Annotated in this window: 102 protein-coding genes, 1 tRNA gene and 1 riboswitch (2 of these 104 cut by a window edge); of the genes, 3 read left to right on the forward strand and 100 right to left on the reverse strand. The window is 70.3% G+C overall.

Translation table 11 applies throughout. The annotated features are described in order from the left end of the window. The 67 genes from QN141_02985 to glmU all read right to left on the reverse strand — a co-directional run. On the reverse strand, nucleotides 1-712 hold the 5' portion of the coding sequence (locus QN141_02985) for a DUF881 domain-containing protein (protein MDR7557429.1). Its footprint begins 11 nt before the window's first position; the window shows 712 of its 723 coding nt (coding positions 1-712); its start codon is at nucleotides 710-712; the stop codon falls past the left edge of the window. After that, a complete protein-coding gene (locus QN141_02990; GenBank protein ID MDR7557430.1) occupies nucleotides 709-4,227 on the reverse strand; it encodes a DNA polymerase III subunit alpha in 3,519 nt (1,172 codons plus the stop codon). Before QN141_02990 ends, QN141_02985 begins: the two co-directional genes overlap by 4 nt. A gap of 79 nt (nucleotides 4,228-4,306) precedes the next feature. Then, entirely contained in the window at nucleotides 4,307-5,668 is a 1,362-nt protein-coding gene (gabT, locus tag QN141_02995) for a 4-aminobutyrate--2-oxoglutarate transaminase (GenBank protein MDR7557431.1), read from the reverse strand. A 41-nt stretch (nucleotides 5,669-5,709) separates the two neighbouring features. Next, nucleotides 5,710-7,128, reverse strand: coding sequence for a 23S rRNA (uracil(1939)-C(5))-methyltransferase RlmD (gene rlmD / locus QN141_03000; protein ID MDR7557432.1), 1,419 nt, complete (start codon nucleotides 7,126-7,128; stop codon nucleotides 5,710-5,712). After that, on the reverse strand, nucleotides 7,125-8,624 hold the full coding sequence (gene gatB / locus QN141_03005; protein MDR7557433.1) for an Asp-tRNA(Asn)/Glu-tRNA(Gln) amidotransferase subunit GatB: 1,500 nt from the start codon (nucleotides 8,622-8,624) through the stop codon (nucleotides 7,125-7,127). The genes rlmD and gatB overlap by 4 nt, the downstream gene beginning before the upstream one ends. Then, nucleotides 8,621-10,105: an Asp-tRNA(Asn)/Glu-tRNA(Gln) amidotransferase subunit GatA gene (gatA, locus tag QN141_03010; GenBank protein ID MDR7557434.1), complete on the reverse strand. Its 1,485-nt coding sequence runs from the start codon at nucleotides 10,103-10,105 to the stop codon at nucleotides 8,621-8,623. Before gatA ends, gatB begins: the two co-directional genes overlap by 4 nt. Beyond that, nucleotides 10,105-10,404 carry an Asp-tRNA(Asn)/Glu-tRNA(Gln) amidotransferase subunit GatC gene (gatC, locus tag QN141_03015; protein MDR7557435.1) on the reverse strand — a complete coding sequence of 100 codons (300 nt, stop codon included), beginning with the start codon at nucleotides 10,402-10,404 and terminating at the stop codon, nucleotides 10,105-10,107. The genes gatA and gatC overlap by 1 nt, the downstream gene beginning before the upstream one ends. 6 nt (nucleotides 10,405-10,410) lie before the next feature. After that, nucleotides 10,411-11,298, reverse strand: a complete 888-nt coding sequence (locus QN141_03020; GenBank protein MDR7557436.1) for an ABC transporter permease — start codon at nucleotides 11,296-11,298, stop codon at nucleotides 10,411-10,413. A 191-nt stretch (nucleotides 11,299-11,489) separates the two neighbouring features. Further along, complete coding sequence (locus QN141_03025) at nucleotides 11,490-12,515, reverse strand: ABC transporter permease (protein MDR7557437.1); 1,026 nt, start codon at nucleotides 12,513-12,515, stop codon at nucleotides 11,490-11,492. 54 nt (nucleotides 12,516-12,569) lie between these two features. Next, the gene (locus QN141_03030; protein ID MDR7557438.1) at nucleotides 12,570-14,339 is read right to left on the reverse strand and encodes an ABC transporter substrate-binding protein; all 1,770 of its coding nucleotides are present in this window, start codon (nucleotides 14,337-14,339) and stop codon (nucleotides 12,570-12,572) included. A gap of 65 nt (nucleotides 14,340-14,404) precedes the next feature. Continuing rightward, nucleotides 14,405-15,469: an ABC transporter ATP-binding protein gene (locus tag QN141_03035; GenBank protein ID MDR7557439.1), complete on the reverse strand. Its 1,065-nt coding sequence runs from the start codon at nucleotides 15,467-15,469 to the stop codon at nucleotides 14,405-14,407. A gap of 33 nt (nucleotides 15,470-15,502) precedes the next feature. Next, entirely contained in the window at nucleotides 15,503-16,552 is a 1,050-nt protein-coding gene (locus QN141_03040; GenBank protein MDR7557440.1) for an ABC transporter ATP-binding protein, read from the reverse strand. 60 nt (nucleotides 16,553-16,612) lie between these two features. Then, a complete protein-coding gene (locus QN141_03045; GenBank protein MDR7557441.1) occupies nucleotides 16,613-18,283 on the reverse strand; it encodes a peptide ABC transporter substrate-binding protein in 1,671 nt (556 codons plus the stop codon). A gap of 56 nt (nucleotides 18,284-18,339) precedes the next feature. Then, a complete protein-coding gene (locus QN141_03050; protein ID MDR7557442.1) occupies nucleotides 18,340-19,251 on the reverse strand; it encodes an ABC transporter permease in 912 nt (303 codons plus the stop codon). Then, the gene (locus tag QN141_03055) at nucleotides 19,244-20,209 is read right to left on the reverse strand and encodes an ABC transporter permease (GenBank protein ID MDR7557443.1); all 966 of its coding nucleotides are present in this window, start codon (nucleotides 20,207-20,209) and stop codon (nucleotides 19,244-19,246) included. Before QN141_03055 ends, QN141_03050 begins: the two co-directional genes overlap by 8 nt. A gap of 15 nt (nucleotides 20,210-20,224) precedes the next feature. Beyond that, nucleotides 20,225-21,127, reverse strand: a complete 903-nt coding sequence (locus QN141_03060) for an ABC transporter permease (protein MDR7557444.1) — start codon at nucleotides 21,125-21,127, stop codon at nucleotides 20,225-20,227. A gap of 12 nt (nucleotides 21,128-21,139) precedes the next feature. After that, nucleotides 21,140-22,135 carry an ABC transporter permease gene (locus QN141_03065; protein ID MDR7557445.1) on the reverse strand — a complete coding sequence of 332 codons (996 nt, stop codon included), beginning with the start codon at nucleotides 22,133-22,135 and terminating at the stop codon, nucleotides 21,140-21,142. Nucleotides 22,136-22,209: 74 nt separating this feature from the next. Beyond that, entirely contained in the window at nucleotides 22,210-23,907 is a 1,698-nt protein-coding gene (locus tag QN141_03070) for a peptide ABC transporter substrate-binding protein (GenBank protein ID MDR7557446.1), read from the reverse strand. Nucleotides 23,908-24,024: 117 nt separating this feature from the next. Then, nucleotides 24,025-24,372: a helix-turn-helix domain-containing protein gene (locus QN141_03075; GenBank protein ID MDR7557447.1), complete on the reverse strand. Its 348-nt coding sequence runs from the start codon at nucleotides 24,370-24,372 to the stop codon at nucleotides 24,025-24,027. Nucleotides 24,373-24,461: 89 nt separating this feature from the next. Further along, entirely contained in the window at nucleotides 24,462-25,574 is a 1,113-nt protein-coding gene (locus QN141_03080; GenBank protein ID MDR7557448.1) for an ABC transporter permease, read from the reverse strand. Nucleotides 25,575-25,600: 26 nt separating this feature from the next. Beyond that, on the reverse strand, nucleotides 25,601-26,566 hold the full coding sequence (locus QN141_03085; GenBank protein MDR7557449.1) for an ABC transporter permease: 966 nt from the start codon (nucleotides 26,564-26,566) through the stop codon (nucleotides 25,601-25,603). Nucleotides 26,567-26,628: 62 nt separating this feature from the next. Beyond that, complete coding sequence (locus QN141_03090) at nucleotides 26,629-28,389, reverse strand: ABC transporter substrate-binding protein (GenBank protein ID MDR7557450.1); 1,761 nt, start codon at nucleotides 28,387-28,389, stop codon at nucleotides 26,629-26,631. 127 nt (nucleotides 28,390-28,516) lie between these two features. Then, nucleotides 28,517-30,103 carry a hypothetical protein gene (locus QN141_03095; GenBank protein MDR7557451.1) on the reverse strand — a complete coding sequence of 529 codons (1,587 nt, stop codon included), beginning with the start codon at nucleotides 30,101-30,103 and terminating at the stop codon, nucleotides 28,517-28,519. Nucleotides 30,104-30,112: 9 nt separating this feature from the next. Then, nucleotides 30,113-32,242, reverse strand: coding sequence for a UvrD-helicase domain-containing protein (locus QN141_03100; protein ID MDR7557452.1), 2,130 nt, complete (start codon nucleotides 32,240-32,242; stop codon nucleotides 30,113-30,115). A gap of 178 nt (nucleotides 32,243-32,420) precedes the next feature. Continuing rightward, entirely contained in the window at nucleotides 32,421-33,770 is a 1,350-nt protein-coding gene (locus tag QN141_03105) for a glycosyltransferase family 39 protein (GenBank protein MDR7557453.1), read from the reverse strand. A gap of 55 nt (nucleotides 33,771-33,825) precedes the next feature. Beyond that, nucleotides 33,826-34,218, reverse strand: coding sequence for a PIN domain-containing protein (locus tag QN141_03110; GenBank protein MDR7557454.1), 393 nt, complete (start codon nucleotides 34,216-34,218; stop codon nucleotides 33,826-33,828). After that, complete coding sequence (locus QN141_03115) at nucleotides 34,215-34,457, reverse strand: ribbon-helix-helix protein, CopG family (protein MDR7557455.1); 243 nt, start codon at nucleotides 34,455-34,457, stop codon at nucleotides 34,215-34,217. The genes QN141_03110 and QN141_03115 overlap by 4 nt, the downstream gene beginning before the upstream one ends. A gap of 65 nt (nucleotides 34,458-34,522) precedes the next feature. Further along, nucleotides 34,523-36,154: a glutamine-hydrolyzing GMP synthase gene (guaA, locus tag QN141_03120; GenBank protein MDR7557456.1), complete on the reverse strand. Its 1,632-nt coding sequence runs from the start codon at nucleotides 36,152-36,154 to the stop codon at nucleotides 34,523-34,525. A 1-nt stretch (nucleotide 36,155) separates the two neighbouring features. Further along, nucleotides 36,156-37,316, reverse strand: coding sequence for a GuaB3 family IMP dehydrogenase-related protein (locus tag QN141_03125; GenBank protein MDR7557457.1), 1,161 nt, complete (start codon nucleotides 37,314-37,316; stop codon nucleotides 36,156-36,158). Continuing rightward, nucleotides 37,313-37,891 (reverse strand): hypoxanthine phosphoribosyltransferase, encoded by a 579-nt coding sequence (gene hpt / locus QN141_03130; GenBank protein ID MDR7557458.1) that lies wholly within the window; start codon nucleotides 37,889-37,891, stop codon nucleotides 37,313-37,315. The genes QN141_03125 and hpt overlap by 4 nt, the downstream gene beginning before the upstream one ends. A gap of 114 nt (nucleotides 37,892-38,005) precedes the next feature. Then, nucleotides 38,006-38,797, reverse strand: coding sequence for an orotidine-5'-phosphate decarboxylase (gene pyrF, locus QN141_03135; GenBank protein MDR7557459.1), 792 nt, complete (start codon nucleotides 38,795-38,797; stop codon nucleotides 38,006-38,008). Beyond that, a complete protein-coding gene (locus tag QN141_03140; protein MDR7557460.1) occupies nucleotides 38,794-39,759 on the reverse strand; it encodes a dihydroorotate dehydrogenase in 966 nt (321 codons plus the stop codon). The genes pyrF and QN141_03140 overlap by 4 nt, the downstream gene beginning before the upstream one ends. Further along, on the reverse strand, nucleotides 39,760-41,058 hold the full coding sequence (locus QN141_03145) for a dihydroorotase (GenBank protein ID MDR7557461.1): 1,299 nt from the start codon (nucleotides 41,056-41,058) through the stop codon (nucleotides 39,760-39,762). A gap of 1 nt (nucleotide 41,059) precedes the next feature. Further along, complete coding sequence (locus QN141_03150) at nucleotides 41,060-42,037, reverse strand: aspartate carbamoyltransferase catalytic subunit (protein MDR7557462.1); 978 nt, start codon at nucleotides 42,035-42,037, stop codon at nucleotides 41,060-41,062. A 214-nt stretch (nucleotides 42,038-42,251) separates the two neighbouring features. Next, entirely contained in the window at nucleotides 42,252-42,806 is a 555-nt protein-coding gene (locus QN141_03155; protein ID MDR7557463.1) for a hypothetical protein, read from the reverse strand. 2 nt (nucleotides 42,807-42,808) lie between these two features. Further along, the gene (locus tag QN141_03160) at nucleotides 42,809-43,066 is read right to left on the reverse strand and encodes a hypothetical protein (protein MDR7557464.1); all 258 of its coding nucleotides are present in this window, start codon (nucleotides 43,064-43,066) and stop codon (nucleotides 42,809-42,811) included. Between the two features lie 82 nt (nucleotides 43,067-43,148). Then, on the reverse strand, nucleotides 43,149-44,678 hold the full coding sequence (locus QN141_03165) for an S-layer homology domain-containing protein (protein ID MDR7557465.1): 1,530 nt from the start codon (nucleotides 44,676-44,678) through the stop codon (nucleotides 43,149-43,151). 424 nt (nucleotides 44,679-45,102) lie between these two features. Further along, entirely contained in the window at nucleotides 45,103-45,516 is a 414-nt protein-coding gene (locus QN141_03170; GenBank protein ID MDR7557466.1) for a pre-16S rRNA-processing nuclease YqgF, read from the reverse strand. A 13-nt stretch (nucleotides 45,517-45,529) separates the two neighbouring features. Continuing rightward, nucleotides 45,530-45,961 (reverse strand): energy transducer TonB, encoded by a 432-nt coding sequence (locus tag QN141_03175; protein MDR7557467.1) that lies wholly within the window; start codon nucleotides 45,959-45,961, stop codon nucleotides 45,530-45,532. Nucleotides 45,962-46,407: 446 nt separating this feature from the next. Further along, on the reverse strand, nucleotides 46,408-48,207 hold the full coding sequence (locus tag QN141_03180; protein MDR7557468.1) for a TonB-dependent receptor: 1,800 nt from the start codon (nucleotides 48,205-48,207) through the stop codon (nucleotides 46,408-46,410). Between the two features lie 26 nt (nucleotides 48,208-48,233). Further along, nucleotides 48,234-48,423, reverse strand: a riboswitch (cobalamin riboswitch). 90 nt (nucleotides 48,424-48,513) lie between these two features. After that, entirely contained in the window at nucleotides 48,514-49,440 is a 927-nt protein-coding gene (locus QN141_03185; protein ID MDR7557469.1) for a DUF3084 domain-containing protein, read from the reverse strand. After that, nucleotides 49,419-50,129 carry a polyprenol monophosphomannose synthase gene (locus tag QN141_03190; GenBank protein MDR7557470.1) on the reverse strand — a complete coding sequence of 237 codons (711 nt, stop codon included), beginning with the start codon at nucleotides 50,127-50,129 and terminating at the stop codon, nucleotides 49,419-49,421. The genes QN141_03185 and QN141_03190 overlap by 22 nt, the downstream gene beginning before the upstream one ends. Continuing rightward, entirely contained in the window at nucleotides 50,126-51,730 is a 1,605-nt protein-coding gene (locus QN141_03195; protein ID MDR7557471.1) for a glycosyltransferase family 39 protein, read from the reverse strand. The genes QN141_03190 and QN141_03195 overlap by 4 nt, the downstream gene beginning before the upstream one ends. Next, nucleotides 51,727-52,806: an LptF/LptG family permease gene (locus tag QN141_03200; GenBank protein ID MDR7557472.1), complete on the reverse strand. Its 1,080-nt coding sequence runs from the start codon at nucleotides 52,804-52,806 to the stop codon at nucleotides 51,727-51,729. Before QN141_03200 ends, QN141_03195 begins: the two co-directional genes overlap by 4 nt. A gap of 5 nt (nucleotides 52,807-52,811) precedes the next feature. Beyond that, a complete protein-coding gene (gene lptB / locus QN141_03205) occupies nucleotides 52,812-53,537 on the reverse strand; it encodes an LPS export ABC transporter ATP-binding protein (GenBank protein MDR7557473.1) in 726 nt (241 codons plus the stop codon). Further along, nucleotides 53,537-54,247 carry an LptA/OstA family protein gene (locus QN141_03210; GenBank protein MDR7557474.1) on the reverse strand — a complete coding sequence of 237 codons (711 nt, stop codon included), beginning with the start codon at nucleotides 54,245-54,247 and terminating at the stop codon, nucleotides 53,537-53,539. The genes lptB and QN141_03210 overlap by 1 nt, the downstream gene beginning before the upstream one ends. 17 nt (nucleotides 54,248-54,264) lie before the next feature. Then, nucleotides 54,265-54,855: an LPS export ABC transporter periplasmic protein LptC gene (gene lptC / locus QN141_03215; protein ID MDR7557475.1), complete on the reverse strand. Its 591-nt coding sequence runs from the start codon at nucleotides 54,853-54,855 to the stop codon at nucleotides 54,265-54,267. A gap of 67 nt (nucleotides 54,856-54,922) precedes the next feature. Beyond that, nucleotides 54,923-56,080, reverse strand: a complete 1,158-nt coding sequence (gene lpxB / locus QN141_03220) for a lipid-A-disaccharide synthase (GenBank protein MDR7557476.1) — start codon at nucleotides 56,078-56,080, stop codon at nucleotides 54,923-54,925. A 4-nt stretch (nucleotides 56,081-56,084) separates the two neighbouring features. After that, on the reverse strand, nucleotides 56,085-56,906 hold the full coding sequence (gene lpxI / locus QN141_03225) for a UDP-2,3-diacylglucosamine diphosphatase LpxI (protein MDR7557477.1): 822 nt from the start codon (nucleotides 56,904-56,906) through the stop codon (nucleotides 56,085-56,087). Beyond that, on the reverse strand, nucleotides 56,879-57,688 hold the full coding sequence (gene lpxA / locus QN141_03230) for an acyl-ACP--UDP-N-acetylglucosamine O-acyltransferase (protein MDR7557478.1): 810 nt from the start codon (nucleotides 57,686-57,688) through the stop codon (nucleotides 56,879-56,881). The genes lpxI and lpxA overlap by 28 nt, the downstream gene beginning before the upstream one ends. Continuing rightward, nucleotides 57,681-58,115, reverse strand: coding sequence for a 3-hydroxyacyl-ACP dehydratase FabZ (fabZ, locus tag QN141_03235; GenBank protein ID MDR7557479.1), 435 nt, complete (start codon nucleotides 58,113-58,115; stop codon nucleotides 57,681-57,683). The genes lpxA and fabZ overlap by 8 nt, the downstream gene beginning before the upstream one ends. Nucleotides 58,116-58,117: 2 nt before the next feature. Further along, nucleotides 58,118-58,948 (reverse strand): UDP-3-O-acyl-N-acetylglucosamine deacetylase, encoded by an 831-nt coding sequence (lpxC, locus tag QN141_03240; protein ID MDR7557480.1) that lies wholly within the window; start codon nucleotides 58,946-58,948, stop codon nucleotides 58,118-58,120. Beyond that, nucleotides 58,948-59,946: a UDP-3-O-(3-hydroxymyristoyl)glucosamine N-acyltransferase gene (lpxD, locus tag QN141_03245; protein ID MDR7557481.1), complete on the reverse strand. Its 999-nt coding sequence runs from the start codon at nucleotides 59,944-59,946 to the stop codon at nucleotides 58,948-58,950. The genes lpxC and lpxD overlap by 1 nt, the downstream gene beginning before the upstream one ends. Nucleotides 59,947-59,966: 20 nt before the next feature. Beyond that, nucleotides 59,967-60,392, reverse strand: a complete 426-nt coding sequence (locus QN141_03250) for a hypothetical protein (GenBank protein MDR7557482.1) — start codon at nucleotides 60,390-60,392, stop codon at nucleotides 59,967-59,969. Further along, nucleotides 60,389-61,540 carry a hypothetical protein gene (locus tag QN141_03255; GenBank protein MDR7557483.1) on the reverse strand — a complete coding sequence of 384 codons (1,152 nt, stop codon included), beginning with the start codon at nucleotides 61,538-61,540 and terminating at the stop codon, nucleotides 60,389-60,391. Before QN141_03255 ends, QN141_03250 begins: the two co-directional genes overlap by 4 nt. Further along, entirely contained in the window at nucleotides 61,540-62,001 is a 462-nt protein-coding gene (locus QN141_03260; GenBank protein MDR7557484.1) for an OmpH family outer membrane protein, read from the reverse strand. Before QN141_03260 ends, QN141_03255 begins: the two co-directional genes overlap by 1 nt. A 113-nt stretch (nucleotides 62,002-62,114) precedes the next feature. Then, entirely contained in the window at nucleotides 62,115-63,416 is a 1,302-nt protein-coding gene (locus QN141_03265; protein ID MDR7557485.1) for a hypothetical protein, read from the reverse strand. A 12-nt stretch (nucleotides 63,417-63,428) separates the two neighbouring features. Beyond that, nucleotides 63,429-65,324, reverse strand: coding sequence for a BamA/TamA family outer membrane protein (locus tag QN141_03270; GenBank protein ID MDR7557486.1), 1,896 nt, complete (start codon nucleotides 65,322-65,324; stop codon nucleotides 63,429-63,431). Nucleotides 65,325-65,364: 40 nt separating this feature from the next. Further along, the gene (locus QN141_03275; GenBank protein ID MDR7557487.1) at nucleotides 65,365-66,063 is read right to left on the reverse strand and encodes a hypothetical protein; all 699 of its coding nucleotides are present in this window, start codon (nucleotides 66,061-66,063) and stop codon (nucleotides 65,365-65,367) included. A gap of 38 nt (nucleotides 66,064-66,101) precedes the next feature. Beyond that, the gene (locus tag QN141_03280) at nucleotides 66,102-66,725 is read right to left on the reverse strand and encodes a sigma-70 family RNA polymerase sigma factor (GenBank protein MDR7557488.1); all 624 of its coding nucleotides are present in this window, start codon (nucleotides 66,723-66,725) and stop codon (nucleotides 66,102-66,104) included. 82 nt (nucleotides 66,726-66,807) lie between these two features. Next, nucleotides 66,808-71,220: a translocation/assembly module TamB domain-containing protein gene (locus QN141_03285; protein ID MDR7557489.1), complete on the reverse strand. Its 4,413-nt coding sequence runs from the start codon at nucleotides 71,218-71,220 to the stop codon at nucleotides 66,808-66,810. A 100-nt stretch (nucleotides 71,221-71,320) separates the two neighbouring features. Further along, nucleotides 71,321-73,129: a hypothetical protein gene (locus QN141_03290; protein ID MDR7557490.1), complete on the reverse strand. Its 1,809-nt coding sequence runs from the start codon at nucleotides 73,127-73,129 to the stop codon at nucleotides 71,321-71,323. Nucleotides 73,130-73,264: 135 nt separating this feature from the next. Beyond that, nucleotides 73,265-73,570, reverse strand: a complete 306-nt coding sequence (locus QN141_03295) for an acetyl-CoA carboxylase biotin carboxyl carrier protein subunit (protein MDR7557491.1) — start codon at nucleotides 73,568-73,570, stop codon at nucleotides 73,265-73,267. Nucleotides 73,571-73,617: 47 nt separating this feature from the next. Beyond that, nucleotides 73,618-74,763 carry a UDP-N-acetylglucosamine 2-epimerase (non-hydrolyzing) gene (wecB, locus tag QN141_03300; protein MDR7557492.1) on the reverse strand — a complete coding sequence of 382 codons (1,146 nt, stop codon included), beginning with the start codon at nucleotides 74,761-74,763 and terminating at the stop codon, nucleotides 73,618-73,620. Between the two features lie 6 nt (nucleotides 74,764-74,769). Further along, nucleotides 74,770-75,888: an MraY family glycosyltransferase gene (locus QN141_03305; protein ID MDR7557493.1), complete on the reverse strand. Its 1,119-nt coding sequence runs from the start codon at nucleotides 75,886-75,888 to the stop codon at nucleotides 74,770-74,772. Nucleotides 75,889-75,932: 44 nt separating this feature from the next. Next, nucleotides 75,933-76,934 carry a ribose-phosphate pyrophosphokinase gene (locus tag QN141_03310; protein ID MDR7557494.1) on the reverse strand — a complete coding sequence of 334 codons (1,002 nt, stop codon included), beginning with the start codon at nucleotides 76,932-76,934 and terminating at the stop codon, nucleotides 75,933-75,935. Further along, complete coding sequence (gene glmU / locus QN141_03315) at nucleotides 76,909-78,270, reverse strand: bifunctional UDP-N-acetylglucosamine diphosphorylase/glucosamine-1-phosphate N-acetyltransferase GlmU (GenBank protein ID MDR7557495.1); 1,362 nt, start codon at nucleotides 78,268-78,270, stop codon at nucleotides 76,909-76,911. The genes QN141_03310 and glmU overlap by 26 nt, the downstream gene beginning before the upstream one ends. A gap of 125 nt (nucleotides 78,271-78,395) precedes the next feature. On the opposite strand from glmU, the gene QN141_03320 reads away from it, so the two are divergent. Further along, entirely contained in the window at nucleotides 78,396-79,976 is a 1,581-nt protein-coding gene (locus QN141_03320) for a D-aminoacylase (GenBank protein MDR7557496.1), read from the forward strand. A 4-nt stretch (nucleotides 79,977-79,980) separates the two neighbouring features. Then, nucleotides 79,981-80,619, forward strand: coding sequence for a hypothetical protein (locus QN141_03325; GenBank protein ID MDR7557497.1), 639 nt, complete (start codon nucleotides 79,981-79,983; stop codon nucleotides 80,617-80,619). Between the two features lie 75 nt (nucleotides 80,620-80,694). On the opposite strand, the gene QN141_03330 is transcribed toward QN141_03325, so the two are convergent. The 20 genes from QN141_03330 to QN141_03425 form a co-directional block, all read right to left on the reverse strand. Continuing rightward, nucleotides 80,695-80,769: transfer RNA gene (locus tag QN141_03330), tRNA-Gln, on the reverse strand. A 172-nt stretch (nucleotides 80,770-80,941) separates the two neighbouring features. Further along, a complete protein-coding gene (locus QN141_03335) occupies nucleotides 80,942-81,724 on the reverse strand; it encodes a RidA family protein (GenBank protein ID MDR7557498.1) in 783 nt (260 codons plus the stop codon). 92 nt (nucleotides 81,725-81,816) lie between these two features. Continuing rightward, complete coding sequence (lipA, locus tag QN141_03340; GenBank protein ID MDR7557499.1) at nucleotides 81,817-82,722, reverse strand: lipoyl synthase; 906 nt, start codon at nucleotides 82,720-82,722, stop codon at nucleotides 81,817-81,819. 3 nt (nucleotides 82,723-82,725) lie between these two features. Beyond that, nucleotides 82,726-83,985 carry a dihydrolipoamide acetyltransferase family protein gene (locus QN141_03345; GenBank protein ID MDR7557500.1) on the reverse strand — a complete coding sequence of 420 codons (1,260 nt, stop codon included), beginning with the start codon at nucleotides 83,983-83,985 and terminating at the stop codon, nucleotides 82,726-82,728. A gap of 16 nt (nucleotides 83,986-84,001) precedes the next feature. After that, nucleotides 84,002-84,985, reverse strand: a complete 984-nt coding sequence (locus tag QN141_03350; GenBank protein MDR7557501.1) for an alpha-ketoacid dehydrogenase subunit beta — start codon at nucleotides 84,983-84,985, stop codon at nucleotides 84,002-84,004. Between the two features lie 5 nt (nucleotides 84,986-84,990). Next, nucleotides 84,991-86,013 (reverse strand): thiamine pyrophosphate-dependent dehydrogenase E1 component subunit alpha, encoded by a 1,023-nt coding sequence (locus QN141_03355; GenBank protein ID MDR7557502.1) that lies wholly within the window; start codon nucleotides 86,011-86,013, stop codon nucleotides 84,991-84,993. Nucleotides 86,014-86,046: 33 nt separating this feature from the next. Further along, a complete protein-coding gene (gene lpdA / locus QN141_03360; protein MDR7557503.1) occupies nucleotides 86,047-87,450 on the reverse strand; it encodes a dihydrolipoyl dehydrogenase in 1,404 nt (467 codons plus the stop codon). A gap of 158 nt (nucleotides 87,451-87,608) precedes the next feature. Next, a complete protein-coding gene (locus tag QN141_03365; GenBank protein ID MDR7557504.1) occupies nucleotides 87,609-88,022 on the reverse strand; it encodes a DUF2203 domain-containing protein in 414 nt (137 codons plus the stop codon). 3 nt (nucleotides 88,023-88,025) lie between these two features. Next, the gene (locus QN141_03370; protein MDR7557505.1) at nucleotides 88,026-89,552 is read right to left on the reverse strand and encodes a molybdopterin-dependent oxidoreductase; all 1,527 of its coding nucleotides are present in this window, start codon (nucleotides 89,550-89,552) and stop codon (nucleotides 88,026-88,028) included. Between the two features lie 214 nt (nucleotides 89,553-89,766). Beyond that, a complete protein-coding gene (locus QN141_03375) occupies nucleotides 89,767-90,423 on the reverse strand; it encodes an NADH-quinone oxidoreductase subunit C (GenBank protein MDR7557506.1) in 657 nt (218 codons plus the stop codon). Then, nucleotides 90,420-90,944: an NADH-quinone oxidoreductase subunit I gene (locus QN141_03380; protein ID MDR7557507.1), complete on the reverse strand. Its 525-nt coding sequence runs from the start codon at nucleotides 90,942-90,944 to the stop codon at nucleotides 90,420-90,422. Before QN141_03380 ends, QN141_03375 begins: the two co-directional genes overlap by 4 nt. Beyond that, a complete protein-coding gene (locus QN141_03385) occupies nucleotides 90,941-92,044 on the reverse strand; it encodes an NADH-quinone oxidoreductase subunit D (protein MDR7557508.1) in 1,104 nt (367 codons plus the stop codon). The genes QN141_03380 and QN141_03385 overlap by 4 nt, the downstream gene beginning before the upstream one ends. Before the next feature lie 4 nt (nucleotides 92,045-92,048). Next, nucleotides 92,049-92,561 carry an NADH-quinone oxidoreductase subunit B family protein gene (locus tag QN141_03390; protein MDR7557509.1) on the reverse strand — a complete coding sequence of 171 codons (513 nt, stop codon included), beginning with the start codon at nucleotides 92,559-92,561 and terminating at the stop codon, nucleotides 92,049-92,051. A gap of 162 nt (nucleotides 92,562-92,723) precedes the next feature. Further along, entirely contained in the window at nucleotides 92,724-94,610 is a 1,887-nt protein-coding gene (locus QN141_03395; protein MDR7557510.1) for a transketolase, read from the reverse strand. Between the two features lie 7 nt (nucleotides 94,611-94,617). Next, complete coding sequence (locus QN141_03400) at nucleotides 94,618-95,079, reverse strand: SUF system NifU family Fe-S cluster assembly protein (protein ID MDR7557511.1); 462 nt, start codon at nucleotides 95,077-95,079, stop codon at nucleotides 94,618-94,620. Nucleotides 95,080-95,139: 60 nt separating this feature from the next. Continuing rightward, entirely contained in the window at nucleotides 95,140-95,622 is a 483-nt protein-coding gene (locus QN141_03405; GenBank protein ID MDR7557512.1) for a hypothetical protein, read from the reverse strand. A 37-nt stretch (nucleotides 95,623-95,659) separates the two neighbouring features. After that, on the reverse strand, nucleotides 95,660-96,508 hold the full coding sequence (locus QN141_03410) for a PrsW family intramembrane metalloprotease (GenBank protein MDR7557513.1): 849 nt from the start codon (nucleotides 96,506-96,508) through the stop codon (nucleotides 95,660-95,662). Nucleotides 96,509-96,530: 22 nt separating this feature from the next. Beyond that, nucleotides 96,531-97,010 (reverse strand): DUF3592 domain-containing protein, encoded by a 480-nt coding sequence (locus QN141_03415; GenBank protein ID MDR7557514.1) that lies wholly within the window; start codon nucleotides 97,008-97,010, stop codon nucleotides 96,531-96,533. A gap of 7 nt (nucleotides 97,011-97,017) precedes the next feature. After that, nucleotides 97,018-97,308, reverse strand: coding sequence for a DUF350 domain-containing protein (locus tag QN141_03420; protein ID MDR7557515.1), 291 nt, complete (start codon nucleotides 97,306-97,308; stop codon nucleotides 97,018-97,020). 16 nt (nucleotides 97,309-97,324) lie between these two features. Next, nucleotides 97,325-97,855, reverse strand: coding sequence for a hypothetical protein (locus tag QN141_03425; protein MDR7557516.1), 531 nt, complete (start codon nucleotides 97,853-97,855; stop codon nucleotides 97,325-97,327). A gap of 208 nt (nucleotides 97,856-98,063) precedes the next feature. Between QN141_03425 and QN141_03430 the strand changes: the two genes are divergently transcribed. Then, nucleotides 98,064-100,970 carry a BTAD domain-containing putative transcriptional regulator gene (locus QN141_03430; GenBank protein MDR7557517.1) on the forward strand — a complete coding sequence of 969 codons (2,907 nt, stop codon included), beginning with the start codon at nucleotides 98,064-98,066 and terminating at the stop codon, nucleotides 100,968-100,970. A 182-nt stretch (nucleotides 100,971-101,152) separates the two neighbouring features. Here QN141_03430 and QN141_03435 read toward each other — a convergent pair whose 3' ends face one another. From QN141_03435 to sufB, 13 genes are all read right to left on the reverse strand, one after another. Beyond that, the gene (locus QN141_03435) at nucleotides 101,153-102,556 is read right to left on the reverse strand and encodes a hypothetical protein (GenBank protein MDR7557518.1); all 1,404 of its coding nucleotides are present in this window, start codon (nucleotides 102,554-102,556) and stop codon (nucleotides 101,153-101,155) included. 73 nt (nucleotides 102,557-102,629) lie between these two features. Then, a complete protein-coding gene (locus QN141_03440; protein ID MDR7557519.1) occupies nucleotides 102,630-102,779 on the reverse strand; it encodes a hypothetical protein in 150 nt (49 codons plus the stop codon). Nucleotides 102,780-102,845: 66 nt separating this feature from the next. After that, nucleotides 102,846-103,121, reverse strand: coding sequence for a hypothetical protein (locus QN141_03445; GenBank protein ID MDR7557520.1), 276 nt, complete (start codon nucleotides 103,119-103,121; stop codon nucleotides 102,846-102,848). Between the two features lie 19 nt (nucleotides 103,122-103,140). Further along, a complete protein-coding gene (locus tag QN141_03450; protein ID MDR7557521.1) occupies nucleotides 103,141-106,575 on the reverse strand; it encodes a VWA domain-containing protein in 3,435 nt (1,144 codons plus the stop codon). Between the two features lie 8 nt (nucleotides 106,576-106,583). Beyond that, on the reverse strand, nucleotides 106,584-106,787 hold the full coding sequence (locus tag QN141_03455) for an Os1348 family NHLP clan protein (protein ID MDR7557522.1): 204 nt from the start codon (nucleotides 106,785-106,787) through the stop codon (nucleotides 106,584-106,586). 81 nt (nucleotides 106,788-106,868) lie between these two features. Continuing rightward, a complete protein-coding gene (locus QN141_03460; protein ID MDR7557523.1) occupies nucleotides 106,869-109,190 on the reverse strand; it encodes a hypothetical protein in 2,322 nt (773 codons plus the stop codon). Nucleotides 109,191-109,219: 29 nt separating this feature from the next. Next, nucleotides 109,220-109,732 carry a hypothetical protein gene (locus tag QN141_03465; GenBank protein MDR7557524.1) on the reverse strand — a complete coding sequence of 171 codons (513 nt, stop codon included), beginning with the start codon at nucleotides 109,730-109,732 and terminating at the stop codon, nucleotides 109,220-109,222. After that, complete coding sequence (locus tag QN141_03470) at nucleotides 109,729-110,913, reverse strand: hypothetical protein (GenBank protein MDR7557525.1); 1,185 nt, start codon at nucleotides 110,911-110,913, stop codon at nucleotides 109,729-109,731. The genes QN141_03465 and QN141_03470 overlap by 4 nt, the downstream gene beginning before the upstream one ends. Further along, nucleotides 110,910-111,539: a hypothetical protein gene (locus QN141_03475; protein ID MDR7557526.1), complete on the reverse strand. Its 630-nt coding sequence runs from the start codon at nucleotides 111,537-111,539 to the stop codon at nucleotides 110,910-110,912. Before QN141_03475 ends, QN141_03470 begins: the two co-directional genes overlap by 4 nt. 100 nt (nucleotides 111,540-111,639) lie before the next feature. Beyond that, a complete protein-coding gene (locus QN141_03480; GenBank protein MDR7557527.1) occupies nucleotides 111,640-112,887 on the reverse strand; it encodes a cysteine desulfurase in 1,248 nt (415 codons plus the stop codon). An 8-nt stretch (nucleotides 112,888-112,895) separates the two neighbouring features. Next, nucleotides 112,896-113,240 carry a non-heme iron oxygenase ferredoxin subunit gene (locus QN141_03485; protein MDR7557528.1) on the reverse strand — a complete coding sequence of 115 codons (345 nt, stop codon included), beginning with the start codon at nucleotides 113,238-113,240 and terminating at the stop codon, nucleotides 112,896-112,898. A gap of 16 nt (nucleotides 113,241-113,256) precedes the next feature. Continuing rightward, a complete protein-coding gene (gene sufD / locus QN141_03490; GenBank protein MDR7557529.1) occupies nucleotides 113,257-114,483 on the reverse strand; it encodes a Fe-S cluster assembly protein SufD in 1,227 nt (408 codons plus the stop codon). Nucleotides 114,484-114,490: 7 nt separating this feature from the next. Further along, nucleotides 114,491-115,343: the 3' portion of a Fe-S cluster assembly protein SufB gene (sufB, locus tag QN141_03495; GenBank protein MDR7557530.1), read on the reverse strand. The gene runs 554 nt beyond the window's last position; the window shows 853 of its 1,407 coding nt (coding positions 555-1,407); its start codon lies beyond the right edge, outside the window; it ends in the stop codon at nucleotides 114,491-114,493.

Genomic DNA, 115,343 nt, shown 5'->3' on the forward strand with positions numbered 1-115,343 from the left:
GTTTGGCGTACTCGAAGGTGAGCGGCCCCTTGTAGGGGGGCACGGTGAGGGCGTCCCGGCGGAAAATGTGGATCGTCAGCCCCAGCGCCCGCAGCCCTTCAATCAGGCCGCCCCGGATCTTCAGGGCGCCTTCCAGTGTGGCCGGATCGCCGATGGCCACGATCTCGAAGGGACCCGTCAGCCGCTGGAGGTTGACGACGATGGTCCCGCCGACCTGATTCAGCCCGGTCGTGGCGCTGATGCGCTGGCCATTGACGGCGATCGCCTCGGCGCCGGCGGCCCACAGTTCGTTGACCACGGCGACGATGTCCTGGTAGTTGACGACCACGGGCGTGGGGCCTTTGGGCGGTGTCTTCGGATCGGCCAGACGGACAATGACCCCCGGTCCGCGCATCGCCTTCAGACCGAGGGCCACCCGCAGGGTCTCCAGTTCGCGCCCCATCGCCTCCTGCAGGCTGCGTCCCTCGCTGGCCGCCCGTTCGTAGGTCTCCAGCTGTCGACGCAACTCGGTGACCTGGGATTCCAGCGAAAGCCGCGCCTCGCGCTCTTCGCGGAGCAGCGTGGCCAGGGCATAGACGTTCCGCGTCGGCACCGGCACCTGGGAGGTGAGGGTCCGGCCGGCCCGGCTCTGGATGACGACGAGAAACCCCAGGGCCACCATGGTCAGTGTCATGGCCAGGCGCCAGAAGGTCAGGCCGGGACGGAGGGTCATTCCTGCCATACGCTTCCCCTGCCCAGCAGCGCCTCCAGTTCGCCGCGCAACTCCGGGGTAGCGCTCACCCGCACCTCGCGCGCGTCCAGGACGACTTCCCGCCCGGCACTGACCAGGTGCAGGACCACGGGATCCCCGCCCCGGCGGCGGCCCAGGAGGTCGCGGAGTCGCTGCAGCCCTTCTTCGCCGCACTGCGCCGTGTCCACGCGCAGGTGCAGGCTGCGGGACGGCGGCTCCTCCTCCGCTCCCTGGTCCTCCGGCGTGCCGGGACGCACAGCGCCGTTGCCCGACTCGGGCGCCACCAGCGGTTCCACCTCCTCCGCCTCCTCCAGGGGCAGGATGGCGTCGGCCAGGACCTTGGCCTGCTGCTCGGCGACGTCGAGCCTGCCGCGCACCACCACCACCGCGTCGCGCTTGAGCAGGAAGTGCACCTGTTCATAGGTCTTGGGGAAGACGATCACTTCCGCGCTGGCGGTGAGGTCTTCCAGGGTGACGAAGGCCATGGCCGATCCACTCTTCGTCGTGGTGCGTTTCACCCCCGTGATGATGCCGCCGACCACCACCGGGGTCCTGTCCGGCAGTTCGGCGAGGTGCCGCAGGGCGACGTTCACCCGCGCGCTCAGCTGGGCGTGGACATGGCGCAGCGGATGGTCGGAGATGTACAGACCGAGCATCTCCTTCTCCATCTGCAGCAGCTCCTCCCGGGAGAACTCCTCGACCTGGAGGGCGGATTCCCCGGCCGCGGGCGCCAGTTCGAAGAGGCCGGTCTGGCCCGAGGCGCGCTCCCGCTGCGCCCGCTGGGCCCGGTCCATGGCGCTGTCCAGCAGCGCCAGCATCTGGGCGCGCCCGCCGAGCCGGTCCAGCGCGCCGGCCTTGATCAGGCTCTCCAGCACCCGCTTGTTCACGGCGCGGGGATCGACGCGCTCCAGCAGGTCGAGCAGGCTGGTGAACGGCCCGCCGTGCTTGCGGGCCTGGAGGATGGCCTCCACCGCCCCCAGCCCCACGTTCTTCACCGCGGCCAGCCCGAACCGGATGGCATCGCCCACCACGGTGAAGGTCTCGAAGGATTCGTTGACGTCGGGGGGGAGGACGTCGATGCCCATCCGCTGGGCTTCGGTCACGGCGGCGGCGACCTTCTCGGCGTTGCCGGCCTCGCTGCTGAGCACCGCCGCCATGTACTCCACCGGGTAGTTGGCCTTCAGGTAGGCGGTGTAGTAGGCGATGAGGCCGTAGCAGGCGGCGTGCGCCCGGTTGAACCCGTAGCGGGCGAAGGGCTCGAACAGTTCGAAGATCGCCTCGGCGGTGGGGAGGGGCACGCCGCGGTTGACGCACCCGGCGATGAACTTGGCCCGTTGCTGCTGGAGCTTGTCGCGGATCTTCTTGCCGATGGCGTAGCGCAGGACGTCGGCCTCGGCGGAGGAGAAGCCGGCCACGGCCTGGGCCACAGCCATGACGTCTTCCTGGTAGACCATCACCCCGTAGGTCTCCCGCAGGACCGGTTCCATGGCCGGGTGAAGCACGGTAGGCGGTTCCAGGCCGTGCTTGCGGCGGATGTAGCTGGGGATGTTCGCCATCGGGCCGGGCCGGAACAGGGCGACCATGGCCATGATGTCCTGGATGCTGGTCGGACGCAGCTCCTTGAGGTAGCGGGTCATCCCCGCGCCTTCCAGCTGGAAGACCCCCACGGTCTCGCCCGCGGAGAGCAGGTCGTAGGTCTTCCGATCGTCCAGCGGAATGGCCGCCAGGTCGATGGTCACCCCCCGCGTCTTCCGGATGATGGTCATCGCCCGGTCCAGGATGGTCAGGTTGGCCAGCCCCAGGAAGTCCATCTTCAGCAGGCCGATCCGCTCGACCGCCGTCATGTCGTACTGGGTCATGGGCATGACCGCGGTCTCCCCTTCGCCCGGCCGGCCCGCCCCTTGCCCCTCGGCCTTCGTGGCCCGCTGCAGCGGGACGTGATCGGTGAGCGGATCGCGCGAGATGATGATGCCCGCGGCGTGGGTGCTGGCGTGGCGAGCCACGCCTTCCAGCTTGCGGGCCAGGTCCAGCAGGCGCCGGATCTGCGGATTCTCCCCGGCCGCACGCTGCAGCTCGGGCTCGCCCCGCACCGCCTCTTCCAGGGAAGTCCCGAAGGGGATGAGTTTGGCGATGCGGTCCACCTCGCCGTAGGGCAGCCCCATGACGCGGCCCACATCCCGCACGGCCTGCCGCGCGCCCATCGTGCCGAAGGTGATGATCTGGGCCACGTGGTCCGCCCCGTACTTGTCCACCACGTAGCGGATGACCTCGTCCCGCCGGCTGTCCATGAAGTCCACGTCGATGTCCGGCATGGTCACGCGCTGGGGGTTCAGGAACCGCTCGAAGGGGAGCCGGTAGGCGAGCGGGTCGACGTCGGTCACATTCAGCGCGTAGAGCACCAGGCTGCCCGCGGCGGAGCCCCGCACGGTGGTGAGGATGCCCCGGCGCTTGGCGAAGTTCACGAAGTCGGCGACGATCAGGAAGTAGGCGGCGTATCCCATCCGCCCGATGATGGAGAGCTCCTCCTCGAGCCGCTGCCGCACCCCCGGCGTTACGGACGCGTAGCGCCGCTGCAGTCCGGCTTCGCAGAGGTTGCGCAGGTAGGAGTCCACGGTCTCCCCCGCCGGCACGGGGAAGTGGGGCAGCTTCACGGCGCCCAGCTCCACCTCCACCTGCGCCCGCTCGGCGACCTCCAGGGTGGCCCGCAGCGCCTGGGGCAGCTCGGCGAAGACCCGGGCCATCTCTTCTCCCGACTTCAGGTAGAACTCCGGCGTGGCCCCCATCCGCGGCTTGTCGGCGGCATCCAGATTGACATTCATCTGGATGCACATCAGGGCGTCCTGGGCGTCGGCATCGCCCTGCTCCACGTAGTGGACGTCGTTCGTGGCGATCAGCGGCAGCGCCAGGGCCCGGCTCAGTTCGCGCATCGCGGCGATGTGTTCCCGCTGTTCAGGAAGGCCGTGGAACTGGACTTCGAGATAGAAGTTGCCCGGGCCGAAGATCTCACTGTAGCGGCCCGCAAGGTCGCGGGCCGCGGCCATGTCCCCGCGCAGGACGGCCTGGGCGATCTCTCCCTTCAGGCACCCGGACAGCCCGATGAGCCCCGCGCTGTGGCGGGCCAGCAGATCCTTGTCGATCCGCGGCTTGTAGTAGAACCCGTCCAGGTGCGCGGCCGTGGTGAGCCGGATCAGGTTGCGGTAGCCTTCGGCGTTCGTCGCCAGCAGGACCAGGTGGAAGGCGTTGCCGTCCAGCTTGGGATCCCGGTCGGCCAGCGTGCGCGGCGCGACGTAGGCCTCCACCCCGATGATCGGCGTGATCCCGGCCTCCCGGGCCCTGGTGTAGAACTCCACCACCCCGTACATCGCCCCGTGGTCCGTGATGGCGATGGCCGGCATCTCCAGCTGCCGCGCCCGGGCGATGAGGGGGGCAATCCGGCTGTGGCCGTCCAGCAGGGAGTACTCCGTATGGAGGTGACAGTGTACGAATGGGGTGGGCATGCCACCGAAGACCCTCACACCGGATTCTCGGTCATTGTAGCAGCCCCCTGCGCCGAGGGGAACGCGGCGCGGGGGGCCGCTACCGGGCGGTCCCGCGCGGGCGCGGGGCGGTCCCCTCCTGCGCCACCTCGAGCACCGTCGCTTCCAGGATGCCCAGCGCCTCCTCCAGCTGCGCATCGCTGATGACCAGCGGCGCAAGGAGGCGCACGACGTTGTTGAAGAGGCCGGCCCGCAGCAGCAGCACCCCCCGGTGCATGGCGCGCCGGATCACCTCCAGCGTTTCGCGCGGGGCGGGTTCCTTGGTCGCCCGGTCCCGGACGAGCTCCAGGGCCACCATCGCCCCCAGTCCGCGCACGTCCCCGACCAGTGCCGCCTTTTCCTGCAGCCGCCGGAACCGCTCCACCATCCGCGCCCCGAGCGCCGCGGTGCGCTCGACCAGACGCTCCTCGGCCATGACCTGGAAGACCGCCAGGGCCGCCGCGCAGGCCACCGGGTTGCCGACGTAGGTCCCGCCCAGCGCTCCCTCCGGCAGCGCATCCAGGTAGTCCCGGACTCCGACGACGGCGGAGACGGGCAGCCCCACGGCGATGGATTTGGCCACGGTCATCAGGTCGGGCTCGACGCCGTAGTGCTCCACGGCGAACATCCTGCCGGTGCGACCGAAACCGGTCTGGATCTCGTCCACGACCAGCAGGATGCCGTACCGGTCCGCGAGCTGGCGCAGCTGGGGGAGGAACTCCGCCGGCGGGATGATGAACCCGCCCTCGCCCAGGACCGGCTCGACGACGATGGCCGCCACCCGGTCGGGCTGCACGTGCGCGACGAACAGATGCTCAAGGCGGCGGAGGGCCCAGGCCGCCGGGTCGGCAGCCTCCGACCGGTACGGGTCGGGGAAGGGGGCGCGGTAGACTTCGGGCATGAAGGGCCCGAAGTTGCGCTTGTACGGGTCGATCTTGCTGGTCAGGGAGAGACTCATGTAGGTCCGACCGTGGAACGCGCCCTCGAAGGCGATGACCGCCGGGCGGCCGGTCACGGCACGGGCAATCTTCACCGCGTTCTCCACCGCTTCGGCGCCGGAGTTGAAGAGGACTGCCTTCTTGGGCCGGGGACCCGGCGCCGCCCGGCACAGCGTCTCGCAGAGGCGGACGTAGGGCTCATAGGGCATGACGCTGAAGTCGGTGTGGGTGAAGCGGGCGGCCTGCTCCGTGATGGCCCGGACGACCCGGGGATGGGAATGGCCGACGTTCAGGCAGCCCACACCCCCGGAGAGATCGATGAAGGTGTTGCCGTCGACGTCGTGGAGCAGCGCGCCCTCCGCGCGCTCGACCACGGCCGGAAGGTGGATCCCGATGGCGGTGGAGACGTAGCGCTCCTTTTCCGCCAGGATGGCCTTCGATTTCGGGCCGGGGAGCGTGCGGGTCACCACGTTGGCGTACGGCATCGGACCTTTCCCTCCCGTTGTTGACTCGCTCCAGTCGTCTCCTACCCGGCGCGCCGCAGGGCCACGACGCAGTGCACCCGGCTGGTCTGGGGCAGCAGATCCACCGGCTGGATCCCGGTGACCGCGAATCCCGCGGCTCGGGCGGTCCACAGGTCCCGTTCCAGCAGGCGCAGGGAGGTCCCGGCCACGGCCAGCCGTCGGACGCCCGTTCCGCCCAGGGCGGCAAACACCTCGGGGCTGGTGGGCCGGCGCCGCGAGGTCACGACGGCGGCATCGAACCGCTCCCCGCGGGCGCGGAGCTTCTCCGTCACCCGCTCCGGCGCGCGGGTGTAGAAGACACAGTTGTGGACCCCGTTGATCTGCGCGTGTTCCCAGGCGCGGTGCATCGCCTCCCGGGTCGGAGCAATGCCCACCACCCGGGCGGCGCGCGAGGCCAGCCAGAGGGGGACGAGGCCGTCTTCGCAGGCCACGTCCAGCACGGTGTCGCCGCTCCGGACGGCCAGCGCCGCGGCGATCGCCTCCAGCCACACCGGTATCGCCCCGGGGTTGGGCGGCAGGGAGGGTTCCGGGTACAGCCGCAGGCGCAGCCCGGCGATTTCGTCCTCGATGTAGGGCCGACCCCACAGCAGCGTGACCCGGCCCAGCGGCTCCGCGCTGTGCCGGGGTTGCACCGAGAGATACAGGCTGGTCACACCGGGCACGGCCTCGCGGATGGCGCGGACCACCTCCATCCGGTCGGGCAGGTCGTCGGTCGCGGACAGCACGATCATCGTCTCTCCCGTGGCCAGGGCGCCCTGGACGATGACTCCGCGCATCAGGCCCCCTCCCGCCACGTGGTCGTAGATCGGCAGCCGGAGCCGGCTGACCACCTCGCGCACGGCCTCGAGCGCGGCGACGTTGCCGGCCTGCTGGATCGGGCACTCGCGGATGTTGATCACCCGCCGGTCTTCGCCGCCCCCGTGATAGCCGGCGACCACCCGATCCCGGCGCACGGCGAAGACCGCCTGCAGCCTGTTCCGGTATCTCCACACGCCGCCGCCCACGGCGGGGAGGACCTCCGCCGCCGTCCCCTCCAGCAGCCGGGCCAGGACATCTCGCACGAGCTGGACCTTGTAGTGCCGCTGGGCGTCGTCCGACAGGTGCTGCCACTGGCATCCCCCGCAGAGGCCGAAGTGACGGCAGCGGGGCGTGGCGGCCTGCGGCGACTTGCGGAGCAACGCCGCAATCCGCCCCCGGGCGGGATCCCCCCCGCGCACGATGCGCACCACCGCCTCTTCACCGGGGATGGCAAAGGGCACCGCCACGAGGTGGTTCCCGACGGGGGCCGTCGCCGGTCCCTCCGGATCCATGGCGCGGAAGGTCACCGTCAGCTGCTGGCCCGCCCGGGGCCTGCGGCTCTCCTCGGCTCTCCGGCGGGCCGGAGCGTCCCGGCGCCGGACGGCGCCGCGGGGTCCCCTCATTGCTGTTCCAGGTGTTCCCGCAGGAGCGCCGTGACCATCTCGGGGTTGGCGCGTCCCCGGGTCTTCTTCATCACCTGGCCGACGAGGAAGGCCATCGCCCGGGCCTTGCCCGCCCGCACGTCGGCGACCGGGGCGGGGTGTTCGCGCAGGACCTCCTCCACCACGGCCCGGAGCGCCTCCCGATCGCTGATCTGCCCCAACCCGCGGGATCGCACCAACTCCCCCGGCCGCGAGCCGGTGGTCAGCATGTCGGGCAGCAGTTCCTTCGCCGTCCGACCGCTGATCGTCCCCGTCTCGATGAGGTCCAGCAGCTCGGCCAGGTGATCGGGGCCGATGGGGAGATCCTCGAGCTCCTTCCCCTGCGCGTTGAGATAGGCTGTGATCTCCCCCACGAGCCAGTGGCTCACGGTCCTGGGCTGGGGAAATCGCCGCACCACTTCCTCGAAGAAGGCGGCCATGCCCGCGCTGGAGACGATCAGGTCGGCGTCCTGCGCGGACAGCCCGTAGTCGCGGAGATACCGTCCCCGGCGCTGCTCAGGAAGCTCGGGGAGGCTGCGCCGGACCTCCTCGACGGGCGTGATCCCCGTCACCCCCAGCGCCACGGCCTCAGCGGCGGTCCGCGGCACGACCACGGGGACGAGGTCGGGCTCGGGGAAGTAGCGGTAGTCCTGGGCTTCCTCCTTCGTCCGGGAGGCGAAGGTCACCCCGCGGTCCTCATCCCAGTGGCGGGTCTCCTGCTCCACGATCCTCCCGGCGGCCAGCAGCTCGCGCTGGCGGGCGACCTCGTAGAGCAACGCCCGCTCCACCGAGCGCAGGGAGTTCATGTTCTTCACTTCGGTGCGCGTCCCCAGCGCCTCGCCGGGCCGCCGCAGAGAGATGTTGGCGTCCACGCGCAGACTGCCCTCTTCCATCCGTCCCGAGCTGACCCCGATGGCCTGCAGCAGGGCCCGGAGGGCGGCGAGAAAGCGGCGGGCCTCTGTGGGCGTGTGCAGGTCCGGGTCCGTGACGATCTCCATGAGCGGGACGCCGGAGCGGTTGTAGTCCACGAGCGAGTACCGACCGTGCGCGGGATGGACGAGCCGGCCGGTGTCTTCTTCGAGGTGGACACGGCGGATCCCGACGCGGCGGCGCCCTCCTTCTGCGGCGATCTCCATCCAGCCCCCGGAGGCCAGGGGCGGGTGGACCAGGTACTGGTACTGCGTGATCTGGTAGTTCTTCGGGAGGTCGGGGTAGTAGTAGTTCTTCCGATGGAACCGGCTTTCGGGGTGCACCGTGCAGTTCAGGGCCACGGCGGTGCGGACGCCCAGCTCCACCGCCCGGCCGTTGAGCACGGGCAGCGCGCCCGGCAGTCCCAGGCAGACCGGGCAGACCTGGGTGTTGGGTGGGGCGCCGAAGGTCGTCGGGCAGGCACAAAACATCTTGGACTGCGTCAGCAACTGCACGTGGATCTCCAGGCCGATCACCGTTTCCAGCTCCACGGCAGGCCGCGCGCTCACGGCCGACCCTCCTGCGCCGGCGCCCCGGCCGTCCCGTCGAGGGGCGGCCGCTGACGGTGCCACTCCGTGGCCTGCTCGTAGCAGTGGGCCGCCCGCAACACCGTGGCCTCATCGAAGGGGCGCCCGATCAGCTGCAGCCCGACGGGCAGCCCGTCGGCAAACCCGCAGGGAACCGAGATGGCCGGCAGGCCCGCCAGGTTTACCGGAATCGTGTAGACATCGGCCAGGTACATCTGGAGCGGATCCTCGACCTTCTCGCCCAGGCGGAAGGCCGGCGTCGGGGACGTGGGCATCACTACCAGGTCCACTGTATCGAAGGCCCGCGCGAAGTCCTGGCACACCAGGGTCCGGACCCGCTGGGCCTTGAGGAAGAACCCCTCGTAGTATCCGGCCGAGAGCGCATAGGTCCCCAGCATGATCCGCCGCTTGACCTCCGGCCCGAAGCCGTCGCGGCGGGTCTGCAGGTACATCCCGTCCAGATCGCGGGATGCGGCGCGCAGGCCGTAGCGCACGCCGTCGTAACGTGCCAGGTTGGTGCTGGCTTCGGAGGTCGCCAGCAGGTAGTAGGTCGGCAGGGCGTAGGAGATCGTCGGCAGGCTGACCTCCACGACCTCGGCGCCCTCGTCCTGCAACACCTGGGCGGCCCGCCGGACCGCGTCACCGACCGCCGGCAGGAGCCCTTCCCCGAAGGCCTCGCGGGCCAGGCCCAGGCGCAGCCCCCTGACGTCCCCCGTCAGCGCCCGCAGGTAGTCGGGAACCGGGAGATCCACCGACGTGGAATCCGCCGGATCGCGCCCGGCGATGACGCCCAGCAGCAGGGCGGCATCGGCCACGGTGGAGGCCAGCGGACCGATCTGGTCCAGGGACGAGGCGAAGGCGACGAGGCCGTAGCGGGAGACGCGGCCGTAGGTGGGCTTGAGCCCGACGATGCCGCAGAACCCGGCCGGCTGGCGGATCGACCCGCCCGTGTCGCTGCCCAGCGCCAGGGGCGCCATCGCCGCCGCGACGGCCGCCGCCGAGCCGCCGCTGCTGCCGCCGGGCACGCGCGACGGATCCCAGGGGTTGCGCGTCGGCCCGAAGGCGGAGTTCTCTGTGGACGACCCCATGGCGAACTCGTCGAGGTTCGTCTTCCCGACGAGCACCGCCCCGGCCCGGCGCAGCCGGGTGACGACCGTCGCATCGTAGGGGCTGGTCCACCGTCCCAGGATGCGCGACCCGCAGGTGGTGGGAAAATCCACCGTGCAGATGTTGTCCTTCACGGCCACCGGGAGCCCGGCCAGCGGGGGCAGGTCGTGGCCGCGGGCGTACCGGTCGTCCCAGGCCCGGGCCGCCTCCAGAGCCCGGTCGCCGTCGACGGCCAGGAAGGCGTGCAGGAGTGCGTCGCAGGCGGCGATGCGGTCCAGGAAACGGGCCGTGAGCTCACTGGGGGCGATCTCTTTCGCCCGCAGGCGGGCCAGGATTTCGACGGCGGGACGACGGATCAGGGCGGCGTCTCCGACTCGATCACGGGCGGCACCTTGAAGAACCCGTCCTCCTGCTCGGGGGCGCCCCCCAGCACGGCGTCCCGGGGCAGGCCTGGCCGCGGCGTGTCGTCCCGGAGCACATTCGTCATCGCCACGATGTGCGCTGTGGGCGCCACCCCCTCGGTGTCCAGCCGCTGCAGCACGGCGAAGTACTCCAGCAGCGCCCCCAGCTGTCGGGTGAAGCGCTCGCGTTCCTCCGGCGTCAGCTCCAGGCGGGCCAGACGGGCAACGTGGTCGACGACGCGGCGATCAATCACAGCCCACTAACTCGCCCCCCGCAGGCGCGGGTCCAGGATGTCGCGGAAGGCGTCGCCGAGCAGGTTCCAGCCCAGCACGAAGAGGAAGATGGCCGCGCCCGGGAAGACCACCACATACCAGTAGGCCAAGGGATTGCCCGGCGCGCCCAGGATCCAGTTGCGGGAGAGGTTGATCAGCATCCCCCAGTCGGCGTAGCCGACCTCCGCGCCCAGCCCCAAAAAGCTCAGCGCCGCCGCGGTGAGCACGATGAGCCCGACGTCCAGCGAGCCGAAGACCAGGAAGGGGTAGATGGCGTTGGGAATGATGTGCCGGAAGATGATGCGCACGTCGCTGGCGCCCATGGCCCGGGCCGCCTCGACAAAGTCGCGGCTGCGGACCCCCAGGATGTCTCCCCGGAGCAGGCGCGCATAGGTCGGCCAGTTCACCATGGCGATGGCGATCATGACATTGTCCAGGCTGCGTCCCAGGACCGCGACCACGACCACGGCCAGGACCAGCCCGGGGAAGGCCAGGAAGACGTCCGTGATGCGCATGATGACCTCGTCCAGGCGCCCGCCGTAGTAGCCGGAGATCCCGCCCAGGACCAGCCCCACCGCCACCGAGATGGCGATCACGGTGACGGAGACGCGGAAGGCGGTACGCGTCCCCCAGACGATCCCGTAGTACAGGTCGTACTGCCCTTCCGTGGTGCCGAAGGGACGCCCCGGCGCCGGCGGCCTCGGGTCGCTGGCAAACCCCTCCTGCGGGATGAGGTAGGCGTTCCGGGAGGTCGCCGGCGGCGGGGCGAGGATCGGCGCCAGGATGGCCACGGCCACGAAGAAGACGATGAGGGAGAACCCGGCCACCGACAGCGGGTTCTTGCGCATGCGCCGCGTGAAATCGGACGGGACCATCCAGAAGGCGAGGACGAACAGCGCCAGCAGGACGAACTCCGCCGTAGCCAGGGGCTCCCGCAGCAGGCGATCGCGGGAGGACGGCAGCAATAGGGCGACCAGCAACGCCAGCGCCATCAGCCCGACCAGCGGCGCCAGCCGCGCGCGGTTGGTGGAGACGCCCCGGGCCGCGGCGCTGAGGAGACCCATCCCTACTGCAGCCTCACCCGCGGGTCGAAGTAGGCGTACAGGATGTCTGCGGCCAGGTTGCCCAGCACGGTCAGCGCGGCGACGAACATGGCGAAGCCGGTCACCCCGGGGATGTCCAGCTGCTGGGCGGCGAAGGCGCCCCAGCGGCCGATGCCCGGAAAGTTGAAGATGGTCTCGGTGATCACCACGCCGCCCAGCAGCCCCACGAAGGTCAGGCTGCTGAGGGTGATGACGGGGATGAGGGCGTTCTTGCGGGCGTGCACGTTGATCACCACGGACTCGGCCAGTCCCTTGGCCCGGGCCGTGCGGACGTAGTCCTGGCGCAGCACCTCCAGCATCGAGGACCGCGTGATCCGCACCAGCAGCGCAATGGAGATCATGGTCAGGGTCAGCACCGGCCCCATCAGGTGGCGCAGGGCGTCCCAGAAGATCCAGACCTGGCCGTTGAGCAGGGCGTCCACCGTCATCAGGTGGGTGTAGGGCCGGAACTGGCCGGAGCGGACGAAGAGGTCGGCCTCCAGCGACAGCCGTCCCGGCGGGAACCAGTTCAGCCGTCCGTAGAGGAACATCAGGATCAGCAGCCCCCAGACGAAACTGGGCAGGGAGCGGAAGGAGATGGAGAAGACGCGAGAGACGTGGTCGATCATCCTGTCCCGGTGGACGGCGGCGGCCGTGCCCAGCCACACGCCGATGAGCATGATGGGCACGAAGGAGTACAGGGTCAGCTCCAGGGTGGCCGGGAAGAAGGAGCCGATGGCCTGGGCCACCGGCTGGCGGGCCGTCTGGGACCAGCCCATGTTCCCGTGGAAGACCTCCCGCAGCCAGGTGTAGTACTGGATGTGCACGGGCTTGTTCAGCCCGTACTTCTCGATGATGGCGGGCAGGGCGTTGAGCTGGTTGGGGTTGGTGATGAAGGCGGCGGCCCGCATCTCCGGAGCCAGGAACTGGAGCAGGGCGAAGATGAGCAGGGTCACCCCGAAGGCCACCACCGGCAGGAGGAGGAGACGCCGCCCGATGTAGGTTGCCATGCCAGGTCGGGGGCGGCCCGCCCCCGGGGGCGGGCCGCCCCACCCCTCGCCTCCCTACTCCTTGGCCATCGGATACACGTAGGGGCCGAAGAACGCGGGGTTGTTGTACCAGCCGCGCACCCAGCTCCGCATGACGATGAACCCGGTCGGCTGCAGGTACAGCGTCGTGATGTCGTCGTAGGCGATCTTCATCAACTGGAAGTAGATCGCCCGCCGCTTGGCCGGGTCGGTCTCATTCCGGGCGTCCACGATCAGCTTGTCCACCTGGGGGTTGTTGTACCCCTGGGCGCTGCCGTAGGTGCCCTTGCTGTGCTGGAACGGCGTGACGAAGTTGTCCGGGTCCGGATAGTCCGCGGCCCAGCCGATGATCCACATCGGGAGCTTGGACTGCCGGTACAGGGACAGGTACTGGGCCCAGGTCACGCCGCGCACATCCACCTTGAACTTCGGGTTCAGCGCCTCGACGTTGCTCTTCAGGACCTGGGCCATGCACTGGCGGGTGGTGTTGCCGCTGTTGAAGGCGATGGTGAACTTGAACCCGTTGGCCCAGACCTGGCCGCCGCGGGCCTCGCGGAAGGCCGCCTCCGCCCGGGTCCGGTCCGTGGTGTACCACGGCTGGTTGGGGTTGTACCCGAACATGCCCTTGGGGATCGGCCCCCGGTTCACCGCTGCCTTGTTGCGGTTGCAGTCTCGGATCGCCGTGGCGTAGTCGAAGGCGTAGGCGATGCCGCGGCGCACGTTGACGTCGGCGAAGAAGTCTGGCGGCACACCGTTGCCGTCCAGCCGTCCGCTGCCCACGTCGGGGTTGCCGCCCGAGACGTCGATCTTCAGGTTCATGAAGATGCCCGTCACCACCAGCTGGGGCAGGTCATCGACGATGCGCACGCCGGGGAGCCCCTCCACCTGAGTCTGCTCCACGCGGTTGACGCTGACGATGTCGGCGTCGCCCTGCTGCAGCATCAGGCGGCGCGGACCGAAGTCCTCCACCACGCGGTAGATCACCCGGCGAAGTTTGGCCGGCTGGCGCCAGTAGGTGTCGTTGCGCTCCAGGATGGCCTGGCGGTTCTGCCGGTCCCACTGCACCAGCTTGAAGGGCCCGGTGCCGTTGGCCTGGCTGAAGAGCTTGGTGTCCTCGGGCTTGGCCGGGTTGTTCAGGGTGCGCAGGCCGGCCGCCGTGCCGTTCCAGTCGCCCTGGGCGATAGCCCAGCGGCGGTTCACCACCATGGACCACTGCGCCATGATCGAGAGAAACGCCGCATAGGGCTCACGGAGCGTGATGGTCAGGGTGTTGCCGCTGGCCGTGATCGCCTGGTTCGCCTTGTTGAAGAGGCTGACGTCCAGGTTCCCCTTGTCGTCTCGCGTGCTTTCCACGCCGAGGATGGGGGAGAGCAGAATCCAGGACGGTCCGCCGTCGCGGTCCATGAACATGAACCGCAGCAGGGAGTACTTCACGTCCTCCGCCGTCATCGTCGTCCCATCGTGGAACTTCACGTTGGGACGGATCTTGAAGGTGTAGGTCTTTCCGTCCCGGGAAATACCGCCGTTGGCCACGGAGGGCACCTCGGTGGCCAGCATGGGGACGAACGACCCCGTGGAGCCGCCGTTGAAGAAGATCAGCGTCTCGTAGACGTGCCAGAGGAAGATCTCGGAGCTGGCCGTGTCGTAGGCGTAGGCCGGGTCCAGCGACTCCGGGTCGCCGAAGCGCACCAGGATCAGGGTGTCCGGGTTCCGCACGGCCTGGCCTTGGGCGACGCCCGTGGAGCCCACCAGGGCGAAGACCAGGGTGGCCACGAGCAGCGCCGTCAACTGCCGAATCCACGACATGCTGAGCTATCCCCCTCCCATCGGACTGCAGAGTGAGACTGCCGACCTGCCGCTGTCACCTCCTTCTACCCCACGCCCTGCCCTTCACCGCCGCTCACCGTCGGCTGTCTGATCACCGCTGCCTTGCTGCGCTGGTGCTTGAAGGGCAGGACCGGGCAGGCCACAAAGTGTCCGGTGCCCCAGTAGTCCACCAGCGCCGGGTCGTTCACCCGACAGCTCTCCTGCGCGTACAGGCACCGCGTGTGGAACCGGCACCCGGGGGGCGGGTTGACCGGGCTGGGCACGTCCCCCGGGAGGATGATCCGCTCCCGGCGCATCCCCGGGTCCGGAATCGGCACCGCGGAGAGCAGCGCCTCGGTGTAGGGGTGCTGCGGGTTCTCGAAGAGCTGGTCGGCGTCGGCGATCTCCACGATCCGTCCCAGGTACATCACGGCGATCCGGTCGCTGATGTGCTTGACCACCGACAGATCGTGGGCGATGAACAGATAGGTGAGGCCGAACTCCTTCTGCAGCTCCTCCAGCAGGTTCAACACCTGGGCCTGGATGGAGACGTCCAGGGCCGAGACCGGCTCGTCACAGATGATCAGCTTGGGATTGACGGCCAGCGCCCGGGCGATACCGATGCGCTGACGCTGTCCCCCGCTGAACTCGTGGGGGTAGCGGTTGGTGTGGTAGGGGGACAGGCCGACGACCTCCAGGAGCTCCTGGACGCGGCGAATCTTCTCTTTGCCCCGGGCCAGGTTGTGAATCTCCAGCGGCTCGCCGATGATGTCTCCCACGGTCATGCGCGGGTTCAGCGAGGAGTAGGGGTCCTGGAAGATGATCTGCATGTCGCGCCGTAACCGCCGGAGCTCTTCCTTGGTGAGCTTGAAGATGTTGCGCCCCTCGAAGTAGGCCTCGCCGCTGGTGGGCTCCATCAGGCGCAGGATGACCCTCCCGGTGGTGGTCTTCCCGCAGCCCGACTCCCCCACCAGCCCCAGCGTCTCCCCCTTGCGGATGGTAAAGGAGACGTCGTCCACCGCCTTCACCGCCCCCACCTGGCGCTGGAGGATGAACCCCTTGGTGATGGGAAAGTGCTTGACCAGATTCTTCACTTCCAGGATCGTCTCGGTGCTCGACTGGGTGCTCACGCCCGTCCTCCCCTGCGTCTTTCAGATCTGGGCCTAGACCCGCCCGCCCCTGGTGGAGGCGGCCAGCCCGGCCTGCAGCGCCGCCTTCTTGTCCTCCTCGCTGGCGTGCTCGCTGTGGAGGTAACAGCGCGCGGTGTGGGTGTTCACGCCCACGGGGTACTCCGGGGGATCGGCCTTCACGCACACCTCCATGGCAAAGGGGCAACGCGGGGCAAAGGTGCATCCCGGCGGCAGGTCAATCAGACTGGGCGGCTGCCCCTCGATGGGGATCAGCCGCTCCTTGCGTTCGTAGAGCTTGGGGATGCTGTGCAGCAGGCCCCAGGTATAGGGATGCCGCGGGTCGCGGAAGATGTCCTCCACCGTGGCGTGTTCCACCGGCCGGCCGGCGTACATCACGACCACGTTGTCCGCCATCTCGGCCACCACGCCCAGGTTGTGGGTGATGAGGATGATCGCCATGTGGAACTCCTGCTGCAGCTCCCGCATCAGGTCCAGGATCTGGGCCTGGATGGTGACGTCCAGGGCCGTGGTGGGCTCGTCGGCAATCAGGATGGCCGGGTTGCAGGACAGCGCCATGGCGATCATGACGCGCTGACGCATCCCCCCGCTGAACTGGTGGGGGTAGTCCCGCACCCGCTCCCGGGCCAGCGGGATCTTCACCTTCTCCAGCATCTCCGCGGCCCGGTCCCAGGCGTCCTTCTTGCTCAGCCCCTGGTGCAGCATGACCGCCTCGGCGATCTGCTCGCCGATGGTCAGCACCGGGTTCAGCGAGGTCATCGGCTCCTGGAAGATCATGGCGATGCGGTTGCCGCGGATCTTCCGCATCTCCTCCTCGGGGAGGCTGAGCAGGTTCGTCCCCTGGAAGAAGATCTCCCCCTCCACGATCTTGCCGGGGGGGGTGGGGATGAGGCGCATCACGGAAAGGGCGTGCACGCTCTTCCCGCACCCCGATTCCCCCACAATGCCCAGGGTCTCCCCCTTGCGCAGGTCGTAGGAGAGACCGTCCACGGCTTTGACCACGCCCTCGTCGGTGTAGAAGTATGTTTTCAGGTTGCGAACGGAAAGTAGCGTCTCCTCGGCCATCGGCTCACCTCAACTCAAGCAGACCCATGATCTACTTCGGCTGTCGCCGCCCTCGTCCTCTCAACGCTCGCCCCAGGTCCACTCCCAGGCGTTCCACGGGATGTAGAAGGTGCCCAGCCCCGTCGGCCGGATGTTCCGCAGCGCCCGCATGTTGGTGGTCAGGCTGAGGCGGAAGTAGAGCGGGATCATGGGCAGCTCCTCGGCAAAGATCTCCTGCTGGCGGCGGAACAGGGCGATGCGCCGGGTGTCGTCCAGTTCGGCGTTGAGCTGTTCCCAGATCCGGTCGTTCTCGGCGTGGCGCCAGCCGGTGCGGTTGTTGCCCTGCCAGGCGTTCTGCTCGGAGGGGATCATGCTGCTGTGGAAGCGGTCGAACTCGGTCAGCTCCGGACTGAACAGGCTGGCGTACATCGCCAGGTGGGGGAACTGCCGGCGGGAGACCACCGGGCCCAGGAAGACCGAGGCCGGGCGGTTGTCGATGCGCAGATCGATCCCCACCTGCTTCAGCTGTTCCTTCATCACCTGCTCCACCTGCTCCCGGACGGCGTTACCGGCGGTGGTCATAATGGTGATCTCAAAGCGCTTCCCCGCGCCGTCGCGCAACACGCCGTCCGGCCCCATGGTGAACCCCGCCTCCTGGAGCAGGGCCCGGGCCCGGGCCACATCGTAGGCGTACTTCCGGAGGTTGGGGTGGGCGGCCGGATGGCTGGGCGGAATCCAGGAGTGCGCCACGGGCTGGCGGCCGCCCGGACAGGAGATCTCGGCCAGGGCGGTGCGGTCCAGGGCGTGGGCGATGGCCTGGCGGACGCGCCGGTCCCTGAACCACTCGTTGTCCAGGTTGAAGTCCAGCCGTTCCCAGATCATCGCCTCCCGGTAGTGTCCCACCACCGCAGGGTTGCGGCGCTCGATCTGCTCCATCTGGGTGCAGCCGAAGTTGTTGATCTCGGTGGCGTGCACGTCGCCGCTGATCTGGTTGGCCATGAGGACCGTGGAGTCGAGGATGAACCGGAAGACCATCCGCCGAATGGCCGGCCTCCCCAGCGGCCAGCGGTCGTTGGCCTCCAGGGTGATGTGGCTGCCCGGGACCCACTCCACGAAGCGGTAGGGGCCGTTGCCCACGGGGGCCCGCCAGTAGGGATGCCGCTCCAGCGTCTCCGGGCTCTTCAGGTACGCGGCCTGCAGGATGTGCCGCGGGTAGACGAAGTTGAAGCCGAAGGGCAGGCTGTTGGCGAAGGGCCAGCGCTCGTTCCACTGCACGATGATGGTGTAAGGGTCGTTGGGGTTGGGGATCAGGATGTTGTCCACCTTGTTCACGACGAAGCGGGCCACCCGCGGGGTGCGGGGATTGCGCGCCATCTGATAGGTGAAGACGTAGTCCAGCGCGGTGACCGGGCGGCCGTCGTGCCAGGTGAAACCGCGCTTGAGTTTCCAGGTCACCCGCATCTTGTTGTCGGGCAGCAGGACCCAGTCGCCGTCTTTGAGGGAGGGCAGCTTCTCCACCATGATGGGGGTGCGGACCCATTTGTCCGTGAAGGGCGCGACGTAGCCGAAGAGAGGGTTGTGGATCACCCCGGCCACGGCCATGATCGTGAACAGCCCGAGCTGGTCCGGCTCCTGGGCCAATCCGACGACCACCGTCTCGCGACCGGCCGGACCGGCCGCCGCCGGCCCCCCTGGTGCGAGAAGTGCGGCGGGAGCCGCCAGCAGGATCACGACAGCCAGGATCCGTCTCATCCCCGCTCCCCTCCCTCCCCTGTGGTGCACCGCGGCCGCACCGGGGGGCTCCTCACTTACACCCGCAGGCGCGGATCGAGCGCATCCCGCAACCCGTCCCCCAGAAAGTTGAAACTCAGGACGGTGACGAAGATGAACAGTCCCGGAAACACCGCCAGGTACGGCGCGTTCCAGATATACTCCTGGGCGCGCTGCAGCATGTTGCCCCAGGAAGGCGTCGGCGGGGCGATCCCCAGGCCCAGAAAGCTCAATGCCGATTCGCCCAGGATCGCCCCACCGACGGCCAGGGTGGCGGCGACAATGACCGGGGCCAACGCATTGGGCAGCAGGTGCCGGAGGATCACCCGTGCCTCGCTCGCCCCCATGGCCTGCGCCGCCTGGACGAACTCCAGGGTCCGCAGGGAGAGTACCTGCCCCCGCACCAGGCGGGCCACCCCGGTCCACCCGAAGGCGGTGAAGATCAGGATGATGCGCGAGACACCCCCGCCGGGAATGAGGGCGGCCAGGATCAGGTACAGCGGGAGCGTGGGGATGGACAGGAGCACATCCACGAGGCGCATCAACGCCGCGTCTACCATTCCCCCGTAGAACCCGCTGACCGCGCCGACCACCATCCCGATGACGGCGACGTTGACGGCGACGACATAGCCGACGGTCAGCGAGATCCGCCCCGCGTACATGATCCGGGTCAGCACATCCCGACCCAGCTCGTCGGTCCCGAACCAGTGGCCGCTCCCGGGCGGCGCCCAGCGCGCGCCCAGACTGAGCTGGTCGAAGGCATAGGGGGCGAGCCAGGGCGCCAGCAGCGCCATGGCGCTCAGCCCGGCGGCGATCGCGCCTCCGACCATGGCCAGCCGGTGTTTGCGAAACCGCCGCCAGGCCACCTGCCAGTAGGACTGCCCCACCGGCGTCTCCCGCCGGGCCGCCCCGGGGAGGAGTTCCCGGCCCAGGATCGGGGTGTCATTCATAGCGGATCCTCGGGTCCACCAGGGCGTAGGCCACGTCGGCGACCAGGTTGGCCAGCAGCGTGGCCACGGCCAGGAACATCAGCACCGCCATGGCCACGGCGTGGTCGTGACCGAGCACGGCCTGGAACAGCAGCAGCCCCATCCCGGGCCAGGAGAAGATCGTCTCGGTGACGACCGCGCCGTCGAGGACCGCGGGGATGCTCAGCGCCAGCAGCGTGACAATGGGAATCAGCGCGTTGCGCAGCGCGTGGCGGCGCGTGACCAGCGTCTCGGGCAGCCCCTTGCTCCGGGCGGTCCTGATGTAATCCTGACGGACGACCTCCAGCATCGCGCTCCGGCTGTAGCGGACCCAGGTGGCCATGCCCGCGGCGGCCAGGACGAGGGTCGGCAGCACCAGATGGCGCAGCCGGTCGACGACCGTGGGCCAGCCGGGCTCCACCCCCGGGGTCATCATCCCCCCGGCGGGGAAGACCGGCAGCCACACGGCGAACACCAGGATGACAAGGATCCCCAGCCAGAACACCGGCATGGCCAGTCCGGCGAAGGAGAGCAGCGTCGCCAGGTAGTCGACGACCGAGTACTGGTGCAGGGCGGAGTAGAGGCCCACGCTCACGCCCAGGGTGAAGGCGATGAGGAAGGCGGCGGTCAGCAGCTGCAGGGTGTTGCCCAGCCGCTGTCGGATGAGCCGGGTCACCGGCTGTCCGTAGGTCCGTGAGATCCCGAGATCTCCTTTCACCACCGTGCGCAGCCACTTGACGTACCGCACCCCCACCGGATCGTCGAGGCCGTAGTACTCGCGAAGGCGTCGGATATCTTCGGGCTCCAGATCCGGCTGGGTCGCGGCGATGATCTCCACCGGATCGCCCGGCGTGTACACCAGGAGGGTGAACAGCAGCACGGACAGCCCGGCCAGCACCACCAGGCTCTGCAGGAGCCGCCGCCCCACGTACCGGGACATCGCGCCGCCATCCGGTCAGATCTTCAGCCGCGGGTCCAGCGCATCGCGCAGCCCGTCCCCGAAAAAGTTGAAGCACAGCACCGTCAGGAAGATCATCATCCCGGGCCAGAAGGCCAGCCAGGGCGAGGTCCACAGGTACGACTGGGCGTTCTGCAGCATGTTCCCCCACGACGGGGTCGGGGGCTGGATCCCCACGCCGAAATAGGAGAGCGCCGCCTCGGTGAGGATCGCGCCGCCCACATCCAGGGTCGCGGCGACGATGATCGGCGCCATGGCGTTGGGCAGGAGGTGGCGGAAGATGATCCGCGTCTCGCTGGCGCCCAGGGCCCGGGCCGCGTCGGTGTAGTCCAGGTGCTTGAGCTTCAGGATCTCCCCGCGGACGAGGCGGGAGGTCACGGTCCAACCGAAGAGGCCGATGATGATGATGATGGCGAGCAGCCCGCCGCCGAAGTAGCGCCCCAGCAGCAGCAGCACCCCGAACACCGGCAGGGTGAGCACGATGTCGGTCAGGCGCATCAGGATGTTATCCACCAGGCCCCCGTAGAACCCCGCCACCACGCCCACCAGCGTGCCCAGGGCCACGGCGGAGAAGGCGGCGGCGAACCCCACGAGCAGGGAGACCCGCCCGGCGTACAGGAGGCGGGTGAGCACGTCGTGCCCCAGATCGTCCGTCCCGAGGAGGTGCCCGGCCCGGAAGGGACCGGCGAACCGGTTCAGCAGGTCGATCTGCTCGAAACGGTAGGGCGCGATCCAGGGGGCGAAGACGGCCGAGGCGATGAGGACGACGATCACGACGAGCCCGCCCATGGCCAGGCGGTGCCGGCGCAGACGACGCCAGGCGATCTGCCAGTACCCCTCCCCGGCCTGCGCCGGAGCGGCCGGCGCGAGGGAGGCGAGCGTGGCGGCGTTCCGGGCCATCGGATCCTCCCCTCAGTCGTATCGGATGCGCGGATCGAGCAGGGCGTAGCCGATGTCCGCGATCAGGTTGAAGACCAGAACCAGCACCGCCAGGAACATCAACACCGCCTGGGCGGCGACGTAGTCCCCGCCGATCACCGAGTCCACCAGCAGCCGGCCGACGCCCGGCCAGGCAAAGACCGTCTCGGTGATCGGCGCGCCGGCGAAGAGGCCGGAGATAGACAGGGCCACGATCGTCACCAGGGGGATGAGGGCGTTGCGCAGGGCGTGCTTGTTGATCACGGTCCGCTCGGCCAGCCCCTTGCTCCGCGCCGTGCGCACGTAGTCCTGGCGAATCACCTCCAGCATGCTGGAGCGGGTGTAGCGCGTGTAGGTGGCCATGGACAGCAGGGCCAGGACGATGCTGGGCAGGAGCATGTAGCGCAGCCGGTCCAGATAAAAGGGCAGCCCGCCGGCGACCCCCGGCGTGCTGATCCCGCCCGGCGGCAGGACCAGCCAGGAGAGCGCGGGGAGGGCCGTCCACGGGTGCCAGACGGCGAACAGGTAGATCATCATGATGCCGAACCAGAAGACGGGGATGCTCACGCCGAAGAAGGTGAAGGTCGTGGCCAGGTAGTCGAGGGGCGAGTACTGGTGCAACGCGGAGTAAATACCCACGGGCACGGCCACGACCAGGGCCAGCACGAAGGCGGTGACGGTCAACCACAGGCTGTTGCCGATGCGGTCGCGCATCAGGTGCGTGACCGGCTCCTTGTAGGTGCGGGAGAAGCCCAGGTCGCCGCGGAGGGTGCGCCCCAGCCACTTCACGTAGCGGATGTGGATCGGCTGGTCCAGCCCGTAGATGCGCTTCAGGCGCGCCACGTCCTGGGGCTTGACGCGCGGGTCGCTGGCGATCAACAGGTCCACGGGGTCGCCCGGGGCCAGGGTCAGCAGGGCAAACATCAGGATGGAGATGCCCAGGGCGATGGGGACCATCTGCAGGAGCCGGCGGAGAATGTAACGCTGCACTGGGCTCGGGCGTCCTTTCGCCTCGCGATCGGCGGGGGCCAGACGGCCCCCGCCGATCGCGCTTCAGCTCCTCCCTACTGCCAGAACCACCGGTGGGCGTTCCAGGTCTCGTAGGTGCCCGACAACTGCACCGCGGTGAAGCCCTGCAGTCCCGGCTTCGCCGCCGCCACCGAGGCCCGGATGTACAGCGGCAGAGCCGGGATGTCGCGGGAGAACAGCTGCACGGTCTGGTTCAGCAGCTGGTTCCGCTTCGCCTCGTCCACCTCGCGGCTCGCCGCCTTGCACAGCCGGTCCATCTCGGCGTTCTTGTAGCCCGGGTAGTTCTGGCCGGCCCAGCCGTTGCCCTCGTTGGGGATCCCGTCGGAGGTGTACAGCTGGTCGCAGTCGCTGGTCGGAGACATGACCCAGGCGTACATGGCCAGGCCCGGGAACTTCCGCCGGTTGGTGATCTCGCCGAAGTACACCCGGGCAGGGTAGTTCTGGATCTTGATCTCGATGCCGATCTCGCGCAGGTTCTGCTGGATGATCTGCTCCACCTGCTCGCGCACGCGGTTGCCCGCGGTCGTGTTCAGCTCGAAGGAGAGCCGCTGGCCCTGGGCGTTGCGCATCACGCCGTCGGGACCGGGGCTGAAGCCGGCCTCCTGGAGCAGGGCCCGGGCCCGGGCCGGATCATAGGGGTACTTGGTCACCCCCTGATCGCCCCGCGGGTAGCCGGGGTGCTTGGTCGGCAGGTAGCTGTGGGAGACGGGCTGCTTGCCGCCGAACAGCTGCTGGACCATCTGCTCCCGGTTGATGCCGTGGGCGATGGCCCGGCGCACGCGGACGTCGGCGAGCAGCGGGTTGTCCAGCATGAAGTCGATGTGCTCCCAGATCAGGCCTTCCTCGAAGAAGACCTTGAAGCGCCCGGCCGCCTGGCGCTCCAGCTGCACCGCCTGGTCGAAGGTGATGCCGATGGTGCCGATGGCGTCGATGGCGCCGGAGAGCATGTTGGCCACCAGGGCGTTGGTGTCGGGGATGAACCGCCAGGTGATGCGCCGGATCTTCGGCGTGCCGAAGAGCTTGTGGTTCGGCACCGCCTCCACGGTCATTGAGGCGCCCTTGCGCCACTCCACGAGTTTGTAGGCGCCGTCGCCGATGGTGATCGCCGGATCGTTCCCGTAGGGCGCTTCGTTGAGCTTGCTCGGGTTGGCCCGGTAGTACTTCTCCAGGACGTGGCGCGGCAGCGCCCCGTACTCCGTGATCGTCAGGTTGGCGTAGGCGTACCGCTCCTTCCAGTTCACGGTGATGTCGGTGCCGCTGGCCCCTTTGGTGCAGACGATGTTGCTGATCCGGTTGGTCAGGTCGCGGACGATGACCGGGACCTGCTCGTTGCGCGCGACGTTGTGGGTGAAGACGAAGTCGGCGCAGGTCACGGGCCGTCCGTCCGACCAGTTGCGGGGCTTGATCTTCCAGACCAGCGTCATGCGATCGCCGTCCAGCTTCCAGGTGCCGTCCTTGAGATTGGGAATAGCCTCGACCCCCTGGGCGAACAGCTTCCAGGTGTTGTCGCGCTCGATGTCGCTGACAAAGATCGTGTCGAGCACGGCGACCGCGGCCGCCATCTCGGCGAACATCGGGTTGAGGAAGTCGGGCTCCTGCGACATGCCGATGACCACCTGGTCGCGCCCGGCCGCCGGGCCCGTCTGCTGGGCCCGCGCCGCCTGCCAGGGCACGAGCGTCAGCGTCAGCAGCAGGGCGAGCAGAAGCAGACTCCACTGGCGTCTGGCACGCATTGCACTCCTCCTCTGCCTGTCAGAGTTGCTCCCGGGGTGCCCGGGCGCACGGTAGGGGAACCGCATCGTGGGTCCCGTCCACCACCCCCCTCCAAGGTGCAGCCACTTCGCAGGGCGCTAGTGCAGACCGCGGATCACCCACTCCATAGGATTGATGGTCAGTTCCGGATGGGTCTCCGGCACCTCGCGCCGCCCGGGCGCGACGGCGATCTCTTCGGCGGAGACGCGGGAGGCCCGCTGGGCCACCTGGAGCCGGGCCGAGCGCCGCGGGCGGGCTGCGGCGGGGGGCTGCCCCCTGACGGTGCTCCGCTCCAGGAAGGCGTCCACGTCGGCCTTGCGGATGCGGTAGGCCTTGCCCAGCCGGGCCGCCGGGATGCGCCCTTCCCGGATGTACCGGTAGACGGTCAGCTTGTTCAGCTGCAGGTAGGCGGCCACCTGTTCAACGGTCATCAGATCGGTGGTCATCGTATGACCCTCTCCCGGCACTCAATTACATACATCAGCATACAATACGTACACTATTATTTCCTGGTTCCCGGCCCGCCCCCTCTTCGCTAGCTCGTCCGCAGCCGGGGGTCAAAGGCGTCCCGCAGGCCGTCGCCCAGGAAGTTGTAGGCCACTACCGCGGCGATGATGAACAGGCCGGGGAACAACAGCCAGGGCGAACGGCTCAGGTTCACCAGGTTGGCCCCGGCCGAGAGCAGGTTCCCCCACGACGAACAGGGCTCCCGCACCCCCAGACCGAGGAAGCTCAGGCCGGACTCCCCCAGGATGGCCCCGGGGATGGACAGGCTGGCCACGACGATGACCAGGGAGGCGGTGTTGGGCAGGACATGGCGCAGGATGATGCGCAGGTCGTCCAGCCCCATCGCCTTCGCCGCCAGGATGTACTCCCGCTCCTTCAGGGAGAGCACGTACCCCCGAATCAGCCGCGAGAACCCGGCCCAGCCGATGAAACTGAGGATGAGCACGATGAGGTAGAAACGCGTCGTGCAGCCGACGTTGGTGGGCAGGACGGCGCTCAGGGTGAGCAGCAGGTAGAAGGCGGGGAAGGCGATGATCACCTCGGCCAGCCGCATCATGATGTTGTCCACGCGACCGCCGTAGTAGCCGGCGATGCCGCCGTAGACCATGCCGATGGGGATGGTCACGGCCACGACCAGGATGCCGACGATGAGCGAGACCCGGCTGCCGTACAGGATGCGCGAGAGGAGATCCCGACCGAAGCCGTCCGTCCCCAGGAGGAACAGCCGGGCCGGCTCGTCCACCCCCAGGAGGCGGATCCGACTGGGGATCACCCAGAACAGGCGGTAGGGCTCGCCGCGGACGAAGAACCGGATCGGGTAGGTGGTGCTGCGGTCTTCGGCAAAGACCCGCAGCCCCGGGTCGACCAGCGTCGTGTTGTAGACGAAGGGGCGCCAGTGGAACCGTCCCTGCGCGTCGCGGAAGCGCGGCACCGTCGGCGGGTGGTAGAACTTGGCGCGGTCGTTGTAGTCCAGGGAGTACGGGGCGAGGAAGTCGGCGAAGAGCGCCATGGTGTACAGGACGATGAGGATGATCCCGCCGACCATAGCCAGGCGGTGCTTGCGGAGCTGCCGCCAGGCCAGCTGCAGAGGGCTGCGCGCCGCCAGGCGCTGGTCGTCCGCCAGGGACCGGGGCCGTTCCATGGGAAGGCGTTCTGTGACCATGGGTCTCAGTCGTACCGGATCCGCGGATCGGCCACGGCGAGCAGGATGTCGGCCACCAGGTTGCCCAGGACGAGGGTCACGCCCCCGATGACCAGGCTGCCCATGACGACGTAGAGGTCCTTGCGCGTGACGGCGTCCAGGATGAGCTGCCCCAGTCCCGGCCAGCCCACGACGTTCTCCAGGATGGCGGAGCCGCTGAGCAACCCGCCCAGCTCCAGCCCGAACAGGGTGATCAGCGGATTGATGGCGTTGCGCACGGCGTGTTTGTAGATCACCACGCGGTCGGCCAGCCCCTTGGAGCGCGCCGTGCGCACGTAGTCCTGGCGCAGCACCTCCAGCAGGTTGGCCCGCATCTGCCGCATCAGGCCGGCCACGGCGAGGAAGGCCAGCACCGAGGCGGGGATGATGATGTGCCGGGCGACGTCCAGGACCTTCCCCCACCAGGGCAGCAGGGCGTAGTCCAGGCTGGTCATGCCGCCGATGGGCAGCAGGCGCGTGACGAAGGCCAGGTAGAGCAGCAGCAGGCCGGAGAAGAAGGTCGGGGTGCTGATGCCGATATAGGCGATGAAGGAGAAGAGGTTGTCGGTGGCGCTGTACTGGCGCGTCGCGGCGTGGATGCCGATGGGCACGGCCACGAGCCAGGCGATGACCAGGGCCACGACGTTGAGCAGGAGGGTGTTGAGCAGGCGGGACTGGATCAGCCACAGCACCGGCACCTGAAAGGCGAAGGAGTAGCCGAAGTCGCCGCGGACGACGTTGCTCAGCCACCGCAGGTACTGGATGTGGAGGGGCTGATCGAGGCCGAAGTTGGCGCGCATCTGGTCCACCGTCTCCTGGGAGACGACCGGATTCAGGCGGATCTCGGCCAGAAAGTCGCCCGGGGACAGCTGGATGATGAGGAAGGACAGGACCGTGATCCCCAGGAGGAGCGGGATCAGCTGCAGCAGGCGGCGGACGATGTGGCGCAGCACGGATCGTCACAGGCGCCACCGGAGGGGCCGGAGACCGGCCCCTCCGGTGCGCCGGCGGGCGGCTACCTCAGGACCTGCTTGTAGTACAGGGTGTCGATGGGTCCGATCGCCCCCTGCAGCCCGATGGGGGTGACGTTGCCCATGGTGTTGCGCACCGCGGGCTGCGTCTTTGGGTAGCTGAAGTAGAGGATCGGCACCTGCTCGGCCACCACCTGCTGCCAGCGCAGGTAGAACTGCTTGCGCTTCTCCTGGCTGACCTCCGCCTCCGCCGAGTTGAACAGGCGGTCGATCTCCGCCTCCCACTCCGTGGCCGGCTTCTCCTGCTTGGGCCACCACATGTGCAGGCTGCCCGAGGAGAGCCAGACGTTCTTCCCCGTGACGGGCTCGATTCCCCCGGTGAGGCCGATGATGATCGCATCCCAGTTGAAGGTCCCCACCAGTTTGCCCACCAGGGTGTTGAAGGCCTCGGGCGCGTAGGTCAGCTTGATCCCCAGCTTCGTCCAGTCCTGGCGCAGGATGTTGCCCATCGCCACGCGGTCGTTGTTCTCGGCGTTGGTGGACAGGGTGAACTCCACGATGTTGCCCTGGGGGTCGCGCAGGAAGCCGTCGCCGCCCTTACGGTAGCCGGCTTCGGCCAGCAGCTGCTCGGCGCGGGCCAGGTTGTACTCGTACCGGGGCAGTTTGTCGTTGTAGTAGAGCTTGTTGCCCACGCTGAGCGGCCCCCAGGCCGGCGTGGCCCGCCCGGCGTAGATCTGGTTGGCGATGGTGTTCCGGTCGATGGCGTGGTTGATGGCGCGGCGGAAGCGCACGTCCTGGAACCAGGTCAGCTTCGGCGGCTTCACCCCGGCCGGGTTCTGGTTGAAGACCACGAACTCGGAGGCGAAGGTCTCCGGGCCGTCGTAGATGGTGAAGTTGTTCTGCCGCTCCAGCCCCTTGAACTCCGTGAACTCCCGCGGGCGGGCGGCGTAGACGTCGGTTTCTCCCGCCAGGAACTTCAGGCGCGCCGCGTCCAGGTTCGGCACGATCAGGCGGACGTACCGGGTCAGGTAGGGCAGCCGGTTGCCGGCTTTGTCCACCTTCCAGTACCGCGCGTTGCGCAGCATGGTCACCCGCTGGCCCGGCACGTACTCCGCGATGACGTAGGGGCCGGTGCCGACGATCTCCCGGGGGGGTGTGTTGACGCCCCAGGTCCGGTTGAACTCGGCGCCGCCCTTGGCCAGGGCCTCCGCCAGCTTGTGCTTGGGCAGGATGGCGATGCCGATCACGCGCAGGAAGGTGCCGATGGGCTTCTCCGTCCGGAACTCGATGCGGCGGTCGTCGAGCTTGCGAAACCGCAGCGGCTTGCCCTCAAACGTGAGGGTGTCGCGGGCGCTGGTCTGCACCCCCTCGGTGAAGACGGACTCGAAACTGAAGATGACGTCGTCCACCGTGAGCGGTTTCCCGTCATGCCAGGTGACGCCCTGGCGGAGGGTGAAGACCCACGTTCGGCCGTCCCGGCTCACCGTCCAGGACTCGGCCAGCGCCGGCTCGATCTCCCCGGTGATGTAGTTCTGCTCCACGAGGCCGTCGAAGACGTTGGCCAGGATATCGGTGGACGACGTTTCCTGGGCCACGCGGTAGTTGAAGGTGCGCGGATCGCTGATCTGCGCCCGCACGTGCACCCCGCCGTACTTGCCGACCTCGTGGGGATAGGTGACGACTTTCGGGTTCGGGATATCCGGCAGAGAGAACCTTCTGGGCGGCGTCTGCGCGGTGGCCATCCCCGCCAGCAGCGCCAGCAGCAGTGAGCCCACGGTGATAAGCTCCAACCATCGTCTCACCATGCTCCCCTCCTTGGAGAAAGGCCGGCCGGGATCCCCCTCCGCGGCCGTGCCTCAGCATACAAAAGTCTACTCGAGCATAGGAACTGATATAATTGCATTCCACCCCCCGGAGTGGTCTCCTCCCCCGTCAGAACTGGCTGAGCTGTCCGGCCGCCCACGGGAAGAGCACCGCGATCATCTGGAGCCCCACCGCCGCGGCGGCGGCGATCAGCGGGAGGGACGGGGACGCCCCTCTCCGCCTGGCGCCCCAGAGCACTCCCGGGCCCCCGAAGAGGAGGAGCGTCCCCGCCAGGGTCGCCCAGTCGGGCCGGCCGGGGATCACCGCCCGGCCGGAGATCTGGAGGACGGCCACGACGACCAGGAAGGCCGAAACGCCGATCCGCCGGCGAAAGTCGTCCCACCAGGAGAATCCGCCGAGGACCGCGCCGGCAAGGAGGAGGACGGCCAGTGCTCCCAGACCGAAGATCGCGGTGAACAACGCCGCGTAGGGCAGCGTGGCGGCGAGGGCGGTGAGGGCGAAGGTGACGAAGAGGACGGGTCGCCGCAGATCGAGTTCCGGCACTCCCAGCAGAAACGCGCGCGGGCGCGCCCTTTGGGCCGTACCCAGGACCACCCTGAACCGCGCAATGTCGAGGGTCTCCAGCCAGGCGAGGACAGGTCCTCCCGCGGGGATCACGATGGCCGGCCGGATGGAGCCCGCCGGGGTGTACGTCAGCCTGGTGACGGCGGTCAGCTGACCCGCCGCGGGGTCGAAGGCGGCGCCGAAGATCTCCGCGTTCTGCCGGCGCCCGGCGGCCTCCTGCCAGACCACGAGGCCGCCGGCGGCGCCCGGGACCGCGGCGGCGGCCACGTCGGCCATGGATCGGCCGCGGGACAGGGGCAGTCGCGCGGTCACGGCATTCCCGCGCACGCGGACCAGATAGAGCTGCCCGGAAGTCCGGAAGGCCCGTTCGGTGGTCGGCACCAGCACGTCGATCCCGCCGCCCACCGGCAACGGAATCGGCGGCAGCGGATGGACCAGCAGAAGTCGGCCGGTCAACTCCTCAGGGCCGCCAGGTCCGCCGGGAGCAGCCATGCGCAGGACGTGGTTTCCGCCGCCTGCAGGATGCCACCACAACAGGCGGACTCCCTCCGCGATCGCCAGGGCGGGCGCCTCCCCCTGCGCCACCGCCCGGGCGGGGAGGTCGACCTCTCCGTCGGCACGGAGGCGCGCGTACCAGATGCGCCGCCGGCCGGAGTCGAACTGACTCCAGGCCAGGTGGAGGATCCCCTCCGAAGCCAGCAGGGAGACCCTCCCCCCTTCCTCCGCCTCCCGGCCTCCGGGTCCGACGCTCTTCACGGTTCGGCCGTCCTGGTCGAGGAGCGTCACCCGCACCCGGAGGGCATCGCCCTGCCGCTCCATCCAGGCGACCCAGAGCCGGGATCCCAGGCGTTCGGCCGCGGGCCAGGCGAAGCGGGTGTCGGCGGCCGTGGCCAGGCGCGACGGAGCGCCCAGGGGGCGGCCGTCGGTCGCCACGACGGCATGCCACAACTCGCCGGTCGAACGCGGATACCCCGGCGGGCGGTGGATCCAGAAGAGGTGGACAACGCCGTCGGCCGCGACGAGCGCCGGAGGGACGGCCACCGTCGTCTCGGCGATGGCGATCGGGTCCGAGAGGGCCAGCGGTGTCGTCGCGGCGACCAGGACCGCCAGGAACCACGTCCGAGGGAGCATGCCCGGGACTCAGGTGATGCGCTCGAGGGGGGCGTAGCCCAGCGCCAGGCGCTTGATCCCGTGGGCAAACTGTACGGTCACGACGGCGCGCGCGCCCTCCCCCTCTACCTCGAGGACGCGGCCTTCCCCGAAGGCCGCGTGACGGACCTTCTCCCCGGCGACAAAGGTCGGCACCTCGCGGTCTTCCTCCGGCCATTCCACCGCGGGAGACGGCGCCTGCCGGATGCGGACCAGGAGGTCCTCCGGCACCTCGTCCAGGAACCGGGAAGGGATCCCCGGCAGCGTGGTTCCGAAGATCATCCGCTGGCGGGCGTAGGAGAGATAGAGGCGCTGCTTGGCGCGGGTCATCCCCACGTAGCAGAGGCGGCGTTCCTCTTCCAGGCCGCCCTCTTCCTCCAGCGCCCGGGCGTGCGGGAACAGCCCCTCCTCCAGTCCGGCCAGGAACACCACCGAGAACTCCAGACCCTTGGCGCTGTGCAGGGTCATCAGCGTGATCCGGTCCGCCTCCTGCTGCCAGGTGTCGAGGTCGGTCACCAGCGACAGGTGCTGGAGGAACGCCTCCAGGGTCGTCTCCCCCGTCATCTCCTCGAACTCCCGGGCCACGGTGACGAGTTCGCGCAGGTTCTCCAGGCGGCTGTAGGCCTCCTCGGTGCCCTCCTGTTCCAGCATTGCCTGGTACCCGGTCTCGACGATCGCCTGCTCCACCAGGTCGGCGGCGCGCACCCTCCCGGCCCGGTCGCGCAGCCGGTCGATCAGGGCCACGAACTCCGCAGCCGCCCGCTGCGCCGCCTTGGGGAGGGTCTCCACCCCCTCCGGATCAGCCAGCGCCGCGAGCAGCCCCATCCCCCGCGAGGCGGCGAAGGTCTTGAGGCGGTCGAGGCTGACCTCGCCGATCCCGCGGCGCGGGACGTTGATCACCCGCTCCACGCTGACGCCGTCCCCGGGGTTCAGCGCCAGCCGCAGGTAGGCCAGGAGGTCGCGCACTTCCTTCCGCTCGTAGAAGCGGACGCCGCCGACGATGGTGTAGGGAATCCCGGAGCGCAGGAACTGTTCCTCGAAGAGGCGGGACTGGGCGTTGGTCCGGTACAGCACCACCATGTCGCGGTAGCGCAGCCCGTTCCGCAGACGCTGGATCTCCTCGGCGATGGCCCGGGCCTCATCGTGGCCGTCGGCGGCCTCGTACAGGGCGACGGCGTCGCCGTCCGGGTTGGCCGTCCACAGCCGCTTGGTGTGGCGGTGCGGGTTGTGGGCGATCACCCCGCCGGCTGCGGCCAGGATCGTCCTGGTCGAGCGGTAGTTCTGCTCCAGTTTGACGATCGTGGCGTCGGGATAGTCCCGTTCGAAGTCCAGGATGTTGCGGACATCGGCGCCGCGGAACCGGTAGATCGCCTGGTCGTCGTCGCCGACGCAGACCAGGTTGCGGTGCCTGGCGGCCAGCGTCCGGACGATCAGGTACTGGGCGCGGTTCGTGTCCTGGTACTCGTCCACCAGCGCGTGCAGGAAGCGGTCCTGGTACTCCTCCCGCACCTCGGGGGCCTCCTCGAACAGCCGGAGCACCTCCAGCAGCAGGTCGTCGAAGTCGAGCGCGTTGTGGTTGCGCAGCGCCGCCTGGTACCCGCGCCAGACGCGGGCCACCACCTCCTCGTAGAACCCCGTCGCCCGCTCGGCGTAGGCCAGGTGGTCGAGGGCTTCGTTCTTGGCCCGGTCGATCACGGCCAGGACGACCTGCGGCGGGAAGCGGCGTTCGTCCAGGCCCAGGTCGGCGAGGACGCCCCGCACCACCCGACGCTGGTCGTCCTCATCGAAAATGAGGAAGTCCCGGTGGATCCCCACCCGGTCGCCGTGACGGCGCAGGATGCGACTGCAGAGGTGGTGGAACGTGCCGATCCACATCCCCCGGGTGATCGCCGCGCCGACCAGGCGGTCCACCCGCTCGCGCATTTCACCGGCCGCCTTGTTCGTAAAGGTCACGGCCAGGATCCGCGAGGGAGGGACCCCCTGCTCGCGCATCAACCAGGCCACCCGGTGGGCCAGGACGCGCGTCTTCCCGCTGCCGGCGCCGGCCAGGATCAGCAGCGGCCCGCCCGGATGCGTGACGGCCTGGCGCTGCGGCGGATTGAGATCGTCCAGAAGCGTCATCGCCTCAGTCGTCGTGCGCGGCCTCGATCGTCGTGCCGATCCTCCACGTCCTCGGGTCCCCTCCCCGCGCCTCCACGGTAGGGGCCGGGTCGTCCGGACGTCAAGGCTGAGCCCTGGAGCCTGCACTCATCCCGAGGAAAATGCCCTGGGCGGACGCCCCCGGGGCGCGACCGGCGGGTCACGGACAGGCCGGCGGCCGGAGGTTGTAGAGGCGATACAGCCGGAACGTCCGCACCGGCCGGCCGCGCGCCGTGATGACCACGGCCTGCGCCTCCTCCACCCGCGACGCCGCCCGGGCCCAGTCCACCGTCGGCGCCCAGCGCGCGTCGAGCACCGTGACGGCGTTCCTTCCGGCGACGGTCTCGGGCCGGGGCCAGATCGAGCCCGGATGGGGACACGGCAGGAGCGCCACCGGAGTGCCGCGGAGGTGGTAGCCCAGCTGGGCGGCGATCTGGTATCGGTCGGCCACGACCACCGCGCCCGGACCGAGCGAGCCGATCTCTTCGGCCGCGCGCGACGCCGCCTGGGCCCAGCCGTAGACCTCCTCCGCGCCCGGCGGCAGCGGCAAGGTGGAGAACGATGCGGCGGCCAGAACGTAGGCGATCGCGACGGCGTTGAGCGCGGCCGGCAGGGCCGCGGCGCGGGTCCACACCGCAGCGAGGACCAGGGTGAGGTGCAGGTACACCGGCGCGAGCCAGTTGCCGTGGGGCCACGCGCCCGCGTAGGCTGGGAGGAAGGGGAAGATCAGGGCCGGCAGCGCGGTCACCACGAGAAAGACGGGCACCTCGCCGCGGCGCCGCAGGGGCACGAGCAGCACCCAGATGAAGGCCGGACACAGGGCCAGGGTGAACGGGATCTGTTCCTCCAGCAGCTTCACGATCCCGGCAACGCCCGGCGAGGCACCGGTGAGGCGGCGCGTCAGGAGATAATCCGCGCCCGCCCAGGCGTGGTGCGCGTTCCAGAAGACCACGGGCGCGGAGAGGGCGGCGGCCAGCACCGCCCCACCGTAGGGAGGCCAGGACCGCAACACGCGCGGCGCCCGAAAGGCGACGTAGAGGAAAAGCCCCGCCGGCAGCCAGACCATGGTGAGTTTGCTGAGCAGTCCGAGGCCGATGCAGCCGCCCGCGGCCAGCCAGCGGCGGGACCTGCCGTGCAGCGCCTGCCAGGCGAAGCGCAGCGTCGCGGCCCAGCACAGCAACAGCGGTGCGTCGGGGGTGGCCAGCAGGCCGGCCCCGGCCAGCACGGGGACGATCTGGAACAGGGCCGCGGCCACCAGTCCGGCGCGCGGCCCCGACATCTCGCGGCCCAACAGAAACAGCGTGTAGGACGTCAAGAGACCGAGCATCAGGGGGCCGAGGCGAATGGCGAAGGCGGAGTCGCCGATCATCGTGGTCAGGGCGATGAGCCAGGCCACCATCGGGGGATGGTCGAGGTACCCCCAGGCCAGTTGCCGGGCCCACAGCCAGTAGTACGCTTCGTCGTCGATCAGCGGACCTGCGGCCGCCGCCGCGACGCGCAGCGCCACCACCGCGGTGAAGAGCCCCCCGACGAGGACGGCGGTGCGGGGGGAGTGTCCCTGGGAGTCAGGCGCGATAGTAACGGAACCCCTCGCGGAGGAAATCCTGGTCGAACACCAGGGCCTCGCTGATCCCGCGCTCCCGCATGACAAGGAAGCTGACTTCGTCCACCAGACTGACGCGCCCCCGCCTGCGCACGAAGCGGTCCAGCGCCGCCCGGTGCAGCGCCTCATCGATCCAGCGCACCTGGAACACAGCAGCGTCGTGGAGGAACCGCCTGACCGCCGTCCATCCCAGCCGTCGGCGGAGCAGGACGGCGCTCTCGACCAGCACGTAGTTGTGCGTCAGAAAATCTTCCCCGGCTTCCAGGGCTGCGGCCAGCGAGGCCACCACCCGGCGGTGATTCGAGTCGGCGGCGTTGACCCAGGCATAAATCGCCGAGGTATCAACGAAGATCACCACCGGTCCTCCGTTAGGGCCCGGTCATGCTGCTCCGACACCGGGTACGGATCCTTGACCGATGCCGCCCCGATGGACGAAAAGTCCTCCAGCCTGAAGCGACGCCGGGGGCGGCTGCGGCTCAGCTGCTGCCGGAGCAACTCTCGAACCGTGGCCGCCAGCGACTGGCGCCGCGCAAACGCCCGGCGGCGCAGGGCTTCATAGGTGGACTCATCCAGCTGCAGCTGCACACGGCGCACGGACGCTCACCGGCTCAAGCATAACAGCATTACATCATGGCGTAAATCACGGCTCCGCGGTGACCCTACTCCCACTCGATGGTGGCCGGGGGCTTGCTGGTGATGTCGTACATCACGCGGGAGACGCCCGGCACCTCGCGCGTGATGCGGCTGGCGATGCGCTCCAGCAGGTCGTCCGGCAGCCGCGCCCAGTCCGCCGTCATCCCGTCTTCGCTGGTCACGGCGCGCACGGCCACGGTGTGCCCGTAGGTGCGGGCGTCCCCCATCACCCCCACGGACTGCACCGGCAGCAGCACGGCGAAGGCCTGCCACACCTCGCGCATCAGCCCGGCGGCGCGGAGTTCCTCGATGACGATGGCGTCGGCGGCGCGCGCCATCGCCAGGCGCTCCGGCGTCACCTCCCCCAGCACGCGGATGGCCAGCCCCGGCCCGGGGAAGGGATGACGCCAGACCATCTCGTCGGGCAGACCGAGTTGCCGCGCCACCTCCCGGACCTCATCCTTGAAGAGCTCGCGGAAGGGCTCGATGAGCCGGAACTGCAGCCGCTCGGGGAGGCCCCCTACGTTATGGTGGGTCTTGATCCGCGCCGCGGTGCGGGTGCCGCTCTCGATGACGTCGGGGTACAGCGTCCCCTGCACCAGGAACTCCACCTGCCCCAGCGCCCTGGCGTGTTCCTCGAAGACGGCGATGAACTCCTCGCCGATGCGCCGGCGCTTCGTCTCGGGGTCGGTCACGCCGGCCAGACGGCGCAGGAACCGCTCCCCGGCATCGACGTGCACCAGGGGGATCTGGAAGTGGTCGCGGAAGGTGCGCACCACCTGCTCCGGTTCGCCGGAGCGCAGCAGGCCGTGGTCCACGAAGATCGCGGTGAGTTGGTCGCCGATGGCGCGGTGCACCAATGCCGCCGCGGCGGCGGAGTCCACGCCGCCGGAGAGGGCGCAGATGGCACGGCCCGTCCCGACGGTCTCCCGGATGGCGGCCGTCTGGGATCCGATGAAGGAGGCCATCGTCCAGGTCGGACGCGCGCCGCAGATGGCGAACAGGAAGTTCTGCAGGACCTGCGCGCCCCACGGCGTGTGGGTGACCTCCGGATGGAACTGCACCCCGTACAGGGCCCGCCCGCGGTGGGCCATCGAGGCCACGGGGTTGTGGTCGGTGCGGGCCAGAGCCACAAACCCCGGCGGCATCTCCGCCACCGAGTCCCCGTGGCTCATCCAGCAGAGCAGCCGCTGCTCCAGTCCCCGGAACAGATCCTCGCGGTCTTCCACGAACAGGCGCGTCCGGCCGTACTCGCGCTGGCCGAGGGGGGCGGTCCGGCCGCCCAGTTCGTGCGCCATCAGCTGCATCCCGTAACAGATGCCCAGCACGGGAACGCGTCCGTCGAAGAGCGCGGGGTCGCAGCGGGGCGCGCCCGGCGCGTAGACGCTGGCCGGTCCTCCGGAGAGGATGATGCCTTTCGGCCGCAGCGCCATCACCCGCTCGACCGGCGTGTCGAAGGGCAGGATCAGGCTGTGCACCCGGCTCTCACGGACCCGCCGGGCGATGAGCTGGGCGTACTGCGCACCGAAGTCCAGGACGACGACCGTGTCCGGCCGGAGGGGTCGGGGGACGGCGTCGGCGGGAGCGGGGCCGACGGCCTCGGCCTGATCGGGGTCGGGAGGCCGGAAGGGCGCCACCGTCGCCGGGCGCTCGGTCATCTCATCTCCCCTGCCCCACCCGCTGCGAGAACTGCAGGTGCTTCCCCTCACTGCCCAGGGTGGGCGCGATGACGATCTCCACCCTGTGCATCTCAGCGATGGTGCGGGCCCCGCAGATCCCCATTGCCGTGCGCAGGGCTTCGGCCAGGTTCTGGGACCCGTCGTCGGTGGTGGCCGGGCCCAGCAGAATCTGCTCCAGCGTCGCCACCGCCCCGACCTTGATCCGCGTCCCGCGGGGCAGCGCGTGGTGCGGGGTGGCCATGCCCCAGTGGAATCCACGCCCGGGCGCCTCTTCCGCCCGGGCCAGCGCTGATCCGAGCATCACCGCGTCGGCGCCGCAGGCCACGGCTTTGGCCACGTCTCCGCCGACGGCGATCCCTCCGTCGGCGACCACGGGGACGTAGCGCCCTGTGCGCCGCTGGTATTCGTCCCGCGCCGCGGCCACATCGGCGATCGCCGTGGCCTGGGGCACGCCCACGCCCAGCACCCGCCGGCTGGTACAGGCCGCGCCGGGCCCGACGCCGACGAACAGGCCGGCCGCCCCGGCCTCCAGCAGCGCCATCGCCGCATCGTACCCGACGCAGTTGCCGACCATCACTGGCACCTCGGTCTGGGCAATCAGGGCCTGGATGCCGACGGACCGGCCCTGCGCGCTGTGGTGTCGGGCGGTGACGACCGTGGACTGCAGGACGATGATGTGCGCGCCGGCCCGCTCCGCCACCGGGACGAGACGGGGCGCGGCGGCCGGCGTCACGGAGACCGCGGCGATGCCGCCGCCGTCCAGGATCGTCTTGATCCGCCCCGCGACGAGGTCTTCGCGGACCGGCGGCTGGTACAGCCGCTGCATGAGGCGCACCACGTCCTCGGCGGGCGCGGCCGCGATCTGCGCCAGCGGCTCCTCGGGGTCGTCGTAGCGGGTCTGCAGGCCTTCCAGGTTGAGGACGCCCAGGCCGCCCAGGCGGGAGAGCGTGACGGCGACCGCAGGATCAACCACGCTGTCCATCGCCGCGGCCAGGAAGGGCAGCGCGAACCGATACGGTCCCACCGCCCAGGAGAGGTCGACGTCCAGGGGATCGACGGTGGCGGACGCCGGCACGAGGGCGATCTCGTCGAACCCGTAGGCGCGTCGGGCCGTCCTGGTGCGGCTGAGAAACTCCGTCATGGCACGTGGCTGGCGGCGGGCGCGGGGGTGAGGGTGCCGTAGATCTCGGGTTTCAGCACACAGATGAATCGCAGGTTGCGGTAGCGGCCGGCAAAGTCCAGCCCGTAGCCGACAACAAACTTGTCCGGAATCTCGAAGCCGCGGTAGTCGATGGGCACATAACGCAGCCGTCGCGGCACCTTGTCCAGCAGCGCGCACACGCGCAGACTGGCCGGATAGCGGGTCTTCAGCGTTTCCAGGAGGTAGTCCATGGTCAGCCCGGTGTCGATGATGTCGTCCACGACGATGACGTGGCGGCCCTCGATGGACTGGTCCAGGTCCTTCAGGATGCGGACGATGCCGGAACTGGTCGTCCCGTCCGCATAGGAGCTGGTGGCCATGAAGTCCAGCTGGCAGGGGATGGTGATCTCCCGCAGGAGATCGGAGATAAACAGCACCGCTCCCGTCAGGATCCCGACGAGGAGCGGTTCTTTGCCTTCGTAGTCCCTGCTGATCGCTCGGCCGAGCTCCCGGATGCGGCTCCGCAGGGCCTCCTCCGGGATGAGGATTTCATCGATGTCGTCGAGTAGCCCCACCACCGCCTCCCGGATGCGCGGCCGCGAAGGTTTGGCTCATTATAGGCAGGGCCAAAACAAGGTGTCAACCGAACGGATTGTGGACAACTGGACGGGATGTTCGGAAAACGCGCTCTAGCAGGCGAACCTCGACGCAGAGGGTACGGAGCCGGCGAGGGCTGCCTCGATCTCGGCGATGACGGCTGCCGCGGCGGCGAGCGGGTCGCGGGCGCGGACAATGGGGCGGCCGACAACCAGGAAGTCGGCACCGGCCCTCACCGCCTCTGCCGGGGTCGCCGTCCTGCGCTGGTCGTCGGTGACGGCGCCTGCTGCGGAGGGAGGAAGACGGATTCCCGGTGTGACGACGACGAACCCGCGGCCGCACCGGTCTTTGATCGCCGCGCACTCCCGGGGCGAGCAGACGACCCCGTCCAGTCCGCACGACCGCGCCACCTCGGCGGCGGATACCGCCCGGTGGACGAGATCGCCGGTATCGGGATCGCTGGTGAGCAGGGTCACGCCGATCAGCACGGGTCTGGTCCATCCCGGCGCCCGGGATCCGGCCGGCGCCGCCGCGGCGCAGGCCGCCACCGCAGCGCGCAACATGGCCTCTCCACCCGCGGTGTGGACGTTCACCATGGCCACCCCAAGCCCCGCGGCGACGGCCACGGCGCCCGCCACGGTGGTGGGGATGTCGTGGAACTTCAGATCCAGGAACACCCGCCCGCCTGCGTCGTGGACCAGCGCCACCGCCGCCGGCCCCGCCGCCGTGAACAACTGGGAACCGATCTTGAACCACGAGACAGCCGGCCGCAGCCGCCCGACGAGGACCGCCGCCGCGGCCAGGTCGGGCACGTCCAGAGCCACGATCAGTCGGTCCGCGGCGGAGAGCCCGGACAGGCCGGAGGATGGCGGCTGCCGACTCATTCCGCGCCCCCGCCGCGCTCGCCCAGGGAGCCGATGATCTCCTCCAGCGACCGCGCCCGGGAAGCCTCCAGGTAGGCCGCCAGGCCGGAGCGGATCTCCTCGGCGACGCGGGGATTATCGATGACCGCCGTTCCCACGGCCACCGCCCGCGCCCCGGCGATGAGGAACTCCAGGGCATGCTCGGCGGTCGCAATCCCGCCGGCGCCGATCACCGGCAGACGCGACGCCGAGGCCACGCGCCAGGTCAGGTAGACGGCGACGGGGCGGATGGCCGGCCCGGACAGACCTCCCGCGATCGTGCCGAGTCGGGACCGCCGCGTCCGGACATCGACGGCCGTGCCGATCAAAGTGTTGGCCACGGTGAGGGCGTGCGCCCCGGCGTCTTCGGCGGCCCGGGCGATCACCGCGATGTCGGTGACGTTCGGCGTCAGCTTCACCCAGATCGGGAGGGTCGCCGCTTCGCGCACCGCGGAGACCAGCTCGGCGGTCAGGCGCGGATCGACCCCGAAGGTCAGGCCGGCTTCGACGTTCGGACAGGAGACGTTGAGTTCGACGGCGGCGACCCCCGGCTCGGCGCTCAGCAGCCGCGCCAGGGTGACGAACTCCGTCACGCTGTGTCCTGCGACACTGACGATGACGGGGATGCCCAGCGTGCGCAGGAACGGCATCTCGCGCAGGAGGAATCCGGCGATCCCGGGGTTGGGCAGTCCCAGCGAATTCAGGTAGCCGCCCTCGACCTTCACCAGGTGCGGGAGCGGGTTGCCCCCGCGCGGGTCGAGGGTGACGGACTTGGTGATGAACCCGGCGAAGGCGCGCAGGTCCGTGGTGGCCCGGGCCTCGCGGCCAAAGCCCAACGGGCCGGGGGCGGCCAGCACCGGATGGGCGAAGCGGATGCCGGCGATCTCGACCGCGAGCTGCGGTGCCGCCGTGGGGCGGTCGGGAGCCAGGGCAGGCTCGGGCATCTACGCCGTCACCTCCGCCCCGACCAGGTCGTGGGTCACCCTGCCCCCGACCATCGTCAGGACGGCGCGCCCTCTCAGGGTCCAGCCCTCGAAGGGGGTGTTGCGACTCCGGGAGGCAAAGGCCTCGGCGCGGACGGTCCAGGCGAGGTGCGGGTCGATGATCACGAGGTCGGCGGGGTCGCCGGGCCGCAGGCTGCCGCCGGGCAGGCCGAGGAGCTGCGCCGGGCGGGTGCTCATCCTCCGGACGGCCTCGGGCAAGGTCAGGATGCCGGGGCCGACCAGGTGGGTGAGGACCACCCCCAGCGCGGTTTCCAGCCCGATCACCCCGAAGGGGGCGCGGTCGAACTCCACGCGCTTCTCTTCCACGGCGTGGGGGGCGTGGTCGGTGGCGATCACGTCGATCGTCCCGTCCGCCAGCGCCTGGCGCAGCGCCGCCAGGTCCGCGGCCGTGCGCAGCGGAGGGTTCATCTTGCGATTGGTATCGAACTCCCCCACGTCGGCGTCGGTCAGCGTGAGGTGATGGGGAGTGACCTCGGCGGACACCGGCACGCCGCGCTGTTTCGCCTCGCGGATCAGCCGCACGCTGGCTGCGGCACTGACATGCGCGATGTGCAATCGCGCGCCGGTGGCCTCCGCCAGGAGGAGATCCCGGGCCACGATCACCGCCTCGCTCTCGGAGGGGATGCCGACCAGCCCCAGCCGGGCGGCCTGGCCCCCGTCGTGCACCACGCCGCTCCCGGAGAGCGAAGCGTCCTCGCAGTGCTCGATGATGGGCAGCCCGACCATCCGGGCGTAGCCCATGGCGCGCCGCAGCAGCCCGGCGTCCGGCACCGCCGCCCCGTCGTCGGACAGCGCCACCGCGCCGGCGGCGGCCAGGGCGGCGATCGGACTCAACTCCCGTCCCTGCAATCCTTTGGTGATCGCCGCCACGGGATAGACCCGGCAGGCGGCCACCTCGCGGGCGCGACTGCGCAGGTATTCCACCACGACGGGATGGTCCACCGGCGGGACGGTGTTGGCCATGCAGGCCACGGCCGTATACCCGCCCTGCGCGGCGGCGCGCGACCCCGTGCCCAGGTCTTCCTTGTGCGTCTGCCCGGGATCGCGCAGATGGACGTGCATGTCGATCAGGCCCGGGGCCACCACCAGCCCTCCGGCGTCCAGGACGTCGCACCCGGCGGCCGGCAGATCCGGCGCGACGGCCTCGATCCGGCCTCCCCGGATCAGGACATCGGCCACCGCATCGAACTCCCTGGAAGGATCGACCACGCGGCCGCCGCGGATCAGCACGTCGGACACCTCAGTGCACCTCGACGGCCTCGGGCCGCGCCCGGCCGCGGCTGATCTCCCCCGCCGCCGTCGCCGCAGCCGGGAGCTCCGCGCCCGCCCCGCGGCCCAGCGCCCACTGGATCGCGGCCATGCGCACGCAGACACCGTTTGCCACCTGGCGACGGATCACCGAGCGCGGACCCTCGGCTACTGCGGCGCCGAGTTCCACGCCCAGGTTGACCGGACCGGGATGCATCACGACGCAGTCGGGCCGGGCGAGGGCCAGCCTCTCCTCCGTCAGGCCGAAGGTGCGGGCGTACTCGGCCAGCGTGGGCAGGGCCCCCCCGGCCTGGCGTTCCAGCTGCACCCGCAGCGCCATCACGACGTCCGCACCGGCCAGGGCGTCGGCCAGGGACGCCGTCACCGCGACGCCGGGAACCGGTGGAGCCGCCGGCAGCAGGGTCGCCGGGCCGGCCAGGACCACCGACGCCCCCAGTTTGGCGAAGCCCCACGCCGCCGAACGCGCCACCCGCGAGTGAAGGATGTCCCCGACAATGGCCACCTTCAGGCCGGCGATGCGCCCTTTCACCTGGCGGACGGTGAGGAGATCCACCAGCCCCTGGGTCGGATGCTCGTGCATCCCGTCGCCGGCGTTGATGACGGCGCACCCGACATGGCGCGCCACGAGATGCGGCGCGCCGCTGCTGGGATGACGGATGACCAGGGCGTCGGCCCCCAGGGCCTCGAAGGTCCGCACCGTATCGAGGAAGGATTCCCCTTTGCGGACGCTGCTGTGCTCCACGGCGCAGGGGAGGACCTCAGCCCCCAGCCGCCGCGCGGCCAGGATGAACGACATCTCGGTCCGCGTGCTGGGCTCGTAGAACAACATGGCCACCGTGGCGCCCGCCGGCGAGGGGGGCGCCTCGCCGTCCCGGAGGCGCTGCGCGGCATCCAGCAGGGTGACAATGGTTCCGGGATCGAGGTCGCGCAGGGCCAGCAGATGACGCATCAGGGCGTCCCCCGGGAGGCGAGAGGTGATAAAAGAGAAAGGGGCGGAAGGATCACTCCTCCGCCCCGGGGATCATGTTCAGGTGATCGACAGGTCATCGGAGCCCTTTCCGGCCTCGCAGTGCCGGCTTAAAGAGTTCGCCCGTACTTTAGCACGCCCCGCAGGGCCCGTCAACCGCGCCCCGGGGCCTCTCCCTCCCCGCTCCGCGTCCTGCCTACAGCCGGGCGATCGCCGCCGCGGCCCCGCGTAGCGCCTCGCTTGCCGCCAGCAGCAGCGAGCCGTAGTCCGCGCCGCCGACCACGCCCTGGAACCGACCCTCGAAGACCCGTTGCCGGCTGGCGGCCTCCAGCACCCGGACCTGGACGTCGGCCACCGCCAGCCCGTCTCCGTCGCGGACGGCGGGCGTGGCGGGATCGTCCGGGACGCTGAAACTCACCACGCGCAGCTGCGTCCAGCGGCCGGTGACCACCCAGTCGGCGCCGACGGCCCGGGCGACCTCGGCGGCGACGGCCGGCGAGACCAGGTCGGAGGGCGCGTAGCCTCGGGCCCGCAGCGCGGCGCGCACGGCATCTGCGGCCACGACCCGCAGGTGCGCCCCCTGCTGCGCCAGGAGGTGCGCCAGCAGCGCGGTCAGCTGTGCCGGGGGAATCCGGCCGCTGTCGGCGCTGATGGTGTCGAAGTCCGCCACGGCGACGACGCGCGCGGTCTGCGCCCGGACAGGCAGCGTCACCGCCAGGACGACCGCCGCGGCCAGCAGGATCCACCGCACGGCTACGTCCCTCGCTTCCTCAGAATCCGCCAGAGGCCGTTCTCATACTTGACCAGGTCGCCGACCTCCACCTGGTCGTAGAAGTCGTCGGGGACGTTGTACTCGATATTGTTGATCACGATGACGTAGGACTGGCGGCGGCTGTGGTAGTACTTCGCCTCGACCCACCCGGTGATCGTCCGCTCGGTGCCCCCGCAGGAGGGGAGGATCTGGGCCGCCGCCACCGCCAGGAGCACCACCAGCAGCACACCCTTCGCCACGTGTCACCCCGTCGAAGTCGTAGAAAAGCAGAGTCCCCGGTCATCATACCCGGGGACTCTGCAACAGGCAAGGAGACCGGTCTTACCAGGAGGTGGTGACCTCCAGGCGATACCGGTGCGTGGCCACCGTGCCGGGCGGGGTCTCGCGCCGCTGGTAGCGGAAGCGCCCCGTGACGCCCGACGTGATCTGGCTGAAGAAGCCGAGCTCGAGTTCGGTCTGGCCGACGCCGGTGGAGATGACCGAGCCGGACTCGTAGTTGACATACGGTCGGAACTGCGGGCTGAAGGTCAGACTCAGCTGCACGTTCCAGGCCTGGTAGTTGGTCGTGCTGCCGATGCCGAACAGGTCGTTGCCGCCGCGGTAGATGGGCAGGTAGCCGTTGCCGTAGTTCTTGTACTGGATGCGCAGCGTGGGGCTGAACTGCGTCATCCCGGTCAACTGGCCGAGGTTCCAGACCGTGTTGACCTGGTAAGCGGCCACGGCGCTGCCGCCCGACGGCGTCCACGACGCGTACTCCGCGGTGAGCGTGACGCCAGGGATGATCGTCCCGCTGACGTCCACCGACCAGCCGCTGTTGACCGCGTTCGGGGTCAACGGAGCGGTGGCGAGGCCGTTGGTCCGCTCGGACAGGTAGTTCAGGCCGAAGGTCCAGCCGGGCATGAGCGCCATCGACCCGCGGACGGTGTAGATGTTCTGGAGGACGTTGATGGCCGCAGGGTTGTAGACGTAGGCGAACCCCGCCACCTCAAAACTGACCGGGCCGAAGCTGCCGGTGACCTTGAGGCCGTCGATGCCGACGGAGTCGCCGCCGTAAACGGCCACCGAGCCCTCGCGGAACAGCAGGCCGATCGGGCCCAGCGTGTAGGTCTGCTTGCCCAGGCGCCAGTTGAGGCCGTAGGCGGCCACGTCGATGTAGGCGCGGTCGAAGGTCACGCCGACGATGGGATAGCCCCCGCCGTCAACGTTGTTGAGGGCCACGCCGGTCGTCGTCGAGCAGCCACTCCCGGTGGGCGTGACGCTGCTGCTGGTGCCGGCGCCGAAGGCGAAGATACCGCCATCGCAGGTATCGAGCAGCATGTTGACCGTCGCCGAGGCGGTAGAGCTGATCCGCCCGGTGAAGGTCAGGTTGAACAGGCCGAAGGTGTAGTTCTGCCCGTTCAGGATGTTGGACTGGTGCCGGAAGAAGGCGAACCCGGCCACCTTGGTGTTGTCCAGCCGGTCCCGCAGGGCCGCCAGGTCCTCCTCCACCGCCGTGACGCGCACGCCGAGCGCGGCCAGTTCTGCGCGGAACTCGTTGATCAGCCGCTGCAGCGTGGTGATGTCCGCCCGGGTGACCTCGATCTTGGGCGGCGGCGGCGGCGGCGGAATCTTGATCGCCTCGATGCGGGCCAGGATTCTGGCCACGACCATGGCGATCTCGTAACGGGTCATCGCCCGATCGCCCTTGAAGGTTCCGTCGGGGTAGCCCTCGACGATACCCTTCGCAGCCAGTTCCGCGATCGCGTCGAAGGCCCAGTGATCGGTGGGCACGTCGGCGAAGGGCTGGCTGAAGGCGGGGGAGACGACCGCGAGCACGAGCGTTGCTGCGATGGCTACTGCCAGCTTCCTCATCTGTGCTCGTTACCCCCTTGAGTGGGTGATCCGAGCATCGGGTCGGGCTGCAGGGCAAGTGGTCGTGTTTCCTCTCCGCGGCAGCCGACCTTCTGCCCGTTGTCCTCCGCCCCTCCGTCCCGTACAACGTCCGGGCGGCAACCGGCGGGCTTTATGTTCTTCCCCACCTCCCCTCTTCCGCCGTGTACTGCCGTTCCCGACCGCGCAGGTCGGAAGTGACGGGTGACGCCTTGACTGCCGAAAAGCAGACTCGCTGTCTGATCGATCGACGCTGAAGACGCGGACCGGACGGGCCAAGCAATGATATCACGAGAGCCGAAATAATGCGATGAGAGCCGAAAATGCACTGTTAACAAACTTGGCCCGCAGCCGGCCCCCTCGGCCCGCTTAGGTGATATACGGCGCCTGGAAGTCACCTCCTCCTTCACCCCGGTCCGTACCGGGCCAGGAACCGACGCCCCAACGCCACGGCGGCATAGTCGTCATAGGGTTCCGGAGGCACCTGGAGGGAAAGCGGCAGCAGCCGGCGCCAGCCCGTTGGGGGGTGATCGGCAAAGTAGAGGCGCCGCGCCTCGAGCGTGGTCCCCGCCTCATCGACCCCGCGCAGGATCAGCCGGGGAAAGGTCCGGGCCACGGCGTCCCGGATCCGGGCGGCGCCCGTCCGGTTACCCACGACCACCGTGCGGATGCGGTGACGGCCGATCCATTCGCCGATGACCGCGGTCACCTCCTCCGGGCCGACGACGCGCCGCTCGAGCACCCGGCGGGAGGTGAGCACCGCGAGGCCGCATTTCTCCCTGCCCGGGTCGATGGCCAGGATGGCAGCCTCCTCGTTCACGGCGCTGCGACGTTCATGGCACAACGAAGCGAACGGGAACGATCGCCCAGGCGTCGATCGGCCGGCCGTCGCGGGTGGCAGGCCGGAAGCGCCAGCCCAGCGACGCGGAGAGCGCCGCCTGATCGAGGACGGGATGCCCCGACGAAGAGACGACCTCGCTGCGGCCGACACTGCCGTCGGCCAGCACCAGAAGCCTGACAACCACCGTTCCCTCCGCCGCCAGGGTGCGGATCTCCGGTGAAATCGCAGTCCGGTCCAGCACCACGGCGTATCCCTCCCCGGGATAGGAGGTCATCGGGGTCAGCAGGACGGGAGGAGTGAACCGAGGTGGCGGACGCCGTTCCACCACTTCCTGGACGGTGGTGACCTGCAGAAACGGAGGCGGCACTGTCTCGCCGGTGCGATCGTCGGCCACTTCCGAGCCGGCGGCGCGTCCGGAGCCCATGCCCGGGCCGTCCGCTTTCGGCTCTGCGGCTTCTGCCCCCACATCCGCTGCGCCGGCGCCGCTGCCGGGTGTGTCCGTCCTCCGCAAGGAGGGTGGTACGGTGGTAGTCGGCTCGGGGGGAGGAGGTGGCGGCGCAGTGGCGCGGGGAGGGGGCCTACGCAGGCGCAGTGTGGAGGGGGCAGAAGGCCGCGGAGGATGCGCCACCGCCGGAGCGGGGCGCCGGCGCACACCCGCCCGGCCGGATCCGTCCGGAGCCGCCGTCGGGCGGACCATCTCGGCGTCGCCGGCTTCCTCCCAGGCGGTGGGGCCGGGAGGGCTGACCGCAGTCGGACCCGATATCGGTCTCCCGCGCCCCTCTCGCTGAATCGCGAGCATGTAACGCATCCCCGCAGCCGCGAGGAAGACCATCCCGACGAGGAGGAGGAGCCGCCCGGATCCGCGCACGGTCAGAACCTCCTGGACGCCGCGACAAACACTGTGCGGCCGGGCACGGGATACCCTTTTACAACCTCATAAGAGGCGTCCGGCAGGTTGTCGACGCCGAAGGTCACGGTCCATCCCGCCGACGTCTCCGTGCGGTAGCGCAACCCGAGGTCGAGGTAGCCGGGGAGTTCGATGCGTACCGCGGGAAACACCGAAAAGTCCAGATCGGGTCGCGGACCGACGTACTGCGCCATCAGCGTGAGGGCCGAGGTGTCGCCGAGGCGCCGTGTCAGGACCGCCCCCGCGGTCAGGGACGGCACACGAATGAGGGGCTCTCCCGTGGTACGGTCCACGCCCTGGAGCGCGGTGAGGTGCATTCTCGCCGTCCAGGCATCCCCCAACCGTCCGCGCACCTCCGCCGAGAGCCCGCTGATCCGGGCCGCCCCGATGTTCACCGGCGGACAACCGCCGGCGATCAAGTCGGCGGCCTCGGACTGGAAGGCGGTCACGGTGGTCACGCGGACGGCACTCGACCGCTCCACCGAGACCTCCGCCGTCCATGCGGTCTCGGGCCGCAGCGCCGGATTGCTGCAACCCGGGAAGTACAGGTGGAGGAACGTGGGCCCGCGGAAGGTGCGGCCGACGCCGGCCCGAATCCGTGTGGTCTCATCGATCGCCACCACGATCCCCGCCCTGGGGTTCAGGGTCAGGCCGTAGGCAGAGTGGGCGTCCAGCCGCAGCGCCGTCGAGGCCAGCGCGCGCCGGGAGAGAACGGCATCGTACTGCAGATATCCCGCGCCCAGCGTGGCCTGCTGCGCGATGGGCGAGCCGAAGACGGCCGCCTCCAGCGCCTGCCGCTGACCCTCCAGGCCGCCGACCACCACGCGGCCGGGTCCGATCTCCCACTGCCGCTGCACCTCGGCGCCGACGACGGTCGAGTTGTAGGTGCTCGAGCCGAAAGGCGAGGTGAAGCGCAAGAACTCCGTCAGGGCGTAGGCCCGGCCGCGCGCCGGAGAGGCCGCGCCCCCCCACTGGGCCTGCACCAGCGTCCGCGAGAAGGCCTGACGGTCCTGCGGGGTAGGAAACGCCACGTCTCCCGGGGTACCCAGGTCCGACTGGCTGTGGTGGAGGTTGATGCGGGCCCCGCCCACAGCGGCCCTGGCGGCCACGGTCAGGGCCGTGACGTCGCTGTTGGGCCGCGCGCCGGCGGAGGCGGCCGACTCGATCGTCAGGCCGGCGCCGCGGCCTCCGGTCCTGACCACGAACTGCCGCTCGCCATACCCTCCGGCCCTCATCTGGACCGACGGCGCCTCTCCTGCGGACATCACAATGTTGATCACCCCGCCGACGGCGCCGCTGCCCGCGATGGCTCCGAAGGCCCCGCGCAGAATCTCGATGCGCTCCACCCCCGCGGCGGAGACCGTGCTCAGGTCGGCCTGCCCCAGCGCGATGCTGTTGACCGGCACGCCGTCCACCAGCACGAGCACCTGCCCCGGTCCAAATCCGCGGAGGCTGGCTTCGGCCAGGCTCCCGTACCCGCCGTAAGCGCGGACTACCGCCTCCGGCACGAGCCGCAGGGCGTCGGCGACGGTACGCGCGCCGATCCGTTCCAGTTCGGCGCGGGTGATGACCGTGACCGAGGCCGGCGTCGCGCCGCCGGGCTGCGGCCGACGACCGGGAACGACCACCTCGGGCAACTCGAAGACCGGCGGCTCGGAGGGCTCCTGCGGCGAGGGTCCCGGGGGCGGGGGCGGCGGGAGGGGTTGAGCAACGGCGGGAGCGACCAGGCAACTCAACAGAACGAGAACCGTCCAGAAACGCAAACCGCCCACCTCCTCTGCCTCGAAGGCGTGTGGCGAATGGTGCAGGCAGGTCTTCTGGCTTCCGGGTCATCGGAGCATCCCCGGCCTTCCCGGATTGGCATCCAGTGGCGTTGTCGGGGAGCCTCGCCGGTTACAGCGGCGGGACCGCGCCGGAATCACACCGGCTTCCCTTCTCGGCTCCGCAGAGCGGAGCCACCCTGCACCGTCACGCTGAGTTCTCGGCGGGAGACGGGGTTCCTGCCTCGCCGGGTCAGAGGTGTCGGGTCGAAGTTCGTCGGTTTGAAGGTCGCCGGCCGCCGGAGCGGATCAGCGCACGACGACGAAGGCCACGGCCAGGGGGCCGGTGGTGTAGATGTCCTGGGCCGCCACCACGCGCACCGTGACCGGCCGACGCAAGGCCACGATGCGCGCCACGGCGTCCCGGTGGTCGTCCACATCGATCACGGCGTTGGGAGGCGACGTCACGATCGTCCCCGGCGGAGCCAGCACCTGGCCCCGCGCCCGATGGGCCGATTCGTCCGCCAGGCGAAGGAGGTCCTGGCCCACCCCTTCGGCGCTCTTGCGGCCGTCCACCACGGCCTGGATCAGCACCGCACCGGAGCGATACACCCGGCGGTTATCGAAGAGCTGGACGAAGACCGGCAGCGGTTCGCCCCGCAGCGTGTTCTGGCTGGCGACGAGCCGGACCACGGTGCCGGCGTCGCGCTGGTCCACCAGCGAGGCGATCGTCTCCCATGTGACGTTGGGTGGGGTCAGGAGCAGGGTCCGGCCCGAGGCATCGACACCAATGCCGTTCCGGCGGGCCAGCTCGCCGGCGCGCTCGACGAGGGCCTCCAGCCGCTGCCGGACGCTGCTGGTGGGCAGCGACCCGTCGATGACCTCTCGCACGACCTCCTGGTTCGTCAGGTAGGCGATATCGCCCAGGGCCAGCTGCTTGAGGCGCTCTTCCTGCCTTTGGATCTCTCCCTCCAGGCGCCGGGTCTCCTGGAGGACCTCGTTCAGCCGGAACAGCGCGACACGCGCCTCCTGGGAAAAAGTCAACACCACCAGCAGGGTCGTCACCGTGATGAGCATCCCGGTGAGGACGGTGACGATCTGCGCCGTGTAGCGGGGCCGCAGTCCGAAGACGGAGAGGCGGCGCCGGCCGATGTTGCGGCCGACGGCGTTGCCGACCAGCGCGATCGCGCCGCTCAGCAGGATGAGCACGGGGATCAACAGCGCGCCGAGTTCCACCGGGATCTCCTCGTCCTCAACGCCAGGAGGAGGCGCAGGTAGTCCAGGATCTCGCCGGCCGAGAGTTTACTCGAGCCCCGAAGGCGGTCCGCGAACCGGTACGGGACCTCCACCACACGCGCCTCCGGATGGGTCGCCAGCACTTCGACCAGCAGTTTGTAGCCCCGCGCCAGGTACCGCCCCTCGACGAGCAGCGCCCGCCGCGCAGCGAAGAATCCCGACAGCGGATCCCGCACCGGCAGGCCCAGCACGGCCCGGGCCAGGGCGGTGGCAACCCGGCTCACCACCCGCCGGAGCAGGGGCCAGGCCTCGATCCCACCGCCGGGGATGTAGCGCGAGGCCACGACGATATCGGCCCCGCCGCGAATCTGCGCCGCCAGGTCCACCAGCATCTCGGGCGGATGGGAGAGATCCGCATCCATCACGCTCACCACGTCGCCCCGGGCGGCCCGGGCGCCGTCCAGGACCGCAGAGGCCAGCCCCGCCTTGCTCTCGCGGTGCACGACGACCATCGGCAGCACCCCGGAGCGGGCGTACTGCTCGGCCATGGCTCCGGTCCCGTCGGGGGAGGCGTCGTCGACCACCACGAGTTCCAGCGGGAGGCCGCGCGCCACCCCCTGCAACCGGCGGATCAGTTCCGGCAGGGACTCCCGCTCATTATAGGTCGGCACGATGACGGAGAGGGTCATCGCGGGACGGGGAGGCTCCGGCAGGCCCGGCTGCGGCGAAACTCGAGCGCCTGGAGTTCGTCGGTGGCGATCACCGTCAGGACCGCGCCCGTGCGAACCAGCATCGGCCGCACCTCCCGCAGGTCGGCCGGCCGACCGACAACGATCACGCGGCTGCTCCGGCAGGCCAGGCGCACCACGTCGGAGACCTCGTCCAGCCAGTGCACCGGGTGGTCGGTGTAGAAGAGCAACGTCTGGTGGTCGCTGATCCTGAAGCCGACCAGCGGGACGCCCGGGGTCAGGCCGGCCCGCACGGCGGCGGCCACGGGTTTGATCGGCCGGCGCGCCTCGACCAGCGGCAGCGTCTGCCAGACGAGGAACGCCGCCAGCACCCACGTCGAGCCGGCCAGGACAACGAAGCTGAGGCGGGGTCGGCCGGCGGCGTAGGCCACAACGCCCAGCAGCACCCAGCCGGAGAGGACCGCCCCAACCGTCACCAGGTGTTGCTGGAGGACCGCCAGATAGCCGGGATACTTCATCCGGGAGAAGAGGACGAGTTCGGCCGCGAACAATCCCAGGGCCAGAACCGTCCCGCCCAGGCTCCACCCCACCAGCCGTCGGGCCGGCTGCGCTCCCGCCATCGCCGCATCCCAGAGGGCCCCGATCCCCAGGGCCAGCGCCGGGTACACCGGCAACACGTAGTTCGGCAACTTCGTCCCGGCCGCCGTATAGAAGGTCAGGGTGACGCCGATCCACACCAGGATCAGCAGGCTGCCCTCGATCCGCCGCCTGAGGTGATAGAGGACGGCGGCGACGGCACAGGCGGTCCACGGAAACGTCCCCAGCACCAGCACCGGCGCATAGTACCACCACGGTCCGGACTGCCCTTCGACCACGCCCAGGAAGCGATTCACCGTGTAGTAGCCGATGGCAGTCCGGAGGAAGGGGAGACCGTGGCGCACCGTTTCGATGACGTACCAGGGCAGGGCCAGCAGGGCGTACACCGCGGCGGCGACGACGAGTGTCCGCCGCGGGATCGGCAACCGCTCCCGCCGCAGGATCAGGAACGCCGCGGCAACGAGGGCGGGCAGGAGGAGCGCGATCGGCCCTTTGGTCAGCGTGCCGAGTCCGGCCCACAGCCCGGCGGAGACGAGGGAATGGCTCTCGCCGTCCCGCGCCCGCAGGAAGGCGTAAAAGGTGAGGAGCATGAAGGCCACGAGCACGCCGTCGAACACCGCCAGGCGGGACTGGGCAAAGTACTGGAACATCGAGACGAGGACGACGACGGCGAGCAGGGCGGCCCGTGGACCGAAGAGCCGGGCGCCGATCAGGAAGGTGGCATAGGCGCCCACCAAACCGAAGACCGCCGACCACAGGCGGGCGGTGAACTCGGAAAACCCGAAGACGCGGCCGGTGGCGGCCACCAGCCAGAAGTAGAAGGGAGGGTGCACAAACCAGGGGGTGCCGTTCACGTGCAGGGTGATGGGGTCGCCGGTCCGGAGCATCTCCCGGGCGACCTGGGTGTACTTGGCCTCGTCCTGGTCGAAGAGCGTCCCGCGCCCCAATCCGACCAGGAACAGGAGGGCCGCCGCGACCAGCACGCCGAGCAGGGCGCGACTCATCGATCGGCCCGTCGCAGCAGGGCCACGGCGCCCGCCCCGAGCACCACATCGGGGAGCCAGGCGGCGACAACCGGATGGAGTCGTCCGCTCTGTCCCAGGGTCACCGTGATGGACATCAGAATGTAGTACCCGACGAGAACGAGGATCGTCAGCCCCAGCCCCACCGACGGCCCGGAGCGGTGGGGACGCAGGCCGAGCGGGACGGCGAGCAGGGCAAACAGCGCGGCGGAAGCCGGCACGGCGAACTTCGTCTGCACCTCCACGATGTAGCGGGCGGCGCTCTCTCCGCTGCGGCGCAGCAGCTGGATGTAGGCGCGCAGTTCGCGGATGCTCATCTCGGAGGGATCCCGCCGGGGGAGGGCGATCTCCCGCGGCGTTCGCCGCAGGGCCAGGGTGAGCCGCTGGAAGGAGGTGGCCACCGTGGCGGAGCCGGTGAACAGGTACATCGTGCCCCGCAGGAAAACCCATTCCTGACCGAGGTAGCGCGCCTGCGGGGCTTCGATCACCCGCCGCAGACGGCCGCCCTCGAACTGGTTGACCACGACCCCTTCCATTAGCCCTCGGTCGGGCCAGAACCGTCGCGCGAAGTAGACCGATTCGATGCCCTCCTGCTGGTCGCGGAACAGCACCTGCTCCTGCACGGGAGCGACCGGCGCCTCCACGGCCCGCAGGAAGGCCCGACGGTAGCGGTCTTCCGCCCCGGGCACCAGCACCTCGTTGAAGAACAGCGTGGTGCCGCTGACCAGGACACCGGCGGCGACCACGGAGAGCGCGATGCGGCCCAGGCTGATCCCGCCGGTGCGCATCGCCGTGATCTCCTGGCCGTCGCTGAGGCGGGCGATGGTCATCAGGCTGGCCAGCAGCATGGCCATGGGGAAACTGAAGGCCAGGAAGTACGGTATCCGGTAGAGGAGGAGCTCCAGGGCCGCCGTAAACGGCGCGCCCTGCTGGAGGACCATCCGGGCCAGGGTGAACAGGTGGTTGACCAGCAGCAGCACGGTAAACACGCCCACCCCGAAGAGGAAGAGGTCCCGCAGCTGACGCCAGAGGTACCGGTCCAGGAGGGGGATGGCCACGGAGATCACATCGCGAAGCGCTCGCCCAAGAACACCCGGCGCACCTCGGGATCGGCCAGCACCTGGTCGCGGGTCCCTTCCAGGATGACCCGGCCCTCGTTGATCACGGTGGAGCGGTCGGTGATGGCCAGGGTGTCGCGCACGTTGTGGTCCGTGATCACGACCCCGATCCCCCGGGTGCGCAGGTAGCGGACGACGTCCTGGAGCTCCGAGACGGCCCGGGGGTCCACGCCCGTGAAGGGTTCGTCCAGCAGCACGTAGGACGGATTCATGGCCAGCACGCGCGCGATCTCCACCCTCCGGCGTTCTCCGCCCGACAGGACGCGGCCCTTCTGGCGCCGCAGGTGGGTCAGGCCGAACTCCTCAAGCAGCCGGCCGAGGGTAGACCGTCGCTCCGCTGCGGGGACGCCCTTGGCTTCGAGGACCATCAGGATGTTCTCTTCCACGGTCAGTCCCCGGAAGACCGATGGGTCCTGGGCCAGATACCCGATCCCGCGGCGGGCGCGATCGTGGACGGGATAAGGGGTCAGAGGCACCCCGTCCAGCGACACCACGCCGCCGTCCGGACGAACCAGCCCGACGATGAGGTAGAAGGTCGTCGTCTTGCCCGCGCCGTTGGGCCCCAGCAGGCCGACGATCTCCCCCCTCCCCACCCGGAGGGACACCCCGTTCACCACCGTCCGGTCGCCGTACCGCTTGACCAGTCCCTCCGCGACCAGCATCTCGACCATCAGCGCCCCGGATAGGCGGTGATCTGCGCCGATCCCTGTGCGGTCACGCGGCGCCGCTGCAAATCCACCGTCACCGTCGTCGCCCGGACCTCGTGCGGTCCCTGCCGCACTACCGCGGCTCCGGTCAACACCGCGGTCGGAGGGTGCTGCCGCACCGTGATGCGCTTGGCGCGCCCCTCCATCTGGTCGTAGGCGATCCGGCTGTTTCCCTCCGCGACGGCCTCGCCGCGCGCGAGGAAGGTCTCGATCCGCTCCGCCGCCAGACGGCCTTCCGGACCGGTAAGCACAGGGTCGCCCGTGGCCACCAGCCGACGTTCCCGGCCGAACGCCTCCACCCGCTCCGCGGTCAGGCGGCGCTGCGCGTCGCGCTGCTGGGCCACAACGCCGCCGTCGGCCAGGAGGCGCTCGTCCCGCAACCAGACCGTGATCCGCGGCGCGTCCACGGCGAACGCGTCATCGGCATAGCGCGCGCCCTCGGTGGCCCGCACGACCTGCCCCGCGCGCTCATAGGTCAGCGCCGGCGCCTGGATCACGACGGCACCCCGCCGGACGGTCACCGGCGAACCCCGCAGCGTCCAGAGGCCGCTGGCCTCGTCGAGATCGGCGAAGGTCGCCCCTGTCACTTCGACCGCCGGCGGGGCCTGCGCCCGTGTGGGGGCGGACAGGATCAGGAGGACGGCCAGCGCGGCCAGCCCGACACCCCGGATCATCGTCGCCGCCACCTCCCCTATTCCGTCGCCCGTACCACGATCTGGCCCGAAAACCGCTGGCGGTTCAGCGCCGGATCCGTGCGCACCTCGTCCGCCCGGATCCAGACCCCGGGCTGGGTGAGGACGACATCGCCAGAGGCCACGATCACCCGGTCGGCCGGCAGGTAGCGGATGCGCGCGGCGCGCAGCGTCCGACCGTCCGAGGTGCGCGCGGTGACGCCCCCGGTCAGTTCCACGTCCCGTCGCCTCGTGTGAAAGACCGCCGTCGGCGCGGCGAAGGCCAGCCGGGGTCTGTGCGCCTGGTAGAACTGTCCCGTCACCGACGTCATGACGATCCGTTCCCGAGCCCGATCGACCTCCAGCGTCGTGGCCCGAATTTCCCACACCAGATTGCCCCGGGGATCCGTTCCCGAAAGCGTCGTCCCCTCGATCCGGAGGAACGGCGACTCCGGTCCTCCGGGTGCCGGTCCCGCGGACGGCGCAGGCGCCGGCGCCGTGGGAGAAGGCGCCGGCGGCGCCGCGGGCGGAGCGGGCACCCGTCCCGCCATCCACCGGGCGCCGATCAGCGCGCCGAGCACGAGGGCGGCGGCCACTGCGGCCAGCCGCATCACTGGTGGGCGTCTCGTCATTGTTCCGTCGGTCGTCCCGGCACTCCGCGGGATCGCCCGCCCCATCTTATCGCCCGCCAGCGGCGGGGGCAACGAACGCCCCCAGACGCAGCACTTCCTCCGCCGCCCGGCGCGCGGCGCCCGGAGGACCCAACGTTGCGGCCACAGACCGCAGACCGGCGCGCATCGCCTCGCGCCCGACCGGATCACGGAGGAGGCGCAGAACCGCCGCCGCCGCGGCCGAGGCGGTGAAGCGATCCTGCAGCAGTTCCGGGACGATCTCCCGTCCGGCCAGGATGTTCGGCAGCGCGGCGTGGCGGACGGCGACGAGCCGCCTGGCGATGTACCAGCTCAGCGCCGGCAGGCGGTAGACGACGATCATCGGCACGCCGAGCACCGCGGCCTCGAGCGTCGCCGTGCCGGCGGCCGTCAGGAGCACGTCGGCGGCCCGCATCGCGGCGTAGATCTCGTCCGTCACGCGCACGCCGGGCCGATGGCCGTCGGCCAGGCGCTCCACGGCCTGGCGGATCGGCTTTGCGGGGACGGGCAGCACGAACGCGATGCGTGGATCGGTCCCGGCCGCGATGGCGGCGGCCCGGAGCATCACGGGCAGGTGGGCCCGGACCTCCTGGAGCCGGCTGCCGGGAAGGAGGCCGACAACGGGGTCCTGTGCCGGCAGACCGAGCATCCGGCGCGCCTGGTCGCGCTCCGGCGCCTGCCGGGGGAGGTCGGCGGCGGGGTGTCCGACAAAGGTCACATCGGCTCCCGCGGCGGCGTACGCGTCCGCCTCGGGCCGCAGCGTGGCCAGCAGCCGCATCCGCAGGTGCGCCACCTTACGGGCCCGATCGCCTCTACGGACCGACACCAGGGGGGGCGCGTAGTACGCCACGGGAACCCGCCCCTTCAGGCGCTCGGCCACGCGGAGGTTGAAGGCGGGGAAGTCGATCAGGACCAGCACGTCCGGCCGCTCCCTGCGGACGGCGTCGGTCACTTCCCGCAGCCGGCGGAGGTAGGTGCGCAGCCGGAGGACGGGGTCGACGTGGCCGACCACGCCCCACGTCGTGCTATCCATCAGGCAGCGCACTCCCGCGGCGCTCATCCGCGCGCCGCCGATGCCCACCAGCGCTGCGTCCGGACGCAGATACCGCAGATGAGCGGCGAGGTCGGCCCCCAGCAGATCGCCGCTGATCTCGCCGGCGATGATGAAGATCGTCAGCTCCCGCACCGCGTCACAGGTGGAGGCCGACGACGGCGATGCCGGAGCGATCGGCGAACTCGAGACAGCGGTCCCGATCAAGCAGCAGCGTGGCGCCGGCCTCCACGGCGAGCACCCGTGCGCCTACCGCGGCCATGGTCTCGAGGGTGCCGAGTCCCACGGCGGGGAGGTCGAAGCGATCGTCCTGGTGGGGGCGCGCGGCCTTGGCCACGACGACGCCGGGCGCCATCTTCCCGCCCCGACGAATCGCCTCGTCCGTGCCTTCTGCCGCCTCCACGGCGAGGACGGCGCCGTGCCTGAGCACGACGGTCTGTCCCACGTCCAGGGCCGCGATCTTCCGCGCCAGGTCCAGCCCGGCGCGCGCGTCCCGGGCCTCGTCCTCCGTGGGTGCCGAGCGGGTGAGCACTCCCTCCTCCACTAGGAGGTGGGCTACGAACTTCAGGGGACTGGCGACGGTGATCCCCGCGCGGCCCAGCAGTTCCACCGCCACCTGCTGGAACAGCGTCTGGTCCCCCCGGTCACCCAGTCGCAGGACGCGCGCCCTGAAGGCGGTGTCGCCTTCGGCCACGAGCCGCGCCCGCGAGACGCGCCCGGCGAAGATCACCTGTCGGACGCCGCTGCGGGTGAGGATCGCGATGATGCGCTGGAACTCCCCGAATCCCGCGCGGTAGGATTCGTCGGCGACGGCCGCGAGGTCGGCCCCATCGCCTTCCACCGTCACGGCCACAACGCGGCAGCCGGCCGCTCGGGCCGCCTGCGCCAGGAGGACGGGCAGCCGTCCTTCGCCGGCGATCAGGCCGACGACTCCTACTCCGTCGAGGTCTCGCCCGCCCACCGCACGAATCCCCGGTTGTGGCCGCCGCTGCGCATGAAGGCGATGATGTGCGCCACGTACGGATCGCCGCCCAGTTCCTCCTCCAGCCGCGCCAGGGCCGCAGAAGTCGTCAGGCGCGACCGGTACAGCAGGGTGAAGGCGCGGCGCAGCGCCCGGCGGTGCTGCGGAGGGATGCCGGCGCGTTCAATGCCGACGACGTTCAGCGCGTGGGCGCGCGCCGGCATGCCGGCCGCCAGGATGTAGGGCGGGACATCCTGGCGCACCATGCTCACCGCGCCGACCATCCCCAGCCGCCCGATGCGGACGAACTGGTGGATCCCGACGTTGCCGCCCACGTACGCCAGGTCCTCCACATTGACATACCCCCCCAGCCCGGCGCCGCTGGTGATCGTGACCCGGTTCCCGAGCCGGCAGTTGTGATCGATCCGCACGTAGGACATGATGTAGGCGTCGTCGCCGATCTCGGTCGCCGTCCCTTCGCCGTAACCGCGGCTCACCGTGGCGTAGTCGCCGAAGATGTTCCGGTCGCCGATCCGCACGTAGGATCGCTCCTCCGCATATCCCCGGTGCTGGGGGCGGCAGCCGATGGCCACCCCGATCCCCAGCTGGTTGTCACGGCCCAGGGTGACGTCGGACTCGATGACGGTATGGGCTCCCAGGCGCGTCCCGGATCCGATGCGGACGCGCGGGCCGATCACCGCGTAGGGACCGACGACGACGTCGCCCTCCAGTTCGGCCGAGGGATCGATTACCGCGGTGGGATGCACCTGCACGCTAGACACGGTCCTCCCCCATAACGAAGGTGAACTCCCCGTCCGCGGCCACCGCGCCCTGGACCAGGGCGCGGCCCGCGACCCGCCCCGTGCGGCCCCGGATCCACCGCAGCCTGGCTTCCAGGGTCACGGTCTCGCCCGGCCGGATCGGGCGGCGGAACCGCACCTGTTCGATCCCGGCGAAGTACGGGACCCGACCGGCAAACTCCGGCCGCCGAAGCGCCAGACAGGCCCCGGTCTGCACAATGGCTTCCACGATCAGCACGCCCGGCATGATGGGTTTGCCCGGAAAGTGCCCGGGGAAGAACCACTCGTCCCCGCGCAGGTCCAGCTGGCCGACGATGCGGGACTCCTCGACCTCGATGATCCGATCGACGAAGAGGAAGGGAGGGCGGTGGGGAATGATACGCATGATCTCGTCGCGTCCGAGCTCCATCGTTACCTCCCGAGGACCCGCCGCACCGCGGCCGCGTGGAGCCTGTGCCCCGCGCCCACGGCGATGACATGGGCGCGCAGCGGGCGGCCCAGCAGCGCCAGGTCGCCAAGCAGATCGAGGAGTTTGTGCCGCGCCGGCTCGTCGGCCATGCGCGGCGGGTTCAGGTATCCTTCGGGCCCCAGACCCAGCGCGTTGTTCTGCGAGGCGCCGACGGCCAACCCCTGCTGGCGCAACTTCTCCACCTCGTCGGCGAACCCCCACGTTCGCGCCGGCGCGATCTCCCGCAGGAACCGGCCCTCCTCTACCGTCAGGTCCGCCACCTGGGCGGGGCCCAGCACCGGGTGGTGCAGCGGCACCACGCACGTCAGCCGCAGGCACCCCGCAGGCACCACCAGGACGGAGGCCGCCTCCTCCGCGACCCAGCAGGGCTCTTCCGGCCTGATGGGCTCGAGCACGGCGTCCTGCACCTCGATGCCTGCCCGCCGGAGCAGGGCACAGTACGGGGCGGCGCTGCCGTCCAGGATGGGCAGCTCCTCACCCCGGACCTCGACCCGCAGGTTGGTGATCCCGAGTCCCGCCGCCGCCGCCAGCAGGTGCTCCACCGTCCTCACCCGGACGCCGGCCCGGCCCAGCGTGACCCCGCGACGGGTGTCCACCACCGCGTCCGCGGCGGCCGGGATCTCCGGGGAGTCGGGCAGATCGAGGCGCCGGAAGGCAATCCCGGCGTCGGGAGGTGCGGGCCGGCAGGTAACGCGGGCCGGCAGGCTGCTGTGGATGCCGATCCCGGCGACGGAGGCGGACCGCCGGATCGTCCGCTGGCGAACCGGCCCCATCAGTCGCGGCGGCGCCCTCCCCGCTTGCTGACGAGGTCGGGCACGCGACTCAGCGCGGCCTGCAGCCTCAGCTGTTCCCGGTGCGGTCGGGCCGGCTGTCCGGAGACGACCGCTCCGGGCGGAACGTCGCGGGTCACCACCGACGCCGCCAGCACCTGGGCGCCGGCGCCGATCGTCAGGTGGTCGGCCACCCCCACCTGGCCGGCCAGGACGGCGTCGGCGCCGATGACGACGCTGCCGGCTACCCCCGCCTGCGCGACGACGAGGACGCGGGGACCGATGGTCACGTTGTGGCCGATCATCACCAGGTTGTCGATCTTCGTCCCGGCGCCGATCCTCGTCTCCCCCAGCGTGGCCCGGTCGATGGTGGTGTTGGCCCCGACCTCCACGTCGTCCTCGATCACCACCGTCCCGACCTGGGGGATCTTCACATGCGCGCGGCCGTCCTGGGCGTAGCCGAATCCGTCCGCGCCCACCACGACGCCGCTGTGGAGGATGACGCGGGCGCCGATGGTGCAGCCGTCGTAGACGGTCACCCGCGGGTGCAGGATCGACCTCGGGCCGATACGCACCCGGGCCCCGAGGGCGCAGCCGGCGTAGATGGTCACCTCGTCGGCGATGACGCAAGCGTCCCCTATGGTCACGTAGGGGCCCACGGCCACATCGCGGCCCAGCCGAACGGCGGTGCCGAGCACGGCGGTGGGATGGATCCCCGGAGGGAGGCGCCCCGGCGGCGGGTGCAGCAGACCGATGATCCTGGCGAAGGCCAGCCGGAGGTTGACCGCCCGAAGCGCGGGGAGACGGGATGACGACAGCGCCGCGGGCAGCAGCAGTGCCGAGGCGCCGCTCTCCTCCGCCCGGGCCAGGTGCCGGGCATCGCGGACCATGACGATGGCGCCGGGCCCGGCGCGGTGCCACTCCGCGACGTGCGTGACCTCGACGTCGCCCGCCCCCAGAAGCTCCGCCCCGATGGCCTCGGCGATGGCGCGCAGTCTCACGATCTCTCCGTCCGACGATGCTACTTCAGACGGGCAATGACGTCGTCGGTGACGTCGATCCCGCCCAGCGTCGCCGCTTCCTTCACCAGGACCAGCTGCAGGCGGCGCCGTCGGGCCACCTCGGCCACAGCGATCCGGACCTGCTCGTTCAGCCGTTCCTCCAGCGACTTCTTCAGCTCGGCCAGATCCCGGAGGTACGATTGCCGCCGCGCCTCCAGGTCCTCCGGGCTCAGCCGTCCGCTCAGGAGGCGCAGATCGGCCGCCATTCGCTTCTCGCTCTCGTCCAGCTGGTTCTGGTAGCGCAGGGCCAGCGCGCTCTCCTTCAGCACCCGGCCGGAGGCGACGACGCCCACGCGGGGCCCTCCGCATCCCGCGGCCAGGACGGCCCCGAGAAGCGTGACAAGGAGCGCGACGAGGAGGATGGCGCGTCTCGAGAGGGTCGTCATCGCCGGATCTTGCGGATCAGGTCCGGGGTCAGGTTGACGAGGCCGGCTCCGCCGAGGCCGGGGCTGGCGATGTACCGGGTCAGGACCACATCCACCTGCCGGGTCTGGGCAATCGTCGCCACCTCGATCTTGACGTCGGCGAGGATCGCGTCCTCCAGGCGCAGCCGCTGCTCCTGCAGGAGGCCGAGCTGGGCCTGCAGCCGCGCGGCCCGAGCCTGGACCTCCCGGGCGTAGGCGCGCTGCTGGCCGCTCAGCGCCGCGGCGGCGGCGGCGATGAGCTCCCGGCGGCGGCGCTCCAGGCGCTGCCGGAACTCCTGCTCGCGGCGGACGCCTTCCCGGGTCAGCGCCTCCTCCAGCTCGCGCTGCCGGAGTTCGACGAGCCGCCGTCCTTCGGCGGACAGCGCCTCCTGCTCCGCCCGCAGCCGCGCGTTGACCTCGGCCTCCTTCGCTTTCTGAATCTCCTTGAACTGCGCCTCGGTCTCCTCCCCCCTGACCCGGATCCGCTCCTCGCGCTCCTGCTGCAGGGCCTGAAGCTGACGCAGGAGCACCCGTCCCTCTTCCTCGGAACGCAGACCGGCCACCTCCGCGCGCAGGCGGAGGTTCAGCAGCGGGTAGCGGTACTCTTCCATGATCTCCTCTTCGGCGGCGGCCAGCTGGGCACGCAGCTCGTTCCGCTTCGCCTCCAGCTCGGCGCGGGCCTGGTCCTCGAGCTGCCTGCGGAAGGCCTCGAACTTCGCCTCCTGCGCCCGGCGGAGGTCCTGGGCGTAGGCCTCCAGTTCCCGGCGGCGCTGCGCGCGCAGCTCCTCCAGCTCCTTCTGGAACACCGCCCGCAGACGCGCCGCCTCTTCGTCCAGCTGGCGTGTCACGTCCGTCTCCGGAACGGGAGGCGGCGGGGGGACCATCGCCAGTTCCGCTTCCGTCTGGGCGACGCGCCTGGTGAGGGCGTCCAGGTCGGGCCACCGGGGGTGCACCCTGGCCACGGCCTGAAGGTCGACCACGCCGATCCGCAGGGCGCGGGGCGCCGGCGCGGACGACGCGGTGGGCGAGACGCGCGTCGTCGTCTTCGGGCCGCAGCCGGGGACGGCGGCCAGCGCGGCCGCCAGGAGGAGGCCGATCCACCGGCCCGAGGATGGCCCGACCGCTGCCATTACTTCGCGCTCAACTGCGCAATGACCGCGTCGGTCAGATCGGTCCCGCCGTAGAGCACCACCGTGCGGTCCAGGACCACGGAGATGCCGCGGTCCTTCGCCACCTTCTCCACGGCCTGACGGATGTCGCGGTCCAGCCCCGAGAACAGCTCCTCGCGCCGGGCCAGGAACTGCTGCTGGAACTGCCGGTCCAGCTCCTGCCGCTGCACGGGGGTCATCCCGCGGCTGCGCTGTTGGAACTCGCGCTGCTTGGCCTGGAAGAACTCCTGCAGGGCCCGCTCCGAAGCCGCCTTCCGGGGATGACTGTCCAGCGCCTTCTGCATGTCCACATACCCCACCGTGAACGACTGGCCGATCACGGGCGTGCCGGTCCAGAAGACCAGCGCGGCGGCCGCCACCGCAACCGCCAGCACGGCGGAGATGGCCCACCACAGCGGGGCGATCCGTCTGCGAGTCTGCATCATCACCCTCCCGGCCTGCGCGCCGCGCAGGCAACCGTTACCATTCTACGCGAGGGGTCAACCGCGATCCCCATCCTCCTGTCTCCTGCTTTCCGCGGTGCTCACGGCCATTCCTACAGATTGCTGACCAGGCGCACCCACCACTCCCCCCGCGAGGTGCCCACGAGTTCGCCGGAGAGGAACTCGTTGATGCGGTAGATGAACGCGCCTTCGAACGCCTGCTGGCCGGCAAACCACGTCCCGCGCAGGGCGGTATCGAACCCGACCTGCAGCTGCGCCCATGTCCGGACCTCCTGCGCGACGAGGCCGTAGGCGGCGCCGATCCGCACCGTCGGCAGGACGGCGAGTTCGGCGCCCAGACTCCACTCCAGGGAAAGGGTCTGCGGAGCGAGACGGATCTCCGCGAAGGTCTCGGTCTGGGGGTGCACCAGCACGCCGAGACGACCGAGGAGCTGCGGCCCCGGGGCGCGGGTGCCTACGTTGAGGTGTGCCTCAGCCCGGCCCCGGTAGCGCCGCGATTCGGCCACCACGTTGACGTACGTCGTCTCCCCCACATCCAGTACCGGCACAGCGGCGATTCCGTAGCGCAGAGCCGGCGGATACGCCGCCAGGTCCGACCGGAGGAGGTCGGCGAGGGGACCGGCATGCGCCTGAGCGAACGTCACCGGCACTCCCCGCAGGAACTCGGCCATGGAGATCACCGCGGGACGATGCTGGTCCAGCAGCAGCGTGGGGATGGACGTCGATCGGAACCGGACCCCCAGATTCCGGATCACCCGCGTGTCGCGGGGCATGACGGTCACCGCGACCTCCCCTGTCGCGCCCCGGATCTCCACCCGCACCGTGGCCGAATACCCCGGCAGCGCCTCCTCCACGGCCTCCTGGGCCCGCCGCTCCAGCACCGGCCCGGCCCAGAGCAGAGCGGCTTCGGGAAGCCCGCCGTACAACGACCGGAGCGGCGGCGCGACGCGCTCCTGGAGGAGGCCGCCGGCAAGCGGCCGGAGGCGCTCCGGCACCATCCGGAGATCGGGCGTCACCGACACCTCCGCCACCACCGGCCCCACCGGGCGCAGGCGGACGGAGACGTCGGACTCCGCCCCCAGGCGAAGACTCACCGCCGTCACGGCGTACCCCGCGGCGACCCGATCGACCACCCCGGCCAGCGTCTCCCCCAGCTGCGCCGTCAGCGGCGCCAGCTGGTCCACCGCGCGCCCCACCAGCAGCCGCTCGCTCACGCTCAGCACCGTCGCCCGCAGGCGATCCTGTACCAGCGGATGCGGCAACGGGCCGTCGACGGTCACCTGCACGCTGACGCGCTGAACGACGACCTGGGCCGCAACGGGCAGGGTCCCCAGCAGGAGGACCGTCGCAGCCAGTGCGAGATCGACGGGGAACCTGCCGGGACGGCGGCGCATCGCAGCGGACCGCTAGAAGGGCGCCCCCAGCGAGACCCAGGTCTGCCGCCCTTCCGGGCCGAAGGCCAGGTCGATGCGGATGGGCCCGACGGGCGTGCTGATCGCCACCCCGAACCCGTACCCGGTCTTCGGGCTGGCGAAGGAGAGCGGCGCGTTCCCGGCATCGACAAAGAGGATGCCCTGCAGGTCGCCCAGGGGACGGAAGATGGTTCCCAGCGAAAAGCGGTACTCCAGCGTGGCGACGACGATGCTGTCGCCGCGAAACCGTCCGGCGCGGTAGGCCCGTACCGTACTGGGGCCGCCGAGGATGAACTGATCCTGATAGGGGAGCGTGCCGGATCCGACACCGACGAAGAGCCGGGCGACAAACGTCGACTCCCGCCAGGCCGGGAAGAACTGCTGGTACTCGGCGGTGTACTTGGTGAAGCCGAAGTCGCTGCCCAGGGACGTCAGGGCGAACTCCGTCCCCAGTTGGGCGCGATAGCCGCGGGTGGGCTTGAGACGGTCGTTCCGTGCGTCGCGCGTCGCGGTGAAGGCGAGGCTCACCACCCGCCCCTCGCTCTGGGCCAGGAACGTGGGCGCCACGGTGCAGGTCACCAGGTCGGCGGGGTCGCAGGTGGCGTCCCGGGGCAGGGGGGTGATGTCCGTGAGTTCGCTCTTGAAGCGCAGCGCCCCGGTGGTCAGCGCGTCGAGCGGCCGCGTCGCCGTGACCGCTGACCCGGAACGCATCAGATCGAAGCGGGAGAAGAGGCCTCCCGCGTCGTCGAACTCGTAGTTCACCGCGGAACGGCTGAAGAGGCTGAGCGTCAGCACGGTGCCCAGGCGGTCGAGGTAGGGCTCGGTGAAGGTGAGCTCGTAGTTCGTGCGCGTCTGCTCCACCTGAATCGTCCGCTCCAGGGTCGCGGCGAAGGTCTGTCCCAGTCCGCGCCAGTTCCGATCCCGGTACTCGACGAAGCCGAGGACCCCCTCCGTGGTGCTGTAGCCAACGCCGCCCCCGATCTGCGCCGTGCGCGCCTCGACGACCTCGATGATGATCACCGCGGTGTCGGGCTCCGTGCCCGGCTCCGGCCGCGCCCGGATCGACTCGAACAGCCCGGTGTCGAAGAGCCGTTGCAGGTCGCGGTTCAGGGCCGTGGCGTTGAAGACGCGCCCCTTCTCCGTCTCCCGGACGAAGCGCAGCGCCGTGGCCGGACGCGTCCGGCGCACGCCGGAGAAGCGGACCTCCTCGATCGTGCCCTCCGTGATGCGCAGCCGCAGCCGGGCCTGGTCCGGCGCACCTTCCAGCGGGACGGTCGCCGTGTCGGCCACCCGCGCCAGGACATAGCCCCGGTCTTCGTAGAGCTTCTGCACGGCGCGTGTGCCCTCGCGCAGCCGCACGATGTTCAGGACCTCCCCCGTGGGGATGTTCAGCGTCCGCCGGATCTCGTCTACCGGCATGACCGTGGCCCCCTCGATCACCACCTCGGCGACGACGGGATTCTCGGTCACGACGAAGATCACCCGGACCCCCTCGGGCTCGGACATCGTTCTGACGGTGACGTCGGCGAAGAATCCCAGGACGTTGATGGCCCGGATGTCCTCGCGCAGCGCCTCCTCGGAGAGCAGCTCGCCGACTTTCGTGCGGGTGACCGCCGCCAGAATCTGATCGGCGGGGATCCGGTGGTTCCCCCTGACCTCCAGGGCGACGACCCGCTGTCGCGCGGGCGGCGCTGGCTGGGCGGGCGGCGCCGGCGGGCCCGCCGGCCCTGGTGGCGCGGAAGGCGGCTGGCCCGGAGGCGCGGGCGGGGTCGTCGGAGGCTGCTGGGCCGGGGGCGGTGGTGTCTGCGCCCGGACCGCATATCCCGACAGGACAGCGGGGAGCAGGAAGAGCAGGATGACCGCAAGGGCGGACTGGCGGCGAGCAGGCATCAACCGGCTGAACCTCCTGGGCTCCGTCGACCGCGGCGTCTCAGCGGCGCATCGGGTCGCCGCGCAGGGCGCGCTCGGCGGCGAGGACGAGATCGATGAGGTCGTCGGATGACAGGATCATGCCCGCAGGCGATGTCGTCGCCGCAGGGACCGTCGCCGGGGCTGCGGTCGGCGCCGGTGACGGCGCGGCTGCGTCAGCGGACGGAGCGGTGGCCGCGGGCGGCACCGCTGGAGGCGAGGGCCTCCCCGATGCCGGGACGGGGGTCCCCGGAGCAGGCCTGCGAGGGGCGGAAGCCGGAGGCGGAACGACGGTCCGCGCCGCGGAAAGCACACGGGGCCTGGTCGGCCGCAGATCCGGCGCCGTCCCCACGGCCGGCGCCGTCTTCACCGGGACAGCGATCGGCCGCAGCAGGTCTCCCGACAACGACAACCGCAGGATGGGCGGCCCCGTCTCGACGGCCCCCGGCGCCGGAGCGACGGCGGTCCGGGCCAGACCCAGCACGAGGGCCGCCGCCAGCGAAAGTCCCAGCACCGGCAGGACGCCCACCGTCGGCCGCGCCGGGCGTGGGGGGAGTCCGGCCATCTCTATGGCGTGCCGGACTTCGGCGTCAGCCAGGACCAGCGTCAGGACTCCGCGCTTCAGGTGCCCGCCGGCGACCTGACCCTTCGCCCGCCGCAGCCACTGCTCGGCGTATCCGATGCGCGAGACGACCTCCTGCCCCGTCCGCTGACCGTTCATCGGTACCCTCCCGACTCAGACGCCTTCCCCCGCGACCATTAGTATCCGCGCGCCTGCCCCAGATGATGCGGACCGTCGCCCACCAGGCCCCGGAGCCGGACCAGCGCCTGCTTGTGGAGTCGGTAGAAGTGCGACAGGCTGATGCGCAACTCTTCCGCGACCCGACGGGGCTCCCGGGCTTCCACATACGTCGCGTTGAGGATGGTGCGTTCCCGCGCCGGCAGGGTGGACAGGACCGCCCGCATGCGTTCCGCCGCCGCAGCATCCTCCACCGCCAGCAGGGCGGCTTCGGCGGAGGGATCGGGGAGCCCGGCGTTCAGCGCCGTCTGCCGGGACACATCCTGGCCGCGCCGCAGCGCGTTGAGCACGCGCCCGCGGATGCGGTAGGTGGCGAAAGTCGAGAACCGGACGCCCCGCCGGGGATCGAAGCGCTCCACGGCCTCGATCAGCCCGATGGTGCCCTCCTGGATCATGTCCATGACCACCGGCTCGGGCGGTCGGAGACGCATCACCACTTTGAAGACCAGCGGCTGGTAGGCCTCGATCAGGCGCAGGCGGCTGTCGCCGTCGCCCAGGTGCCGGTAGCGGTACCAGAGGTCACGTTCCTCCGCGGTGTCGAGCAGATCGATCTTCTGGAGTTCGGCGAGGTAGTCGGCAAGCACGAATCCCTCCGGATGCGCCGCGGGTATTCAGAACCGCCTCGCTGCCCATTCCCCCTTCGCGGACCGAACTCCTCTTCCGAAGTCAATAGCGGTAGGTGAGCCGGTAGAGGAACTCCAGCGCGCCGAGGTTGTCCACCGAGAGGGTGAACATGGTGATCGGCGTGAGGCGCCATTCCAGGCCCCAGATGTAGCGCCGCTGGTCGGTGAACTCGGTGGTCAGGGTAACGTAGAGATCCCGGATGAGCAGTCGTCCCACGCGCAGTGTGAGGGGGCGCGCCGTGGCGTATTCGATGGTGAACTCGTCCAGGCCCAGGGCGCGGGCCACGGCGCGGCCGACGGAGCCGAAGAGGGCGGCGCTGAGCTCCGCCCGCAGCACGGTCTCCAACGACTCGCCGGCCAGCAACCGGGTGACGCCGACCTGACGGGCCAGCGCGGCCACGATCTCCGCCCGGTCCAGAGGCGGCTCTGAGCTCAGGGCCAGCGTCAGATTGTCGGGCGTGCCGGTGACGTGCAGGTAGATGATCACGGGCACGACCTCGGGTCGGGTCGACTGCGCACCCGGCCGGATGACGGTGGCCCGGGTCTCGGCCCGGGCATCGATGGTCGGTATCACCCCCTGGAACTCGGTGAAGGTGGCGCGGCCTTCGGTCAGGGTGAAGTTGTGGTTGAAGGCCACGAAGGTTCCACGGTCGGCCGTCACCTCTCCGGCCAGCCGCGGCGCCCGCCAGGTCCCCCCGGCACGGACGGCGCCGTGGGCCGGCAGCCGAAGCGATCCCACGTTCACCCACAGGGCGTCGCCGGCGACGAGCTCGACGTTGAGCCGGGAATCGATGCCCGACCGGCCGTTCCGGTCGGGGGTCCTGGCGGCGAACGAGCCGACATAAAGGTCGCCGCGGGAGAGGGTGGCGGTGCCGGCGATCTCCGGCTGCGCCGCCGTCCCTCCGATCCGCAGCCCCGCATCCACCAACCCGGCGTACAGCTGCGGGATCTCCAGGCGGACTCCCGACGCCCTCAGGTCCAGGGCCAAGCGGTCCAGGCGGAAGTTGCGGATCCCGGCTGAACCCGTCAGGGAGACTTCTCCACCGCCCATCCGGGCGGTGACGCCGCCGGTGTGGAGGGTGTCCTCACTCAGACGAACCTCCCCGGTGACCTGCTCCAGCGCGGGGGCGACGCCCCGCAGTTTCAGCGTCCCGCCGCTGGTGGCCACCGTCCCCCGCATCTGCGGTCGGGCCACGGTCCCCGTGATGTCCACCTCCCCGGTGAGCGGTCCCGAGGCCTCCTCCACCCGGTCCGTGAGCAGGCCGACGGCTCCCAGGTCGGAGTCCACCAGGTCCAGATGCAGCGCCATGGTGCGGCTCTCGTCAAAACGGAACCGCGCGGGGTTGAAGGGGACCGTTCCCGTGAGCCGGACCTTGTGGCGGTCCTCCTGCAGCAGCGCGTTCTCGATGTGCAGCTGGCCGCCGCGGTAGAACGCCTGCAGGATCAGGCGGTCGAATCGGGCCGCGCCAACCGCGCCCTCCTGCGCGCTGAAGGACAACCCCACGACCGGGTCGTTCAGCGTCCCGCTGAGCTGCACCGTCGCGTCCATCGTCCCGCCCAGCGGGCGGCGGACATTGAGCAGGGGGCGCAGGAGGTCCAGGTCCAGACCCGTCCCACCGACCTCGACCTCGCTCTCGCCCCGCAGGTCGATGCGCCCCGCCCCGACGAGTTCTCCCCGTTCGGGCCTCACACGCAGATCCTGCAGGGTGACGATACCGTCGGCCAGTTCGGCCCGGAGGACGGCTTCGGAGATCGGCTGGTCTCCCAGCTGCGCGTCCGAGACGGTGACGTCCAGCAAGGCGCGGGGCCGGGTCAGGGTCCCCGAGGTCCGGAGCCGCCCGCTGACGGTGCCCTGGACGGCCACCGGCGACCGGATGCGCCCCAGCCCGAGCAGCGTGGACAGACGGGCCTGGCGCGCCGCGACGTCGAGATCGAAGGAAGCATCGGCACGCAGCGGGACGGTCCCCGACAGTGTGAACGCCCCGTCGTCCTGCCGCAGCGTGAGCGGGGCGAGGGTCAGCCTCCCCTGCTGGTAGCGGATGAGGCCTTCGGCGGCGGGGAACCGCTGCCCGTTGAGCGCGAGGTCCCGGCTCGCCACCGTGGCGCTGACCGCGGGAGAGCGGAGGGTGCCGGAGAGCGTTCCGCTGAGATCGAGGTGTCCGGCCGCCGCCACAGCGTCCGAGGTGATGGCCGCGATGTCGGTCACATCCAGATCCCGGGCGGCGAAGGTCAGGTCGATCCGGCCGTTCCGCGCCACGCGGCCCCGGGCTCCGATCGTCGAGGCGTTCGTCCGGAAATGAAGGGCCTCCAGGTCGAGCGCGGTGCCCGTCCAGCGGAAGGCGGCTTCGGCGCGATCGATGCGTTGCCCCGCGACCTGCCCACCGAGGAGCGTCGCCGTCCCTTCGATCTTCGGATTCCGGAGTGGTCCCGCAAGACGCAGGCTGCCCTGCACCGTCCCGGCGGCCCGGAGGGGTAGCCGGGCGATCTCGACCACGCGGGCCGCAGGCCAGCCTGCAGCGTCCAGGGTCAGATCCATCCTCCCCGGCGGCGCCCAGCGCAGTCCGCCCCGGGCCGTCACGTGGGCCTTCCCTTCGGTGAGGACCAGCCCGGTCGTGCTCAGATCCGTCCGGGTGACCTGGAACGGACCGCGCACTTCATCGAAGGTCAGCGGGCCCAGCGAGCCTCCCCGCGCGCGGAGGACGCCGTCGGCGACGGGGGAGCGCAGCGATCCCCGGATCTGCGCCCGCACATCGGCGATCCCTGTCACCGGGTGCGGCGCCGTGAGCCGGTCTCCAACCCTTCGCAGGTTGATGTCGGTCCCCGAAACCGCAAGGTCGAGGGAACCGGACCGCCCGGCCGTGCCGAAGAGATGCAGGCGACTCCTCCCCTGACGCGCTTCAAAACGGTCGATCTCGATCCGGCCGCGATCGTACCCGATCAGCGCCTCGATCCCGTCGAAGGACTCGCCGAAGAGTCGGCCGGCCCCGGCCGTGACGCGGCTCTGGATCACCATCGACCCGGCGTCGCCGGCCGCAGCGACCATTCCGCTGACGCGACCGGCCGGCGCGGGACCGAGGGGCCCGCCCGCCGCGACCAAGGCGCCCAGCTCGACGGAGCGTGCGCTGCCCAACAGGAAGAATCGCCTCGAGTCCAGGTCCAGCCGGAGATGCCCCTGCAGCCGCCCGCCGGCTGCCGCAGCAGTGGCGTGATCGAACACCACCACGCCGCCGTAGTAGGTGAGCCGGCCGGATGCGTCGCGGATCGGGTGCCCGTTGATGCTTCCCGAAGCCTCCCTGACCTCGCCCTCCACCCGGGGAGAGTCCAGCGGGCCGACGACACGGACCTCGCCCCCGGCCCGGCCGGCGATCCGCACCCCGGCCCGCGGGAACAGCAGGGACTGCAGGGTGCGCAGGTCCAGCGCCCGAGATCGCAGCGCCAGATCTACCGCCACCCCTCCGACAGAGGTCACGGTGCCGCGGACGGACAGCGGCGAGCCGCCCACGGTCATCGTCATCCCCTCGGTCGCGACGCCCAGGTTGTCCACGGCGAGCCGGCCGTCGATGGCCGAGAGGACCGTCCTGCGGGGAAGGAGCACGGCCCTGCCGTCCCGCACCTGGATGACGCCGCGGTAGTCCAGGGCCCGCGCGCGGCGCCAGGGTGACACGAGCAGGTGCAGGGTGCCGTCGAACGTCCCCCCGCCCCAGACCAGCCAGGGCAGCGGCACGAGATACGGGCCCCAGTGGTCGATGGAGGCTCCGCCGGTCGTGAGGTCGAGGGCGAGGGTCCTTCCCCCGGTGGCAACCGTTCCGGCGGCGTGGAGGGTCGCCGGCGTCCGCCCGTCGGTGTTCACCGCATCGAGGACGAAGCCGAGGGAGGGGAGGCGGCTGAAATCCAGGGCGCCGGTGACGCGGTCGAAGTGCGCGGAGAAGGGGGACGACGGAGCCGCGGAGGGCGCCGGGAGGCGGCGCGCATCCGAGAAGACGACGGACCCCTCGCGAAACACCACCTCGCCGCGGAACGCGATCTGGGCAGGAACGACGCCTCTGCGGCGGGCGAGATCCTCGACGTTCCACCGTCCGCGGGCATCACGGGAGATCGCCAGCAGGGGACGCTCCAGCACCACGGAGGTGATGCCGGCACTCACCCCACGGCGCAGCGCCAGGTCCCGCAGCAGGCGGGGAACATCGAAGGTCACGGTGATGCGCGCTGCGGCGAAGATCGGCCCGCCCGGCCGCCCCGGGGGACCGGCGACCCGGACGCCGGAGAACACCAGCCCGCGAACCGGGTCTCCCGAGATCGCCTCCACCTCGACGTCGCGACCCAGGGCCCGGCTGGCCTCCTCGACGACGCGGGTCCGCACCCAGTCCAGGGGGGCGGCAAAGGCCGTCCGGCCCCTGGCAGCGAGGAGCGGCGCAAGGAGGGCGACGATGACGACGATGATCGAAGCTCTGCGCATCGGTGCGGGGAACACGCTCACCCTGCCCCGCCGACCGCAGCGGCGTCTCAGGGGTGAGGCCCCCCTGCTCTCCTCATTCCCACGGGCAGGCCGGGACCGCTCAGCGAACGAGGATCGGGACCTGCACCTCCCCCTGGATCACCCAGTCCGTGCGCACGACACGGCCGGCGAAGACGTCGAACTTGACGAACTCGGTGCCGTCCGACGGCAACCCGAAGGGCACCAGCTGGATGAGGATGTCCGTATTCTTGCCGAAGTCCTCGAACAACCTGATCGCGTCGTCCAGATTGTCCACCGGGCTGGGCTGCGGCTCCTCCAGCAGGAACTGGGTCACTCGTTCCTCCAGCGGGAACTCCGTCGGGATCCGCGGGCCGGCCGATCCGACCACCAGCACCGCCGGGCCGCGCGGGAAGTTCTGCGGAATCTGCACGTCGATGACCCGCGAGGTCACGGCATCCTCCTGGAAGGGTCGGAGGTTCAGGCGGACGCGCAGGGACTGCCCCGGCGCCACCTCCCGGTGTTCCACCTGCGCCTCGAGCAGCGCCGCGGTGTGGCGTCTCGACGTCAGGCCGATCTCGATGCTGACGTCGATGGGGTCGACCTGCACGAAATCGTTGTAGAGGAGGAAGTTCAGGGCCTGGGGCAGCTCCAGGATCGAGGCCAGCGCGATGTCCCGGCTGTTGTAGACGAGGTTCTTGCGCGTGAGCACGCGGGGCAGCCCCTTGCCGCGCAGGCTGGTGGTGACCGTGGCCGTGCCGCCGCCCAGCAGGGCGTCGCGGGAGCGGTCGATGGCGGTGAGCGCCATCGCCGTGGCGAAAATCTTCGCCAGATCCGGCCGGCGGACCACCTGGGTGCCCTTCTCCACGCGCCGGCCGGTGTCCTGATCGATCACCGTGACCCGGACGGCGAAGAGCCGCGGCATCTGGCCCAGGATCCCGCGAATGCCGGGACCCCGATCCTGATCGATCTTCCCGATCATCTGTCCCAGGTTGCCCTCCTTGAAGGGCCGTTCCAACGTGCGCACCACCGTGATGATCTCGGAGGCGGTCAGCACGTACTCCACTTCGCCCAGGTTGTCCCAGGGATGCCCGCAGATGAGCAGCCGGTCGCCGACGCGCAGCGTCACGGTGCAGATGCCACCGAAGTTGAGGTCCCCCTGGGCCTGCAGGATCCCCACCGAGCTGCCACCGGTGATCGGTCCGGGCCGGAAGTCCGTGGGGTCGCCGGTCTCCTGATAGAAAGGAAGGATCGGCTGCTGGATCCCGAGCGCCCGCTGCAGGATCCGCCGGGCGCGCGGAGAGAGGCCGGACGCCGTGGCGTCGAAGGCGGCCGGGACGAAGGCGGTCACCCCGGGCAGCGCCGCCTCGATGGCCCGCGCCTGGGCCGGGCTCTCCGCGATCACGAGGCGCTCTACCCGGGCCGCTCCCGACGTCAGCGGGCGCTCGGCGACGTAGGTGCGCGGCCACACAGCCCGCGGCGAGCCCGCAGGCAGCGCGAGGAGCGGCAGCATCTCCTCGATAGGCGTGGCCAGGGCCAGGTCACGCTTCTCGGGCTGGAACAGGTAGCCGGCGCTCAGCGCGCCCATCAACTTTCCGTTGATGTACAGCGGGCTGCCGCTCATGCCCGCGGCGGTCCCTCCGGAGCGGTCCGCCACGGGACCGAAGATCCGGAACAGCACGAGGTGCTTCACCGGAATGACGCCGCCCCCGCCGCGCAGCGTGCCGACGACCTCGAAGTCGAACTGCTCGATCTGCTGGCCTTTGATCACCGTCCGGCCGATCCCGCGCATCCCCGGTCTGACCTCGGAGACCGCCATGATCGGCGGCAGCCCGGCGCCGGGCTGCGCCCAGGAGCGTCCGGGCACCACCAGCGCCGCGAGCATCACGAGAACTGCTACCAACCGCACCACGACCCTGCCTCCCCTCACACCAGTCTGAGTGACATTCGCGTCCCGGCGGGCCAAATCCCCCGCCGGGAGGCGCCCCGGCAAGAAAAGGAAAAGACGCCGGGGCGCCTCCCGGCGTCCATGCCGTGCCGCCGCAATTCAACGTGGTTCGATGCGGACCACGACATCCCCCTGTCTGACACGCTGGCCCGGGCGGACCAGGACCTCGCGCACCGTCCCGTTCCGGGGTGCCCGCGCGGCCACCGCCTTGGTCCCGGTCAGCACCGTCCGCACGTAGACCAGCGGCTGGCCGTCCTCGACGCGCGCGCCGACCTCCACCAGGTCGTCGGCGAGCACCGTGCCGGCCAATGTGCTCTTCACGTCCAGCCAGCCGGACTGCGGCCCCGCCGCCGCCGTCACGGCGATCACCGCCACCGCCCCCAGGGCCAGAACCGCTCGGTTCATCATCGGAATTATACCCCTTGTCGCCGCAGCCTCGGGCCGCCTGCCGGCTAGCCCGCGAACTCCTCCGGAGGCGTGGAGGTGCGTCCGAAGTAGTAACGCAGGGCGTGGACGATCCGTTCCGCCGCCCGCCCGTCGCCGTAGGGGTTGTGGGCGCGGGCCATGGCCTCATAGGCCGCGGGGTCGCCCAGCAGCCGGCTGGCCTCCTCCACGATCCGCCGCCGATCGGTCCCCACCAGCCGCAGCGTTCCGGCGGCGACACCTTCGGGGCGCTCCGTCACCCGGCGAAGGACCAGAGCCGGACGCCCCAGCGCCGTGGCCTCCTCCTGGATCCCCCCGGAATCGGTCAGGATGAGATAGGCCTGCTGCATCAACCGGACCCAGGGGCCGTAGTCGGGGGGCTCGATGAGATGCGCCCGAGGGTGCCCGTGCAGCACCTGTCCCACGACCCGCCGCACCGCGGGATTCCGGTGCACCGAGAAGACGAGTTCGACCTCGGGATGACGGTCGAGGATCTCCACCAGCGCCAGGTAGATCTCCCGGAGGGGCTCCCCCCAGTTCTCGCGGCGGTGCGTGGTGACCAGCACGAGACGCCGGCCCCGCAGCTCGGGCAGGCCCGGGGGGAGGGGGATGTCGGGTCGATCCTTGACCAGGTGCAGCGCGTCGATCACCGTATTCCCCGTGACCACCACCGCCTGCGGGGGAACCCCTTCCCGCAGCAGGTTGGTCCGGGCCGTCGGGGTCGCCGCGAAGTGCAGGTCGGTCAGCACCGTCGTCATCCGCCGGTTCATCTCTTCGGGGAAGGGCTGATACTTGTCGGCGGTGCGCAGCCCGGCCTCGATGTGGCCGATGGGAATCCGGTGGTAAAAGGCGGCGAGGGCCCCGACAAAGGTCGTGTGGGCGTCCCCCTGCACCAGGACCATCGCCGGACGCCTCTCACCCAGGACGCGATACAGCCCGCGCAGCGCCCGGGTGGTGATGTCTACCAGGGACTGCTCCGGGAGCATGATGTTCAGGTCGTGGTCGGGGGTGATCCCGAACAGACGTGTCACCTGATCGAGCATCTCTCGGTGCTGGCCCGTGACCGTGACAATGGGCATGAACTCCTCGGCCTCCCGCAACCCGAGAACGACCGGAGCCATCTTCACGGCCTCAGGCCGCGTGCCGAAAACGGTCATGATGGGGATGGCCGCCATGGGGGGTCAGGGTAGCGGCTCGGTGAGTTCCTTCGTCCGCCGGCGCGCCCGCAGCAGGCCCAGATGCCGGGCCACGATGAGGAGCAGCAGGACGATCGCGCCCAGGAGAAGGAGTGAGGCGCTGCGGTTGATCCCGGCGACAGCCAGCCCGCCCAATCCGAGGACGGCGCTGCAGAGATAGAGCACGAGCACGGTCTGGCGCTGGGTCAGTCCGCGGTCCAGCAGGCGGTGGTGGAGGTGCCCGCGATCGGGGAGGAAGATCGAGACCCCGGTGCGGTAGCGCCGGATGATGGCATAGCCGGTGTCCAGGATCGGGATGGCCAGGGCCAGAACGGGCACGGCCAGACTGAGCGCCGTCACCGACTTGAACAACCCCTCTACCGCCGCCGCACCCAGGAGGTATCCGAGGAGCATCGATCCGCTGTCCCCCATGAAGATGCGTGCGGGGTGGAAGTTGTGCCGGAGGAATCCGACGCTGGCCCCGGCCACGGCGGCCACGACGGTCATCATCCCGGTATCGCCGCGGGCGGCGGCGGCGAGCAGCAGCGTGACCGCCGTGATCGCGGAGACCCCGGCGGCCAGCCCGTCCACCCCGTCGATCTCGTTCATGGCGATGGCCAGCGAACCCAGCCACAGGACGGTGAAGAGGTGGCCGACGACCCCCAGGGGGATGACCGTGCCGGTGAAGGGGTTGGTCAGAAAGGGCGTGGTCATGCCGAAAAAGACCGGGACCGACGCCGCGGCGTAGATCAGCGGGAACTTCACCCGTCCCGGGAGGGGACGGAGGTCGTCCACCGCCCCCAGTCCGGTCACGGCGACGGCGCCGAGCAGCAGCCCCATAAGCGGAGCAGACAGCGGCCGGTAGGGCACGGCCAGGATTACATAGCGCGGCTCGCGGACCAGGGTGACGGGTTGGTCGATGGGCAACCCGATCAGCAGGGCCAGGATGACGCCGGCAAAAATCGCCAGCCCGCCCATCCGCGGGATCGGCGCCGTATGGATGTGTCGGCCGCCGGGGAGGGCGACGGCCCCCAGCCGACGCCCGATCCACTGCATCTCCACGCTCAGGGCGTAGGTGACGAGCAGGGCGAGGAGACCGGCCAGGGCGTAGGCAGGAAGGCTCATGGTGTCACTCTAGGACGTACCCCGGGAGCGACGGCTCCACCCCGTCAGGCGCGCTCGAAGAGTTCGCTGACCGACGTGTCCAGGTGGATCCGCCGGATGGCCTCGGCCAGGAGGGGCGCCACCGAGAGGACCGTCACCTTGTCCATGAGCTTTTCCGGCGGAAGGGGAATGGTGTTGGTCACCACCACCTCGGCGATCCGGCTGTGCGCCAGGCGCTGCACGGCGGGACCGGAGAAGATGGCGTGGGTGGCGCAGGCGTAGACCGCCGCCACGCCGCGCCGCCACAGCGCCTGCGCGCCCATGGTCAGCGTGCCGGCCGTGTCGATGATGTCGTCCACGATAATCGCCGTCCGCCGGTACACCTTGCCGATGACATGGACGACCTCCTTCACGTCGTTGGGCCGATCCCGGCGTTTGTCGATGATGGCGATGGGCGCCCCCAGGTGTTTGGCGAACTCCCGCGCCCGCGGCACCCCGCCGACGTCGGGAGAGACCACGACGACGTTCTCCAGGTGCTTGGCGGCGAAGTAGTCGGCCAGGATCATCCGGCTCGGCAGGTGGTCCAGCGGGATATCGAAGAAGCCCCACAGCTGCCCGGCGTGCAGGTCCACGGCCAGAAGGCGGTGGCAGCCCGCCGCGGTGAGCAGGTTGGCCACCAGCTTGGCCGAGATCGGCTCCCGGGGACGCATCTTGCGGTCCTGGCGGGCGTAGCCGAAGTAGGGCAACACTGCGGTGATGCGGTCGGCGGAGGCGCGGCGCAGGGCGTCGACGATGACGAGCAGCTCCATGAGGTTCTCATTGACCGGCGGGCAGGTGGGCTGGATGACGAACACGTCCTCGCCGCGCACGCTCTCCTCGATCCGCACCCCCACCTCGCCGTCGGCGTAGCGAAAGATGCTCAGGTCGGCCAGCGGGACGCCCAGCGCCTCGGCAATCTCGCGGCTCAACTGGGGATTGCCGCTGCCGCTGAAGAGTTTCAGCCGCGCACCCGCGCTCCGCGGAGAGGGCGCCGGGCGGGGCTCAGCGGGCAGCGTCTGTCGAGACATACCTGATCACCCTGGCCGGGACGCCGACCGCCACGCCGCCCGGGGGAACGTCCCGGTTCACCACCGAGCCCGCGCCGGTCACCGCCCCGCGGCCCACGCGCACCGGCGCGATCAGCATGCTGTCGCTGCCGATGAAGGCCTCGTCCTCGATCACCGTCTGGTGCTTGCGGCGGCCGTCGTAGTTGCAGGTCACGGTGCCGGCGCCGATGTTCACCCGCGCGCCCAGGGTGGCGTCCCCGATATAACTCATGTGGTGGACCTTGGTGTAGTCGCCGATGGTCGAGTTCTTGATCTCGGCGTAGTTGCCGATCTCGACGAAGCGCCCGATCCGGCTGCCCGGGCGCAGGCGGCTGTAGGGACCGACCCGCGAGCCCTCGCCGATCTCACTGCCCACGACGGTGGAGGCCTCGATGACGACCCGGTCCCCGACCCGGCTGTCCTGCAGGCGCGCCTGCGGTCCGATGACGCAGGCCCGCCCGATGGTCGTCTTCCCCTCCAGGTAGGTCTGCGGGTGGATGACGGTGTCCGGCCCGACCACGACGCCTACATGGACGTAGGTCGTGGCCGGATCCACGATCGTCACCCCCTCGTCCATCAGGCGGTCCAGCACCCGCCGCCGCATCACGGCCTCCGCCGCCGCCAGGTCGCGGCGGGAGTTGACCCCCATCGCCTCCTCCGCCGGCGCCGGAAGGGCGCTCACCTTGCGGCCCGCCCCCAGCAGCCAGGCGACGGTGTCGGTGAGGTAGTACTCCCCCTGGGCGTTGTCCGGCCGGAGGTGCGTCAGCGCCTCGCGCAGCGCCTCGGGCTCGAACACATAGCTGCCGGCGTTGATCTCGCGGACCCCGGCGTCCCCGGCCGAGGCATCCGCCTCTTCCACGATGCGCGCCACGCTGCCGTCCGGGGCCCGCAGGACCCGGCCGTAGCCGGCGGGATCGGCCAGATGAGCGGTGAGGATGGTGGCCGCAGCGCCCGAACTCCGGTGCCGCTCCAGCAGTGCGGTGATGGTCGCCGACCGCAGCAGCGGGGTATCCCCGTACAGGATCAGGATCGGGCCGTCGCCGGCGTCGAGCAGGGGGACGGCCTGCATCACGGCGTGCCCCGTGCCCAGCGGCTCCCGCTGCTCCACGCACTCCCCCCGCGTTCCCACCACGGTGCGCACGCTGTCCGCGCCGTGGCCGATCACCACCACCGGACGGGACAGCCCCGCCCCCTCCAGCGCGTCCAGGACGTGACTCAGCAGCGGCTGGCCGCACAGCGTGTGGAGGACCTTGGGAAGGTCGGAGCGCATCCGCTTCCCCTGCCCTGCCGCCAGCACCACGGCGCGTGCTTGCCCCATTCTCCGCTCCGCGAGTCGTCCCGTCTGCACTTCCCTGGGTGGGAAAACGAATCCTTCCCCCCGAATCGTACCGCGGACATTGCCTGCCATCAAAACGCACCGCCCGGAGAAAGGACTGCCCGGCCATGTTCGATCTGATCATCCGCGACGCCCTCGTCTACGATGGGAGCGGCTCGCCGCCCTTTGTCGGGGACCTGGCCCTCCGAGGCGACCGCCTGGCCGCCGTCGGCCCGCACCTGGGCGGCCCCACGCACGCCGACCTCGATGCCCGCGGTCTGGCCGCCGCTCCCGGGTTCATCAACATGCTGAGCTGGGCCAATGCCTCCCTGCTGATCGACGGCCGGTCGCAGAGCGACCTCCGGCAGGGAGTGACGCTGGAGGTCCTGGGCGAAGGGGTGTCGATGGGACCGCTCACCGAGGCCATGGCGCGGGAGATGAGCGAGCGCCAGGGCGATCTCCGCTACGCGGTGACCTGGACGACGCTGGGCGGGTATCTCGACCACCTCGCCGCCCAAGGGGTGTCGTGCAACGTCGCCTCCTTCGTCGGGGCGACCACGGCCCGCATCTACGTCCTGGGTTACGAGAATCGTCCGCCCACGGCGGTCGAACTGGACCGGATGCGGGCGGTGGTGGACGAGGCGATGGCCGAGGGGGCCGTGGGCGTCTCCTCCGCCCTGATCTACCCGCCGGCCACCTACTCCGACACCGCCGAACTCATCGCGCTGGCGGCCTGCGCGGCGGAGGCCGGCGGGCTGTACATCTCCCACCTCCGGAACGAGGGAGCCCGCATCGACGAGGCGCTGGACGAGTTCTTCACCGTCCTCGACACCTCGGGCGCGCGGGGGGAGATCTACCACCTCAAAGTCTCGGGGCGAGCCCACTGGCATCGCATGGCCGGCGTGCTGGAACGCATCGAAGCCGAGCGCGCACAGGGCGTCGAGGTGACCGCCGACGTCTATCCCTACACCGCCTCCTCCACCGGCCTGGACACGGCCATCCCGCCCTGGGCGCACGAGGGGGGCGAGGCGGCGCTCCTGGCCCGCCTGCGGGATCCGACGATCCGACGTCGCCTGCGCCAGGAGATGGCGCTGTTCGCCGATCCCTCGGAGATCCTGGTCGTAGGGTTCAAGCAGGCACGGCTGAAACCCCTGACCGGCAGGACGCTGGCCGACGTCGCCGCAGAACGTCGGACGGGCTGGCAGGACGCGGTGATGGACCTGATCGTCGAGAACGACGGCGACGTGGGGGCCGTATTCTTCACGATGTCCGAGGACAACGTGAGGGCGGTGATGGCGCGCCCCTGGGTGAGCTTCTGCTCGGACGCCGGGTCGTACGCCGCCGAAGGCGTCTTCCTCTCCGTCGGCACCCACCCCCGTGCCTACGGCGCCTTCGCCCGCGTTCTGGGCAAATACGTCCGCGAGGAGCGGCTGCTCACCCTGGAAGAAGCCGTCCGCAGGCTGACGTCGCTGCCGGCCACGGTGCTCCGCCTGACCGACCGGGGCCGCCTGGCGCCCGGATACGTTGCCGATCTCGTGCTCTTTGATCCCGCCACGATCGCCGATCGCGCCACCTACGAACGGCCGCACCAGTACGCCACCGGGGTGCGTCACGTCTTTGTCAACGGTGTGCCGGTGATCCGCGACGGCGAGCACACCGGCGCCACGCCGGGACGGGTCGTCCGCGGACCGGGCTGGCGGGGGCGCTAGCGGCGTGCTGCTCGTCCCTCCCCGCCTTCCTCCGGAACGCGCCTTCCCCGCTCCCGGCACCCACCTCTGCGGGATGGCCTGGGACGGCGCGGCGTTGTGGCACTCCGATGCGGAGACCGAACGCATCTATTGCCTCGACCCGTCCAGCGGCCGCGTCACGCGAGAGATTCCCTGCCCGGCCGTGCGGACCGACCTGGCCCACGACGGCACGGACCTCTGGCAGATCGCCGGCCATCCGAAGCGGATTGTCGCGATCGATCCCCGGAGCGGCAGGGTCGTGCAGGAGGTGCCCCTCGGCGAAGCCAGCGAGAACGCCTCCGGCCTGCACGTCGAGCGGGATCGCTACTGGATCGGATGGCAGGAGGAGGCGATGATCGAGGAACGCGACCGCGCCTCCCACCGTGTCCTGGCCACGTACCCGGCCCTGCCGGCCATCGCCGGGCTGACGATGCGGGCCGGTGTGCTGTGGTTCACCGACTTCCAGGAGGCGTTGCTGGTTGCCGTCGAGCGCCCCTCCGGCCTGGAACTCGCCCGCTTTCAGCTGGAAGGCCGTCCCACCGGCCTGTGCTGGGACGGTTCCCGCTTCTGGTACAGCGATTACAGCGGCCGGCGGATCTGCGCTGTGCGGCTCATCGGCGACTGACCACAACTCTCCGCGGTCATGGCACCCCGGTCTTCCGGCGACCCCCCGAGAGCCGGCGCCTGCGCGAGATGAAGGTGGCTGCGGGGCCGGGCTTCGATCCCGGACTCCCAGCTCCAAAGGCTGGTGGCCTACCAGTTAGCCGACCCCGCAGTACTTCCGGAGGAACATTTTGATCGTACCACAGGTGCAGCGGCGCGCCGCATGCCCCCTCCAGCCGACCGCTCCCATGATCGCCGATGGTGTTCGGTAACCCCGACGGGCCGGCCCGGAACTGGGTCCGGGACGAGTTCACCCAGTCCCGCTGAGGCATGGTTCTCCGGGATCACAGCACCGCGATCGCCTCGATCTCCACCAGCGCGTCTCGCGGGAGCTTGGCCACCTGCACCGTGCTGCGGGCCGGCGGCAACTCCTTGAAGTAGCTGCCGTACTCTTCGTTCATCGGCCCGAAGTCGTTCATATCCTTGAGGAACACCGTGCACTTCATGACACGGTCCAGGGACGACCCGGCGGCCTCCAGGATGGCTTTGACGTTGTCCAGCGCCCGCCGGGTCTGGGTCTTGATGTCCTGTCCCACCATCTGCCCCGTCCGCGGATCGAGGGCGATCTGCCCGGAGACAAACACGAACCCGTTGGCCTTCACCGCCTGCGAGTACGGTCCGATGGCGTTGGGCGCACCCTCCGACTTCACGATCTCTCGCGGCACAATGACTCCCTCCCGGTGGTCCGAGTGACGCCTGGCGTCTTCGGCGGCGGCGGGCCGCGCCTCCTGCGTCACCAGCGCGGCGGCCACCTGGGCGTGCAGCGCCGCGATGCGGTGATGGTCGGCCTCCCCGAGGAGGCCGGACCGGCGGGCGAAGCGCAGGTAGTAGCCGAGTTCGGTGAGCGCGGCCTGCAGGCGGCGCCGGCTCGGGAGCCGCCCCCCGGCAGACTGCTCCGGCGACAGCCCGGCCCCGATCACCAGCGCCGCGTCGCGCATCCGCTGGGCCAGGGCCGGGTCGCTGTGGAGGAACTTCCAGGTGATCCGGAACACCTGATGCGCCAGGTCGTCGGCCGGCCGCCGCATCTCGCGATCTGGCCGAAAGGAGGAGAGGGCCACAGTCGACATTCTCCCGGTTCGTCCGGGGGCGTTCCGCCGGCCAAAGACAACTGGCGGCCGGCACGGGGTGAAGGGTGCAGCGGGGCGGGCGAGTGTCGGCCTCAGGTCGTGGCCGCGGCCCGGCCGATCCGGGCGCGGAAGGCGCGGACTTCGGCGGCCTGGATGTCGGCGCGGTACGAGGAGCGCACCAGAGGGCCGGATTCCACGTACCGGAATCCCTTCTCCAGTCCGATCTCGCGGAGCGCCGCGAACTCGCCCGGCGTGTAGTACCGGTCGATGGGATGGTGGTCAGGCCCCGGGCGCAGGTATTGGCCCAGGGTGAGGATGTCGCAGTCCACCGCCCGCAGGTCGTCCATCGTCTGCAGCAGTTCGTCCCAGGTCTCGCCCAGACCCACGATGATCCCGCTCTTGGTGAAGGCCGTGTACCCCCACTCCTTCGCCCGGCGCAACAGCGTGAGGGTCCGCCGGTAGTCGCCGCCGGGGCGCACGCGCCTGAAGACGCGCGGCACGGACTCGATGTTGTGGGCCAGGATCTCCGGTCCCGCCTCCAGCACCGTGCGCAGGGCGTCGGGGTCGCCTTTGAAGTCGGGGATCAGCACCTCGACGGTGCAGTCCGGGCTGGTTTCATGGATGCGCCGGATGAGGGCGGCGTAAACCGCGGCGCCGCCGTCGGAGAGATCGTCGCGGTTCACCGAGGTGATCACGGCGTGGCGCAGTCCCATGGCCCGCACCGCCGCGGCCACGCGCTCGGGCTCCTGGAGGTCGAGCTCCGTCGGCAGGCCGTGGACGATGGCGCAGTAGGCGCAGGAGCGCGTGCAGATGTTGCCCAGGATGAGAAAGGTGGCCGTCCGCCGGTGCCAGCACTCCCCGAGGTTGGGGCAGCGCGCCTCCTCGCAGACCGTGTGCAGGGTCTGCCGGCGCATGATCCCCAGGAGCTCGCGGTAGTTCTCCCCGGTGGGGAGCCGCGCTTTGAGCCACTCCGGGCGTCGGGCGACCTCGGTGCTCATCGCTCAGAAGTCGGTCAGCGTGGCGTCACCGCCGGCAAAGCCCTCCAGCTTGGCCTTGATCCGGTTGAGGAACTGCACGGCGACGGCCCCGTCGAAAACGCGGTGATCGAAGGACAGTCCCAGGTGCATGATATCACGGATGGCGATGGCGTCGTCCCGCACCACCGGCCGCTTCACCACGGCGTCGGTGGCGAGAATCGCGGCCTGCCCCGGGACGATGATCGGCATGGACCAGATCGAGCCGAAGACGCCCGGGTTGGTGATGGTGAAGGTGGCGCCCTGCACGTCTTCGAGCGTCAACGTCCCGTCCCGGGCCCGCCGGCTCAGCCGGTCGATGTCGCGGGCCACGCCGACCAGACTCTTCTGGTCGGCCTGCTTGATCACGGCCACGATCAGTCCGTCCTCCACCGCAATGCCCAGCCCGATGTTGATCGCCTTGCGGAGCAGGATCCCCTCCTCCGTCCACACCGCGTTGACGACGGGGAAGGCGCGCAGCGCCTCCACGGCGGCCCGGACGAAGAAGGCGGTGAGGGTGATGTTCACCCCCTCCCGCACGCGCCAGGCCTCCTTGTGCGCCTCGCGCCAGCGCACCAGGGAGGTGACGTCGGCTTCGACCACCCCGTAGGCATGGGGGATGTCGCGTTTGGACTGGGCCATGCGCTGGGCGATCGACCGGCGCAGCGGGGTCAGTTTCATCAATTGATCCCCGGTCGCCGCGGCAGGGGCAGCGGGGGGCGCCGCCAGCGCGGGCCCGGCGGGCGCGGGGGGCGGCGGGGGGCCGGGCGGCGTGGCGCGCCGCCCGAGATAGCGCAACACATCTTCCTTGGTCACCCGGCCGCCGGCGCCCGATCCCGGCAGCGCGGCCACCTCCTGCAGGGAAAGGCCGTGCTCTGCGGCCAGCCGGCGCACCACCGGAGAGAGTCTGACGCGCTCCCCGTCCGCGGCGACGGCGGTGTCGCGGCGCCCGGCGGCGGGTGGCAATGATGCCGCGGAGAGCGGGGGCGTCTCCCCCCCGGTCGCGGCCTCGGAGGTCTCCATCAGCGCGATCGGCGTGCCCGTGGCCACCGTCGTCCCCTCCGGCACCAGGATCTGGGTCAGGGTGCCGCCGAAGGGCGCCGGCATCTCGACGTTGACCTTGTCGGTGATGATCTCCACCAGGGGTTCAAACCGCTCCACCCGCTGGCCCGGCGCCTTCAGCCATTTGCCGATCGTGCCCTCGTAGGTGCTCTCTCCCAGTTGCGGCATCTTCACTTCCGTCGGCATACATGGCCTCCCGGCCCTACAGCGCGGCCAGCCTGCGGATGGCGTCGGCGATCTTGTGCCGGTCGATGAAGAACCACTCCTCCAGCGGTTTGCTGAAGGGAATCCCCGGGACGTCGGGCCCCCCGAGGCGGATCACGGGAGCGTCCAGGTCGTAGAAGGCCTCTTCTGCGATCAGCGCCGCGATCTCGGCACCGTAGCCGCAGAACCGGTTGTCCTCGTAGACGATCAAGGCCCGGTTGGTCTTGGCCACGGAGTGGAGGATTGTCGTCGTGTCCAGCGGGGCCAGCGTGCGCACGTCGACCACTTCCGCGTCGATCCCCTCGCCGGCCAGCGTCTCCGCCGCCTGCAGCGCCTCGTGCAGCATCCAGCCGTAGGCGAACACCGAGAGATCCTTCCCCTCGCGCCGGACGGCGGCCGGGCCGATGGGCACCGTGTAGTCGTCGTCGGGCACCTCGCCCTTGACGATCCGGTACATGCGCTTGTGCTCCAGGAACAGCACCGGATCGGGATCGCGCACGGCGGATTTGAGCAGCCCCTTGGCGTCATAGGGCGTGGCGGGGGCGACGACCTTGATCCCGGGGACGTGGGCGTAGAAGGCCTCGATGGACTGGGAGTGGTAGAGGGCGGTGCCGTGGGACCCGCCGTAGGGCGTGCGGAACACCACCGGGCAGCCGAAGGCGTTGTTGGAGCGGTAGCGCATCCGGGCCGCCTCGCTGACGATCTGGTTGAAGGCCGGGTGAATGAAGTCGGCGAACTGGAACTCGGCGATGGGCAGCAGGCCGTTGGCGGCCATGCCGATGGCCACCCCGGCGATGGAGGACTCCGCCAGCGGCGCGTCGATGACCCGCTCCTCGCCGTACTTCTCCAGCAACCCGGCCGTGGCCCCGAAGACTCCGCCCTTGCGGCCGACATCCTCGCCCAGGACGACGACCCGGTCGTCCCGGGCGAACTCCTCGTGGTGGGCCAGGTTGATCGCGTCGATATACCGCCGCTCCGCCACGGGACTCACCGCCCTTCGAAGAACACGTAGCGCGCCGCGCTGGCCGGCTCGGGCAGGGGCGCGCGCTCCGCCGCCTCGGTGGCCTGGTCGATCTCCCGCCGCACACGCGCGGCGATCTCCTGCCGGACGGTGTCGGTGAGAAGCCCCACGCTCTCCAGGTAGGCGCCGAAGACGCGCAGCGGGTCCCGGGCCCGATCGGCCTCGATCTCGTCCTTCGTCCGGTAGCGCTCCTGCTGGTCGTCGCTGCTGTGCGACCCCAGCCGCGGCACCTGGAACTCCAGCAGCATCGGGCCCTCCCCCCGCTTCGCCCGCTCGTAGGCGTCCCGGGCCACCCGGTAGCACTCCAGCACGTCGCTGCCGTCGGCGACCACGCCGGGGAAGCCGTAGCCGGCGGCCCGGGCGGCGATGCTGCCTCCGGCCACCTGCTTGTGCAGCGGAACGGAGATGGCGTAGGCGTTGTTCTCCACGACGAAGATCACGGGCAGCCGGTAGAGGCCGGCCCAGTTCATCGCCTCGTGGACGTCCCCCTGGCTCGTCCCGCCGTCGCCGATCGCCACCATGGTCACCTCGCCGGTCCTGCGCACCCTGGCGGCGTAGGCGATGCCCACCGCGTGGGGGTACTGGGTGCCCACCGGGCTGCTGGTGCTCAAGATCTTCACCCGGGGATGGCCGTAGTGACCCGGCATCTGGCGGCCGCCGCTGCTGGGATCGGCCGCCCGCGCGAACAGCCCCAAAAGGATGTCGGTCGGGGTCATCCCTTTCACCAGACAGGCCGCGATGGACCGATAGAACGGCACGAACCAGTCCTGGGCCTTGTCCATCGGCCACATCGCCGCCACCTGACACCCCTCGTGGCCGGGGCCGGAGATGACGAACATCGCCTTTCCGGCCCGCTGCAGCACCCACATCCGCTCGTCCAGGGCCCGGGCCAGGGCGATGTAGTAGTACATCTCCAGGACATCCCGGTCGCTCAGCCCGAGCTGGGCGTGCCGTGCCGAGACCCGGGGCTTCGCCTCCATCGCGCTCATCGTCGCTCCACCCCTCCGATCCAGTCCGCCGGGTTAGACGTGGATGACCCTGCCCATGGCATCCAGGGCCGCCTCTTTGAGCGCCTCGGACAGCGTGGGGTGCGAGTGGACCGCCGCACCCAGCTCCGCCACCGTCGCCTCGCCGTACTTGGCCACCACGCCTTCCGCGAGCAACTCGGTGACCGACGGCCCGATCATGTGGATCCCCAAGATTTCGCCGATCCTGGCGTCGGCGACCACCTTGACGAACCCCTCCCGCATCCCCTGGATCACCGCCTTGCTGTTGGCCTGGAAGCTGAAGCGCCCCACCCTGACGTCGTAGCCCTGCTGGCGCGCCTGCTGTTCGGTGAGCCCGACCGTGGCCACCTGGGGAAGGGAGTACGTCGGCCGGGGGACGGCGTCGTAGTTGAGGGGATGGCCGCCCACGCCCGCAATGCGCTCGACCACGGCGATCGCCTCGTCGCTGGCCACATGGGCCAGGCGGAAGGGCCGGGCTCCCGTCAGCACGTCGCCGATGGCGTAGATCCCCGGGGCCGTGGTCTGCAGGTGCTCGTCGACCACGGGGGCGTCCTTCTCCACGGCCACCCCGGCCTCGTCGAGATTCAGCCCCGCCGTCACCGGCGCGCGGCCGATGGCCACCAGCAGATAGTCGGCTTCCAGCGTCCGCGTCTCGCCCCCCTGGACGACCGTGACCGCGACCCGGTCGCCGCTCACCCGCGCGCTCTGCGCGGCCGTCTCCGTCATGGCGCGAATGCCCCGGCGGGCGAAGGATCGCTCCAGCGTCCGGCCGATCTCCTCATCCTCCAGCGGCAGCAGGGTGGACAGCAGTTCGACCACCGTCACCTCGCTGCCCAGGGCCCGGTACAGGCTGGCGAACTCGACCCCCACCGGCCCTGCGCCCAGGATCACGATGGACCGCGGGACCTCCGTCAGCCCCAGGGCGCCGGTGCTGTCGAGAATGCGCACGTTGTCGATGGCGATGCCGGGGAGGCTGCGGGGAGCGGAGCCGGTAGCGATCATGACGTGTCTGGCCGTGAGCGCCGTCTCCGACCCGTCCGCCAGGGCCACCCCGATGGTCTCCCGGTTGAGGAACCGGCCTTCCCCGGTGAAGACGTCGATCTTGTTCTTGCGCATCAGGAACTGCGTCCCCTTGTAGAGGGTCTCGACCACCCGGGCCTTGCGTCGGTGCGCCGCGGCGACGTCCACGGAGACCTCGCCGGTCCGCACCCCGAGATCCGGAGCATCCTTCAGGTGTTCCAGGAGTTCCGCCGTCTGGAGCAGCGCCTTTGTCGGGATGCAGCCGGCGTGCAGGCAGGTCCCGCCCACCTTGTCGCGCTCCACCAGCGCGGTGCGCAGCCCCAGCTGGGCGGCCCGGATGGCCCCGACGTAACCGCCGGGTCCGCCCCCGATGATCACCACATCATACGGTTCCGGCATTCCTGCCCCTCATGGACACCGCTCAGGCCGCAGCCGGCCCTCGGCAGGCATCGGCGCGGCTCGTGGAGCGGCGGGAATCATGCTCGTCATGCGGCCGGAGGTGGAACAGATCATCAGGTGTGTTCGGGTGGATCCGACCCGTTCCTTCCGCGGACCGCTCAATGTCCGCGACCCCGCGGCAGTTCGCTCAACGGCTTTCGCCCGGCGTAGCCCTCGTCGGCCCCGTGCCAGAACCGCACGGTGTCTTCGCCGAGACGCCAGCAGAGGAAGACCTCCCGCTCTCCGGCCCGCGCGGGAAAATCGATCAGGCCCAGGTCGAGGTCGCGCAACACACAGCCGATCTCCTCCAGGCGCGAGGCCGCCTCCGCCGCCCGCAGCGCGCGGTGCTCCACGTCCCGCTGCGCGGCGAGGAGGTCGTCCAGCACCGGCTCGCCCCGGCCCAGCCGCTCCCAGCATCCGTCGAGCCGGCCCTTTGCCGCCAGGACCTCGTCGCGCAGGCTGCGGAGGCGCCGCACCAGCTGCTCCACCTCGGGAAGGACGGCCACCGCCTCCGCCACCGTGAAATACCGCATGTGTTAGTTGCGTACCCGGACCCGCAGCGTATGATACCCCGACGCGCCGTCCGGCAGCGGCGGCGCCTCCTTCGCCGTCTGCAGCACCCCGCCGCCGTCTTTGGCTCTGACCTTCAGCGTGTACTCCCCGGGACCGGTGGGCTTCCACAGGGCCGCCCACAGCACCCAGGTGAACGGACCCAGCGCCGGCTTCACCTCCGCCTTCTGCCAACTCCTCCCTCCGTCGGTGCTCACCTCGACCTCCCGGACGCCCCGGTCGCCGGCGTAGGCCACGCCGCCGAGGGGCACCTCCTCCGGGGCCACCGTGCGGGGCAGCGTGGTGAACTTGGACATCGTCTTCACCACCGCCTCATCGCTCCAGCCCGAGCGCTCCCAGTAGCCCTGGAAGTCGTAGTCCACCACCTCGATCCGGGTGATCCACTTCGGATTCTTCATGCCGAATAGCCCCGGCACCAGGAGCCGCACGGGGAAGCCGTGCCTGGGAGGCAACGGTTCGCCGTTCATCTCGTAGGCCAGCAGCGTGGTGGGATTCAGCGCGTCGGCGATGGGGATCGACTCGGTGTAGCCGTCGGCGCAGCGGAAGGCGACCTTCACCGCCTTCGCCCCGGGCCCGCCGGCCTGCTGGAGGATGTCGCGCAGCCGCGCGCCCTTCCACCGGGCGTTGCCGATCAGGTCGCCGCCGACCTCGTTGCTGATGCACTCCAGCGTCTGGAACTGCTCCACGGACGGGAACTGGCGGAGCTGCTCGTAGCCGAGCTTGAGCGGACGCGCCACCAGCCCGCCGACCTCGAGCGACCAGCGGTCGGCGTTCAGGACCGGGTCGAATCCCGGGGGGTTCTTGCTCACGACGTAGAACTGGTCGGTCGGCGTGATCTCCGGAGGGAGATCCCGGACCCGGGCGAAGAGGGACTGGGCAACGGCGCGGGTTCGACCGCCGACCGCTGACATCCATCGCGCCGCCGAGGCTCCGGCCGCGGCGGCCACGAAGAGGAGCAGGCCGCGGGTGAGTACTTCACGGCGGGTGACACCGCCCTTCGGAGCCGCGGCCACAGGCCGCGGTGGCCGGCCGACGGTGACTGCGTACACGAGCGCGTACAGCGTCGCGTACCCGGCGATAGCCAGCGCAACCGGTAGGGTGCCGCCGTCCGCCGCCCCCAGCGCCTGGTGCCGTGCGGCCAGGGTGGCGCTCGCCGGTCCCCAGGTCAGCAGGGCGAGGACGCCGGCGGAGACGGCCCAGGCCAGGAGGAGCCGCGGCCAGGGGCGCACCCTGACGAGGAGCGCGCCGAGCACCCCCCAGAGCACGACGATGCCCAGCAACATGCCCCAGAAGGCGGACGGTTTCGCCGCGAACTTCAGGCGCACGATGAAGTAGGAGAAGACCTCCATCGGGATCGCCCGCAGCATCCGGTCCCACAGCGCCAGGGCCACGGCGGGGATCCCGGACGTAAAGAGGCCGAGGTAGATCGCCGCCGTGGCAATCCCCCCGGCTCCAACGCCCGCGATGAATCCCGATCGGATCGAACGGGACATTTCAGCTCCAGTATACCCCAAATTACCTGCCGTCCACCGTGGCCTCCTGGGGCCCGTCTGCGCCCGCTAGGGGCGGCCTCCGTGGGCGAAGGCCTTCCCGATGCCCGGAGGAAAAGGACGCGTCGGTGTCACGGAGCCGGGACGATCAAGCCGGGGCGACAAAGACAGAAGGAACGGCGGCGCCGTTCCTTCCCTCCTCGCGGCAGGCACGCCTTCAGGCGCGTTCGCCCAGCCCCAGGCCTTCGAGGTCTTTCTGCCGCTGTTTCGCCGCCTCGACCAGCCACGGCGGATCCTGGTAGACGTAGTCCTTGCGCAGGGGATGGCCGACCCAGTCGTCGGTCATCATGATCCGCCGGAGATTGGGATGTCCCTCGAAGACGATCCCGAACAGATCGTAGGCTTCCCGCTCGTGCCAGTTTGCGCCGTCCCAGATCGAGGTCACCGAGGGCACGACGGGGTGGGCGCGGTCCACGCGCACCTTGAGGGCCAGTTCCTCCTTCGTTCGGTGGGAGTAGAGGTGGTAGAGCACCTCCAGCTGCCCCGCCGCTGGGCGATCGATGGCGCTGACGAAGGACAGGTACGACAGGCCGAACTCCGGGTCGCCCGCCAGCGCCCGGCAGACTTCCAGCAGGCGTTCGCGCGGGACGAAGACCCCCGGCGTGAGGAACGCCGGCGGGGCCTCGTGGGCCGGGCGTCGGGGGGCCGGACGGGCGGGCGCTCCGCCGGGGGAGGCGCCGCCTTCCGGACCGGCGGACGGAGCCGGCGGGGCGGGGCCGGCCGGCTCCCCGTGATGCTCCGCCGCTCCGGGCCGGGGGAACAGCTCGAGGTCCGGAAACCTGGCCCGCAACTTTTCGGCGAGCTCCCAGCTCATGGCCGGCCTCCGGCCGCCCCCAGGTCGCCGCGCACCTTGATCATCCCCGTGGCGATGGGCTCTTTGGGGGCGGCCCGGTGCAGGTCGTCCAGTGTGTAGAGGAGGTTGGCCCGGTTGTAGGTGCTGGCCTCGTAGTGCGGGACGAAGACGATCGCCTCCGTCGGACAGACCTCCACGCACAGCCCGCAGTAGCAGCACTTGTCCATCTCGATGTCGAAGCGCGTCAGCACGCGCTCCTTGCCCTTGCCCGTAGCCTCAATGTGGATGCAGCGGTCGGGACAGACCCGCTCGCACTGAAAGCAGATGATGCATTTGTCGTTGTCCGTCTCGGGATCGATGGGCAGCGCCAGCAGGCCGTGCCAGCGGTGGCTGACGTTCACCTTCTGCAGCGGGTAGACCACGGTGGCCTTGGGCTCGAACATCGTGCGCAGCGTCGCCCGCAGCCCGACGACAAGACCCACGGCGGCTTCCCACGCCTGTTCGAGACGCCCCTTCTTCCCGTCGACGGCCGCCGTGTTCATCGGTCCACGTCGCTCAGGACGATGTCGATGCTCCCCAGGATGGCGATGACGTCCGCCACCTTCCACCCCCGCATCATCTCCGTCAGGGCGTAGAGATTGCTGAAGGCCGGCGCCCGGATCTTCACCCGGTAGGGTTTCTCCGAGCCGTCCGCCACCAGGTAGATCCCCAGGTCGCCGCGCGGCGATTCGGTCCGTGCGTAGACCTCCCCGGCGGGCACCTTGACGTTCACCTGGACTTTGCTGCGGATCTCCCCCGGAGGCAGCTGCTCCAGGCACTGCCGGATGATCCGCACGCTCTGGCGCATCTCCTCCATGCGCACCTCGTACCGGGCGAAACAGTCCCCGGCGGTGCGCACGGGGACGTCGAACTGCACGCGGTCGTAGACCTCGTAGGGATGGGCCTTGCGCACGTCATAGGCCAGCCCCGAGGCCCGCGCCACGGGACCGGAGGCGCCCATGGCCACGGCCTTCTCCAGGGGCAGCACGCCCACGCCCCTGGTCCGGGCCTGGAAGATGGGGTTGCCGGTGAGGAGCTGGTCGTACTCGGGCAGCCGGGAGAGGAAGTAGTCGCAAAACTCGGCGCACCGGTCGGTCCAGCCTTCAGGCAGGTCCTCGTTCACTCCGCCCAGCCGAAAATAGACGTGGTGCAGCCGGCCCCCGGTGCTGGATTCGAAGAGGTCCATGATGCGTTCGCGCTCGCGCATCGCCCACAGGAACGCGGTGAAGGCGCCCAGATCGATCCCGAAGGTCCCCCACCAGATGAGGTGGCTGCTGATGCGCTGCAGCTCCAGCATGATGGTGCGGATGTAGCGGGCGCGCAGGGGGACCTCGATCTTCGCCAGGCGCTCCACGGCCAGGACCCAGACCTCCTCGTTGGCCATCGCCGTCAGGTAGTCCATGCCGCGGTCCACCAGGGCGATGTTCTGGAGGTAGGTGCGCGACTCCATCATCTTCTCCACGGAGGAGTGGAGGTAGCCGATGTCCGGCTGGGCGTCCACGATGTTCTCGCCGTCCAGGGTGACGATGAGGCGCAGCACGCCGTGGGTACTGGGATGCTGCGGGCCCATGTTCAGGATCAGCTCTTCGGTGCGGAGGGCCATCGGGCTATCCGCCGGCCTGCGCCGCGGCGGCGATCCGGCGGCGCAGGAAGGGCTCCTTGCGGATCTTCTCCTGCAGTTTCAGGAACCCCTCATAGAGCGCCTCGGGACGGGGCGGACAGCCCGGGACGTAGACGTCCACCGGGATGATCTGGTCGATCCCCTTCAGGATCGAGTAGTTGTCGTAGTAGAAGGGCCCGCCGCAGGTGGCGCAGGATCCCATGGAGACGACGTATTTCGGTTCCGGCATCTGCTCCCACAGCCGGCGGATGATGGGGGCGATCTTGATCGTGGCCCGACCGGCGACGATGATGCAGTCGGCCTGGCGTGGCGTGCCGCGCGGGATGATGCCCACCCGGTCGGCGTCGAAGCGGGTGGCCATGAACTGCATCATCTCGATGGCGCAGCAGGCCAGCCCGAAGGTCAGCGGCCAGACCGAGGCGGCGCGCCCCCAGTTCAGGACTTCCTCCACCTTGGTCAGGATCACCCCGCCGCCGGGCAGGGCGTCGATGACCTCCAGCGCCCGATCCAGGGGCAGGACGGTGCTGCGCGGGAGGGCTTTGGGGTCAGCCGACACGGGCGCCTCCTGAGGACAACTCAGTCCAGTTGGTACTCCGGAGCGGCGGAGATGTCCTCCCTCCGCTCAACGCCGCCGGCCTGCCGGTTCATCCCGGTCAGGACCTCATCCGCGGACGGGACCGCCCACCGGCGCCAGGGCGCGCACGACCCGGACGATCTGCCCGGCGCTGATCCCGGCGGCGTCCAGCAACTCCTCCGGCGTCCCCGACCCCGGCATCCCGCGGACGCCGAGGGTCACGACGTGGGGAAACGGGGTCGTGCCGGCGAGCGCGGAGAGCACGGCTTCGCCCAGCCCGCCCTCCGGCCAGTGATCCTCCACGACCACCACTCGACCCGTCTCCCGCGCCGCCTCCCGCAGCGTGTCCCGATCGATGGGTTTGACGGAGTAGGCGTCGATGACGCGGACGGCGACCCCCTCCGCCGTGAGCCGCTCTGCGGCCTTCAGGGCCTCGTGGACGGTGATGCCGGCGGCCACGATGGTGGCCTGATCACGGGGAGAGCGTCGCACCACCACGCTGCCGCCGATGGGAAAGGTCTGATCCGGCCCGTAGATCACCGGCGTCTTCTCGCGCGTCGTCCGCAGGTAGACGATCCCGGGTCGGTCGACCATCGCGGCGACGAGTCTGGCGGTCTGGTTGGCGTCGCAGGGGTACAACACCGTGCTGCCCCCGACGGCCCGCATCATCGCCAGATCCTCCAGGCCCATCTGCGAAGGGCCGTCGGCGCCGATACTCACGCCGGCGTGCGAGCCGCACAGGCGCAGGTTGGCCCGCGAGACGGCGGCCATGCGGATGAAGTCATAGGCGCGGGTGAGGAAGGCGGCGAAGGTCGAGGCGAAGGGGATGTAGCCCCGCACCTGCAGCCCCACCGCGGCGGCCACCATCTGCTGCTCGGCGATGTACATCTCGAAGTACCGGTCCGGGTATGCCCGGGCGAACTCCTCGGCGTAGGTCGAGTTGTTGACCTCCCCGTCCAGGACGACGACCTCCGGTCGGGCCGCCCCCAGGGCGCGCAGGGCGTCGCCGTAGGCCCGTCGCGTGGCCACGGCGTCGCCAACGTGATAGGACGGGAGGGTCAGGGGGCCGGCGGCCGCCGGCATGGGGCCGGACGCCGCCGGCGCGGGGCGCCGGACCTCCACGGTGATGGAGCGCACGCCTCCCAGGGCGGCGATCGCCTTCTCCGCTTCGGCGGCCGGCAGCGCCTTGCCGTGCCAGCCGTCCCGGTCCTCCACGGCGGCCACCCCTTTGCCCTTCACCGTTCGGGCCAGAATCATCACCGGGGCGTCGGTGGAGGCTGCGGCGCGGGTGTAGGCGTCGTCGATCTCTCCCAGGTCGTGGCCGTCGATCTCGATGGTCCGCCAGCCGAAGGCCTGGGCCCGCGCCGCGTAGGCGGCGGTGTTCCACCCCAGCATCGTCGGGCCGCGCTGACCGAGGCGGTTCACGTCCACGATGCAGATCAGGTTGGACAGCCGGTAGAAGGCGGCATGCTCCACCGCTTCCCACACCGAGCCCTCGGCCATCTCGCTGTCCCCCGAGAGCACCCACACCCGGTAGGGACGCCGGTCCAGGTACTTGCCGGCCAGGGCCAGGCCCACCCCGATGGCCAGCCCCTGCCCCAGCGAGCCCGTGGCCACCTCGATCCAGGGCAGCACCGGGGCCGGATGGCCTTCCAGGGGGCTCCCGAAGGTGCGCAGGGACATCAACTGCTCGTCGGTCATCGCGCCCGCGGCCTTGAACATGGCGTAGAGCAGCGGGCAGGCATGGCCCTTGGAGAAGATCAGGTGGTCGTTGTCGGGATCCTTCGGGTTGCTGAAGTCGTAACGCAGATGGCCGTCGAGCAGCACGGCCATGAGATCGGCCGCCGACAGCGCGGAGGTCGGGTGTCCGGAGCCGGCCCTGGTGGTGGCGCGGATGCTGTCCACGCGCAGCTGCGCCGCCAGCTCACGCCGGCGCTCTTCACTGACCATCGTCGTCTCCTTGGCGCCAGACACCGGGTCGCTACTCCGAGGTGGCCTTCGTCGCGGCGATGCCCTTCCCGCGCTGGAACTCGTCTACGCCCTGCTCCAGCGCCACCCAGGACAGCGTCGCGCATTTCACGCGGACGGGGAACTTGCGCACGCCCTGGAGGGCCAGGAGATCGCCCAGGTCCTCCTCCCCCACCGCCTCGCCCGCCATCCAGGCCCGAAACCGGCCGGACAGGCGCCGGGCCTCCTCGAGCGTCTTGCCCTTGATCTGCTCGGTCATCATCGACGCGGAGGCCTGGCTGATGGAGCAGCCACGGCCGACGAAGCGCACCTCGGCGATCCTTCCCTCCGCCAGTTTCACGTAGATGGCGAGCTCGTCCCCGCACAGGGGGTTGGCCCCCTCCACCTTGATGTCGGGGTCGGGCAACTCTCCGCGGTTGCGCGGATGGCTGTAGTGGTCGAGGATCAGCTCGCGGTAGAGGTCATCGAGCGCCATGGCCGAACCTCACCAGACCATTCTGCACCGGCGCCCGGGGTTTGTCCATGCGCAGAGGGGTCAGATCTGGGCGAAGGCCCGGCTCGTGCGCCAGAGGGCGTAGAGCAGGGCGAAGGCGACCAGGGCGCGGACGAGTGCGGGTCCGAGGACGAAGACCAGGCCGAAGGCTCCCAGGGTCATAGCCGCCGCGCCCAGGATCGTCAGAAAGAGGAGGCGCCAGAACCGGTCGGTGCGCCAGGCCTGCGCCCGATAGGCGTGTTTAATCTCGCGGAACGACACCTCGGCGCCGAAAGAGCGGCCCGCGCCCTGCCCCGGGTCCTGGGTGATCAGGGCGTAGAGGATCGTCCCCATGAACGCCGTGAAGCCGACGACGGTCACCAGGATGGCTCCGCCGAGGAAGGCCGGGCGATGGCGTGCGATGACCCGATCGATGGCGCGGAACCACTCGCTGCGCTCGGCGAGCGGGCCCAGGACGACGACCGCCAGCAGGATCAGGCCGAGGCGCAGGGCGGTGCGGAACCCGCGCTCCAGCAGGTCCGACATCGGCCTCCGCCCGCGCCCTCCGCCTGGTGCCGGCGGGTTATCCGCCGGGTTCGGCCTCGGCGGCGGCGAGGGGCCGACGCGCCAGTTGATCCCGCCTGAAGGGCGAGGCGCGGAGCGCCTTCCGCAGCAAGAGGAAGTAGATCCCGACGCCCAACGCCCAGACGGCGACGGCCAGGCCAAAGTACGGCGTGAGCAGCGCCTCGTCGGGATCCAGGAACTGCGGCAGGTTGTAGGCAGCATGCAGGCCGGAGGCGGCCAGCAACCCGAAGACGACCGAGCGCGCCGATCCCCCGCCGACGATCCGCCGCCCCAGCACGTAGCCGGTGATCCCCGACCAGCTCACGTGCCCCAGGGATGACAGCAGAGCGCGCAGCGGCGCCGTCACGGCAAGAGCGGCGACAAGGGCGCTGGCACCGGCCTGCCCGCCGGAGGCGCCGGCTTCCGTCGCCGACTGAAACGTCCCGACGAAGGCCCGCATGATGTAGCCGAAGTTCTCCCCCGCGGCGAACCCCAGGGCGGCGGTGGTCAGGTAGATCATGCCATCCACGACTTCGTTGAAGCGGGGATCGTTCCGCGTGCTGTTGGTGGTGACGAGATACTTCATCGTCTCCTCGTTCAGCGCGGCCAGGACGACCATCGCCGCGAGCAAGGTCACGGCGAGCGTGATCGCCCCTCCTTCTGCCGCCGCGTTCACCTGCGGGCCGAAGAGGGCGGAGAGGAAGTCGTTCAATCCCGCCGCCCAGAATCCGGAGAGCAGCCCCCACAGGAACAGCTTGCCGATGAGGGACTTCGGCTCGCGCTCGTAGCGGTCGCGCGAGTAGAAAAACCACAGCCACAGCAGCGCCGGCACCAGCGCCGCCAGCAGGGCCATGATCCGAATGTCCACGGCGATGCCTCCTCCGCCGAGGTCAGGTCGGCGACTCTTCCGGCCTGCCCACCCAGACGCTCCGCGCCGGGCGGCTGGGATCAATCCGGACGAGGACGGCATCCCCCACCTTCCACTCCGCCGCCTCGTCCGGCTCCAGGTATCCGCTCTGGCCGCGGTGCTGCTCCCCCGTGCCATCGGCGTACCGGTAGGTGAGTCTCCACTGAAAGCGCCCGTTGTAGCGCATGCGGGTCTGCTCGACGGCGATCACCTCGCCCTCCACGGCGCGCCCCTCGCGGCGCAGGTACTGCTCGAGCCGGATGCGCTCGTAGGCCCGCCGCACGACCGTCCCGCCGACGGCGGTGATCACGACACCGGCGGCCAGCGGGAGAAGGGAGCCCTCGGCGAGGGCCAGGCCGCCCCCGATGACCAGGAACCCGACGCCGCACAGCAGCCAGATCGCACCGAAGAGCGCCCAGAAGTCCCGCTTGAAGAGCAGGAAGAGCTCCGCCAGGCCGGTCACGACGACCCTACTTCAGGATGACGGCGACGACCAGCAGCGCCATGGCCAGGATCGTCGCCCCCTGGACCAGGGCCACGGCCGTGTTGCCGCGCTTCAGCTCGGCCATCTCGTCGATGCCGGGGGTCACGCGGTTGAACACGCGCATGGCGATGGGCGCCATGATGGCGAAGGCCACGCCGGAGACGATCACCCAGAAGATCATGAAGGCCGCGTTGAGCAGCACCCGGCCGTAGTCGGGACCGGTCGGGATGCCAAAGGGCGGCGTGGCCTGCAGGATGGACGCCACCAACCAGGTCATCGCGTCTGCCTCCCCTTCAGTCGATGAAGTTCTTGTTGACGAAATCCTTCACGTCGAGAAAGCGCTGCGCCTCGACGTCGTAGATCCGGACGCGAAACCGCTTGAGCACGATCAGGGCCGCCCGATCGCGGTCGGCGTCGGACCTCGCCGCGCGCAGGGCCCGGGCGAACTCGCTGATCTTCTCGTTCTGCTGCCCGAGCTGAACCACATATTTCGTCCAGAGCTGGCTGGAGAAGATGATCGTCTGCGGGTCGTCGCCCCCGACGACGCCGTTCACGGCCAGCCAGGCCCGCAGGGCGTGCTGCGCCACGTCGGGCCAGTTCGGTCGAAGATAGGCGGCCCGCGTGAGGGCAAACCAGTGCGGCGGACCCTCCCGGTCGGCCGGCAGGAAGGTGACCTCGACCACGGCCAGGCCTTCGCGTTCCAGGGCCGCCTTGATCCGTGTCGCCTTCTCCTCCGGCGACTGCGCCGACGCGCCCGCGGGTACCGCCGCGACCAGAGCCAGACTCGCCGCCCATGCGGCGATCGCCCGCGCGTATCGCTGCACCCGTCACCTCCACGGTTCAGAGCCCCGCCGGGCCCGATCTCGGGTCCCACCGTACCAGCAGGACCTGAACAAAACCTGGACGCGGGCGAACAGGAGCCCGGATTCAGGCGGAGAACCCCCGTGGATATCTATGGCTATCCCCACCCCGGCGCGCGCTCCTTCTGGATCGGGCGGCCCGTCGAGGCCCTTCCCGGTACCGGCGTCCGCCGTGTCGCGGCCCCGCCTCCTCGCCCGGCTCGCGGGCGCGGAACGCAAGCGTCTCGTCCTGGTCGTGGCCGACAGCGGCTACGGGAAGACGACGCTCCTGGCGCAGTGGGGGGCAACGCTTCCCACCCACATCGCGCAGGTGTGGTACGGCGCGCGCTCGACCGACGCCGTCGCCCGCACCTTCACACGGCGGCTGGCGGCGCTCCTGGCGGAGTTCGTCGCGCTCGAGCGCCCGGCCCGGTCGCTGGAGGAAGTCCTGGACGGCCTGGAGCGCGAGGTGGTCCTGGTGCTGGACGACGTCCACCACCTCGGCCCCCAGGGACTGACGGTGATCCGGACGCTGCTCGAGCACCCCCGCCTGCATCTCGTCCTGGCCAGCCGCGACGCCGTTGACCTCCCGCTGGCGCGGCTGCGCATCCAGGGACAGATCGTCGAACTCACGGCCGCCGATCTGGCCTTCACGCGCGATGAGATCCTGGCCCTCGGGATCAGCGGAGATCCCGATGCGCTGTTGCGCCAGACCCAGGGCTGGCCGGCGGCGTTCGTCCTGCTGCGGTTGGGCGCGGAGGCGCATCCCTCGGCCACGCGCCGCGATCTGTTCACCCTGCTGGCCGAGGAGGTCTGGCCCCGCCTCGCTCCCGACGAGCGCCTGGTCCTGCAGGCGGCGGCGGTGGCCGGGAGCGTCACCGTCGACCTCGTCGGGCATCTCCTGGGCCGGGACGCGGGAGGGGCGGTCCTGGAGGCCTTCACACAGCGGGGATGGCTGAGTCGCAGCGCGGAAGACCGGTATCAGATGCACAATCTGTTCCGGGAGTTCGTGCTGACCCGTCTTCCCGAGCGGGACCGCACGGCCCTCGCCGGGCGCGCCCTGCAGTGGTGGGTGGAACGGGGTGAGGCCGAGGAGGCCGGGGCGGTCAGCCCGCTGTGCTCGATCGAGGTGCGCCGGCGGTTCCTGGTCAGCCACGGCGCGCTGATCGCGCGCGCCGGCGGCGCGGCGGCGCTCCGGAACGCCCTGGAGCAGCTGCCCTACGACCCCGGCGAGCCCGCAGAGATCATCACCCTCCGCGGACGCCTGGACAATCTGGAGGGCCGCTTTGACGAGGCGCTGCGGTGGTTGGACCTGGCCCAGACCCGGGCCGCGCAGACCAGGAACTGGCGGATGCTGGCGCGCTCCTCGGCCTACGAGGCGGAGATCCACGGCCATCGCGGCGCGTTCGCCGACGCGGCGCTCGCCCTGCGCAGCGCCCTGACGACGATCGGGAACCGGGATCCGGCAGGCCGCGCGGAGCTCGAGGGGTTTCTGGCCTATGAGCTGTTCCAGCTTGGGCAGATCCAGGAGGCCTTCGAGATGATCGAGCGCGCGCGGGCCTGGTTCGCCGAGCACGACAGCAGGCAGCAGGAGTCCATCCTGATCCGGCGGCGGGGCGCGATGCACTCGATGCGCGGCGAGCTGGCCGAGGCCGTTCGATGGGAGCAGCGGGCCCTGCTGCGCTTTCGACAGATGCGCGAGCCGCTTGGCGAAGCGAACGTGGCGATGAACATGGGGCAGACTCTCCTGTGGGCCGGCCGCTTCACCGAGGCCCGCGTTGAACTGGAGACCGCGCTGGCCATCGCCAGGCGCCACGGCCTCATGGGCATGGTCGAGCAGATCCTGCTGGCGCGGGCTGAGGTCGAGGTCGAGGTCAACGGAACCATCCCCGACATTCCGGAGACACATGAATCGGAAAGGGACCTGTTCCTCTGGCGCCTCCTGGCCGCGCGCGCTGCCCGCCGTCAGGGCGAACTCCACCGGGCCTGGCAGGAGTTGGGCGCGGCACGGCCGCTGCTGGCTCCGCTATCACCAACCTATCGGCTCCGGCTCGAGGTCGAAGAAGGCGCGCTGCACCTGGTCGAGCGCAACGTGGCCCGGGCCCTGCGCCTGCTGGAACCGGCCGTCGAGGCTCTCTGGGACGGCCCGCTGCGCGTCGAAAGCTACCTCCCCCGTCTGCACCGGGCCTACGCCAGACTTCTCGATGGACGCCCGGAAGACGTGAAGGCGGATCTGACCATGTTGCTGTCCTGGCGCTCCGAAGCCGACCTCGGGGCGCTGTGGGGTCGCGAAACGTGGGCTGCGGTGCCCGTGCTCGAATTCGCCCGCCGGGAGGGAATCGAGCGCGGATACGCCGCGTCCCTCCTCGAGCGTTTTGGATCACCTGCCGCGAAGGATGCAAAACCAAAGATCCGTGTGGGCATCCTGGGCCCGCTCCGGGTGGAGCGTGAGGGGACGCCGATCGACGAGGACGCCTTCGGCCGTCCTCAGGTCCGCCAGCTCCTCGGCTATCTCGCCCTGCACCACCCGCGCGCCGTGCCCGCGACCGAACTGGTGGAAGCACTCTGGCCGCAGGCCAAAACCATCGAAGAGAGCTCACTCTACACGACCGTGTCGCGCCTGCGCCGCGTGCTGGGAAGAGAGACGGTGGTGAAGGACGGCACGGGATACCGCCTGGGGCCCGGCGTGGCAGTAGACGCCGAGGCCTTCACGCGTGCCCTAAGTATCCGTCCCCCGCGCTGGGCCGACCTCTCGGCGCTCTACCGCGGGGATCTCCTCGCCGATCTGCCGCTTGCCGAGTGGTGCTTCCTGGCCCGCGATACGTTCCGGAATCGCTTCATCGACGCTGCGGTCGGCGCCGGCGAAGCCGCCCTGGCCCAACGGGACCACACCTCGGCGCGCCAGGCCTTCGAACGGGCGCTCGAGATCGACCCCACCTGCGAGCCCGCGCTGCAGGGCCTGATGCGCCTCCTCGTTGTGACCGGCGACCCGGCCCGGGCCCTGCGCCTGTTCCAGCGGTTCTCGGAGACGCTCCAGCGAGAGCTCGGTCTGGCACCGAGCGAGGAGACGCTCCGCCTGGCCAGGCGTCTCGCCGGGTGACCGGACGGCCTATCGAACTTCGCGCCCTTCCGCCATCCTGCGGCGCGCGGGCCCTATGCTCCCGGTGAGCTCTTCGGCCTGCGGCGGTCGGCAATCGCCTTCCCGATCTACCAAAAACACCTTTTGCTCGCTGACGGAGATCTCCACCGCGCCCTTTCCCCGGACCGACCATCGCCGCCCGCTTATCGAATCTCGAAGGTACCCTGCGTGATCGCCTGCCCGTTGAACTGGAGCTCAAACCGATAGGACCCGGCCGGTGCCCCCTCCTTCCACTCCACCCAGAACCACACTCTGCCGGACGGAGGGATGGTGCCGCCGCCGAAGATCTCCGCTCCTGTCGTCGACTGCCGCATGAACTGCCGGTCATCCCGGAACCAGATGCCGTCGAGGCGATCCTCTCGACGGAGATGCTGATAGCGGACGAAGGCGTCGACCCGGCGCGTCCCCGTTGGGAATGTGCTCGCAGCCCCGACCGGTTTCGCGTTCTGCACGCCTGTGGCGAACACGATGGGCGTGCCGGTGTCCACGCCCGCCGAGCGGGGAGAGGGCGCCGCAGGCATTGTGGACGGCACCGCCGGGGTTGCCGCCGGCGGTGATGCCGGCGGCGAAACGGCACCGGGCGCGCCCGGGCCGGCCGTGGCAAAGGGCAGGTCGCCGTAGCCGATGGATCGCGCGACGGACTGGAGTTGCGACAGGTCCTCAGTCGCGGCGTCGGCGGCCCACTTGAAGATGACGATGTACCCGAAACCGTTGCGCGCCGAATAGAGGCTGAGCCCCCGGCTCTGGTCGCTGTTCCGGATGAAGTGGACGGCGGGGTTTGACCCGATCTGGCCCGTCTCGAGGACGGTAAACAAGGACTTGGTCGCTCCGTCCTCCTCGTACGTGGCCTGCTTGAAGCTCTCCAGGTCGCTGTTCAAGAACTCCTCGGCATCGGCCTGCCCGATGGACACATGGGTGATGTTCACCCCCATGCGCTCGCGGCCCGCACCGTCGAGTTTGCTCATGACCCACAGGATCCGCTTACTGAACCGCGCCTCGTCGCCGGTCTTCCAGCCCTCAGGTACCGCAATCCGGAGGCCATGGCGCTGGTTGACGTACACATCGTTTTCCAGCGTCCATCCTTTTGAGGCAAAGGGGACCGGGGCGGCCGGCGTCGAGGTGGCCTGTCCTTCGATCCGGAACCGGCGGGTCGCCGCCTGCTGCTCGCCGATGTACAGCTCGACCCGGTACTCTCCCACCGGCCACCCGTTCGTCGGCCGCGAGTACCAGAAGCGGCCGCTCGTCTGCGCGCCCCCCATCGTCAGCATCGCTTCGTCGATCTTGGTGTTGAGATCGGCCACCCCGGTCTTCTCGGCAATCCACACGGACTTGACGGCCGTCCCCTGGGCCACGGCGGCCAGCGTGAACACGACGTAGATACGCGGCGTGTCCGGCGCAAAGATCGTCTTCTCCGTCTTGCTCTCCGGATTGTCCGTGAGCACCACGGACGCAAAGCGCGGCCCCGGTTGCGCGGACTTGCCCCCGCACGCGGCAAGAGCGATGCCGGCCGCAACGATCACGACCACAGATGTCAGATGACGCCTCATCGCCGCACCTCCTCAGCAGTCCCCAGCGGATGCTCGCAACCTCGTCGGCGGGCCACCTGCGGCTGCCGGGCGATCATGCTCGGGACGTGGCCTTCACGACCACGGTGTCCGCCACGCGATCTCCCAGGCGCTGCCCCTTGGGCGATCGGGCGATCAGGATGGCGCCCAGGATGGAGAAGACGATGCCGTCGACGACGCGCCAGCCGATGGATGCGTAGACCATCTTCGCTCCCTCCAGATACCTCGTCATCTCCCATGAGTTGCGGTCCCGGTCTGGCCTTGATGCCTTTCAACTGGCGGCCCGGAGCCTGGCCATCTCCGCCTCCTTGGCCTTGATCGCATCCGCCAGGGCGTCCGCCTGACGGCAGAGCGCGGCGATCTCCTCGGGAAAACGGGTGCCGGTCTCCGACAGGTCGAAGACCTTGGCCCCGATGGCCTTGAAGACGTCCTCCATCTTGCCGTGCAGCGCGCGGATCTCGACCTTCAGCTTGCCGATCGCGGCCATCTCCCCGGCCTCTTCCCTGGCCCGGTCCATCCCCTGCTTCACCTTGTCCAGCCATCCCATCGCGGTTCCCCCTCCGGATTTACGGACCGATCACCTGCACCCCGACCTCTTGGCCTTCCTTGCGCAGCGCCACCTTCGTGAAGCCGCCGGGGATGACCCGCACCTCGCGCACGGTCATGGGCGGGCCTGCGGCCCGGACCATGACCGTGTACACGCCCGCGGGCACGCGGACCGGCTGGCCGGTGATCCCTCCGCCCACGCGCGCCCCGGCCGCATCCAGTACGTCGAAGGGCACGGCCAGCGCCTGCTCGATGCTCTGCCGCAGCGCGGCGGCGTCCTTCGCGTCGAAGAAGCGCCCGCCCGTGATGCGAGCCACGCGCTCCATCTCCCGTTTCACCGCCTCATCGGCCAGGGCGAACCCCACGATGTTCAGCCTGACCTTGAGCCCCCGGGCGGCGAGTTCGGCGACGACGGCGGACGGGCTCCCGCCGCACTCTTCCTTGCCGTCCGTGACGAGGACGACGAGTTTCTCGCCGGGAGCGCCCCCGAAGTCCCGCCCCACCTGCCGCAGGGTGTAGGCGATCGGCGTCGTCCCGAGCGCCCGCACGGACCGCACCCGCGCCAGCAGCCGGGCCTTGTCGATCCGGCCGAAGGGCACGACCAGCTCGCTGTCCTGGCAGTCCCCCCTCCGCCCCTGGCGGATGCGGTGGCCGTAGAAGCGCAGCGCCACCTGGGCGTCGTCCGGCAGCTGCGTGATGATCTGCGCCATGACCTCCTTGGCGACGTCCATCATCGGGCGCCCGCCGATCGGGCGTTTCATCGACCCGGAGGCGTCGAGGATCAGCTCGATCGCGCTCGGCGCCGAGACGGAGGCGATCCGTTCGCCGCTGGCGGTCACGGCCAGCGTGCCGGGTCCGCCGCTCAGCGTGGCCCGGAGGTAGTACGGCGTCGGCGTGCGCATCTCGGCGGCGATCTCCTGGTAGATGCTGGCCAGCCGCTCCGGGTTCTCGGTGAAGAACGCCCGCGCCCCTGTGCCCAGGGCGGCGTGGGCCAGGAAGCGCCGGCCGCTCGTGCCGGAGAGCGGATCGTAGACCGGCAGCTCCGTCCCCAGGCCAATGGTGTAGAGGCGGATGCGGTGCCTGGCCAGAAGGCTCCAGAAGCCGGCGCGGTCGAGCGCGCTGGATGTGTCCACGCCGTCGGTCATGACCACGATGGCCCGGTTCCCGGTGCGGCCCTCGAGCAGCTCGATCCCCTTCGCCACCGCGTCATAGAACGGCGTGGCGCCCTTGGCGAAGAACTTCTCCTGCGCCGCCGCCCGCAGCCGGGCCGGGTCGCCGGTGAACTCCGGCAGCAGGACCTCGACATGCGGCGGATCGGGCGCCTGGGCCTGCCCTGAGAAGCGGATCAGGTTCAGCCGCTCGCTCGGGGTGACCTGCGACAGGTAGGCGTCCACGGCCCGGCGCAGGTTCGCAACGCTGTCCTCGCCCATGCTCCCGCTCGTATCCCAGATCATCACCAGGGAGACCGGTGGCTCGGTGAGTTGGGCGAAGAGATCGCCGGGCCGCACCAGCCAGGAGAACTCCGCGCGGGCGCCGGCGGCCTGGGCGGGATCGAAGCGGCGCAGCGCCTGCCCGGAGGCGTCGCTCAGGGTCAGCGATGTCCGGAGGTACGGCCGGCCGAGGAGTTCGAAGGTCAGCACCTGCGGCGTCGAGCCCGGCACCGTGAGGCGGAAGTGGTCCTGCTCGCCGAGCGGATCGATGATGCCCTTGAGGCGGCGAGCAAGCTCAAGCGTGTTGGCCTCGGCGGCCGTATTGTTCGTTTCGCGCTCGAGCGCGATCCCCGGCTCGTCCGTCTGCGCGGCGGGCCCACCGGCGGCCGCAGCCGGGTCGGAGCTTCGCAGGAGGATAGACTGGTACCCCGCCTCCGCTCCCTCGATGACCGCCAGCTCCGCCAGGCTTGTCTGCGCCCCGCCGTAGTTCTTCAGGATGCGGACCCTGACGAAGCGCGCGCGCCGCGAAACCGGAAAGGCGTGGCCGCGCGCCTCCTGCGGGACCGTGAACTGGCCGACCTCCTCGAATGGTCCGAGCGGCGAGATGCTGGAGACGGAGATGGCGACGACCTTGGGCCAGTTCTCCTGGCCGGCGTAGGACGACCCTTCGCCCCCCGGGGTGATCACAACGCGGTCCACCAGCGCCTCCCGGTCGCCTCGGAAGGCCAGGACCAAGTCCTGGGGCAGGTAGCCGTCCGCCGACACCCAGGGGAGGCCCGTCACGCTGCCGTCGATCAGGGCCCCCGCCTGGTAGTGCTGCCGCAGGGAACTGTAGCGCGCCACCGCGCCCCCGTCGGCGGCCAGCGCGATGTTCTTCGGCACATCCGCCAGGATCGAGGGGGCCTCCGGCGACTCGAGGATCTTGACCTCGCCGGCGTGCACCGCCCGGCCTCCGTAGTTGGACAGGATGCGGAGGCGGACATATCTTGCGCGCACCGCCGGAAAGGCGACGAGGTGCTCCCCCTGCCTGGCCTCGAGCCAGGCCGCCGCGGCGCGAGTGAAGCCCTCGGTGGGCGACAGGGGGGAGACCCAGACCTCGACCTGCCGCGGCCGATGGGCCATACTGATGAACTGCTGGTAGGACGTGGTGTCGACGATCAGCGCATGGATCTGCGCCTCGCGGTCCTGGTGGAAGCCGAAGACCACATCCTGCGGGAAGAGCTGCCGGTGGGCTTCGACGGTGTCGGCGCGGCGGGACGCGGAGACCCATCCACAGGACGGCCGGCACGCCCGGAGGCCGCTGATCACCATCGGCAGGCCGTCGATGAGATTTCGGGCCCCCCGGTCGCCGTCGTTCTCCTCCGAGGTAACGGCAACGATACGGCCGCCGAACGCGGCGAGGGCGACATTGTAGCCGGTCGCATCCGCAGCCTCGGCCGCGCTGCCGGCCTTCGGCAGCGCCGGGGTGATCGTGAACGAGAGGATGACATCATCGCCGGGTCCCTCCAGGCGCACGCGGTACTCGCCGGGGACGAATCCCGCCAGGCTTCCCTTCCAGGCCAGGACCCACCCCTTCGGGGTGCGGGATGCGCCGTCGCAGCCCGGGCGGATACACAGGGATCCCAGATCCGCGTCTGGCGTGAACCCCTCGACGGCTACGGCCCTGAAGTAGGCAAAGATGTTGGGATCATCCGAGGACACCGCGCGAAACACAATGTACAGTCGGTCAATCGTGTCCGGGAACTCCGTCCCGGCCGACACGGGATCACCGGCGTCGGTCACTCCCGCGGCGAGGACGGCGCCGTAATGATTGGCGTCTGCGGCCGCTGGCGGCGGGGGCGGCTGAGACGGAGCCGGGGCCGGCGCGGGGGGCGGGACCGGCGCCGGGGTCGGCGGAGCGGAGCGCTCGGGGTGTCCGGACGGGACCGGCACACTTGGCGAAACGCGCCGCGCGCCGTTGCAGCCGGCGACGACCAGCACTGCGACGGCGGTGCCGAGCAGCAAACCGCGCCCCCAGGTCCCCATAGTGCCTCCTATCGCCCCGGATCGTGATCCAGGGTGAGCAGCAGCTCGCGCAGGCTCCCGGCAAGAAAGGCCTGACGCTCCTCGGCGGACAGCTCGTAGCCGGCCAGGGCGTCCGCCGGAGCCGCCAGCAGCCGGGCCCGGAAGGCGTCGTCCTCCATCGCCCGCACCAGGATCTCCTCAAGCTGCTCGCGACTCACAGTCCTCTCCGCCACACAATGGCATCCTAGCCCGGCCACCTGAACAAAAGCTGGACATCGTCAGGATCGTGTCCCTGAACCGGACGGACGGCCTGCTCAGATGCGTGGCGGAGGGGGCGGCGGCGGAGGGGGCGGAATCTGGCTGCCCCTGGCATACCAGCCCAGAAGGAAGGCGATGACCGCGGCAAGCCCGCTGCAGGAGATGACCAGGGGCCACACGCTCGGGCCGGCTCCGGCGTGCATCCCCATCTGGTAGAATGCCATCGCATAGCCTCTGGCGATCTCCTCGAAAAAGGGGTGACCGCCAAAGAATCTCACGACATTTCTCTCGTAAAGCGCCCACAGCGTCGCCTCCGCCTGCCTGCGCTGCATCTGCTGCTCGGTTCCCGTCTGGTGCAACCCCGTGTCCATGACGGCCAGGGTCTCCCCCGTGCGCAGGTCGATGCGCCACCATCCCAGACGCTCTAGACCGTTGAGCGGCACCGCCTGCGCCGGGACCACGAGCAGGACGTCTTCCCCGAACGCCTCCCGCAGGCGGGCCTTGACGGCATCGGCCGCCCGCAGCTTGGAAATCCCCTCGGGGTCTGTGACAGCGACGACATCGATCCCGCGCCTGCGCGCTTCCTCGAAGACACCGAGCGGGCCAACCGCAACCTGACCCGGCCAGCCCTGGCCCAGGTCCGCGATCAGGCCGTGCTCCAGGACTCCGTCGTACAGCCCGCGGCGGACGTTCGCCCAGACGACCCCGGGCCTCGAGGACTGTCGGGCCACCGCGCGCATCGCGTTGCGGCGGAGATCCAAAGAAAGGCTGGGGATGATCGTCATACCGTCCGGCGCAACGGTGAGGCCGACGGTGACGATGGCCAGTCGCGGGCTCGCCGCGTAGATGAGCGCGTCGCTCCCGGAACTGAGCCCAAGTGCGGCCGTGGAAAGGATGTGAAACGATCGGGCCAGCGCCCCGAGCGCCGTGGGGATGACAGGGGTGAGCCCCCGGACCAGGCGCCACATCACCTCCTCCGTAACCGTCCCTCCGGTCTGGCTGCGGGAGGCCAGGAGAGCCGCGACGGGCGCGATCGAGGCTTCATGGCCCGAGATATCCCCGAGCGGATAGACGATCCCTGACGCCACCGAAAGGCCAAAAGCCTGGAGCAGCGGCGCGGGAATCCCCAGGACCGAGGGCAGCGGCGCCAGGGGCGCGGCAGCGGGATCCCCCGCCTGGCGCGCCGCCAGGCCGACGCGGTCGAAGACCTCGCGCCGCACCGTCTCGACCTGCCCCAAGGGGTGGGTAAAGTCAAACTCCAGCCAGACCGCGGTCACCGTCCCGACGCCGGAGGCCTGCCGGTCCAGCCCCTGGAGGACCCGTCCGCCGACGATCTCTCCGACCGTCTGGTCGCCGAACTTTCGGCCCGTGACGATCTCGTCTCCGACCTGAACGATCGGGGCGGCACTCCAGGGATCATTGGAGAGCAGCCTGTGCGTCAGGGTGACCTCGACGCCGTAGAGTTCGGCCGCTGTCGCTTCGTAGCGCAGCACCTCCTCGGTGGACGCCTGGTCACCCGTCCGCCGCTCGACACGCACGCGGATGGTGACCCGATGGTAACGGTCTTGCGGCGGGGCCTCGAACGTCTCGATGGCATCCGCGAACCGTTGTCCGAGCCGGGCGCCCGCGAAGGCCGGGTCGAGCGGCACCCACCGGCTGCCGTCCTGGTACTCGAGGTAGAGATGGTCGACCGCTTCCGCGGCGAGGACGCCGGCGGGCTCCGCCGGCCGGTCCCCCAATCTGGCCCGGGCGCGCTCCAAAGCGCCGCGCACGACATCCGCGCTGGCCACCCAGCGGGCAAACACGGCCCGCTCGAACTCCTGGAGGCCGCCGGACACGCCGGCTGCGGTGTCCTGAGCGCCGGGAGGCCGGGGATCACGCGGTGCCCCGGCGGCCATGGCAAGCATCCGGGACACGAGTACTCCGGCCTGCTCCTCGCTCAGGCGGGCGCGGGCATAGCGCACCCGAAATCCGTGTGCGGTGAGGAGCGCACCGAGGAGAGCGGACTTGTCGTAGGAGTTCCCGGCGAGCGTCATGAGAGTCCCCCGGGGCCCTCTCAGCACACCTGTGTACACCTCGAACCGCACACGGTCGCGGACGAAGGCGAACACCTTGTCAACGTCCGAGCCCAGTTCCCGGGCTTTGGCCGAGACGTCGTAACCGGCCACCGGCGCCGCCGCGGCGATCCCCCCCGCGCGTTCGAGGTTGGCGGAGAGGTTCTGCGGAGCCGCCAGCGCCTGAAGGGTGGGTGTGGGCGGCGATGGCGGAGTGGAGGCCGGCCCCCCCTGCTGGCCGCGGCTGCACGCGGCGCCCATGATCAGGACCAGGGCCGCGGCAGCCGGGATTCGCAGCCGATTCAGCGATCGTCGGCTATCCATGGCCGCACCGGACGCTCTGCCGCGCCGTGTCATCGCGGCCGGGTGTCGTCGTCGCGCTCGACATTGGATCCCGGTGCGCGAGCCCCCTCGCCGTGAAACTCATCCGTCGCCCCCATCCCCGCCTCAGGCGGCGCCCCCTGTTCGAAGGCCCCTTCCTCCCGTGCTTCGACCGTCGTCTCGCGGGCGCGCTCCGCCTCGCGGGCCGCCCGCTCCTGCTGCTCCCGCTGTTGACGAGCGTACTCACGCTCCGGCCCGCTGGGTCCGGTCGGCGCGTCCCGCGGCACATTCGATCCTCCCGCGTGCTCGCGATCCGTTCCCACCCCGGGCATCGTCCGCCCGGGCCCGCGCTGGCCGCCGCCGAGGCCTCCGGCAAGACCGCCGGCAAGCGCTCCCGCCCCGGCCGCTGCCGCCGTGGCGGCGCCGCCGCTCCCAAAGCAGTCGATGAGCCCGCTGCAGTTGTCCGCCAGCGCGATCGCCGGCACGAGGAGCACGAAGCCGAAGGCGCACAGCCCCGCGATTGCCCACCCGATCCACCGGTTCACGCCGGTTCCCTCCTATCTGCCCCGCCGGACGGCAGGCCGATCTGAGGAAAGAGCAGGTAGAACACCGCCATCACGGCGAGCCCGCCGAACAGGACAGGCCGGAACGTCTGTGTCGCCCACAGCCGGGCGACGAGGGTCCCGGCGAGCCAGTAGCCCAGCGCCAGCGCCGCGATCAGGCGCACCACCGCCGGCACCCGCTGGACGATGCCCGCCCACATCAGGGCAGGCCGGCCCGCTACCCCATACGCCCAGGCGGCCAGCAGGCCGGTGAGGACGAACACGATCAGTCCGTCCAGTGCGGTGGTGAACGCTCCCGCCAGCAGCAGCGTGGTGACCGCGGCCTGCACTGTCACGCGCCCCGTCGCGGGCGGCAGCGGGACGGCGGCCGCATCGCGGGACCGCTCCACAGCGAGGCGGCGCACGAGGTCCCGGCGCGGCGCGCGGGACAGGGCGATCTCTTCCAGCAGGATGCGCCCCGCCCCGGCGACGCCCGCCAGGACCACCAGGAGGGGCCACCGTGTCTGCACGGGGAGGATCGCCGCGACGTATGGGGCGTCCTTCAGCCAGGTGAAGGCCGGCCGGGCGAGGACGATCATCGCCTGACACCACAGCCACACCAGGACGCCGCAGACGATACCGTAGAGAACTGCCCGGACCGCCGCAGCGGCCTGAGGGCGAACCACGCGGTTTATGGGCACCCCATCCGCGGCGCGGCGGGCGAACAACGGTGCGCGGACGACCAGCATGGTCAGCAGGAGGTATCCGACGAGCAGGCTGCCGTACAGCCGCGCGGCCTGCGCGATCCAGGGTAGATCACGAAAGGCCCCCCGGAACAATCTCTCTAACCCGCTCCATGCGCTGATGACATCGAGGACGATGAAGCCGCCCATCGCTGCGACGGCGGCCGCGCCGTGGAGGAAGGCGAGGACCACGATCACGGCGAGGAACGCGATGGACTGAGTATAGATGTGGGCCGTGCGGAGCGCGTCGCTTCGGGCCAAGAGCGCTCCGACAACAATGCCCGCCAAGGGCGCCGCCGCACCGACCCACGGCCATGCGGCGGTCCATGCCCCGTCGGCGACGGCGTCCGCGGCGCGCGGAGCCCAGGGTTGCAGCCATCGAGGGACCATGACGTGCCAGAAGCGCTCTATCGCTCCTTCTCGTTCGGGTTGAGTCCTCATCCGCTCCCTCCCACGGCGTCGAGCCATCGGCGGCACGAGCTGCCCAGGACTCCGCCATACACGAGGTGACCCACCGCCGAGATCCGGGCGAACTCCCTGAAGGCCCGGATCTCGAGCCATCCGGGATACAGCGTCAGCTGGAAGAGCTCGAGCCCGAGCCCCCAGACGATCCCGGCCAGCAGGCCGCGGCGGCCCAGCAGCAGGGCGAAGGCGACGCCGAACCCCGTCCCGTTGATGCAGTGGAAGGCGATGCCCGCCGTGGAGACCAGCGCCCGGGGCGCCGTTTCACCAGCCAGAAGCGTGCCGAAGACGCGGATCGCCTCGAACGGGTTGTACGGCGACGGGTCGAAGTACGCGAGGACCGTCCGCGAAGCGTCGTAGGCCACCGTGGCCAGCAGGCCCGCGGCCGCGCCGACCGCCGCGGCCCGGCCGAAACGCTTCCGCTCAATGGGGCCCGCCCGGCGCAAGACCGCGGCGACGCCGAGGACGACGATGAGGATCGCCGCGGCAAGAGCGGCGCGCAGCGAGACGCCCCCGACGATGTGGGTGACGAGGGCGGCGCCGCCGGCCAGGCCCCCGGCCCCGGCCGCCCGGAGCACCCGTTCCTGCCCGCCCCGCCGATTCATGCCCCGGAAGGTACCAGGGGCACCTCAACAAAACCTGGACAGCCGATCGAACGGAGATCCGGCGGCGGGCCGGCGATTGGGGGGTGAGAGCACGCCCGGGCTAGGATCCGGGGACGCGGGTGGCCGGGGGAGAGAACACCTTTCGCACGGCCTGCAATCCGCTCACCAGGCGGTCGATATCCTCCTCGGTGTTATAGAGGTAGAGGCTGGCCCGGGTGGTGGCGGCCACACCGAGGACGCGGTGCAGCGGTTGGGCGCAGTGGTGGCCGGCGCGGACCGCAACCCCCTCCTGGTCGAGGACCTGGGCCACGTCGTGAGGATGGACCCCCTCCAGGTCGAAGGCCAGCGTCCCGCCGCGACGGGTGGGATTCTCCGGCCCGAACAGACGCAGCCCCGGGATCTCCGCCAGCCGCCTCATGGCGTAGCGGACGAGCCGGACCTCGTGGTCGCGGATGGCCTCCATGCCGATCTCCCGGAGGTAGTCCACGGCCTCGCCCCAGACGATGCAGTCGGCGATGCTGGGGGTCCCGGCCTCGAATTTGTGGGGGGGGTCCTTGTAGGTGGATTGCTCCTTCTGGACCAGCATGATCATCTCGCCGCCGCCGTGGAACGGGGGCATGGCCTCCAGCAGCTCGTAGCGCCCCCACAGCGCCCCGGCGCCGGTCGGCCCGCACATCTTGTGGGCGGAGAAGGCGAAGAAGTCCACCCCCAGCTCGCGCACGTCCACCGGCATGTGGGGCGCGCTCTGCGCGCCGTCCACCAGTATCGCGGCCCCCACGGTGTGCGCCTTCGCCGCGAGCTCGCGGACCGGATTGATGGTGCCCAGGACGTTGGACTGGTGGGTGACCGCCACGAGCTTCGTGCGCTCGCTGAGAAGACGGTCAAACTCCTCCATCCGAAGCAGTCCCTGCTCGTCAAAGGGAACGAAACGCAGCCGAGCCTCACGCTCGGCTGCGAGGAGCTGCCAGGGCACCAGGTTACTGTGGTGCTCCATCTCGGTGAGCAGGATCTCATCCCCGGGATGGATGTTCGCCCGCCCCCAGCTGTAGGCCACCAGGTTGATCGCCTCGGTGGTACTGCGGGTAAAGATCAGCTCCTCCGGCCGGGTCGCGCCGATGAAGGCCGCCACCTTGGCCCGGGCGCCTTCGTAGGCCTCCGTGGCCTGCTCCGCCATCCGATAGATGCCGCGGTGGACGTTGGCGTTGTACTCCTGGTAGTAGCGCACCAGGGCCTCGATGACCCGCCGGGGTTTCTGGGAGGTTGCGGCGCTGTCCAGGTACACCAGGGGTCGGCCGTGCACCTGCCGGGCCAGGAGGGGAAAGTCGTCGCGGATACGGGGGCCGAGCATCGGCGGGTCTACACCTTGTGGGGCATCCCGCGCCCGCGCTGGGGCACGGGCAGGACGTAGACCTGGCCGTCGTCGACCTTCACCGGATAGGTGTTCAGGGGCACCACCGCGGGGAGGGACAGGACGCGCCCGGTGCGGACATCGAACCGCGAGCCGTGCTTGGGACAGGTCACGATCTCGCCGTTGCGCGCCCCCTGGGACAGCGACGCGTACTCGTGAGTACAGATGTCGTCCACGGCGTACAGCGTCCCCCCGACGTTGAACACGGCGATGGTCCGGCCCTCCACCGCGACCACCAGCGCGTCGCCCGGCGCAATCTCGTCTGCCGCGGCGACCCTCACGTACTCCGCCATCGTTCCCTGCCCGCCGCTATTGTACCATCTTGCGGTCGATGTCCTGCTCCAGGGCCGACCGCACCTCCGGCAGGGGGACGCGATCGAACAGTTCGGCAAAGAAGCCTTCGACCACCATGCGCACCGCCTCCCGGCGGGGGAGCCCGCGGCTCATGAGGTAGAAGAGCTGCTCCTCGTTGAGCCGGCTGGTCGCCGAGCCGTGGGTGCAGCGCAGGTCGTTGGCCATGATCTCCAGGTTCGGGATGGAATCGGCCTTGGCCCCGGCGGAGAGGATCAGGTTACGGTTGGCCTGGAAGGCGTTGGTCTTCTGGGCGCCCTGATGGACGCGGATCATCCCCGAGAAGACGGACCGGGCCCGGTCCTTCACCGCATGCTTGTAGAGGAGGTCGCTCTGCGTGTGGGGGGCCCGGTGCTCCTGCAGGGTCTGCAGGTCGAAGTGCTGTCCATCGTGTCCGAAGAACAGCCCCAGCATCTCCGCGCTCGCCCCGGGGCCTTCCAGCAGCGACTCGACGTTCCGCCTGGTGATGCGCCCGCCGAACCCGGCCAGCAGGGTGGAGAGCTGCGCGTCACGGAACAGCCGGCCGCGGACGATGCCGATCTCGGTGACCGCGGCCAGCCAGTCCTGCCGGGAGATGTAGCGCACCGTGGCGCCGTCCTTGACGATGAGCTCGACCACCGGGTCCACAAAGGCCTCCCACGAGCCGACCATAGACCCGAAGTCATCGAGCAACGTCACCGTGCTGCCGGGCTCCGCGATGACCAGCGTATGGGGAAACACCGCCACCCCCGCCGCCTGGATCCAGACGGCGCTGGTCAGCGGGACGGTGACCTGCACCCGCTCGGGGACGTAGAGGAAGGTCCCCCCGGTCCAGAACGCGCCGTGCAACGCCCGGAACTTGGACTCCTCCGAGCGCACACAGCGCTGCATGAAGTACTCCCCTACGAGGTCCGGGTGGTCGCGGACCGCCCGGACCAGGCTCGTGAAGATCACGCCCGGGGGCAGCTCCGGGACCGCCGTGGGACCGCTGGGCACCGCGGGGTCGAGGTGGAACGCCTGGAGGTTGAGGCCGCTCAGGTCGGTGCGGCGCCACTCCTCCTCCGCGGTCGTGGGCATGGGCAGGGCTTCCGCGACCTCGTAGGCCCGGAGGCGAAACGCCCGCATCCAGGGGGGTTCGTCGAAACGCTCGGAGAGCGCCTCCACCCCGGTGCGGTCGAGGGGCAGCACCGACGTCCGGGCAGCCATCGGGACGCTACCCGACCGAGCCTTCCATCTCCAGGGCGATGAGGCGGTTGAGCTCCACGGCGTATTCCAGGGGCAGCTCCTTGACGATGGGCTCGACAAACCCGCGCACGATCATGTTCATCGCCTCATCCTCCTTGACGCCGCGGCTCATCAGGTAGAAGAGCTGCTCGTCGGAGACCTTGGAGACGGTGGCCTCATGGGTGATGGAGACGTCTTCCTCGTCGATCTCCATCGTCGGATAGGTGTCGCTCCGCGAATGCTCGTCGAGGATCAGGGCGTCGCAGCGCACGGCGGAGCGGCTGCCCGCGGCGCCGGGGTAGATCTTCACCAGGCCGCGGTACCCCGCCCGGCCGCCGTCCTTGGCGATGGATTTGCTGACGATCACCGACTGGGTGTGGGGGGCGGCGTGGATGACCTTGCCCCCGGGATCCTGGTGCTGCCCCCGGCCGGCGAAGGCCACGGAGAGGATCTCCGCTTTGGCCCCCGGCTCCACCATGTAGACCGAGGGGTACTTCATCGTGAGCTTGGAGCCCAGATTCCCGTCGATCCACTCCATGGTGGCGTCCCGGTAGGCGACGGCGCGCTTGGTGACCAGGTTGTAGACGTTCGTGGACCAGTTCTGGATGGTCGTGTACCGGCAGCGCGCGCCTTCCTTAACAATGATCTCCACCACGGCGGCGTGCAGGGAGTCCGAGCTGTACACCGGCGCGGTGCAGCCCTCCACGTAGTGGACGTAGGAGCCGGGCTCGCAGATGATCAGCGTCCGCTCGAACTGGCCCACGTTCCGGGCGTTGATCCGGAAGTAGGCCTGCAGCGGGATGTCCAGCTTTACGCCCTCCGGCACATAGATGAAGGAGCCG

Source organism: Armatimonadota bacterium (assembly GCA_031459765.1).
Classification (GTDB): Bacteria; Sysuimicrobiota; Sysuimicrobiia; order Sysuimicrobiales; family Kaftiobacteriaceae; genus Kaftiobacterium; species Kaftiobacterium secundum.

Coding starts and splice junctions, on each gene's coding strand:
- QN141_03125 (MDR7557457.1), bottom strand. CDS start 37,316: ATGACGGAGTTTCTCAGCCGCACCAGGACGGCCCGACGCGCCTACGGG.
- lpxC (MDR7557480.1), bottom strand. CDS start 58,948: ATGGGGCCGGTTCGCCAGCGGACGATCCGGCGGTCCGCCTCCGTCGCC.
- QN141_03385 (MDR7557508.1), bottom strand. CDS start 92,044: ATGGCCCTCCGCACCGAAGAGCTGATCCTGAACATGGGCCCGCAGCAT.
- gabT (MDR7557431.1), bottom strand. CDS start 5,668: ATGCCGTACGCCAACGTGGTGACCCGCACGCTCCCCGGCCCGAAATCG.
- QN141_03150 (MDR7557462.1), bottom strand. CDS start 42,037: ATGCGTCATCTGCTGGCCCTGCGCGACCTCGATCCCGGAACCATTGTC.
- QN141_03485 (MDR7557528.1), bottom strand. CDS start 113,240: ATGGCGGAGTACGTGAGGGTCGCCGCGGCAGACGAGATTGCGCCGGGC.
- QN141_03025 (MDR7557437.1), bottom strand. CDS start 12,515: ATGGCAACCTACATCGGGCGGCGTCTCCTCCTCCTGCCGGTGGTGGCC.
- QN141_03070 (MDR7557446.1), bottom strand. CDS start 23,907: ATGCGTGCCAGACGCCAGTGGAGTCTGCTTCTGCTCGCCCTGCTGCTG.
- wecB (MDR7557492.1), bottom strand. CDS start 74,763: ATGGCGGCCATCCCCATCATGACCGTTTTCGGCACGCGGCCTGAGGCC.
- QN141_03255 (MDR7557483.1), bottom strand. CDS start 61,540: ATGGCAGCGGTCGGGCCATCCTCGGGCCGGTGGATCGGCCTCCTCCTG.
- pyrF (MDR7557459.1), bottom strand. CDS start 38,797: ATGAGTCGGCAGCCGCCATCCTCCGGCCTGTCCGGGCTCTCCGCCGCG.
- QN141_03275 (MDR7557487.1), bottom strand. CDS start 66,063: ATGAACGGTCAGCGGACGGGGCAGGAGGTCGTCTCGCGCATCGGATAC.
- QN141_03365 (MDR7557504.1), bottom strand. CDS start 88,022: ATGCGGTATTTCACGGTGGCGGAGGCGGTGGCCGTCCTTCCCGAGGTG.
- guaA (MDR7557456.1), bottom strand. CDS start 36,154: ATGACCGAGCGCCCGGCGACGGTGGCGCCCTTCCGGCCTCCCGACCCC.
- QN141_03295 (MDR7557491.1), bottom strand. CDS start 73,570: ATGAACCGAGCGGTTCTGGCCCTGGGGGCGGTGGCGGTGATCGCCGTG.
- QN141_03140 (MDR7557460.1), bottom strand. CDS start 39,759: ATGCCCGAGCCTGCCCTGGCTCCCGACCGCCCCACGGCGGCACCGCAG.
- QN141_03040 (MDR7557440.1), bottom strand. CDS start 16,552: ATGGCCGAGGAGACGCTACTTTCCGTTCGCAACCTGAAAACATACTTC.
- QN141_03265 (MDR7557485.1), bottom strand. CDS start 63,416: ATGCGCCGCCGTCCCGGCAGGTTCCCCGTCGATCTCGCACTGGCTGCG.
- lipA (MDR7557499.1), bottom strand. CDS start 82,722: ATGAGCACCGAGGTCGCCCGACGCCCGGAGTGGCTCAAAGCGCGGCTC.
- QN141_03090 (MDR7557450.1), bottom strand. CDS start 28,389: ATGGTGAGACGATGGTTGGAGCTTATCACCGTGGGCTCACTGCTGCTG.
- lpdA (MDR7557503.1), bottom strand. CDS start 87,450: ATGCCGGAACCGTATGATGTGGTGATCATCGGGGGCGGACCCGGCGGT.
- QN141_03310 (MDR7557494.1), bottom strand. CDS start 76,934: ATGTCTCGACAGACGCTGCCCGCTGAGCCCCGCCCGGCGCCCTCTCCG.
- QN141_03175 (MDR7557467.1), bottom strand. CDS start 45,961: ATGGGCTCCGGACGCGCCGCCGGCTCGGAAGTGGCCGACGATCGCACC.
- QN141_03375 (MDR7557506.1), bottom strand. CDS start 90,423: ATGAGCTGGGAGCTCGCCGAAAAGTTGCGGGCCAGGTTTCCGGACCTC.
- QN141_03195 (MDR7557471.1), bottom strand. CDS start 51,730: ATGAGTCGCGCCCTGCTCGGCGTGCTGGTCGCGGCGGCCCTCCTGTTC.
- lptC (MDR7557475.1), bottom strand. CDS start 54,855: ATGCGGCTGGCCGCAGTGGCCGCCGCCCTCGTGCTCGGCGCGCTGATC.
- QN141_03435 (MDR7557518.1), bottom strand. CDS start 102,556: ATGAGGCGTCATCTGACATCTGTGGTCGTGATCGTTGCGGCCGGCATC.
- QN141_02990 (MDR7557430.1), bottom strand. CDS start 4,227: ATGCCCACCCCATTCGTACACTGTCACCTCCATACGGAGTACTCCCTG.
- QN141_03320 (MDR7557496.1), top strand. CDS start 78,396: ATGTTCGATCTGATCATCCGCGACGCCCTCGTCTACGATGGGAGCGGC.
- QN141_03045 (MDR7557441.1), bottom strand. CDS start 18,283: ATGAGACGGATCCTGGCTGTCGTGATCCTGCTGGCGGCTCCCGCCGCA.
- QN141_03440 (MDR7557519.1), bottom strand. CDS start 102,779: ATGGTCTACGCATCCATCGGCTGGCGCGTCGTCGACGGCATCGTCTTC.
- QN141_03075 (MDR7557447.1), bottom strand. CDS start 24,372: ATGACCACCGATCTGATGACCGTTGAACAGGTGGCCGCCTACCTGCAG.
- QN141_03475 (MDR7557526.1), bottom strand. CDS start 111,539: ATGAATCGGCGGGGCGGGCAGGAACGGGTGCTCCGGGCGGCCGGGGCC.
- fabZ (MDR7557479.1), bottom strand. CDS start 58,115: ATGGAGCTCGGACGCGACGAGATCATGCGTATCATTCCCCACCGCCCT.
- QN141_03345 (MDR7557500.1), bottom strand. CDS start 83,985: ATGCCGACGGAAGTGAAGATGCCGCAACTGGGAGAGAGCACCTACGAG.
- QN141_03190 (MDR7557470.1), bottom strand. CDS start 50,129: ATGACCCTCTCCGTCATCGTGCCGACCTATAATGAGCGGGAGTCCCTG.
- QN141_03060 (MDR7557444.1), bottom strand. CDS start 21,127: ATGGCCCGGAACGCCGCCACGCTCGCCTCCCTCGCGCCGGCCGCTCCG.
- QN141_03210 (MDR7557474.1), bottom strand. CDS start 54,247: ATGATCCGGGGTGTCGGGCTGGCCGCGCTGGCCGTCCTCCTGATCCTG.
- QN141_03405 (MDR7557512.1), bottom strand. CDS start 95,622: ATGTCGGACCTGCTGGAGCGCGGGTTCCGCACCGCCCTGCGCCTCGGC.
- QN141_03020 (MDR7557436.1), bottom strand. CDS start 11,298: ATGGTCCCGTCCGATTTCACGCGGCGCATGCGCAAGAACCCGCTGTCG.
- QN141_03285 (MDR7557489.1), bottom strand. CDS start 71,220: ATGCGCAGAGCTTCGATCATCGTCGTCATCGTCGCCCTCCTTGCGCCG.
- QN141_03050 (MDR7557442.1), bottom strand. CDS start 19,251: ATGAATGACACCCCGATCCTGGGCCGGGAACTCCTCCCCGGGGCGGCC.
- QN141_03460 (MDR7557523.1), bottom strand. CDS start 109,190: ATGGATAGCCGACGATCGCTGAATCGGCTGCGAATCCCGGCTGCCGCG.
- QN141_03055 (MDR7557443.1), bottom strand. CDS start 20,209: ATGTCCCGGTACGTGGGGCGGCGGCTCCTGCAGAGCCTGGTGGTGCTG.
- QN141_03080 (MDR7557448.1), bottom strand. CDS start 25,574: ATGGAACGGCCCCGGTCCCTGGCGGACGACCAGCGCCTGGCGGCGCGC.
- QN141_03400 (MDR7557511.1), bottom strand. CDS start 95,079: ATGGCGCTCGATGACCTCTACCGCGAGCTGATCCTCGACCACTACAGC.
- QN141_03445 (MDR7557520.1), bottom strand. CDS start 103,121: ATGGGATGGCTGGACAAGGTGAAGCAGGGGATGGACCGGGCCAGGGAA.
- QN141_03380 (MDR7557507.1), bottom strand. CDS start 90,944: ATGAACACGGCGGCCGTCGACGGGAAGAAGGGGCGTCTCGAACAGGCG.
- sufD (MDR7557529.1), bottom strand. CDS start 114,483: ATGGCTGCCCGGACGTCGGTGCTGCCCCTCGACCGCACCGGGGTGGAG.
- QN141_03260 (MDR7557484.1), bottom strand. CDS start 62,001: ATGCAGACTCGCAGACGGATCGCCCCGCTGTGGTGGGCCATCTCCGCC.
- QN141_03095 (MDR7557451.1), bottom strand. CDS start 30,103: ATGCTCCCTCGGACGTGGTTCCTGGCGGTCCTGGTCGCCGCGACGACA.
- QN141_03355 (MDR7557502.1), bottom strand. CDS start 86,013: ATGAGCGCGATGGAGGCGAAGCCCCGGGTCTCGGCACGGCACGCCCAG.
- QN141_03030 (MDR7557438.1), bottom strand. CDS start 14,339: ATGTCGTGGATTCGGCAGTTGACGGCGCTGCTCGTGGCCACCCTGGTC.
- QN141_03270 (MDR7557486.1), bottom strand. CDS start 65,324: ATGCCTGCTCGCCGCCAGTCCGCCCTTGCGGTCATCCTGCTCTTCCTG.
- QN141_03100 (MDR7557452.1), bottom strand. CDS start 32,242: ATGACGCTTCTGGACGATCTCAATCCGCCGCAGCGCCAGGCCGTCACG.
- QN141_03305 (MDR7557493.1), bottom strand. CDS start 75,888: ATGAGCCTTCCTGCCTACGCCCTGGCCGGTCTCCTCGCCCTGCTCGTC.
- QN141_03370 (MDR7557505.1), bottom strand. CDS start 89,552: ATGTCCCGTTCGATCCGATCGGGATTCATCGCGGGCGTTGGAGCCGGG.
- QN141_03420 (MDR7557515.1), bottom strand. CDS start 97,308: ATGACCTGGTTGGTGGCGTCCATCCTGCAGGCCACGCCGCCCTTTGGC.
- QN141_03470 (MDR7557525.1), bottom strand. CDS start 110,913: ATGAGGACTCAACCCGAACGAGAAGGAGCGATAGAGCGCTTCTGGCAC.
- QN141_03480 (MDR7557527.1), bottom strand. CDS start 112,887: ATGCTCGGCCCCCGTATCCGCGACGACTTTCCCCTCCTGGCCCGGCAG.
- QN141_03250 (MDR7557482.1), bottom strand. CDS start 60,392: ATGACGACCCTCTCGAGACGCGCCATCCTCCTCGTCGCGCTCCTTGTC.
- QN141_03450 (MDR7557521.1), bottom strand. CDS start 106,575: ATGGGGACCTGGGGGCGCGGTTTGCTGCTCGGCACCGCCGTCGCAGTG.
- QN141_03165 (MDR7557465.1), bottom strand. CDS start 44,678: ATGAGGAAGCTGGCAGTAGCCATCGCAGCAACGCTCGTGCTCGCGGTC.
- rlmD (MDR7557432.1), bottom strand. CDS start 7,128: ATGAGGGGACCCCGCGGCGCCGTCCGGCGCCGGGACGCTCCGGCCCGC.
- lptB (MDR7557473.1), bottom strand. CDS start 53,537: ATGGTCGAGATGCTGGTCGCGGAGGGACTGGTCAAGCGGTACGGCGAC.
- glmU (MDR7557495.1), bottom strand. CDS start 78,270: ATGGGGCAAGCACGCGCCGTGGTGCTGGCGGCAGGGCAGGGGAAGCGG.
- QN141_03335 (MDR7557498.1), bottom strand. CDS start 81,724: ATGTCGACTGTGGCCCTCTCCTCCTTTCGGCCAGATCGCGAGATGCGG.